We start from the raw sequence: 115,343 nt of genomic DNA, 5'->3' as shown, positions 1-115,343 counted from the left end.
TGGTGCCGCAGGCCGCGTGGATCACCGCCGCGCTCGCCGGGAGCGCGCTGGCCAGCCTCGCCCTGGTGCTCGTCATCTCACTGAAGCAGATCACCAGCCCTCCGGTCATCGTCGGGTACGCCGTTCTGCAAGGGCTACTGCTCGGGGTGGCCAGCCGCGCCTTCGAGCTGGTCTATCCGGGCATCGTGGCGCAGGCGGTGGTCGGCACGTTCGGCGTCTTCCTCGGCATGGCGGTGCTCTACCGGGCCCGGCTGATCCGCGCCACCCCGCGCCTGGCCCGGCTGGTCATCGGCACGCTCGTCGGGATCGTGGCGATCGGCCTGGTCAACCTGGTCGCATACCTGTTCACCGGGCGGCAGGGGGCGGTCGTGTACAGCCTCAGCGACCGGGTGGGCTGGTTGCCGTACCTGTTCTCGGTGGTGGCGATCATCGCGGGCGCGCTCAGCTTCATCCTCGACTTCGACCTGGTCGAGCGGTCCGCCGCGAACCGGTTGCCCCGCCGCTACGCCTGGTACTGCGCCTTCGGGCTGCTGGTCGGGCTGATCTTCCTGTACTGGCAGATCCTCCGCCTGCTCAGCTACGTACGCCGCTGACCGTAGACTCGGCGGCGATGAGCGCAGCGGAACTGGACCGGGCGGTGGCCCTGCTGGTCCGACAGGTCGGGCACTGGCAGCAACCGCGCTGGTCGGCCAAGGCCGAAGGCGGCAACGTGTCCCGGGCCGACCTGGTGCACAAGCTGGTCCAGGAGATCGCCGACCTGGCCGCCGACGCGGCCGGTGAGCCGCGCCGCGACGTGCCCCGCCTCCCCGCCGATCTGGCGCTGCCCGACCAGCTCCGAGTGGTCACCGCCGACCTCACGCGCGCCGCGCCCCCGGAGCCCGTCCTGGTCACCGCCACCGACGCGGTGACCCGAACCCGCACCGCCCTCTAGCCCCGCTTCAGCCAGCGGCGTACCTTGCGGTGCCGGGCCCGATCGCGTGCCCGCAGGACCGCGGGGCGGTCGTGGCCGGCGGCCTCGGCCTGCCGCGCGTGCAGCAGGCCGTAGGTGAACGTGTTCTCGCCGTCGGCGTACGCCTGGAGCGCCTGCCGCCGGAGCGCCTCGCGGGTCACCACCGAATCCTGGTGGGTGCCGAGCAGATTCTGGAGCGCCTTGAACCGCTTCACCAGACGGGCGGCAGGCTTGCCGGCGGCCGGCTCGCGCACCTCCACCGCGTACCGGGCGGCCTTGATCTTCTTGCGTGCCTCGTGCAACGCGGCGTCACCGGCCGGCCCGGTGGTGGCGAGCGCCCGGTCCAGCCGCCGGTCGGCGCGGCGTACCGCGCGGCGGACCCTGCGCTCCACCCAGCGCCGGCCCACGTCGGCGGGCGGCCCGTCGGCCAGCCGGTCCAGACGGGTCAGCAGGGCGGGGTAGCTGTCGGCGTCCAGCGCCGACCGCAGCGCCGCGGTCGCCTCGGCCAGGTCGGCGGCGAACCGCTCGCGGATCCGCGCGGCCACCGGGCCGAGCACCAGCTCGTCCGGCAACTCGTGCACCGCGTCGGTGAGCCGGACGGCCATCACCTGGGTGTCACGGACCCGGCCCAGCTCGCCGCCGAGCCCGCGCAGTTCGGCCCGGAGCGTCTCGCTCTCCCGGCGGTCCCACAGGCCCCGGAAGGTACGCAGCGTCGCCCGCAACCGGCGGGTCGCGACGCGCATGTCGTGGACCGCGTCCTCGTCCCCCTGGTACGCGGCCGCGTGGTTGCCGACGATCGCGTCCCGCTGCGCCCGGACGTACGCGAGGACCTGCCCTGCCGGACCGTCCGGCTCCTGGTCGTCGAAGCGCTCGATCCGGGCGGCGACGGCCCGGTGCGACTTGCTGACCGCCACGTCCCGGGCGCCGGCCGCGTGCAGCCGCTCGCCGACGACGTCGAGCAGACCCTCGTCGCCCTCGACCAGCTCGATCTCGATCTCGTGCCAGGCCCGCTCGGTGCCGTCCACGAGGTCTTCGGACCGGACGTCGTCCTCGGCCACCTCGGCCAGCACCCGGCCGTCCGCGTCCAGCAGCCCGCGTTCCCGGCGGCGGTTGACGACCCGGGCCGCCGGGGCCACCGGGCGACCGCGCGACGCGGCCCGGATCAGCGCGACCAGCTCGGGCGGCGGGCCGTCGTCGGACGCCCCGGCGGGGAACCGGTGCTCGACCCGGGCACCGCCGACCGCGCCCACCTTGAGATGCCAGCCCGCGTCGTGCCCGCCGGTACGCCGGCGCAGCGCGTGCCCGCTGCGCAGCAGGAGCAGATCGTCGGTGTCCCAGTAGACGGCGTCCAGATCCGAGACGGTGGCGTCGGACATGGTCACGACGCCACCGCACCCGGTCAGGTCGGGCAGCCGGAAACCCTCGTCGCCGGAGTACTTGCGCTCACGTTCCACGACGGTCGCCATGCGGCCTCCCGTACCCGGCCCGTGCCCCGGCGAACCGGTCTCAGTTCAGTCGTTCGAGCACCATCGCCATGCCCTGGCCGCCGCCGACGCACATGGTCTCCAGACCGATGGTCTTGTCGTGCCACTCCAGCGCGTTGAGCAGCGTGCCGGTGATTCGCGCGCCGGTCATGCCGAACGGGTGGCCGACGGCGATCGCGCCACCGGCGACGTTCAGCTTCTCCTCCGGGATGCCGAGCTGCCGGTACGAGGGGATCACCTGGGCGGCGAACGCCTCGTTGATCTCGACCAGGTCGACGTCGTCGATGGTCATGCCGGCCCGCTTGAGGGCCTGCTTCGACGCCTCGACCGGGCCCAGACCCATGATCTCGGGGGAGAGCCCCGTGACACCGGTGGAGACGATCCGGGCCAGCGGGGTGAGCCCCAGCTCGGACGCGCGCTGCGCGCTCATGATCACCACGGCGGCGGCGCCGTCGTTGAGCGGGCAGCAGTTGCCGGCGGTGATCCGGCCGTCCGGGCGGAACACCGGCTTCAGGCCGGCCACCGCCTCCAGTGTCACCCCGGCACGCGGACCGTCGTCGGTGCTGACCACAGTGCCGTCCGGCGTGGTGACCGGGGTGATCTCGCGGGCCCAGAAGCCGTCCGCGATCGCCTTCTCGGCGAGGTTCTGGCTGCGGACGCCGAACGCGTCCATGTCCTCGCGGGTCACGTCGTAGACCTGGGCCAGGTTCTCGGCGGTCTGACCCATGGCGAGGTAGATGTCGGGGAGCTGACCGGCCTCGCGCGGATCGGTCCACACCTCGGCTCCGCCCTTCGCGCGGGCCGCGGAACGCTCCCGCGCCTCGGCGAAGCGGGGGTTCTCCCAGCCGCCCCCGACCAGCGCCTGCGCCTCCGGCGGGAGCGTGTCCGAGTTGCCCCGGGCGTACCGGGAGACCATCTCCACACCGGCGGAGACGAACACGTCGCCCTCACCGGCCCGGATCGCGTGCATCGCCATCCGGGTCGTCTGGAGCGAGGACGCGCAGTAGCGGGTCAGCGTGGCGCCGGGCAGGCCGTCCAGCCCCATCAGGGTGGCGACCACCCGGGCCATGTTGAAGCCCTGCTCGCCACCGGGCAGACCGCACCCGAGGTAGAGGTCGTCGATGGTGGTGGGATCGAGGGCCGGGACCTTGTCGAGGGCGGCCTGGACGATCGTGGCGGCGAGGTCGTCCGGGCGGACCTCGCGGAGGGAACCCTTGAACGCGCGGCCGATGGGGGACCGGGCGGTGGCGACGATGACGGCGTCGCGGGGCGACTCAATCGGCATGAGCCAACGTTAACGCGCTAGTAACATGCGCGGGAAGCCGCGAGGCGGGCGGGAAATGTCACCCCGTGGGCGGTCGCCTGTGGTGCCGGAACGCGACAGCGGTGGCGGCCTCGACGGCCGGCAGCAGGGCGTGCGCCCAGACCCGGTAGCCGTCGGCGGACGGGTGGAAGCCGTCGTGGCACAGCGTGCCCGCGTCCGCGCGGAACACCGGACCGGTCTCGGTGCCCAGGTCGACGACGGTGCCGCCGGCGTCCAGCACGGCCGCCGTCTGGGCCCGCGCCATCCGCCGTCCCGACCAGCCGAGCACCTGGCGCAGCGGGGCGGCGACCGCGCGGACCGCGCCGAGATCCGGGCACGTGCCCACGACCACCTCGACGTGGGCCTCCCGCAGCCGGCGTACCGCCGAGCCGAGATAGGCCGCCGCGTCACCGGGCCGGGCCATGGCGGTCGCGTCGTTCGCCCCGATCAGCACCACCGCCACGTCGGGCCGCTCGCCGAGCAGTGCCCGCGCCACCTGGGTGGCCAGGTCGGTCGCGCGCGAGCCGGAGACACCGACGCTCGACAACTGCACCCGCCGGCCGGCCGGCCCCTCCGCGAGCAGGTTGGCGAGCTGGCCGCCGATGGTGTCCTCGAACCGGTCGACGCCCACGCCGAGCGCCGACGAGTCGCCCAGCAGCACCAGCCGCAGCGGCGGGGCGTCGGCGCGTCCGACCGTCGCGCGCAGCATCAGGCCCAGCTCGGGCTGGGCGTACTCCCGGCTGCGGGCGGCGATGGCCTGGCCGGCGAGGACCGCCGCGCCGCCCACCGTGCCGGCCAGCAGCGACAGGGCCGCCGCCCGGCCCCACCGGGCCACCTCACCGCGCTGGCTCATGCCGTCACTCCGCTTCGCTCCGTGCCGCCATGAGGCACCTTCGCGCTGAGCCGGCCGATTCGCTCGCTGCGCTCGCTCATGCCGTCACTCCGCTTCGCTCCGTGCCGCCATGAGGCATTTTCGCGCTGAGCCGGCCGATTCGCTCGCTCATGCCGTTCCCTCCAGCGTTGCCGAGTCGGCGGCGCTGCCGGTCGGTGGCACCGCGCCGACGCCGAAGAAGGCCCGCCGGCGAAGCTGCGCCCACCGCCCGCCCGGCCCGCGGTCGCGACCCCGCAGCTGGGTGCCGCTGACCTCCGTGCCGGCGTGCCGGGCCGCCTGGTGAGCGGCCTCCGGGAGCGACCGTACGCCTTCCACGCCGGGCAGGACAGGTCTGCGTTCCGGGACCGCGCCCAGCGCGGACAGCACGGTGGGCAGCAACGCCGCCGCGGCTATCGCATACCCCTCGGCGGAGGGGTGGAATCGGTCCCAGGCGAACATCCGCCCGGGGTCGGCGGCGAACCGCGGCCCGAGCATGTCACCGAGCGAGACGGCACGGCCGCCGGCCTCGACCACACCCACCGTCTGCGCGGCGGCGAGCTGGCGGCTCCAGCGCCGGGCCAGCCAGCGCAGCGGCGGCTGGATCGGCCGGATGGTGCCCAGGTCGGGACAGGTGCCGACGACCACCTCGCAGCCGGCTGCCCGCAGCGTGCGGACCGCGTCGACCAGGTAGCGCACGGCCACCGGGAACGGTGTGCGGTTGGTGACGTCGTTGCCGCCGACCAGGATCACCGCCACGTCCGGCTCGACCTCCAGGGCGGACTCGACCTGCGGCTTCAGACCGGACGACAGCGCGCCGACCACGGCGAACCGGTGCAGCCGGACCGGCCGGTGCAGCCGGCGGGACAGCCCGGTGGCGAGCAGCGAACCCGGCGTCTCCCGGCGCCTGTGCACGCCGTAGCCGGCCGCGGAGGAGTCGCCCAGGACGACCATGGTGATCGGCGGGCCGGGCAGCCTCGCCCCGTAGACGCCGTCGCAGCGAGGCGGCGGGGCCTGGGCCATCGGGATGGTGCGGCGGGCCTGCCGGGCCTGGCCGAGCAGCACCCCGCCGGTGGCGAGCGTGGCCGCGACCGTGGCGCCCGTGCCGACCGCCGCGAGGCGGACGATCTGCCGGGCGCGCTGCCGGCGGACCGGCGCGACGGAACCAGCGTCCCCCATGAGCCGACAGTATCGCGCCGGTACGACCACTGCTGTCCGTGATCGGATGGCTGGGCGACGCCCGGAATGGGTACCGGTGGGGTAGCGGGCGCGGACTTGCCACCGGGCCGCACCATGGTCGAGCGGAGAGGGGCGACATCATGGGGAAGACGTTGAAGCGCAGCGCCGCGTTCGCCGCGCTGGCCCGGGCGCTGGCGGCGGGCACGCGGGGCGGGCCGTCGCTCGGGGCCCGGCTGGCGGCGCTGCCGCGGATGATCCGCGCGACCACCCGGGGCGAGTACGACGGTGGCCTGCGCCTGGCGCTGATGGCCGGGGCGACGGCGTACATCGTCTCGCCGATCGATCTGCTGCCGGAGATCCCACTGGCCATCTTCGGGCTGGCCGACGACGCGGTCATGGTCACCTGGCTGGCCGGCAGCGTGCTCGCCGAGACCGAGCGGTTCCTGGAGTGGGAGACGCGTCGCAGCTCCGTCATCCCGGGGCATGTGGTGCCCTGAGGGCACGTACGCTGGTCGGCGAACTGACGGCTGACCGACCGCCCCACGACGGCGGCGCGACGAAGGGCACAACGAGGTGCAGTACTACGACAACGTCGTCGAGCTGATCGGCAACACCCCGCTGGTCCGCCTGCGCAACGTCACCGAGGGCATCCAGGCCACCGTGCTGGCGAAGGTGGAGTACGTCAACCCGGGCGGCTCGGTCAAGGACCGGATCGCCCTGCGCATGGTGGAGGACGCCGAGAAGGCGGGCATCCTCGGGCCGGGCGGCACGATCGTGGAGCCGACCAGCGGCAACACGGGTGTCGGGCTGGCCCTGGTGGCCCAGCTGCGGGGCTACCGCTGCGTCTTCGTCTGCCCCGACAAGGTCAGCCAGGACAAGCAGGACGTGCTGCGCGCGTACGGCGCCGAGGTGGTGGTCTGCCCGACCGCCGTGGCGCCGGAGGACCCGCGCTCCTACTACAACGTCTCCGACCGGCTGGCCCGGGAGATCCCCGGCGCGTGGAAGCCCAACCAGTACAGCAACCCGGCCAACCCGCGTTCGCACTACGAGACCACCGGCCCGGAGCTGTGGCGGCAGACCGAGGGGAAGATCACCCACTTCGTCGCGGGCGTCGGCACCGGCGGCACCATCTCCGGCATCGGCCGCTACCTCAAGGAGGCGTCCGAGGGCCGGGTCAGGGTGATCGGCGCGGACCCGGAGGGCTCGGTCTACTCGGGTGGCACCGGCCGTCCGTACCTGGTCGAGGGCGTCGGCGAGGACTTCTGGCCGGAGACGTACGACCGGCAGATCGCCGACGAGATCGTCGAGGTGTCGGACAAGGAGTCCTTCGAGATGACCCGCCGGCTGGCCCGCGAGGAGGGCCTGTTGGTGGGCGGCTCCTGCGGCATGGCGGTGGTGGGTGCGCTGGAGGTGGCCCGCAAGGCCGGCCCGGACGACGTGATCGTGGTGCTGCTGCCGGACGGCGGCCGTGGCTACCTGTCGAAGATCTTCAACGACAAGTGGATGGCCCGGTACGGCTTCCTCGACGAATCGGGCACCGAGCCGACCGTCGCCGACGCGCTCGCCGACAAGCCCGGTGGCCTGCCCGAGCTGGTGCACGTGCACCCGACCGAGACGGTCCGCGACGCGATCGACTACATGCGCGAGTACGGCGTCTCCCAGCTGCCGGTGCTGAAGGCCGAGCCGCCGGTGGTGACCGGTGAGGTGGCCGGCTCGATCGCCGAGAAGGACCTGCTCGACGCCCTGTTCACCGGCCAGGCGCACCTGCACGACACGATCGAGCGGCACATGGGCGAGCCGCTGCCGATGATCGGCGGCGGCCAGCCGGTGAGCGAGGCGGTCGGGCTGCTGGAGAAGGCGGACGCGGCGCTGGTGCTTGTCGACGGCAAGCCCAAGGGCGTGCTGACCCGCCAGGACCTGCTGGCCCACCTGGGCGCCCGCTGACCCTCCGCGTTGTAAGGAAGGGCCCCCTATTAACACCCGGTGTTAACAAGGGGCCCTTCCTCTACCGGAGGCGTTAATAGGGGGCCCTTCCTTACACCAGGCGGGCGTAGCGGAGCTGGGGGACGAGCGCCGCGCCGATGTGCTCGTCCCGCTGCTCACCGGTGGCGGCCCAGCCGCCACGCTCGTAGAAGCGGCGCGCGGCGGCGTTGTCCCGCAGCACCCACAGCGCCGCCCGGGTCCACCCCCGTGCCCGCATCGCGTCGAGCGCGTCCACCATCAGCGCCCGGCCGGTGCCCCGGCCCCGCTCGGACGGCTCCAGGTGGATCGCGTTGAGCAGCCCGGTCGCCGGATCGCCCTCGTCGTCCGGCCCGAGGTAGCTGAACCCCACCAGCCGCCCGTCCCGCTCGGCCACCGTCATCCGGTGGTCAGCGCCTTCCCAGGTCAGCCGCTCCACCCAGTAGCGGCCCATCGCCGCGGGCGTCGGGTCGGTCAGCGCCTCGGGCGGCAGGAACGACGAGTACGCCGCCACCCGGGAGCGCTGGTGCAGGGCGCCGACCGCCATCAGGTCGGCCTCGGTCGCGGAACGTAGGGAGATCGTCACCGGGGCGACGGTACCCGCCGGGGCGGCACCTGCACCGTCTGGAGATCCTCGGCGATCACCAGCTCGCCGGCGAAGTGCTCCCGGGCCTCGTCGTGGAAGCGGCGCGGGTCGGCGTACCGCTGGGAGAAGTGGGTCAGCACGAGCGTGCGTACCCCCGACTCGGTCGCCACCCGCGCGGCCTGGCCGGCGGTGAGGTGCCCGACCTCGGCGGCGAGCGCCGCCTCCGATTCCAGGAACGTCGACTCGATCACCAGCAGGTCGGCGTGCTCGGCCAGCGCGTACACGCCGTCGCAGAGCCCGGTGTCCATCACGAAGGCGAACCGCTGCCCCGGCCGGGTCACGCTCACCTCGTCCCGGCTGACGCGACGCCCGTCGAGGTCCAGGTGGCCGTCGCGCAGCAGCCGCCCCACATCCGGACCGGCGATGCCGTACGCGGCCAGCTTCTCCGGCAGCATCCGGCAGCCGTCCGGCTCGACCAGGCGGTACCCGTACGTCTCGATCGGGTGCCGCAGCCGGCGGGCCTCCAGCGTGCCGACGCCGAGGGCGAACCGCTGCCCGTCGGTGTCGACCGGCTCGACCGCGAGATCGGCGGTCTCGTAAAAACTCGAGGCGTGCCGCAGCCGGGTGAAGTACTCGGCGCCCCCGGCCGGGAAGTGCACAGCCACCGGGCGGGGTACGCGGTCCAGCGAGAGCCGCTGGATCATGCCGGGCAGCCCGAGGCAGTGGTCGCCGTGGAAGTGGGTGACGCAGATCCGGGTCAGGTCGGTGGCGGTGATCCCGGTGTGCAGCATCTGCCGCTGGCTGCCCTCGCCCGGGTCGAAGAGGATCACCTCGTCGTCCCAGCGCAGCAGGTAGCCGTTGTGGTTGCGCTGCCGGGTCGGGGCCTGGCTGGCCGTACCGAGCACCACCAGCTCACGCATGGACACGGCATCCTCCGGAAGGCAAAAAGCGACCCCCGGGGCTTCCGCGCTCGCGCGCGGGCCGGCTGGACTGGGCCGGCACCCCGGGGGTCGGGTGGCTGTCGTGGTTTCGCCGCACCGCTGCCACACGGTCTCGACGATCCTGCGGGTGCCCGCCTCGCGGCGGGCGAGTTTTCACTGTCGAGGACAGCGGCTAGCGGACAGCCACCTCACGAGTCCGATTGCTATACAAGTCTGGACCACCTCCTTTCCCGTGTACCGCCACGCTATCCACTTCCCGGCGGCCGCGGCAACGGATTTCGATCACAGGCCCGGTCAGTCCAGGCCGATCGGGCCCTCGCGGGGGCCCTCCTCGTTCGCCGGCTGCACCGCCAGCGACGGGAAGTCGGCCAGGTCGCCCTCGGGCTCGGCGTCCCACTCCGGGAAGACCAGCGGGCTCTGGAGATAGAGGCAGAGCAGCTGGGTGAGCTGGTGCAGCCCGTCGAGGTGGGTGCGCTCGTGGCCGTGGGTGGCGTCCACGCCGAAGCCGAGCAGCGCCACCCGGGCGTGCGCCCCGGCCTCGACCGCCGCCGCCACGTCCGAGCGGTAGTAGTCGAAGACGTCCCGCACCAGGTCGACGCCGTGCTCCTTGGCGATCGAGGCGAGGTTGCGGGTCAGGTGGTAGTCGAACGGGCCGACGCCGTCGCCCATCGCCAGCGTGGCAGCGGTCTCCCGGGACTGCTGGCCCGGCGCGACCACCGCCGCGTCCACCGAGACGATCTCCGCGACGTCCGGGTCCAGTCCGTGGCTCGCGCCGTGGCCGATCTCCTCGGTGACGGTGACCAGCAGGTGCGCGGTGACCGCCGGGGTGACCCCGGCGTCGACCATCGCCTTGAACGCGGTCAGCACCGCCGCCACGCCCGCCTTGTCGTCCAGGTGCCGGGACTTGACGTACCCGTTCGGGGTGATGGTCGGGTTGGGCAGGAACGCCACGAAGTCCCCGGCGTCGATGCCGAGCGCCCGCAGCCCGGCCTCGTCGTGCACCGGCTCGTCCACCCGCACCTCGACCAGCTCCCAGCCGACACCCTGGAGGTCGACCGCCTCGTTGTAGCGGTGGCCGCTCGCCTTCAGCGGCAGCACCTGGCCGGTGATCACCCGCTCCAGGTCGTCGGTGAAGATCCGCACGTGGGCGCCCTCGGCGAAGCGGGCGCTGTGCGTACCGATCGGGTTGACCTCCAGCCGGCCGTTCTCCTTGAGCCGCTTCACCATGCCGCCGATGGTGTCGGTGTGCACCACCACGGCCCGGTCGGCGCCCGTCGACCGGGGGCCGGGCAGGCAGGCGCTCAGCGCTCCGCGCCGGGTCAGCGTGGAGCTGATCCCGATCGCGGAGAGCCGCTCGCCCACGTACTGCTGGATGTGGTCGGTGCGTCCCGACGGGCTGGGGATCTCCAGCAGCTCCACCAGCACCTGGCGGAGGTAGTCGAGGTCGAGCTTGAGCGGTTGTGGTTTGCGTGCGGTCATGCCCCAGAGCCTGCCGCACCGGCCGGCGACCAGAGTCGCTGCGGTGCCCGGGTACCCGGGAAGAGCAGGTCGACGAAGCGCTCGGCGGTGGGCTGCGGCTCGTGGTTGGCCAGTCCGGGGCGCTCGTTCGCCTCGATGAACACGTGTTCCGGCTGGTCCGGGGCGGGAACCAGCAGGTCCAGCCCGGTGACCGGGATGTCCAGCGCCCGGCTCGCGGTGACGCACGCCTCGGCGATGGCCGGGTGCAGCTCGGCGGTCACGTCGTGGATCGTGCCACCGGTGTGCAGGTTGGCCGTCCGACGGACCGCCAGCACCTCGCCCTCCGGGAGCACGTCGTGCATCCGGTACCCGGCCTCCGCCACCACCTCGCGGGTCATGTCGTCGACCGGGATGCGGGACTCGCCGCCGGTGGCGGCCGACCGGCGGCGGCTCTGCCGCTCGATCAGCTCGGTGATGTCGTGCACCCCGTCGCCGGTGATCTGCGCCGGCCGGCGCACCGCCGCGGCGACCACCTCGTGGTCGATCACCACGACCCGCAGGTCCTCGCCCTCGCGCAGCTCCTCGATGAGCACGTCCGGGCAGAACCGGCGGGCCAGCTCGACGGCGGCGGTCAGCGCCTCCGGCGTACGCACGCCGACGGTGATGCCGTTGCCCTGCTCGCCCCGCGCCGGCTTGACCACCACCGGGCCCACGTCGTTGAGGAACGCGACGTCGTCGGGCTCGCCGGTGGCGGTGCGTCCGCGCGGCACCGACAGCCCCGCCTCGGTGAGGATGCGCCGGGTCACCCGCTTGTCGTCGCAGCGGCTCATCGCCACCGCCGAGGTCAGCTCCGACAGCGACTCGCGGGTGTGGATGGTCCGGCCGCCGCTGGTCAGCTTCAGCTCACCCCAGTGCGGGTCGGTCACCTCCACCCGGATGCCGCGCCGCATCGCCTCGTCCGCGACGATCTTCGCGTACGGGTTCAGCTCGTCGTACCCCTCGGGCATGGCGGGCAGGAACAGGCGCTCGTTGATCGGGTTCTTCCGCTTGACGCAGAGCGTGCCGGTGCGGTGGAAGCCGAGGCGTTCGTACAGCCGGATCGCGCCCGAGTTCTCGGCCAGCACGGACAGGTCCACGAACGCCCGGCCGCGCTCGTCGAGCCGGTCGGCGAGCGCGGTGAGCAGCGCCTGGCCGGTGCCGGGCGGGGCGGTGTTGAAGTCGACGGTCAGGCACCACAGGCTGGCGCCTTTCTCCGGGTCCCCGAAGACCGCGACGTGGTCCACGCCGGTGATGGTGCCGACCACCTCGCCCGTGGCGTCCTCGGCGACGAGGTGCAGGAACCGGTCCGTGCCCGCGTTGTCCACGAGCACCTCGACCGGGGCGGTGACCATGCCGTTGCGGGCGTAGATCCGGTTCACCGCCTCCGCGTCGGCGGCGTCGCGCAACCGCCGGACGGTCAGCCCGGGCACCTCGCCGCCCTCGGTGGCGGCGGGCCGCTTCTCGCCCAGCGGCAGCCGGTACGTCAGCGACGGGTCGATGAACAGCTCGTCCGGCAGCCGGGACACCAGCACGTGCGGATCGCGCAGGTAGATGCAGATGTCCCGGGCGCCGACCGCCTCGGACCGCAGCACGTCGGCCACGTGCACCTGGTCGTCGAACGTCTGCCCGAACACCAGCCGGCCCCAGCCGCAGTCCAGCACGACGCCCGAGGCGTCGGTGTCAGCGGTCTGCGGCTGCCGTGGCTCCGGCGTACCCGGTGCGATCGGGTCGCCGCCGGGGCCGGTGCGTTCCCGGCGTCGCCCGAGCACCCGTTCCCGGTCGGTACGCGCCGTTCCGGTGGCGAGGGTGTCGGTCACTGTCAGTCGATTCCGTGGCTCTGGAGCCACATTTCCAGGAGTCCCAGTTGCCACAGCTTGTTTCCGTTCAACGGGGTCAGTTCGGCATTCGGGTCGGCGAGCAGCGCGTTGACGTAGTCGGCGCGGAACAGGTCACGACGGCGCGCCTCCGGTGCGGTGAGGGCGTCGCGTACCCGGTCGAGGAGCTTGCCCTCCAGGTGGGTGAGGCCGGGCACCGGGAAGTAGCCCTTGGGCCGGTCGATGACCTCGTGTGGCAGGACCCGCCGGCCGATCTCCTTGAGCACGCCCTTGCCGCCCTGGGCCAGCTTCAGCTCCGGCGGGCAGCTCGCGGCGAGCTCGACGAACTCGTGGTCGAGGAACGGCACGCGGGCCTCCAGCCCGTGTGCCATGGTCATGTTGTCGACCCGCTTCACCGGGTCGTCGGTCAGCATGACCTGGGTGTCGATCCGCAGGCCGGCGTCCACGGCGGTCTGCGCGCCCGGGCGGCCCAGGTGCGCGGCCACGAACTCCCGCGCCGGGTCGCCGTCGGCCAGCCACGCCGGGTTGAGCACCCGGGCCAGTCCGGCCGCGTCGCGGTCGAAGAACGCCTTCGCGTACGTCTCGAGCGCCTGCTCCCGGTCCACCCCCGCCAGCGGCGGGTACCAGTGGTAGCCGCCAAGGATCTCGTCCGCGCCCTGGCCCGACTGCACCACCTTGACGTGCCGCGCGACCTCCTGGCTGAGCAGCCAGAACGCGACGCAGTCGTGGCTGACCATGGGCTCGCTCATGGCCGAGACGGCGGCCTCCAGCGGCGGCAGCAGGTCGCCGGTGGGCACCCGGATCTGGTGGTGGTCGGTGCCGAACGTCTTCGCCACCAGGTCGGAGTAGACGAACTCGTCGCCCTCCCGGCCGCCGACGGCGTCGAAGCCGATGGAGAACGTGGCCAGGCCGGAGCGGGCCTGCCCCTCGCCGGCGAGCAGCGCGACGACCAGGCTGGAGTCGAGGCCGCCGGAGAGCAGCACGCCCACCGGCACGTCGGCCACCATGCGGCGGCGTACGGCGGTGGTCAGCGAGTCGAGCAGCGCGTCCTGCCAGTCCCGCTCGGACCAGCCGGCCCGCTCGGCGGCACGGCCGAACGTCGGGTCCCAGTAGACCCGCTCGTGGGTGGAGCCGTCCGCCTCGTACACCCGGACCGTGGCCGGCGGCAGCTTGGTGACGCCGGCCAGGATGGTGCGCGGCGGCGGCACGATGCTGTGGAAGCTCAGGTAGTGGGCGAGCGCCACCCGGTCGATGGTGGTGTCGATGCCGCCACCGGCGAGCAGCGCCGGCAGGGTCGAGGCGAACCGGACCACGCCGGGGCTCTCGGCCAGGTAGAGCGGCTTGATGCCGAGGCGGTCCCGGGCCAGCACCAGGCGGCCGGTGTCGCGTTCGCTGATCGCCACCGCGAACATGCCGATCAAATGGTCGACGAAGTCGAGCCCCCACTCGGCGTACGCCTTGATCACGACCTCGCTGTCACCGGACGAGAAGAACCGGTGGCCCTTGGCCTGAAGCTCGGCACGCAGCTCCCGGTAGTTGTAGATGCAGCCGTTGAAGACACCGGTGAGTCCGGCGGCGGCGTCAACGATGGGTTGGCCGCTCGCCGCGGACAGGTCGATGATCTTCAGGCGCCGGTGTCCCAGCGCGGTCGGGCCCTGCGACCAGACGCCGCTGTCGTCGGGCCCTCGGTCACTCATCGTGGCCGCCATCCGCTCCACGGCCGAGACGTCGGCGCGTGAACCGTCACGACGGAACTCTCCCGCAAGTCCGCACATACGAGCCAATGCTGCCAGAGCTTGTTGCGGTTCGCCTGTTGAGACGATGACGAACGTGTGACAGCTTGCTACCATGCGCCCCCACGAAGGGGGGTCGCCTCCTGTGGTGTTCTTCCGTGCCTGTCGGCGGCTGATGTCCGACCTCGTCCCACCGGGAGACGTGAGGTAAATCCCAACCGCTCATCGAAGCGACCCCGCATCCGGCCCGGCTGTGCCGGGTCGTACCTGCTGTTGCACGACCACTTCAGGTGCTGCGGCAGGTCCACGGCCCCTCGGTGGGCGCGCGAAGAATCTCCGGGCGATCGGGGCACGATGACCGGCTTGGCATACCCGGTCGGGCATGCGCCGTCCATCGTGCCCTCCTCGTCGTCGGATCCAGACTGACGACCCAGGCCTAGCCCGCGGTACGGGCCACGCCGACCGGGCAGGACATCCCGTTCGGCCCGTGGTTGCAGTAGCCGTTCGGGTTCTTCGTCGGCGCCAGGTATTGCTGGTGGTAGTCCTCGGCGAAGTAGTAGTCGCCGAGCGGGGCGATCTCGGTGGTGATCTCACCCTTGCCGGCCCGGGCCACGATCGGCGCGAACGCGTCCCGCGACGCCTTGGCGGCGGCCAGCTGCTCGTCGGTGGTGGTGTAGATCGCCGAGCGGTACTGGGTGCCCACGTCGTTGCCCTGGCGCATGCCCTGGGTCGGGTCGTGGTTCTCCCAGAAGACCTTCAGCAGGTCCTCGTAGGCGATCTTCGACGGGTCGTAGACCACCTGGACCACCTCGGCGTGCCCGGTCATGCCCGAGCAGACCTCCTCGTACGTCGGGTTGGTGGTGTACCCGCCCGCGTAGCCGGCGGACGTGGTGACCACGCCGGGGAGGGTCCAGAACAGCCGCTCGGCGCCCCAGAAGCAGCCCATGCCGAAGACGGCGACCTGCGCGCCCTCGGGGAACGGGCCCTTGAGCGAGGCGGGCAGCACCTCGTGCCGGTCGGCGATCGGCATCGCGATCGGGCGGCCCGGCAGGGCCTGGTCAGGAGAGATCATCTCGGCCTTCATGCGGCGGAGGAACACGGTGGGACTCCTCTCTTGGCTTTCCCAGCGTGTGCAACAGCGCCGGCCCCCGGTTCCTTACCCGCCCACGCCGCCGTCAGGCCAGCGCCGCCGAGATCCGGCCGGCGAAGGCCGCCGCCTCGGCGTCGTCGGCGTACCGGGTACGCGGCCAGAAGAACCCGCGCAGACCGTCGCCCCTGGTCCGGGGCACCACATGGGTGTGCAGGTGCGGTACGGACTGCGACACCCGGTTGTTCATCGCCACGAACGTCCCACCGGCGCCCAGACCGGCCTCCACCGCCACGACGATCCGCCGCACCAGCCGGAAGTAGCCGGGCAGTGCGTCGCCCGGCAGGTCGGGCAGGGCGACCAGGTGGGGCCGGGGCACCACGAGCACGTGGCCCTTGAACACCGGCCGGGTGTCGAGGAACGCGACCCCGTCCGGCTCGTCGGTCACCCGGAAGGCCGGCACCTCGCCCGCCACGATCCCGCAGAACACGCACCCGCTCATCCGGGCAGGGTATGCCGTCCGGGCCCCGCGCGCGCCGTCCGCGGCCCTGCCGCGCTGACGGGTCGCCCCCACGGCGGCGAGCGATTGTGGTAACTATTCATGAGTCTGGATCAGCACGTTCGGGGGCGATGGTGCTGACGCGCGACGGGACCGGTCCGGTCCCCGTCCGGGTGTGCTCGCCGACCGCCTCCGAGGACGGTCCGGCAGCCATCCGGCCGTGGCCACCGCCGCGGCCGACCTCGTGAAGGGAACACCCTTGCGCCTCGACAGACGCCTCGCGCCGGCCCTGGCCGCGCTCACCGGCATGCTGCTCGCCGCCGTACCCGGCGTGTCCGCCTCCGCCGCGGCCGCGCCCCGGGCCGTACCCCTGCCGATCGCCGACGCCGCAGACGTGGTCGCGGCCGGCGACCGGATCTTCGTCAGCGGCGGCCGGAACTCCACCGACGTGGTGGTGACCGCCGCGAACGGCGACCTGGTCAGCACCCTGTCCGGCCTGCCCGGCCCGACCGACCTCCAGCTCAGCGCGGACCGGCAGACGCTCTACGTGGCGTTGCCGTCGGCGAACGCGATCGCGGCGGTGAACACCGGCACCCTCACCGAGTTCGCCCGGTTCGACACCGGCGCGGCCGCCTGTCCCTCCTCGCTCGCGCTGACCGGCCGCTTCCTGTGGTTCGGTTACGGCTGCGGCGGGTGGGACGGCAACATCGGGCGGCTCGACCTGGGCCGCCAGCCGGCCGTCCTGACGACCGGGCTGGCCCGGGAGACCTACTACGGCGCGCCGCTGATGACCGCCCCCCAGCAGAACCGCACCGTGCTGCTTGTCGGCCAGCCGGGGGTCAGCCCGGCGTCGGTAGACGCCTACGCCATCGGCACCGGCGGCGCGCTCAGCTTCCTGCGGACGAACGACTTCATGGCAGTCGGCAGCAACCTGCGGGACATCGCCCTGAACCCGGCCGGCGACACGATCTACACCGCCTCCGGCGCCCCGTACGAGGTGCAGGCGTTCCCGCTCGCCGCCATCACCACCCCGACGGCGACGTTCCGGACCGGCGCCTACCCCAACGCGGTCGAGCTGACCCGGGACGGCACCCGGGTGGCCGGCGGCGCCGACGCCTCCTACGACCCGGACGTGTTCGTGTTCGGGCTGGACGGCACCGAGCAGGCCCGGTTCGAGCTGGGCGCGGACCTCGTACCCGGAGGGCTGGCCTGGTCTCCCAACGGCGCCCGGCTCTACGCGATCACCTCGGACTGGACCGGCGCCCGGCCGGCCACCCTGCACGTGCTGCCGGTACCTGCGGCCTGATCGTCCCGCGCCGCTCCCGCCACCGGGTGGGAGCGGCGCGGCACCCGCGACGGGGACATCGCGTACCGGGGGCGGACGCAGGGACTAGCCTTCCGGGCATGAGCCACGGCTTCGAGACACTCGCCATCCACGCCGGTCAGGACCCGGAGGCCCGCACCGGCGCGGTGATCCCGCCGATCTACCAGACCAGCACGTACGCCCAGGACGCCGTCGGCGCGCCCCGCGAGGGCTACGAATACAGCCGCTCCGGCAACCCCACCCGGGACGCGCTCCAGGAGTGCCTGGCCGCGCTGGAGGGTGGCCCGGTGGCGCTCGCCTTCGCCAGCGGCCTCGCCGCCGAGGACACGCTGCTGCGGACCGTGTGCAAGCCGGGCGACCACGTGGTGATCCCGGACGACGCGTACGGCGGCACCTACCGGCTGTTCGCCAAGGTGGCCGAGCGCTGGGGCCTGGCGTACACCCCGGCGAAGGTCTCCGACCCGGACGCCGTGCGGGCCGCGATCCGCCCGGGCGCCACCCGGATCGTGTGGGTGGAGACGCCGACGAACCCGCTGCTCGGCATCGCCGACATCGCCGCGCTCGCCGCGGTGGCGCACGACGCGGGCGCGCTGCTGGTGGTCGACAACACGTTCGCCTCGCCGTACCTGCAGCAGCCGATCGCGTTCGGCGCGGACGTGGTGGTGCACTCCACCACCAAATACGTCGGCGGGCACTCCGACGTGGTCGGCGGCGCGCTCGTCGCGGCGGACCGCGCGCTCGGCGAGGAGCTGCGCTACCACCAGAACGCGATGGGCGCGGTGAACGGCCCGTTCGACGCCTGGCTCACGCTGCGCGGCATCAAGACCCTCGGGGTACGGATGGACCGGCACTGCGACAACGCCGAGCGGATCGCGGCCTACCTGGACGGGCACGCCAAGGTCGCCCAGGTCATCTACCCGGGCCTGCCGTCGCACCCGGGCCACGAGGTGGCCGCCAAGCAGATGCGCCGCTTCGGCGGCATGATCTCGTTCCGCGCGGCGGGCGGCGAGGAGCACGCCGTCGAGATCTGCAACCGGGCCCGGCTGTTCGTGCTCGCCGAGTCGCTCGGCGGCGTCGAGTCCCTGATCGAGCACCCGGGCCGGATGACACACGCGAGCGCTGCGGGCTCGCCGCTTGAAGTTCCCGGCGATCTCGTGCGACTGTCTGTCGGCATCGAGACGGTCGACGACCTGCTCACCGATCTGGAGCAGGCCCTGGGCTGACCGCTGGCTGGGGAGGGTGGCAGTGCCGGAGATCTTGCCGACGACCTGGGTCGGGACGACCGCGAAACAGATCGCCCGGGCGGTCCGCCGTGGCGACGTCTCCGCCACCCAGGTCGTCGCCGACCACCTGGACCACGTCGACCGCGTCGACGGTGAGCTGGGCGCGTTCCGCACGGTACGCGGCGGCGAGGCGATCACCGAGGCGGAGAAGGTCGACGAGCAGGAGGAACTGGCGAACCTGCCGCTTGCCGGGGTGCCGGTGGCGGTCAAGGAGAACACGCCGGTGGCCGGCCTGCCCACCTGGAACGGGTCGGCCGCGATGCGTACCGAGGTGGCGGAGGCCGACCACGAGGTGGTCCGGCGGCTGCGCGGCGCGGGCGCGGTGATCCTCGGCGTGACCCGGATGCCGGAGCTGGGCCTGTGGGCTCTCACCGACGACGACACCGGAGTGACCCGCAACCCGTGGGACAAGGCGCGCACCCCCGGCGGCTCGTCCGGTGGCGCGGCAGCCGCGGTGGCCGCCGGGCTGGTGCCGATGGCCCACGGCAACGACGGCCTCGGTTCGATCCGCATCCCGGCGGCCTGCTGCGGCCTGGTCGGGCTCAAGCCCGGCCGGGGCGTGGTGCCCTGCCAGCTCGGCGCGGACGACTGGTTCGGCCTGACCGAGCACGGCATGCTCACCAGCACGGTCGCCGACGCGGTGGTCGGCTTCTCGGTGCTGGCCGGGCGCCGGCCCGACAAGCTGGTCCCGCCGGCCCGGCTGCGGGTGGGCGTCTCGCTGCGCTCCCCGGTACGCGGCGTCTCGCCGGACGCGCCGAACCGGGACGCGGTCGCCGCCGCCGGCCGGCTGCTGGCCGCCGCCGGTCACGACACGGTGCCCACCGACCCGGTCTACCCGACCCGGCTCGGTCTCCAGGGCATCGCCACCTGGTTCGCGGCCGCCGCCGCCGACGTGCGCGCCGCCGGGGTGGCGCCGCGCCAGCTCCAGCGGCGCAGCCGCCGGCACGTCACGCTCGGGGAGTGGGCGCAACGCCGGGGGTACGTGCGGGAGGCCGACCGGGCCGCCTGGCGCGAACGGTCGGTGAACTTCTTCGCGGACAACTCGATCGACCTGCTGCTCACCCCGGCGCTGGCCGGGCCGCCGCCGGAGGCCGCCGGGTGGTCCGGCCGCTCCTGGCTGGCGAACATGTCGACGAACATCAGGTACGCCCCGTACGCGGCGCCGTGGAACATCGCCGGGCTGCCCGCGATCGTGGTGCCGGTCGGCCGCCGCCCGGACGGCCTGCCGGTGGGCGTGCAGTTCGTCGGCCCGCCCGGCTCCGAACTGCTGCTGCTCGGCGTGGCCGGTCAGTTCGAGATGCAGGCGCCATGGGCCCGGCACGCGCCCGGCTATCCCCGCGCCGGAACGGGGTCGCCGGCCACCGCGTGATCGTCTAACGTGTGCGCACCTCTGTCGCACACCCACCTCGGACGGTCCCCGATGCACTGCCAGACCTGCGGGGACGCCACGTCCCCGGCCTATGAGGAGTGCCGGCGCTGCGGCACCCGCGTCGGTCAGCCCGCCGTCACCCCCGGCACGCCCACGTACGGCGTACGCGGTCTGGCCGTGGCCAGCGCGTTCGCGGTCGGCGCGGCCGCCCTGTTCTACCTGCTGGCGGCCCTGTCCCCGCTGGTGGGTGTGCGGATGGCCCGTTCGGCCGCCGAGCAGCTCGACCGGGACATGCTGCTCGGCGCGGTGCTGGCCGACGTGCTGTTCACCCTGCCCTACCTGCTCGCACTCCTGACCGCCGGCACGCTCGTGGTGATCTGGACCTGGCGGGCGCGCAAGAACCTGGACGCCTTCCCGGGCACCGCGCCGAATCTCAGCCCGGCGTGGGCGATCGCCGGCTGGCTGGTCCCGTTGGCAAACCTCGTCGTGCCGGCCCGGGTGCTCGCCGACCTGCTCCGCAACAGCGTCTGGCGGGGCCGCCAGTCGTGGCTGGTCGGGGTGTGGTGGGCGAGCTGGCTGGTGTTCCTGATCGGTGACCGGTTCGTCGCCCGGGCCCAGCAGCGGCGCTACGACCGGCTGACCGAGCTGCCCCGCAACGACGCGGAGTTCGGCATGTACGTGCGCTTCTACGAGGAGGCGCTCGTGCCCCGGCTGGTGCCGGCGGCGGCGTGCCTGGTCGCCGGCATCGCGTTCGTCGTGCTGATCCGCCGGATCTCGTCCGCCCAGCAGGACCGCCTCGCCCGGGCCGTGCCCGCGTGGCCGGGTCAGCAGGCATGGCCCGGTCAGCAGGCATGGCCCGGTCAGCCGGCGTGGCCGGGTCAGCCGGGCGGGCCGGGGCACCCCGCGCCGTCGGCCACGTCGGCGCAAATCCCACCGGGGCCGGGTGGCACGATCGGGGCATGACGGAACTGGTCGGCCTCGCCGACGTGCAGGCCGCGCGGGAACTGCTCGCCGGTGTCACCCGTACCACCCCGCTGGAGCCGTCCCGGCCGCTCAGCGCCGCGCTCGGCGGGCCGGTCTGGCTCAAGTGCGAAAACCTCCAGCGCGCCGGGTCGTACAAGGTGCGCGGCGCGTACGTGCGGATCTCCCGGCTCTCCGACCGGGAGCGGGCCCGCGGCGTGGTCGCGGCGAGCGCCGGCAACCACGCCCAGGGGGTGGCGCTCGCCGCCGGGCTGGTCGGCGCGCACGCCACCGTCTTCATGCCGGTCAACGCGCCGCTGCCGAAGGTGGCCGCCACGAAGGGGTACGGCGCGCAGGTCGAGCTGGTCGGCAACACGGTGGACGAGTCGCTGGTGGCGGCGCAGACGTTCGCCGAGCGGACCGGCGCGGTGTTCATCCACCCGTTCGACCACGCCGACGTGATCGCCGGGCAGGGCACCGTCGCGCTGGAGATCCTCGAACAGTGCCCGGACGTACGCACCATCGTGACCGGGGTGGGCGGCGGCGGGCTGGTCTCGGGCATGGCGGTGGCGGCGAAGGCGCTGCGTCCCGACGTACGCGTGATCGGGGTCCAGGCGGCGAGTGCCGCCGCCTTCCCGCCCTCGCTGCGGGCCGGTGAGCCGCTGCGGCTGCCCTCGTTCGCGACGATCGCCGACGGCATCGCCGTCGGCCGGCCGGGCGAGCTGACCTTCACCCACGTCCGCAAGCTCGTCGACGACGTGGTGACGGTCTCCGAGGAGGACATCTCCCGGGCGCTGCTGATGCTGCTGGAACGCGGCAAGCAGGTGGTGGAGCCGGCCGGCGCGGTGGGCGTGGCGGCGCTGCTGGCGGGCGCGGTGGAGGTGAGCGCCCCGGTCGTCGCTGTGCTCTCCGGCGGCAACATCGACCCGTTGCTCATGCTCCGGGTGATCGAGCACGGCCTGGCGGCGGCCGGCCGGTTCCTGCGGATCACCGTGCGTTGCACGGACCGGCCCGGCCAGCTCGCCTCCCTGCTCGGCGAGATCGCCGAGCACCGGGCCAACGTGGTGGACGTGGTGCACCAGCGCGCCAACCCGCACCTGCGCCTCGGTGAGGTGGAGGTGGCCCTGTCCGTGGAGACCCGCGGGGTGGAGCACTCGGACACGCTGATCAGCGCGCTGCGGGCCAGCGGCTACCAGGTGGTCTTCACCGGCGAGGGCTGAGCCACTCGGCGGAACGCGAACGCCCCGGCCGGATGATCCGGTCGGGGCGTTCGGGTGTGCGGCTCGGGTCCGAGGAGGGCCTGTCAGCCTCGGTCGGGTTCGGGACCCGAGCCATCCGGCGCGGGTCCGGAAGGGTCAGCCGCTGTACGGCTCGAAGGAGACGATGGTCACCTTGATATCGGCGCCGCTGGGCGCGGTGTAGGTGCAGGTCTGCCCCGCCTTGCCGCCGAGGATGGCCTTGCCGAGCGCGGACTCGGGGCTGTAGACCGTGAGGTCGGTGGTGGAGGCGATCTCCCTGGAGCCGAGCAGGAAGGTCTCGCTGTCGTCGGCGTCGTCGTCGAAGTAGATCTTCACGACCATGCCCGGGGACACCGCGTCGGTGTCCGGAGCCTCACCGACCTTTGCGGTGCGCAGCAGCTCCTTGAGGTAGAGGATGCGGCCCTCGGCCTTGCCCTGCTCCTCGCGGGCGGCGTGGTAGCCACCGTTCTCCCGCAGGTCGCCCTCCTCGCGCCGGGCGTTGATCTCGGCGGCGATGACCGGCCGGTTGGCGATCAGCTCGTCGAGCTCGGCCTGCAGACGGTCGTAGGCGTCCTGGGACAGCCAGGTGGCGGGCGCCTTGTTTCCATTTGTGGACACAGGCGATCTCCTCGATTGGTGCGGACTGGCTGACAGGTGAACTTGCAAGGCTACCAGTGCGGTACGCGTCGAGGTGTGATCAATCACCCCGGGTGGCGGTGACGGGCCGGGGTGTGGCTGCCGGCGACTCGCCGGCGGTCCGGGTCAGCCGGCCGGCCGGCAGCGCAGGACCTCGCCGATGAACGGCCGGGCGCTCGTGGGCACCTCCTGCCGGGTCCGGATGTGGCGCTGGCCGGGGTCGGCGGTCACGGTGACCTCCGCGCTGCCCACCTGGGCCCCGTCGTGGGAGCGGGCCCGCAGCAGGCAGGTGGCCGAACCGCCCGGCGGTACGGTGACCCGGAAGTCGACAGCCACCCGGGAGTCGGTGATGTCGGAGTAGCTGATCATCTCGCCCTGGTACTCCGGGTCGCCGTACTGGTAGTAGAGCTTCGCCGCGCCCAGCCCGAGGACTGCCAGCAGGACCGTGACGGTCAGGGCGAGCAGGAGCGGACGGCGGCGTCCCGGCTCCCGGCGGCGGCCGTAGCGGCCCGGCGGGAAGGCCGGGGCCTCCGCGGCGACTGTGGCGTGCGTCTCGCTCACCGGCGGCTGTCTCCTGGCGTTGTTGTCGGCGGCATCGGCAAGAATGGCTAGGTCCATCTTCCCAGCCCGGCGCTGAGTCAAGGATGGCAGGTCGGCCTGGACCGGCGGGCGTGGCCCTGGCCACTCCGGTGGCGGCCCCCGACCGGCCGTCACGGGGGCTTTCGCGGGCGCGGGGGGAGATTCCGGCAGGTCAGCCGCCCGGCCCCGGGTCGGTCGGCGGGCACAGACGAGGAGCGCCGAAGGTGGCAGAGAAGCTGCGTCTCATGGCGGTGCACGCCCATCCCGACGACGAGTCGAGCAAGGGCGCGGCCACCATGGCGAAATACGTCGCCGAGGGGGTGGACGTCCTGGTCGTCACCGCCACCGGTGGCGAGCGGGGCAGTGTGCTCAACCCCAAGATGGACCGCCCCGACGTGTGGGCGAACATCGGCGACATCCGGCGGGCCGAGATGGACGCGGCGCGGGCCATCCTCGGCGTCGAGCAGGCGTGGCTCGGCTTCGTCGACTCCGGGCTGCCCGAGGGCGACCCGCTGCCGCCGCTGCCGGAGGGCTGCTTCGCGCTCCAGGACGTGGACGTCGCCGCCGCGCCGCTGGTGCGACTGATGCGGCAGTTCCGCCCGCACGTCGTCACCACGTACGACGAGGAGGGCGGTTACCCCCATCCGGACCACATCATGACCCACAAGGTCACCGTGGCGGCGTTCGACGCGGCCGGTGACCCGGACCGCCACCCCGAGCTGGGCGAGCCGTGGCAGCCGCTGAAGCTCTACTACGACGTGGGCTTCTCCCGCGCCAAGATCATGAGCCTGCACGAGGCGGTGCTCGCCGCCGGCCTCGAATCGCCGTACGGCGACTGGATGAAGCGCTGGGACGAGCGCCCCGACAAGGGCGCCCGGATCACCACCCGGGTCGAGTGCGCCGACTACTTCCCGGTCCGGGACGACGCGCTGCGCGCGCACGCCACCCAGATCGACCCGGACGGCTTCTGGTTCCAGGTGCCGATGGAGCTGCAGAAGCGCGCCTGGCCGACGGAGGACTTCCAACTCGCCAGGTCACTGGTCGACAGCCCGCTGCCCGAGTCCGACCTGTTCGCGGGCGTACGGGAGGCGTGCCGTGCCCACTGACCTGGCCGGGGTCTACCCTGGTGCTCAGCCGCACATCGGAGGAACACCATGCTGACCACCGTCGAGGTGCTCGCGCAGAACAACTTCGGTGACACCCGCACGGGTGGTCTGGCCGGTCCGATGGGCCTCTTCCTCATCGTCGCGCTGGCCACCGTCACCGTCCTGCTGATCCGCAACATGAACGCCCGGCTGCGCCGGCTGCCCGACCGCTTCCCGCAGCAGGGCGGCCCGGGCCGGGCCGATTCCGCAGTCGCCGATCCGACAGACGGGCTCGTCGAGCAGGATTCACCGACGAACGCGTCAAACGGCTCTCAGCAGCGCCGCAACAGCTGAACACCGCATGAATCACGTCGAAGCCGGTCGTCGCCCCCTGTTGCGACCACCGGCTTTGGCTTAGCCTTCCGCCGGGGGGACCGTCAGGCCACCGGACCCTGCGCGGAAGGGGCACGCCGATGTCGATGGCAACACCGGCCCCCGGCCATGCCCCGGCCCGACCTGTCGACGGGGCGGCCCCGTGACCACCGAGCCGGCCGACCGTTCCCCCGACCGGATCGGCCTGCGCGGGACACCGACGGGCGTGGTCCTGCTCACCGTCGCGGTCGCGCTGACCGGTCTGCTCGCCGCAGTGCTCGGCCTCACCGTCCCGGCGCACCTGCCGGCCGGCCACCCACTGCCGGGTCCGGCGCGGTTCGGCATCGCCGTCGCCGCGTTCGCGGTGGCCCAGCTCGCCCGGCTGCGCTTCCGTACCGCTTCGGGCATGGTGAGCATCACCTGGGGTGAGGCCGCACTGGTGGTCTGCCTCTGGCTGGTGCCGGCCGGCTGGCTCCCGGCCGCGGCCCTGCTCGGCGTGGGTGCCGCCTGGACCGTGATGTCGGTGCTCTCCGACCGCCGTTCCGCCCTGGAACTGGTGGGGATCGCCGGTTCGCTGACCGCCGCCACCGCGCTCGCCGCGGCGGTGGCCACCGCGCTCGGGGCGCCGCTGCTCGCCGCGCCCACCCCGGAGCTGGCGCTCACGCTCAGCGCCGCCGCGGTGACCTACCTGCTGACCACCGCCTTCCTGGGCGCCGTCGCGCTCGCCCTGCGGCACGGCATCGCGATCGGCCCGCCGCTGCTCGCCGCGCTGCGCGGCAAGCTGCTCATGTTCGTCGGCAACGTGGCGGTCGGCCTGGTGGTCGTCGCGCTGCTCGAACTCGACGCGCGCTGGCTGCTGCTCCTGCCGCCACCGCTCTGGCTGCTCCAGCAGACCTACCGCCACCGGCTCCGGGCCGACCAGGAGCGGCGGACCTGGCGGGCGTTCGCCGAGGCCACCGCCGCACTCAACCAGCTCGACGAGCGTGGCGTGGCGACCGCCGCGGTGACCGGCGCGCTCACCCTGTTCGGCGCGGAACTGGTCGAGGTGGACGTGGCCCGGGGCGAGGGACGCTGGCGCCGCTACCGGGCCGACCGCGGCGGCCAGGTACGCGACCGGGAGGTGGAACCGTCGGCCGGCCTCGGCGTGGGGGAGCACGAACTGGTGCGGCGCCTCGCGGTGGGTTCGGCCGAGGTCGGCCGCCTGCGGGTGCGGTTCGCCCGGTCCGCCCCGCCGAGTGCCCGGGAACGCGACGGCGTGGCGGCCTTCGGGGACGCCCTGGCCGCCGCGCTGCACGACGCCGCCACGCACCGCGAGCTGCGGCTGGTCACCGCCCGCTCGTCGTACGACGCGGTGCACGACCAGCTCACCGGCCTGCTCAACCGGTCGGCGTTGCTCGCGAAGGGCGACCAGGCGCTGCGGCAGCGCGCACACGACCACCCGGTGGCCCTGCTGCTGCTCGACGTGAACCAGTTCAAGGAGGTCAACGACACGCTGGGGCACTCGGCGGGCGACCAGCTGCTGCGGCTGACCTCCAACCGGCTCGCCGCGCTGACCCGGCCGGGTGATCTGCTCGGCCGCCTCGGCGGCGACGAGTTCGCCCTGCTGCTGACCTCGGTTCCGCTGGTCGAGGACCGGACGGCCCCGCTGGCGTACGCGCTGCGTCAGGCCCGGGAGGTCGCCGAGCGCCTCGCCGCACCGACCGAGGTGGCCGGGGTGCGGATGTCCGTCGAGGTGGCGGTGGGTGTGGTGGTGGCCGACGCGGGCACCGCCGACCTGACCGAGCTGTTGCGGCGTGCCGACATCGCCATGTACCAGGCGAAGGAGGGCGGCGGCAGCGTCGCCGCGTACGACAGCTCGCGCGACGCGGCGAGCACCGACCACCTGGCCTTGCTCGCGGAGATGCGGGAGGCGCTGGCCGCCGACGACCAGCTGGTGCTGGCGTTGCAGCCGGCGGTGGACCTGGCGACCGGCGCGCCGACCGGGGTGGAGGCGCTGATCCGGTGGCGGCATCCGCGCCGGGGCTGGCTCGGCCCGGCCGACTTCATCCGGCCGGTGGAGAACAGCGAGCAGCTCGGCAGCTTCACCCGGTACGTGCTGGACAAGGCGCTGGCGGTCGCCTCCGGGTGGGCGCGGGACGGGCTGGACGTGCCGATCTCGGTGAACCTGTCCGCGCGCAGCCTGCTCGACCCGCGGCTGCCCGTCGAGATCGAGGAGGCGCTGCTCCGCCACCAGGTGCCGCCGCACCGGCTGGTCCTGGAGATCACCGAGACGGTGGTGATGAGCGAGCTGGAGGTCATCGACGAGGTGCTGGCGACGCTGCGCGCCATGGGCGTGCAGCTCGCCGTGGACGACTTCGGCACCGGCTTCTCCTCGCTGACGTTCCTCACCCGGATCGCCGTGGACGAGTTGAAGGTGGACCGCTCGTTCGTGCTCCGGATGGCCGACTCACCGGAGGCGGCGGCGATCGTCCGGACCACCGTGGGCCTGGCCCACGAGCTGGGGCTGCGGGTGGTGGCCGAGGGCGTGGAGACCGCCGAGCAGCGCACCGCGCTGGCCGAGCTGGGCTGCACCGCCGCCCAGGGCTACCACTTCTTCAAGCCGATGCCGGCCGACAAGATCGGCGCGGTGCTCGGGTCGCTGCGGGACTCCGCCCGGGGCAACGTCTTCCCGCTGCGCGCCGACGGCGCCTCCTGACCCTGAGAGGGGTTAACAGCATGCGTACGCGAATACGCTTGCTGAATCGGACTTGGAGGCGGTAAGTTCTTACCTGTCCGGGGGCCGGTCGCTGGCAGCTTCCCCAGAAAGAGCCGTGCCCCGGGCGGCATGCAGAGCAGAGGCGGACCCGGGGCTTACCGGCCCAAGGTATCACACCGCCCTGCCCACACACCTCTCGGATGGAGCCGCAGTGATGCCTGCCGACCTGCCGGACTGGATCAGGCGCTCGTTCTCGGTAGCTCGGATGCGGCCGTATGTGGAGGCCGTGGCGGGAGACCACGATCAGGCAGTGGCTCTCTACTGGTGGAACATCGAGATTTCGGCGGCCTTCTACGGCCCCTTGCATTGCCTCGAGATCGCGCTGCGCAACGCGCTGCACCGACGCCTCGCCAGTCACTACGACAGGCCGGACTGGTGGGCCGTTGCGCCGCTGACCGAACACGGGTCGCGTCTTGTGCGTGAAGCGGCGGACAAGTGCCGGCGCCGATTCGGCCGTCGCGGCGTGCTGGCGCCGGGGGCAGACGACGTGGTCGCGGAGTTGAGCTTCGGATTCTGGGTGTCGCTACTCAGTAATCGGCCGGGGTCCCGGTACGACCGATTGCTCTGGGTGCCTGCCCTGAACCAAGCATTTCCCGGCTATTCCGGTTCCCGTGGACGCCTCCACGAATCTTTCGAGACCATGCGCCTACTGCGGAACCGCATAATGCACCACGAGCCGATCCACCATCGGGATCTCGCAGCTGACCATCGAAGGCTGTACCAGTTGTTGGCGGCAGTCGATGGATCCGTCGTCGAAGTGGTGCGGGCCATGGACCGGGTCCCGTCAGTCCTGTTGAGGCGCGATGACGTCCGGTCGTGCCGGACGCAGCCACGGTTCTGAGGACGCGCATGGGTCCGGCGCAGGCGCACTTGGTATCGCGATCCGAGATCGCGCGGCTCGCCGGTGTGGAGCGGCCTGCCGTGACGAACTGGCAGCGACGTCACCAGGACTTCCCGAAACCTCTCACCACCGCGGACGGGGAGATGTTCCGCAGGGACGAGGTGGTCGCCTGGCTAGCGTCAAGGCAGATTCCTACCAAGGGACTTCGAGCGGGCGAAACACCCGGAACGACATACGGTGACCGGTTGGTGGCGACGGCGGCGGGAAACGATTCCCGGCGAGCCTCGCCTGCTGCCGTCGGGTCAGACGGCCGGCGAGCGCTGAACGACGTCGTCTGGCGGCTCCACGACTTGTCCAGAACGACGGCTAGGGACGGCGACTATTGGCAGGTTCTGTTGGCGCTGATGTTCGTCCAGCGTTTTCGACCGGATGTTTGGCAGGTGTTCGCGGCTGAGTCCGATGTCGCGGACACGCCGGCGCGTCTCTCGTCGTCCTTCGAGATGTCCGGGCTGCCCGATGCCGCCCGAGCGGTGCGACACCTCACCACCGTGACGCCGACGGCCCAGCAGACCCTGGCAGGAGTGATTGGCATCCTCACAGAGTTCGCCGGTTCAGCGGCGCCCTCCCGGGCCCTGCAGGACGACCATGTCGCGACGCTTTTCGACTACGCCTTCGACCGGTTGGCGGAGGAGGTCCGCTATGCCTTCGTCACGCCCAGGTCACTTGCTCGTCTGATCGGTGACCTAGTTGGTCCGGTCGCGGGCGGAGAACGATGCGTCGATCCGTTTTGTCGCGGCGGGGAGCTCTTGGTGGAACTGGCCCGGTCGGCGGGGAAGCCGCCTGTGGCACCGATCCAGATCGCCGGTACGCATCCCGATCCGCGGATGGTGGAACTCGCGCGGATGAACGTCGCCATGCACGGATTCGACGGGTCACCTTTGGAGCTGATCGAGCAGGGAGAGCCACGCGTGCGCGGCAGTGCCGACGTGGTGGTGACAAACCCTCCCTTCGGGGCTCTACCCAACGAAGCCGCCGCCAACGGCCCTTTCGGCTCGGCCCGGCGGAAGGAGACGGCCCTGCTCCAATCGGCCATCTCGTCGCTCACCGAGGACGGCCGAGGAGCCGTCGTCATGCCTCAACTGGCCGCCTTCGGCAAGGGCACAGCCGATCGAGAGATGCGACGGGCCTTGGTGGAAGCGGGGGCGGTGGCCGCAGTGGTGGCGCTACCGGCCGGCCTGTTCGCCGAGACCACCATCGGAGTGACGCTCTGGCTCATCCGGAGGCCGAGGGGAAGCGCCACCGATGTGCTGTTCATAGATGCTCGTACGGCCGGTGAGGCGGCATCCCGCGGCCGCAGGACACTTCGGCCCGAAGACATCAAGTCGATTGTCGATGAGTACCGGCGCTGGCGGTCTACCTCCCCGACGGGTGTTCCGTTCGAGCCTTCAGCCGGTATGAGCGCCGTGGTTTCCCCGGCATTGATCTCCACCCGGGACTACTCGCTACTGCCGTCGACCTACGTCGCGGCCGAGTCCTCTCAGACAGTCGGAGTCTCGTGGCACGACCTGACTGTCGTACGCGCGGAGTTGGCCCAGCTGGTCGATCGGGCGAAAGCCGTGGACTCCGAGGCGCACGAGATGCTGGAGGGGCTCGGTGGCGGATGAGTGAACACAGAGCCGTGCCGACGGGATGGCCTGAGGTGCGATTGGGTGACGTGGTCGATATCCGATCCGGGCCGTCGGGTGCGACGGTGGGGTCGGGAGACCGTCAAACCGAGGGGCACCCGATGATCATGCCCAAGGACCTCGTCGACGGCCGCGTACGCTCGGAAGGCTTAGCTCGCGTTCGGCACGACGTGGCGGCTCGCCTAACTCGTTACAGCGTTTTGCGCGGCGATGTCCTGGTCACGCGCACCGGTACCGTAGGTCGGATCGCCTGGGTGCCTGAGGAGTCCGAGGGCTGGTTATTCTCGACGGGGCTCCTCCGGCTACGCCCACACCGGATCAACTCCCGATACCTCGTCTACTACCTGACTCTGCCCGAGATTCAGGACTGGTTCGAGCACAACCGCGCGGGTACCGCAATTCCTGCCCTCAATGCGTCCACCCTGGGCAGCATGCCCGTTCTCGTGCCGTCCACGGAACGTCAGGAGACGATCGTGCGCCACCTCGATCTGCTGAACGAGCAGGCGGAGGTGCACGCCCGAATCAGCCGAACCGCCGAGCGGGCGCGCGACGTCCTCGCGCAGCTTTTGATTCGGGGAGTCGAACCTCCTCCTGAGTAGGCGTGCGCGGTGGTGGCTGGCACATTGCCGGGGTGGCGTCGCACCGACGGTGGACTCGCTTGACGGTTAGGGTCGGGTGGTGAACCGACTCGCCCAGGCCACCTCGCCCTATCTGCTCCAGCACGCCGACAACCCGGTCGACTGGTGGCCGTGGTGCGACGAGGCGTTCGCCGAGGCGAAGCGGCGCGACGTGCCGGTGCTCATCTCGGTCGGCTACGCGGCCTGCCACTGGTGTCACGTCATGGCTCACGAGTCGTTCGAGAACGAGGCAGTGGCCCGGCTGATGAACGAGGACTTCGTCTGCGTCAAGGTCGACCGCGAGGAGCGTCCCGACGTCGACGCGGTCTACATGACCGCCACGCAGGCGATGACCGGGCAGGGCGGCTGGCCGATGACGGTCTTCGCCACGCCGGACGGCACGCCGTTCTTCTGCGGCACGTACTTCCCCCGGGCCAACTTCATCCGCCTGCTCGGCTCGGTCGCCACCGCCTGGCGCGACCAGCGGGAGGCGGTGCTGCGGCAGGGCGCCGCCGTGGTCGAGGCGATCGGCGGCGCGCAGGCCGTCGGCGGCGTGACCGCCCCGCTCACCGCCGACCTGCTCGACGCCGCCGCGAGCCAGCTCGCCCGGGAGTACGACGAGACGAACGGCGGTTTCGGCGGCGCGCCGAAGTTCCCGCCGCACATGAACCTGCTCTTCCTGCTCCGGCACTACCAGCGCACCGGCTCGGCGCGCAGCCTGGAGATCGTCCGGCACACCTGTGAGGCGATGGCTCGCGGCGGCCTCAACGACCAGCTCGCCGGCGGCTTCGCCCGCTACTCGGTGGACGGCCACTGGACGGTGCCGCACTTCGAGAAGATGCTCTACGACAACGCGCTGCTGCTGCGGGTCTACACCCAGCTCTGGCGGCTCACCGGCGACCGGCTGGCCCGCCGGGTGGCCCGCGACACCGCCCGGTTTCTCGCCGACGAGCTGCATCGCGCGGGTGAGGGCTTCGCCTCCGCGCTGGACGCGGACACCGAGGGCGTCGAGGGGCTCACCTACGTCTGGACGCCCGACCAGCTCGCCGAGGTGCTGGGGGAGGCGGACGGCCGGTTCGCCGCCGACCTGTTCGAGGTCACCGCCGACGGCACGTTCGAGCACGGCACCAGCGTGCTGCGGCTGGCCCGGGACGTCGACGACGCCGATCCGGCGGTGCGGGCCCGCTGGCAGGACGTGGTGGGCCGGCTGCTGGCCGCCCGCGACACCCGCCCCCAGCCGGCCCGCGACGACAAGGTGGTGGCCGCCTGGAACGGGCTCGCGATCACCGCGATCGCGGAGTTCCAGCAGGTCGCCGCGCTTCTCGTGTCGCCCGACGACGAGGACGCGAACCTGATGGACGGCGTGCTGATCGTCTCCGACGGCGCGATGCGGGACGCCGCCGAGCACCTGGCCGCCGCGCACCTGGTGGACGGCCGGCTGCGCCGGGTCTCCCGGGACAAGGCCGTGGGTCAGCCCGCCGGGGTGCTGGAGGACTACGGCTGCGTCGCCGAGGCGTTCTGCGCGATGCACCAGCTGACCGGCGAGGGGCGGTGGCTGACGCTGGCCGGTGAGCTGCTCGACGTGGCGCTGGCCCGGTTCGCCGGCCCGGACGGCGCCTTCTACGACACCGCAGACGACGCCGAGCGCCTGGTCACCCGGCCCGCCGACCCGACCGACAACGCGACCCCGTCGGGCCGCTCGGCGATCGTCGCGGCGCTTGTGGCGTACGCGGCGCTGACCGGGGAGCCCCGCTACCGGGAGGCGGCCGAGAAGACGCTGACGACTGTCGCGCCGATCGTCGACCGGCACGCCCGGTTCACCGGGTACGCGGCCACCGTCGGCGAGGCGCTGCTGTCCGGGCCGTACGAGATCGCGGTGGCGACCGCCGACCCGGAGGGCGACCCGCTGGTGGCCGCCGCCCGGCGCCACGCCCCGCCCGGCGCGGTGGTGGTGGCCGGTGCCCCGGACCAGCCCGGCGTGCCGCTGCTGGCCGGGCGGCCGTTCGTCGGCGGGCAGCCCGCCGCGTACGTCTGCCGGGGTTTCGTCTGCCAGCGTCCGGTGACCAGCGTCGACGAGCTGATCGCGCAGCTCGGCTGAGCCGAGTGGGCCGGGCCGCCCTCGCGGTCCGGCCGGGCACCGGCCCTTATAGGCTGGCGGCGCTATGGACTCCCGTACCGGTCTCCCCGTCGTGGGCATGGTGGGTGGCGGCCAGCTCGCCCGGATGACCCACCAGGCCGCCATCGCTCTCGGCCAGTCGCTTCGCGTGCTGGCGCTCGCCCCGGATGACGGCGCCGCGCTGGTCGCCGCCGACGTCCAGTACGGCGACCACACCGACCTGGCCGCGCTGCGTACCTTCGCCAAGGGCTGTGACGTGGTCACCTTCGACCACGAGCACGTCCCCAACGAGCACATCCGCGCGCTGACCGACGAGGGTGTGAAGCTGTTCCCGCCGGCCGAGGCGCTGGTGCACGCGCAGGACAAGCGGGTGATGCGGGAGCGGCTCGGCGAGCTGGGCGCGCCGAACCCGGCCTGGCGCCCGGTGGAGTCCCCGGCCGACCTGGTCGCCTTCGGCGAGGAGACCGGCTGGCCGGTGGTGCTCAAGGCCGCCCGGGGCGGCTACGACGGCCGCGGCGTCTGGATGGTCGACGACGCCGGCCAGGCCGGCGAGCTGGCCGCCACGCTGCTCGCCGGAGGCACGCCGCTGCTGGTGGAGGAGCGGGTGGCGCTGCGCCGGGAGCTGGCCGTTCAGGTCGCGCGGTCGCCGTTCGGGCAGGTCGCCGCGTACCCGGTGGTGGAGACGGTGCAGCGTGACGGCATCTGCGTCGAGGTGCTGGCGCCCGCGCCCGACCTGCCGGAGGAGCAGGCCGTCGCCGCGCAGCAGCTCGCCATCGACCTCGCGACCGCGCTCGGCGTGGTCGGCCTGCTCGCGGTGGAGCTGTTCGACACGCCGTCCGGGCTTGTCGTCAACGAACTGGCGATGCGGCCGCACAACTCCGGGCACTGGACCATCGAGGGGGCCCGCACCTCGCAGTTCGAGCAGCACCTGCGGGCGGTGCTCGACTACCCGATGGGGGACACCTCGCTGACCGCGCCGGTCGTGGTGATGGCGAACGTGCTCGGCGGCGAGCCGGGCGGCATCTCCATCGACGAGCGGCTGCACCACCTGTTCGCCGCCGAGCCCGGGGCCAAGGTCCACCTCTACGGCAAGCAGGTCCGCCCGGGCCGCAAGATCGGGCACGTCACTGTGCTCGGCAACGACCTGGTCGAGGTACGGGCCCGGGCCGCGCGTGCCGCCCGCTGGCTCCAGGAGGGGCACTGATGAGCACCGTCGGGCTGATCATGGGCAGCGACTCGGACTGGCCGGTCATGAGGGCCGCCGCCGAGGCGCTGGACGAGTTCGGCGTGCCGTACGAGGTGGGTGTGGTCTCGGCGCACCGCACGCCGGTCAAGATGATCGAGTACGGCCGGTCCGCGGCCGATCGTGGGGTCCAGGTGATCATCGCGGGCGCGGGCGGAGCGGCCCACCTGCCCGGCATGGTCGCCTCGGTCACCCCGTTGCCGGTGATCGGCGTCCCGGTGCCGCTGAAGTACCTGGACGGCATGGACTCGCTGCTGTCCATCGTGCAGATGCCGGCCGGCGTGCCGGTCGCCACCGTGTCGATCGGCAACGCCCGCAACGCCGGCCTGCTCGCGGTACGCATCCTGGGTGCCTCCGATCCGGTGCTGCGCGAGAAGATGGCCGCCTACCAGGCGGGCCTGGAGGACCTGGTCGCCGAGAAGGAAGCCGCGCTGCGCGCCTCCCTGGCCTGACCGCTCGTCACTCAGCGTGCTCAATCCGGATGGTCGCTCAGCGTGACCGGCCCGGCGGGCGGGAGTGGATGCCCTCCGCCTACTTTGCTCTGCAGCCATCGGCGCAGCATGGCTCTGAACTGCGGCGCGGTTTTCGCCGCAAATCGCTCGGCGGCCGCTCATGTCACTGCGAGTGGCCGCTGCTTCCGTGGGTGCAGAGCAAAGTCGGCGCAGGGTGCCATGCCGGCCGCAGCTAGCCGACACGGACTGTGATGGGCAGGCGCGTGGGTCGGGCGTGCTGCCGCGTGCCTGAGGGCCCGGCCGTCACGGCTGGGCTCAGCCGGTCATGGCTAGCCCGCGACCGGCTGAGTCCGGCCGGCTCACCGCATGCCGCGTAGTGCGGTCTGGAGACGCTCCTGAGCGCGGCGTCGGCGCTCGTTGCTCGCGCCGAGCACCAGCAGCACGATGCCGACCGGGATCAGCACCAGCCACGGGCCGAGGCTGAACAGCGCGTGCACGGCCGCGATCGCGGTCACCGTCGCGCCCACGATCACCGGGGCCTGCTGCCGGCTGGTCGAGCCGAAGATCAGCACTGCGACGGCACCGAGCAGCAGCAGCACCTGACGCAGCATGCCGGAGTCGCTGGCGATCACGATCGCCAGCGTGGGCAGGAACGCGGTGACCAGCGCCGGGCCGTACGCCACCCAGCTCGACAGGTCGGGCCGGTGCCGCAGTTGCAGCACGCCGACCAGGAGGGCGAGCGCGGCGAACGGCAGCGTGTAGGCCTCCGGCAGCGCCACGTCGGCCACCCGCATCAGAATCCACCAGGCGCTGATCTCACAGGCCACGACCGCCCAGAACAGCAGGTTGCGTTCCATCGGCCGCCGCCCCGGACGGCTGGCCGCCACCCCGAGGACCGCGCCCCAGGCGGCCAGCAGTGCGGCGATGTGCCGGGGCGAGTCGTACGCCAGCGCCAGCGCGATGAGCGCCGCCCCGTAGCCGCTCCACTCGACTGTGGCCGCCTCCCGGTACGCCTCGGGACGGCGCAGCCGTGGCAGCGTGGCGGCGAACACCTGCAACGCCGCGCCGACCGCGAGCACCCCGAACGCGGACCAGACCGCCGCCAGCCCGGACTTCAGGCCGACCGTGAGCACGAACAGCTGCGCCATCACCGAGCCGAACAGCCAGCCCAGGATGCGGGCCCGCTGGGTGGTGCCGAACAGCGCGGCGACAGTGCCCACACCGACCGCCCCGCCCAGCGTGAACACCGTCAGGTCGCTCGTGGCCAGGCTGCCCGCGAGCCCGGCGCCACCGGCGGCGAGGCCGAGCGCGAAGACCAGCACCCGGGCCACCCGGATCGACCGGCCCGGCTCGGCCAGCGCCGGCGGCGGGGTCAGCGCCAGCCCGAGCATCGAGATGGTGAACACCGCCAGCGCGGCCAGCGCGGTCACCGGCCAGCCACGGCCGAGCGCCACCGGCGTGATCAGCAGCGTGATCGCCGCCCCGGGCAGGATCACCGGCACCGCCCGGGACCGCCGGCCGCCACTGAACCCGGTGGCGGCGAGCGCCGCGGTCACGGTCAACAGCAGCGCGGTGAGCACGTGCGTGGGGTTCACCGCGTTCGGCGGCGGCGTCAGCAACTCCGGCGGCGGCCCCTGCCACACCCGCTTCAGCACCGCGAACGGCGAGAACAACGCCACCACGAGCGACGGGGCCAGGGTGGCCAGCGCCAGGGCGACGGGTAGCGCCGCGGCGGCCAGCGCTCCGGCGGCCGGGCTGACCCGCCAGCGCAGCTCCGGATCGTCCGGGGCACGCCGTAGCGCCCCGTTGAGCAGCACGGTCCAGCGGCGTACCGGCCGGCCCGAACCGGCGGGCGGGACGGTGGCGGCCCGTACCAGTTCGGCGAGCACACCGAGCAGCGCGGCGGCGGCGGCGAACACGCCGGCCGGCAGCCCGACCGCGAGCGCGGCGGCGGCGGTGACGGTCGCCGCGCCGACCACCGCGACACTGGCGTACGGAAGGTATTGCGGCACCTGCCGGCGTACCGCCGCGATCGCGGCCAGACCGATGCTGGCGGCGGCGAGCGCGGCGGTGAGCACCACCTGGGGTGGGCGGCCGTACTCGACTGCCAGCGCGGCCACCGCGCCGGGCGCCGCGAGCAGCGCGGCTCCGGCACCCGCGCCGCCGACCTGCACCAGGTGTGGCGGCATGCCCTCGGTGCGTACGTCGTCGACGAGCGACGGCGCGAGCGTCCGCGCCACGGCGGCCACCGTCGCGCCGATCAGGGCGATGCTGCCCAGCGCCAGCGCGGTGGTCCACGGGCGCACCAGCCCGGCCCCGGCGGCGTGCAGCGCCACCACCCCGGCCACTGTCGCCCGGGACAGCGCGGCCCGGGGGTCGACAGAGGCCGCGGCCGCCATGCCGTAGACGGTGGCCACCATGCAGCCGACCAGCACCGGGGACCACCAGGGCAGGTCGAACGCGGCCGGGGCGCCCACAGCGGCGAGCACGGCGGCCAGGCCGGAGACGTCGTACTTCCAGGGTGGCGGCAGCAGGATGGCCGCGGTGACCGCCAGCAGCGCCAGCGCGACCGGGGCCTGCCAGGTCGAACCGCCGGTCGGCGCGGCCGGCCAGCCGGTCAGGTCACCGGCCCAGATCGGGCCGGGGGTGGCGAGCACGCCGAGCCCGCCGCGCAGGGCGCTCCAGGCGGCGATCAGGCCGATCAGGGTGCCACCGGCGGCGATGCCGAGGATCGGTCCGCGCCGCCACTCCTCGGGCAGCGCACGCGCGGCCACCGCCACCAGCAGCACCAGCGCGGAGGCCACCACGAGCTGACCACCGGGGGCGAGCACCGCGGCGATCCGGGCCAGTGTGGCGACCAGCGCCACAGTGGTGGCGGCAAGGGCCAGGTCGGACCCGTCGAGGGACATGTCGGCGCGACGCCCGGCGTCGATGCGCGGGGAGAGCGCCAGCAACGCGGCGGCGACCAGGAGCAGCCCGCCCACCCAGGCGTCGGCCGAGGTCGTGCCCGGCGCGCCGAACGCGGCGGCGGCGACTGCCACCGTGCCCAGCACCGTGCCGAGCGCGTGCGGCATGCTCAGGTGCCGCTGCGCCACCTGCACCAGGGCGGCGTAGCCGAGCGTGACGCAGACGGCGAGGAAGCTCGCCGCGAGGATCGGCACGGTGATCTCGCGCAGGTTCGCCGGTGTGGCGACCGGCGGCGTCGGCACCGTGGCGGCGACGAACGCGGCGACGGCGCCGGGCAGGGCGAACGCCGCGCCGCCCGCCGCCCAGGCGCAGACGGTCTCGGTCGCGGCGGCGGCGAGCCGGACCCGGGGGGCGAGGGACACCAGCGCCCCGGCCAGGAACAGCACCGTCAGCGCGGCGGCGGTGAGGGCCGGGCGGCCGAGCGCCGCACCCGCGCCGACCAGGCCGAGCCCGGCCGCTGTCACCGCGTGCGCCACAGCGGCCCGTTCCGTGCGGGCGGTCAGCCCGAGCACGCCGATCGCGACCGCGGTCAGCAGCATCGGCCAGCAGGCCGCCGCCCAGCCCAGACCGAGCGAGGCGGGTACGGCGAGCGCGGTGAGCGCCGCCCCGACCACAGCGAACTCGCGCCGGATCTCGGCCGGCAGGGCGATCACGGCGGCGACGGTGAGCAGCAACGCGCTGGCCGCCAGCTGCCAGCCGGTCGGCCCGACCGCCCGGGCCAGCTCGGCGTGCCATCCGCTCAGGTCCGCCGACCAGGCGGGCAACGCGGCCCGGGCCGGGGCCAGCCCGGCGCGCAGCGCGCCACCGGCGACCACCAGGCCGCTGACCGTGAGCGCCACCGCCGACGCGATCTGCGGACCACGCCGGGCCGACTCCGGTACGGCCCGGACGGCGAGCCCGGTCAACGCGATGACGGCGGAGATGAGCAGCAGGGACCGGCCGGGCAGGGCCACCGAGGCGACCCGCCCGAGCGCGCCGATGACCGCCAGTGTGAGGACGGCGGCGCCGACATCCGGCAGCGGCGGCCGGCGCAGCACGAGCGTCCCGGCCAGCGCGACCAGGGCGGCGAGGAGCAGCACCGTGCCCGCTGCGGCGGCCGGCGGCACCGTGGTGGCGCGCAGCAGGCCGGTGACCGCGTACGCCAGCGCGACCGCGACCGCCACGCCGTGCAGCAGCCAGGTCAGCTCGGGCAGCCAGGGCACCGGCCGGGCGGTGGCGGCCGGACCCGGCGGCGTCTCACCGCCCAGCACCTCGGCGGACTCCTCCGGGGCCGACTCGGGCCGGTCGTCGTCGGCGCGCTGCCGGGGCGGGCCGGGCGGTACCGGCCCGGTGGCGGGCAGGTCACGCCGGACGGGCCGTTCACGTACCACCGCCGAGCGCGCCAGCGCCAGGTCGAGCACCGCCACCACGGTCAGCACCAGCGCCCAGCCGACCGGCCCGGTGATCCGCTCGTACGCCAGCAGGGGCAGCACCGGCTGGGCGGCCAGCACCGTGGCGAAGCGTGGTGCGCGCAGACCGGTGCCGTACGCGTATCCGAGTGCGACGAGCGTGGTGACCAGGAAGATCGTGCCGGCGAAGGCGGCGCCCGTCCCGTCGCCGCCGATCCGGTCGACGGCCCAGAGCGCGTACCCGGCCAGCGGCACCAGCAGCAACCCGACCGCGGCGATGGTCTCGGCGGTGGAGGTCAGCCCGCGCCGGGCCAGCACCGGCGGGGCGAGCAGCATCAGTGCCGTCGCCACCAGCAGCACGCCGAGCCGGGCCAGCGCGTCCATCGAGCTGGTGGCGACCGCGGCGAAGACCACCGCGGCGACGCCGAGCAGGAGCGCGCCCAGCCCGAGCGGGATGTTCTGCACCTCCCGCGAGGACGCCTCGGGCGGGTGCTCCGGATCGTCCGCGTCGAGCCAGCGCGGGCGACCGCGCGGCGGCGACGGGGGCAGGTCCTCCGGGCCGGGCGGCGGGGTGCCCTGGCGGGGCACCCGGGGCGGCGCGCCGGTGGCGGCGGTGGGCGGGCGGCGGCCGGCCCGCCGGCGCAGCACCCGGCGCGGCCGGGTGGCCTGCCGGATCCGTTCCTCACCGGCGTGCGCGAGGATGTCCCGCTGGAAGAGGGCAGCCTGCATCTTGGCGGCGATCTGCCGCTGTTCCCGGGCGATCTCGGCGTCGCGGGCCTTCATCTCGGCGATCGAGCGCTCGATGTCGGCCAGGTGCTCGGACCACTGCGGCTGGGGCGCGCCGCAGTGCGGGCAGACGACGGCGGGCTTGATGTCCTGCCCGCACGAAGCGCACCTGAAGCTCTCCACGACAGTCTCCCGTCCGCCCGTGCCTCCGCACTGTGGACCTCCCAGAGGCAGCATGCCTTGAGTGGGCCGGGATTTCGACAGTTGCCGCCGCGTTCCGGACAACAAAAAGGACCGGCCCGGTCGGGGAGGTGTCCCCGGCGGGCCGGTCCAGCTGGTCAGCGGGTCAGGGGCGGCCCATGCCGCGGTACTCCCAGCCGGCCTGTGTCCACAGTGTGGAGTCGAGGCAGTTGCGCCCGTCGACCACCTTGCGGCCGTTCGCCAGCTCGCCCAGGGCCACCGGGTCGGCGTTGCGGAACTCGGCCCACTCGGTGAGCACGCAGACCAGGTCGGCGCCACGGACCGCGTCGTTCATGCTCTCCTCGTACGCCAGCTCGGGCACCGCCCGGCGCGCGTTCTCGATCCCCTGCGGGTCGAACACGTGCACGTCGGCCCCGGCCTTGCCGAGCAGCGAGGCGACCGCGAGCGCCGGCGCGTCGCGTACGTCATCGGTGTTGGGTTTGAACGTGGCGCCGAGCACCGCGACCCGGGTGCCGGACAGGTCCGGGCCGGCCGGGCCGGAACGGCGGCCGAGCAGTTCGGCGGCGAGCTGCACCACGCGGCTGCGGCGGCGCTGGTTGATCAGGTCGACCTCGTGCAGGAAGCGCAACGCCTCACCGGCGCCCAGTTCCTGGGCGCGGGCCTGGAAGGCGCGGATGTCCTTGGGCAGGCAGGCGCCGCCGAAGCCGAGCCCGGCCTGGAGGAAGCGGTTGCCGATGCGCGGGTCGTAGCCGATCGAGCGGGCGAGCTGGGTCACGTCGCCGCCGGCCGCCTCGCAGACCTCGGCCATCGCGTTGATGAAGGAGATCTTGGTGGCGAGGAACGCGTTCGCGGCGACCTTTACCAACTCGGCGGTGGCGAAGTCGGTGACCACCAGCGGCACCTCGCGGTCCTCGGTGGCGGCGAGGTCGAAGACGCCCTTGTGGGCGGCGAAGAGCATGCCGTTTGCCCACTCGCTCTTGACGCCGACCACGATCCGGTTCGGACGCAGCACGTCGTCGACGGCGAAGCCCTCCTGGAGGAACTCGGGGCTCCACGCCACCTCGACGCCGAGGTCGGCCGGGGTGTGCTTGCCGACGAGCTGCTCCACCCACTCGGCGGTGCCCACCGGCACGGTGGACTTGCCGACGATCAGCGCCTTACGGGTCAGGTGCTGGGCGAGGCTCGTCACGGACGCCTCGACGTACGACAGGTCGGCGCCCATGCCGTCGGCCCGCTGCGGGGTGCCGACGCAGATGAAGTGGACGTCGCCGAAGTCGGCGGTCTCCTGGATGTCGGTGCTGAACCGCAGCCGGCCGGCGGCCAGGTTGCGGCGCAGCAGCTCGTCGAGGCCCGGCTCGTGGATCGGCACCTCGCCCGCGTTCAGCTTGGCGATCTTGTCCGCGTCGACGTCGAAGCCGAGCACCTCGTAGCCCAGTTCCGCGTAGCAGATGGCGTAGGTCGCACCGAGGTAGCCGGTGCCGAGGAAGGTCACCCGCGGGCGGGCGGCGCCGGACGGCGGGGTCACCGCGGCGATGGCGGGCATCGGCTGGGTGTTCGGGTACGGAATCGTCACGCCTGTCTTCTCCGCTCGCACTGGCGGCGCTTCCACGCGTCGCATTCTGCTGGGGCGCCGAGGCCGGGCACCGAGGGAACTGGATGTCTGCTGTGAGGGTAATCGGGTCGGGCGGGCGAGGCTCGGGCGCGAGCCTACCCGCCGGTAAGGTCCGGCCGGGACCGGTGGCTATCCTTCAGTTTGCGGCAGTCGTCGGCCCTCGGGCGGCACAGACTGCGCATGATAGCGGTGGAAGGGGAGGGCCGACATGGCCGCAGAGCAGTCGTTCGACGTCTATCGGTTGCCGGAGGAGCACGAGGCGATCCGGGAGGCGGTCCGTGAGGTCTGTGCGGCCAAGGTGGCTCCGCGCGCCGCCGAGGCGGACGAGACAGGTGAGTTCCCGAAGGCCTCGTACGAGGCCCTGCGCGCGGCCGACTTCCACGCCCCGCACATCCCTGTCGAGTACGGCGGCGCCGGCGCGGATGCGCTGGCCACGGCCATCGTGATCGAGGAGGTGGCGCGGGCCTGCGCGTCGTCCTCGCTGATCCCGGCGGTGAACAAGCTGGGCACCATGCCACTGCTGCTGGCCGGCTCCGAGGAGCTGAAGCGCAAGTACCTCACCCCGGTCGCGGCCGGGGACGGCATGTTCTCCTACTGCCTCTCCGAGCCGGAGGCGGGCAGCGACGCCGCCTCGATGACGACCAAGGCGGTACGTGACGGAGACCACTGGGTGCTCAACGGCGTGAAGCGGTGGATCACCAACGCGGGCGTGTCCGAGTACTACACGGTGTTCGCCGTGACCGATCCCACAGCCCGGTCGAGGGGCATCTCCGCGTTCGTGGTGGAGAAGTCCGACCCGGGCGTCAGCTTCGGCGCCCCGGAGAAGAAGCTCGGCATCAAGGGCTCGCCCACCCGGGAGGTCTACTTCGACAACGTGCGTATCCCGGCCGACCGCATGATCGGCGCCGAGGGCACCGGCTTCGCCACCGCCATGAAGACGCTGGATCACACCCGGGTCACCATCGCCGCCCAGGCGGTCGGCATCGCGCAGGGCGCGTTGGACTACGCCAAGGGCTACGTCCAGGAGCGCAAGCAGTTCGGCAAGCCGGTCGCCGAGTTCCAGGGCATCCAGTTCATGCTCGCCGACATGGGCATGAAGCTGGAGGCGGCGCGGCAGCTCACGTACACCGCCGCCGGCAAGTCCGAGCGCGGCGACGCGGACCTGACCTACTTCGGCGCGGCCGCCAAGTGCTTCGCCTCGGACGCCGCCATGGAGATCACCACGGACGCGGTCCAGTTGCTCGGCGGCTACGGCTACACCCGTGACTACCCGGTCGAGCGGATGATGCGCGACGCAAAGATCACCCAGATCTACGAGGGCACGAACCAGGTCCAGCGGATCGTGATGGCCCGTCAGCTGCTGAAGGGCTGACCACCGGCGTTCGGGCGGGCGGGCCGGCGTACCGGCCCGCCCGCGCTCGTCAACGGGTCTCGGTGCCCTCCGGCCGCCCGGCGCCGCGCGGGGGCGCGGACCAGGGCGACTCGCCGCCGGTACGGCGGGGCAGGGGTTCGGTGGGGGTCTCGGGATAGGCCAGCGTGAGCGGCGCGGTGTCCGGGTCCTTCGGCGCGTCGGCCGGGGGCCAGTCGGTGAGCGTCGGCTTGTGCTCCACCGGCGCGACGGCCGGGGTCAGCTCCGCCCCGGCCGCCGGGGGTGTGGCGGGACGCCGCCACCGGCTCGTGCTGAACACGGCCATCAGCAGCAGCACGCCGATGAGGAACAGGGTGCCGTTGTCCAGCGGCTCGCGCAGCGGCAGCGGGTCACCGAGCAGCTTCAGGTCGTCCGGCACCCGGTCCCGCACGCTGAACGGCGCGACGAACAGCCCGACGTACGGGGCGGCGAGCAGCAGGCCGGCCACCAGCGGGCCGAACGGCGAGAAACGCAACGTGCCGAGCAGACCGAGCAGGATGCCGGCGACGCCCAGATAGACGGCCGGCTCGATCAGGTTCGGTGTGCTGTACGTCCCGATCTCCACCCAGCGGTCGACGGTCCGCTCAGATCCGTCCTGACCGAGCGTGACGAGCACCCAGGTGACAGGCGCCACCGCCAACCCGGCGAGGAAGCTCCAGAGATGTCGCATCCGCGCACCGTACCGTTTTCGGCATGACAGATCATCCCGCGGTCCCGCCGGGTAAGCCCACGTCGTACTCCCGCGTCACGCTCAGTCGCATCATGACCGCGGTCGATGTCAATCTGTACGGGACCGTGCACGGTGGGGTACTGATGAAATTCGTGGACGACGTTGCCGGCGCGGCGGCGGCGCGGCACAGCGGCGGCACCGCGGTGACCGCGTCCATCGACGAGATCGTCTTCTCCGAGCCGGTCCGGGTGGGCGATCTCGTGCACGCCCACGCACAGGTCAACTGGACCGGCCAGACCTCGATGGAGGTCGGGGTGAGGGTGGTCGGCGAGCGCTGGGACTCGGCCGAGGAGGAGCCGGTGCGGGTCGCCACCGCGTACCTGGTCTTCGTGGGCGTCGACGTGGGCGGTGCGCCACGGCCGGTCCGCCCGGTGCTGCCCGAGACGCCGGAGGACGAACGCCGCTTCCGGGAGGCCGAGATCCGGCGCGCGCACCGGCTCGCCCGGCGCCGCGCGATCCAGGCCCACCGCGCCGGCTGAGGTGTAAGGAAGGGCCCCCTCTTAACGCCTGCGGTAGAGGAAGGGCCCCCTATTAACACCCGGGCACGCACGCTGCCCCCGCCGTCCGGCGGCGGACCCCCGCGGGAGTGAGGTGTTAACAGGGGGCCCTTCCTCTGCACGAGGCGTTAAGAGGGGGCCCTTCCTTCCATGTGGGCCACATGGGGTGGGGGTACGGGGTGTGGGCGGGGCACGCCCCGTACGGCGCACCCGGCGCGGACAATGGCGGCACGAGGTAGGGCAAGATGGCGCCACGGCTCCGGCACACCGTCGTGGCGGGCCCAGGGGAGGGTGGAACAGTGGCTGACGTGCTGTGGACGCCGCCGGCGGACGTGCGGGAGCGGTCCCGGATCGGTGACTACCTGCGCTGGCTGGCCGAGCACCGCGGGCTGGAGTTCGCCGACTACGACGCGCTGTGGCAGTGGTCGGTGACCGACCTGGACGCGTTCTGGCGCTCGATCTGGGACTACTTCGACGTGGTCGCGCACACCCCGCCGACCGCCACGCTCACCGACCGGGCCATGCCGGGCACCCGCTGGTTCCCCGGCGCGACGCTGAACTACGCCGAGAACGTGCTGCGCATGCCGGGGCTGGACGACGACGACCCGGCGGTGATCGCGCACGGGCAGACCCGCGCGCCGGAGACGCTCACCGCGGCCGAGCTGCGCGAGCGGGTCCGCCGGGTGGCCGCCGGGCTGCGCCGCCTCGGCGTGGGACCGGGCGACCGGGTGGCCGCGTACGCGCCGAACATCCCGGAGACGTACGTCCTGCTGCTCGCCACCGCCAGCCTGGGCGCGATCTTCTCCTCCTGCGCGCCCGAGTTCGGCACCCGCAGCGTCACCGACCGCTGGCAGCAGATCGAGCCGACGGTGCTGGTCGCCGTCGACGGCTACCGGTACGGCGACAAGCCGGTCGACAGGCGCGCCGAGGTGGCCGCGATCCGGGCCGCGCTGCCGTCGCTGCGGCACACCGTCGCCGTCGCGTACCTCGATCCGGACGGCCCGGCCCCCGACGGCGCGCTGCCGTGGGCGGAGCTTGCGGCGCCCACCGACGAGCCGCTGACGTTCACCCCGGTCGCCTTCGACCACCCGCTCTACGTGCTCTACTCCTCCGGCACCACCGGCCTGCCCAAGCCGATCGTGCACGGCCACGGCGGCATCCTGCTGGAACACCTCAAGATGCTGGCGCTGCACCACGACCTGGGTCCGGCCGACCGGTTCCTCTGGTTCACCACCACCGGCTGGATGATGTGGAACTTCCTGGTCTCCGGCCCGGCGGTGGGCGCGGCGATCGTGCTGTTCGACGGCAACCCGGGCCACCCCGACCTGGGCGCGCTGTGGCGGCTGGCCGCCGACACCGGCACCACGTACTTCGGCACGTCCGCGCCGTTCCTGCTGGCCTGCCGCAAGGCCGGCCTGGTGCCGCGCGAGGTCGCCGACCTGTCCGCGGTGCGCGGCCTCGGCTCGACCGGCGCGCCGCTGCCGGCCGAGGGCTTCACCTGGGTGTACGAGAACGTGAGCGACCGCCTCCAGCTCCAGTCGCTGTCCGGCGGCACGGACGTGTGCACCGGCTTCGTCGGCGGCGTGCCGCTGCTGCCGGTGTACGCGGGGGAGATCGCCTGCCGGGCGCTCGGCGCGAAGGTGGAGGCCCGTTCCGCCGACGGCAGCGCGGTGATCGGGCAGCTCGGCGAGCTGGTGATCACCGAGCCGATGCCGAGCATGCCGGTCGGGTTCTGGAACGACCCGGACGGCGCCCGCTACCGGGAGGCGTACTTCGAGGTCTATCCCGGCGTGTGGCGGCACGGCGACTGGATCACGGTGAACGAGCGCGGCGGATGCGTGATCACCGGGCGGTCCGACGCCACGCTCAACCGGGGTGGGGTACGGCTGGGCACCGCGGAGTTCTACTCGGTGGTCGAAGGGCTGGACGAGGTGGTCGACTCGGTGGTCGTGCACCTGGAGGACGACGAGGGCGGCGCGGGTGAGCTGCTGCTGTTCGTGGTGCTCGCCGAGGGCCTGGAACTCGACGACGACATGCGGAAGAAGATCTGCCGGGAGCTGCGTACCGCGCTGTCGCCCCGGCACGTGCCGGACGAGATCCACCAGGTCCGGGCCGTGCCCCGCACGCTGAGCGCGAAGAAGCTGGAGGTGCCGGTGAAGAAGATCCTGACGGGCACCCCCGTCGACCGCGCGGCGGCCAAGGGCGCCCTGGCCAACCCCGAGTCCCTGACGGCGTTCGCCGCCCTCGCCCAGCGCCGTTCCACCACCGACAGCCCCGTCGCCCCTGGCTGATCAGCCCTGTCGCCCTCGCTGATCTTGCACTTTCCGCCCCGGCGAAAGGGGTGAATCCCCCGTACCGAGGGCCGAAGGTGCAAGATCAACAGGGAGAGGGGCGGGGCGGGCTCAGGCCAGGGTGTGCGTGGTCTTCTCGGTTGTGGAGCGCGCCTCAAGGCGAGCCGGGTCGGGGTGGGCGCACGCGACCACGCTGGCTCCCGCCGTGAGCGGGGTGAGCAGCCAGTCGACCGGGTCGGGGTGAGTGGTCACGTCGACCAGGAGGCGGTCGCCCGGAGTCAGGCCCAGCTCGGTGGCGCGGACCGCCGCCCGGGCCAGCAGCGCCGCGTCCGCTTCCCCGCCGGACGGGTCCGGCGTGAAGTGGTCGCCGTGTCCGCGTACCGCGGTGACGAAGTCCGCGCAGCCCGCCGGCACCTGCCGCATCGGCAGTGCGAACGGGTCGAGCGCCAGCGCGTACCGCTCGCCGGCCGGCCAACCGGCTGCCTCGTCCGCCCGGTCGACGGCCACGAACAGCGCCTCCACCGGCCCCGGCGTGCCGACCACGGTCAGCTTCGCCGACCAGCAGCCGAGCAGCACGGCGGCGGTCTGCCAGTGCGGCGGCAGCAGCACCCCGGCCGCGTCGCCGGGCGCGGCGCCCACCTCGTCGGTGAGCAGGTTGGCGGTCTTCGCCACCCAGTTCGCGAGTGTCGCCCCGGAGAGTTCGGTGCGTTCGCCGGTGGCGTCGTCGTACCAGGTCAGCAGCGGTCGGGTGGGGTCGGGCGCGATCGCGTCGGCGAACACCCGGGCAATGTTGTCGGCCATCGGCGCGAACGATACGCGCCCCGCGTGCGTACTCGATGACAGCGACAAGTCGGCGTACCGTCGGGTCGCGGTCAGCGCCTGGCGCCCGGCCCGGCGTAGGCTTGCCGAAAGTGTTCTTTCCCACAACCGCGCCATCTGAGGAGTCGCCCCGTGACCGCCGGTCGCCCGCCCCGCGTTCTCATCGACGCCACGAGTGTCCCCGCCGACCGTGGCGGCGTCGGTAGATACGTCGACGGACTGCTCGGCGCGCTGGGCCGGGTCTGCGGCACCAGCATCGACCTGGCCGTGGTCAGCCTCCGCACCGACCTGGAGCGCTACTCCCGGATGCTGCCCGGCGCGGAGGTGATCCCCGCCCCGGCGGCGGTGGCGCACCGGCCGGCGCGGCTGGCCTGGGAGCAGACCGGCCTGCCGCTGCTGGCCCAGCAGGTCGGCGCCGAGGTGCTGCACTCGCCGTTCTACACCTGCCCGCTGCGGGCCGGCTGCCCGGTGACTGTCACCGTGCACGACGCGACGTTCTTCACCGAGCCGGAGCACTACGACAAGTCGCGCCGGACGTTCTTCCGCAGCGCGATCAAGACCTCGCTGCGCCGCGCCGGCCGGGTGATCGTGCCGAGCAAGGCCACCCGCGACGAGCTGATCCGCCTGCTGGACGCCGACCCGACCCGGATCGACGTCGCCTACCACGGCGTCGACCAGGACGCGTTCCACGCGCCGGGCGACGAGGAGAAGGCACGCGTCCGGGCCCGCCTGGGGCTGGGCGACAGCAGCTACATCGCGTTCCTCGGGGCCAAGGAGCCGCGCAAGAACGTACCCAACCTGATCCGCGGCTGGGCCCGGGCGGTGGCCGACCGGCCGAACCCGCCCGCGCTGGTGGTGGCCGGCGGTCAGGGCCACGACGACGACATCGACCGCGCGGTGGCCGAGGTGCCGTCGCACCTGCGGCTGCTGCGTCCCGGTTACCTGCGCTACGCCGACCTGCCCGGCTTCCTCGGCGGCGCGCTCGTGGCGGCCTACCCCTCGTACGGCGAGGGCTTCGGCCTGCCGATCCTGGAGGCGATGGCGTGCGCCGCCCCGGTGCTCACCACGCCGCGCCTGTCCCTGCCCGAGGTGGGCGGCGACGCGGTCGCCTACACCAGCGAGGACCCGGACCAGATCGCCACCGACCTGGCCGCCCTGCTGGACGACGAGCAGCGGCGGCTGTCCCTGGCCAAGGCCGGCTTCGACAGGGCCAAGGAGTTCACCTGGGAGTCCAGCGCCGAGGTGCACATCGCGGCCTGGCGACGGGCCCGCTCCTGAGTCCCGGGCGACCGACCGTGACGGCTCGCCCGCTTCGGGCATGATGTGCTGATGTTCTACGCCGTCATCCCGGCGGGCGGCAGCGGCACAAGGTTGTGGCCGTTGTCCCGTGCCGGCCACCCCAAATTCCTCCACCCGCTGACCGGCACCCCCGCCTCGCTGTTGCAGGCCACTGTCGACCGGTTGTCGCCGTTGACCACTCCGGAGCGCACGCTCGTGGTCACCGGGGCCGCGCACGCCGCGGCGGTGGCTCGGCAACTGGCCGGCCTGCCGGAGGAGAACATCCTGGTCGAGCCCTCTCCGCGCGACTCCTGCGCGGCGATCGCGCTGGCCGCCGCGGTGATCGCCACCCGGACGCCGGACGCGGTGATGGGCTCGTTCGCCGCCGACCACCTGATCGGCGACCCGGCCCGGCTGGCCGAGGTGGTACGCCAGGCCATCCGGGGCGCGGAGCAGGGGCTGCTGATGACAGTGGGCATCACCCCGACGCGCCCGGAGACCGGCTACGGCTACCTGGAGACCGGCGACCCGGTCGGGGACGGCCCGCTGCGCCCGGTACACGAGTTCAAGGAGAAGCCGGCCGCCGAGGTGGCGGAAGTCTACGTCCGCTCCGGCCGGCACCTCTGGAACGCCAGCATGTTCGTCTGGCGGGTGGACGTCTTCCTGGCCGAGCTGGCCCGCCAGCAGCCGGAGCTGCACGCCGGGATCACCGCCATCGCGGCGGCCTGGGGCACGCCGGAGCAGGACGACGTGCTCGGCCGGATCTGGCCGACGCTGCCCCGGATCTCGGTCGACTACGCGGTGATGGAGGGCGCGGCGACGGCCGGCCGGGTCGGCACCGTGCCCGGCGACTTCGGCTGGAACGACGTCGGCGACTTCCACACGCTCGGCGAGGTGCTGCCCGCCGACGGCGCCGGCAACGTGGTGCTGGGCGGGGACGCGAAACCGGGCGTGCTGCTGCACGACACCACAGGCACCGTCGTGGTGCCGCACTCCGGCCGGCTGGTGGCCACCGTCGGGGTGCACGACCTGATCGTCGTGGACACCCCGGACGCGCTGCTGGTCTGCCCGCGCGACCGCGCGCAGGACGTGAAGAAGATCGTGGACGAGCTGAAGGAACGCGGCGAGGAGGGCCTGGTCTGATCCGCCGCGCGACGCGCCGCCGGAGTGGAACGCGCCCGGCGGCGCGTCGGGGCGCCGCCGCTCAGCGGCCGGCGTGGCGGGCCAGCACCGCGAGGGCCGGCCGCACGAGCTGCGCGGTGGCGTGGGCGAGCGGCTCGGGCAGCCGGTCCGGCGGGAACCAGCCGAGCGCCTCGGACTCCGCGCTGACCCGCTCGACCGCTCCCGCCGGGGCCAGCGCGGCGTACCGGACGTCGTAGTGGAACGACCCGCCCTGACAGGCGACCTGATGGATGTCCACGTCGATCGGCTCCGGCTCGACGGTCAGGCCGCTGATGCCGGACTCCTCGGTGGCCTCGCGCAGCGCGGCGCCCACAAGCGTCCGGTCGCCGGGCTCGCAGTGCCCGCCGAGCTGCATCCACCTGCGGATCTTGCCGTGCAGGCAGAGCAGCACCCGGCCGTCCGGGTCGAGCACCAGCGCGCTCGCGGTGACGTGCCCGGCCCGGTGCGCGCGGCTCATCGCCACCGGCCCGTCGGCCAGCAGCGCCAGGGTCCGGGTCCGGGCCGCGTCGGCGGCGGGGCTGGTCGCCGTCCAGCGGCTCAGCGTCGCGACGGCGTCGGCGTGCAGCTCGGTGTACGAGATGAGATCAGGCACCCGGACACTCTACGAGCGCCGGCTTCGTACCCTGACGCGGTGACCCTGCGACTCGTCGAGTTCCTGGTGGCCGGCAACGAGGCGAGCGACCTCCTGCCGGTGCGGTCGGCCGCGCTGCTGCGGGCGCACGGCGCGCGCCGCGGCTTCTGGACCGTGCTGGACGAGGGGCCGGTCGAACAGTGCCTGGCGCTGCTGCTGGAACTCGACGACGGCCACTGGGAGGCGCACCACGTGGCCGCCGACGCCGGCCGGGAGAACGGCCGCACCGAGGACGGCGAGGCACTGGCCCACCACGACGGCTGGGTGTACGTCTTCGGCTCGCACTTCGGCTCCAAGGGCGGCCCGCTGCGGCCCCGGCGCGCGTTCGTGGCCCGGTTCCGGGAGGACGACGCCGTGGCCGGGCCGCTGCCGGTGCACGTGGTGCGCAACCGTTTCCGGCTGCACCGGGCGGTCAACGACGCGCTCGCCGCCGCCCCGCTGACGCTGCTGCCACCGGGCGACCGGGTCCGGCAGCGGTTCATCGTGGAGACACTGGCCCGGGGCACCGCCCGCGCCAAGAGCTGGGTGACCCGGCTCGCCGCCGACGACCTGCCGATCAACGTCGAGGCGGCGGCGTTCACCCCGGCCGGTACGGCGCTGCTCGGCCTGCGTTTCCCGGTGACCGCCGAGGGTGAGCCGGTCTACGTCGAGCTGGCCGGCGTACCGGAGATGTTCGACGACCCGGAGCACTCGGGTGACCCGCGGGCGCTCGGGGCGTACGCGCTGACCGGTGTGACGCCGCCCGGTGCGCTCGCCGGCTTCCGCGCGATCACGCCGACCGGCGACGGCGGCTACGCGGCGGTGACCGGGTCGATCGACGCGCTGGGCAAGGGTTCGGTGCTGCTGGACGACCACCCGCACGGCGGCGAGGTGACCTCCCGGCACGTGCGGTTCCGGCACGACGCGGGCGGGGACGCGCTGGTGGCGGGGGAGGTGGTCGCGGAGCTGGCGCCGTTCCATCACGTGGAGGGGCTGGCCGAGCTGGCCGGGCGCTGCTATTACGTCACCGACGAGGACCATCGGGTGGCGCTCTGGATCGGATGAGCGAGGGCCGGGCGGCACCCCTGCGACTGATGCCGCAGACCCTCGTGGTGCCGCCCGGCCACGCCCGTCAGCCGGCGACCGGATCGATGTCGCTCCCCGGCGTCGGCAGGCAACAGAGAGTTTGCCGAACCGGCCCGCCCAGCGTCGAGGTTTTTCATCTCACGCTTAAAGATGGAGATTAGTACCGGCGGGTACAGTCGGAGTGTGGCTGGCACCCCCGCCGTCCGCACGGGAGCAATCCATGTTGAAGATCATTTTCTCCGGCGAGGACGTCCTGCGGACCCGGGTCGCCCCGGCCGCGGACCCCCTGTGGGAGTTGGTCCTCAGCCTGCACCTGCTCCAGGGGCGCGGTCGTGACCCGATGATGACCACCTGGCGGCGCACAGTGGCGCACGGACTGCGCACCGACACCGACGCCGAGCAGTACCGCCTTCTGCTGGCGCTCAATCCGCCACGCGGCTACTTCCCCGACTTCCTCACCCCGTTCGCCAGCCGGGACGGCTTCCAGGCCGGCCTGGAAGCGATCCGGGGCACCCCCGTCGACATGCTGCGCCGCGACCTGACGCTGCTGGCCGGGGAGAACGCCCTGCCGTCCTCGGCCACCGCGCTCGCCCGTGGCGAGCCGGAGACGCTGCACCACCTGACCGGCGCGATGGCGCGGTACCAGTCGCTGGCCGTCACGCCGTACTGGTCCCGGGTGCAGGCGGCGGTCGAGGCGGACCGGGCCCGGCGTGCCCGCGCCATGCTCGACGGCGGCGCCGAAGGGCTGCTGGCCAGCCTGCGGCCGAACATGCGCTGGGATTCGGGCGTGCTGGAGGTGCTCGACTACCCGGACACCCGGGAACTGCACCTGGACGGCCGGGGGCTGCTGCTCGTGCCGTCGTTCTTCTGCTCGCGTACCCCGGTGGCGCTCGTCGACCCGACCCTGCCCCCGGTGCTGGTCTATCCGGTCGACCGGCTCGCGGGCCTGACGTCCGGCTCGGTCGCCGGGGAACCACAGCAGGGCGAGGCGCTCGCCGCCCTGCTCGGCCGCACCCGCTCCCGGGTGCTCCAGGCCGCCGACGGCGGCTGCACCACTGGCGAGATGGCACGCAAGCTGCGCATCTCGGCCGCCGCGGCCAGCCAGCACACCACGGTGCTGCGCAACGCGGGGCTGCTGGTCAGCCGACGCGACCGCAACACCGTCCTGCACACGCTGACCCCGCTGGGCCGAGCAGTCCTGGACGCCTGAGCGCGCCCGCCGGAGTCAGAGCGCCAGCGTGGCGCTCGCGGTGCTGCCGGACGGGGGCGGAAGCAACGTCGAGTCGATCCCCTCGGCGGCCAGCGCGGCGCGCAGGCGTTGCAGGTCCGCGCCGAACCGGACCAGGTCCGCCCGGCCGACAGGGGTGGGCGCCGCGCCGAGCAGCAGGCCGGTGGCCGAGGCGGGCCAGCCGGGCACCGTGGCGGCGAGCCCGTCGCGTACCTCGTCGTCGGTGACGTGGGTGAACACAGTGCCCGGCGCGACCACGTCGGCCACCGCGTCGATCGCCCGCCGCACCGCGTCCGCGCCCGCGGGTTCGGCACCGACCCGGTCGGCGAGTGTCGCCGCCGCCCGCAGACCGGCGGCGCGCGCCTCGGCGGTGCCGAGCGAGAACAGGTCCATCGAGGCGTCGCGGACGAGCGTGCGTGCGCCCTCGTCGTCGTCCCGCGTCGCGGTGAGGTAGCCCCGCACCACAGCGACCGGGACCTGGTCGCACTTGCCCTTGATCAGCTCGCCGGCGCCGGCCAGTTCGTCGACCACGGCCATCTGGGTGACGAACAGCTCGTTGCCGTACGGGTCGACCTCGCCCCGGTGGTCGCGGATCGCCGGCATGCCGGCCACGCCGAGCGCCACGTCGGTGAGCCCGTTGCGCCACGGCCGGCCCATGGTGTCGCTGACGATCACCGCCACGTCGAGGCCGTGCCTGTCCCGCAGCGCGTCGCGCAGCGCCCGGGCGGACGCGTCCGGGTCGACAGGCAGCAGCACCAGCCGGGTCTTGTCCACGTTCGAGGCGTCGATGCCGGCCGAGGCCATCACGAAGCCGTGGTGGGTCTGCACGATCCGGGTCGCGCCCCGGGTCGCCACCACCCGGGCGGTCTCGGCGGCCAGGATGCGGTCCCGCTCGGCGAGCCGTTCCGGGCCGTCGGCCGGCACGTCGACCAGCCGGCCCTCCGCCTTCGACACGATCTTGCTGGTGACCACCAGCACGTCGTGGTCGCGCAGCCAGGGCGCCGCGCCGGTGATCAGCGCCGCCAGGTCGTCGCCCTCGGTCACGTCGCCGATGCCCGGCACCGGCAGGATCTCCAGCCTCACATCAGCTCCAGCGCGGCGCGCACCATCGCGGCGGTCGCCGCCTCGTCGGTCATCCACAGCGGCGCCGCGCGGACCGTCACGCCCGGCACCACGGTGCCCTCGTCCTCCGGGGCGACCAGCCAGCCGTCGAGCAGCCCGCCCGCCGACCGGGCGCCGTAGAGGCCGCCCACGCCGGCCGCGCCGCACTCCACGCCGAGCACGGCGAGGCAGCGGTCGGCCATGCCGCGTACCGGCGCGCCGCCGATGATCGGCGACACCCCGATCACCGGGGCCGGGCCGCCGGCCACCGCGTCGCGCAGGCCGGGCACCGCCAGCACCGGGGCGATGCTCACCACCGGGTTGCTGGGCGCGATCAGCACCACGTCCGCGGCGGCGACCGCCTCGACCACGCCGGGCGCGGGCTTCGCCGCGTCGGCGCCGACGAAGACGAACCGGTCGGTGGGTACGTCGGCCCGGTACCGCACCCACCACTCCTGGAAGTGGATCGCCCGCCGGCCCTGCTCGTCGGAGACGACGGCGTGGGTCTCCAGGCGGTCGTCGGTGGCCGGCAGCAGCCGTACGCCCGGTTGCCAGCGGGCCGCCAGCGCCTCGGTCACCTGGGACAGCGGGTAGCCGGCGTTGAGCATCGTGGTGCGCACGAGGTGGGTGGCGATGTCCTTGTCGCCGAGACCGAACCAGCTCGGCTCCGCGCCGTACGCGGCCAGCTCGTTCTTCACCGTCCAGGTCTCGCCCGCCCGGCCCCAGCCCCGCTCCGGGTCGGCGCCGCCGCCGAGCGTGTAGAGCACGCTGTCCAGGTCGGGGCAGACCTTCAGCCCGTGCAGCAGCAGATCGTCGCCGACGTTCACCACGGCGGTCACCTCGGCGCCCACCTCGCGGGCGTACGCCCGAACGCCGAGCAGGAAACGGGCGCCCCCGATGCCGCCGGTCAGTACCACGATGCGCATGGCGTCCATCCTTCCGCACGCGCCGCCGTCGATCGTCCGGTGGCCGGAGAGACTACGCTCACTTCGGCAACTGTCCGCTTTCGTCCCCTGGGGGAGTCCGTGACCAGCCCCGCCGAGCCCGCGTCCGGCGACGCCGCGCAGGCCAGCCAGTTGATCAAACCGTTGCGCGAACTGGCCGCGCTCGTCCTTCTCGGCGCCAACGCCGTGCTTCTCTTCGTCGGCCTGCTGCGCCTGCTCGTGCCGGTCGACGACTACAGCACGTTCAGCGGCCGGGCCGGGAGCACGTACTTCACCTTCATCGGCCTGGAGTCGACGGTCCTGCCGGTGCTCGCCGTCCTGATCTCCACAGTCGTCCTCCCGGTCGTGCCGAAGGCCAGGATGATCACGCAGGTGGCGCTGGTCGAGTACGCCGTGTCCGCCGTGTTCGGCGCGCTGACGTTCCTGATCTGGCTGGTCGGCCGGCTCGCCGACGGTGAGGTGCTCGACGCGTTCCTCGGCCTGCTGACCCGCGCGGCCTGGCTGGCGATCTTCGCGGTCGCCGCGTTCGTGGTGTTCAAGATCTGGCGCGCGCTCTACTACGTGCCGAAGCCGAAGGCGCAGCCCGGCGTGTACGGCCAGGCCCAGCCCGGCTGGCCGCAGCAGCCGGGTCAGCCCGGTGGCTACCCCGGCCCGGGCGGCTACCCGCAGCAGCCCGGCCCGGGCTACCCGCAGGCCGGCTCGCCCCAGCCCGGCTGGCCGCAGCAGCCCGGCCCGTACGGCCAGCCGCAGACGGCGCCGCCGTTCAACACCGCGCCGCCGCACGCGCCGCAGTCCGGTCCGCCGGCCGCCGACCCGCAGTCAGGTGTCCCGTACGCCGGTCCGCAGTACGGCTCGCCGCAGTCCGCGCCGCCGTTCGGGCAGCCGCCGTCGGCCGACCCGACGCAGGCGATCCCGCGCCAGTCCGCCGAGCCGGGCGCGCCGTCGCCGGGCGCCGACGACGAGCGCACCCAGCGGTTCGACCGCGAGGACCCGAACCAGCACCGCTGAACCCCGTCGCGGCGGGCGACGGACGACCGTCGCCCGCCGCCGGCGGTTCCGCCGCGCGGCCGCCCCGGTCGTACGCGTCCGGGCCGTCGCCGTGCGGCGGGTCACCGCCGGCGTCCCGCTGCCCGGACCGGAACCGGGCGCGGGCGGCGAGGCGTCCGGCAGCGCATAGGCTGGGCGGATGGTTGATCGCAGCGACCCCGAACCGACCGAGGCGAGCATCCGGCGGGCGCTGGGGCGGGCCGCCACCGGCCGGGCGCTCGACGCCGCCGAGGCGGGCGCGCTGCTGGCCGCGCGCGGGCCGATGCTCGACGAGCTGCTCCGGATCGCCTCCGACATCCGGGACGCCGGGCTGCGCGAGGCCGGGCGGCCGGGCGTGGTCACGTACTCGAAGAAGGTCTTCATCCCGCTGACCCGGCTCTGCCGGGACCGCTGCCACTACTGCACGTTCGCCACCGTGCCGCACCGGCTGCCCGCCGCCTACCTGGAACGCGACGAGGTGCTGGCGATCGCCCGCGAGGGCGCCGCGCAGGGCTGCAAGGAGGCGCTCTTCACGCTCGGTGACCGGCCGGAGGAGCGGTGGCCGGCGGCCCGCCGGTGGCTGGACGAGCGGGGGTACGACTCGACGCTGGACTACCTGCGCGCCTGCGCGGTGGCGGTGCTGGAGGAGACCGGCCTGCTGCCGCACCTGAACCCGGGCGTGCTCACCTGGTCGGAGTTGCAGCGGCTCAAGCCGGTCGCGCCGAGCATGGGCATGATGCTGGAGACCACGGCCACCCGGCTCTGGTCGGAACCGGGCGGCCCGCACTACGGCTCGCCGGACAAGGAGCCCGCGGTACGCCTGCGGGCGCTCGACGACGCCGGCCGGGTCGGGGTGCCGTTCACCACCGGAATCCTGATCGGCATCGGCGAGGACCGGGCGGAGCGGGTCGACGCGATCTTCGCGATCCGCCGGGCGATGCGGGAGTACGGCCACCTCCAGGAGGTGATCGTGCAGAACTTCCGCGCCAAGCCGGACACCGCGATGCGCGGCATGCCCGACGCGGAGCTGCACGACCTGGCCGCCACAGTGGCGGTGGCCCGGGTGCTGCTCGGCCCGAAGGCCCGCATCCAGGCCCCGCCGAACCTCATCGCGGGCGAGTACGACCTGCTGCTGAGCGCCGGCATCGACGACTGGGGCGGCGTCTCCCCGGTCACGCCCGACCACGTCAACCCGGAGCGGCCCTGGCCGCACCTGGAGGAGCTGGCCGCGCGTACCGCGATTGCCGGGTTCACGCTGCGCGAGCGGCTGACCGTCTACCCGGAGTACGTCCGCGCGGGCGAGCCGTGGCTCGATCCGCGTCTGCTGCCGCACGTCACAGCGCTCGCCGACCCGGCCACCGGGCTCGCGGTCGAGACGGCCCGCCCGGTGGGCCGGCCGTGGCAGGAGCCGGAGGAGGTCTACGGCGGCCGGACGGACCTGCACGCCACCATCGACGTCACCGGCCGCACCGGGGACCGGCGGGGCGACTTCGACAGCGTCTACGGCGACTGGGCCGAGGTGGCCGGCAAGGTGGCGCCGGAGGCGCGCGCGAGCGTACCCCCGGGTGGTGGCGCGGACGCCGACCTGCGCGCGGGCCTGCGGCTGGCCGCCGACGACCCGGCCGCGCTGCTCACGCCGGCGCACGAGGCCAAGGCGCTGGCGCTGTTCGGCGCGGACGGCCCGGCGCTGGACGAGCTGTGCCGGCTCGCCGACGACGCGCGCCGGGACGCGGTCGGCGACGACGTCACCTACGTGGTCAACCGCAACATCAACTTCACGAACGTCTGCTACGTGGGCTGCCGTTTCTGCGCGTTCGCCCAGCGGGAGAGCGACGCCGACGCGTTCCGGCTCTCCCTGGAGCAGGTCGCCGACCGCGCCGAGGAGGCCTGGGTGGCGGGCGCGACCGAGGTCTGCCTCCAGGGCGGCATCGACCCGAAGATGCCGGTGACCGGTTACGCCGACATCGTCCGCGCGATCAAGGCGCGGGTGCCGGGCATGCACGTGCACGCGTTCTCCCCGATGGAGATCGTCACCGCCGCCGCGAAGGCCGGCGTGCCGGTGCGGGAGTGGCTGCTGCGGCTCCGCGAGGCCGGGCTGGACACCATCCCGGGCACCGCCGCCGAGATCCTCGACGACGACGTGCGCTGGGTGCTCACCAAGGGCAAGCTCCCGGCCGCCGCCTGGGTCGAGGTGGTGAGCACGGCGCACGAGCTGGGCATCCGGTCCAGCTCCACGATGATGTACGGCCATGTGGACCACCCGGGGCAGTGGCTGGCCCACTTCCGGGTGCTGGCCGGCGTGCAGGACCGCACCGGCGGGTTCACCGAGTTCGTGGCGCTGCCGTTCGTGCACACGAACGCGCCGATCTACCTGGCCGGCATCGCCCGCCCGGGCCCGACCTGGCGGGAGAACCGGGTGGTGCACGCGATGGCACGGCTGCTGCTGCACGGCCGGATCGACAACATCCAGTGCTCCTGGGTGAAGCTCGGCGACGAGGGCACCGTGGCGATGCTGCGCGGCGGCTGCAACGACCTGGGCGGCACGCTGATGGAGGAGACCATCTCCCGGATGGCCGGCTCGGGCAACGGGTCGGCCCGTACCGAGGAGCAGTTGCGCGCGATCGCCACCGCTGCGGGGCGGCCGTTCCGCAAGCGGACGACCGCGTACGGTCACGCCCGCGCCTGAGGTCGAACCTTTCCCCGCCGCGCGCCGTACCTGTGGATGCCGGCGGCGGTTTCGGCGAGGACCGCCGCCGGTGACCCCGAACCGGGGCCCGGCGGCGTCCGGGTGCCCGGCCCGCTGCGGCGCTGCGGCGCCGGTCCGGAAAGGTTGCCGATGAGCACTGACGAGACCACCGACGCGCCGAAACGGCGGACCTGGCCGCGGTTGACCCGCAGGCAGACGCTCACCGCCGCGGCGAGCGCGACACTTGGCGCCGCCGCCCTCACCGTGCCGGGCCTGTCCGCCGCCCAGAACGCCCCCACGGCTAGCCGGCGCGACGAGCCGATCGTGGTCCACCTGCGCGACGCCGCCGCCGGCGTCATGGACGTCTTCGTCGGTACCAACCGGGTCGAGGTGCGCGACCGCGGCCTGGCCGACCGCCTGGTGCGCGCCGCCGGCCGGCGCTGATCCACGCTCCGCCGGCGCGGTTTCCCGGCGCCGGTTCCGCTTTCCGTTCCCCCGACGAAGGTGCGTCCGCCATGTCCTCTCACCGCGAGGCCCCGGAGATCGCCAAGGATCCGGTCGCCGACAGTTCCGACCTGTACGCGTTCGTCACGCCGAGCCAGCCGGACACCGTCACGTTGATCGCCAACTACGTGCCGGTGCAGCTCCCCTCCGGCGGCCCGAACTTCTTCGAGTTCGGAGACGACGTCCGGTACGAGATTCACATCGACAACGACGGAGACGGTTATCCGGACGTCACCTATCGTTTCGAATTCACTACCGAGATCACGAACCAGAACAGTTTTCTCTACAACACCGGGCCGATCGAGTCGCTGGAGAGCAAGAACTGGAACCGGCGGCAGTTCTACCGGCTGACCCGGATCGCCGACGGCCGTGCCCGGGTGCTGGCGCACAAGCTGCCCTGTCCGCCGTGCAACGTCGGCCCGCTCTCCACGCCGAACTACCAGAACCTGGTCCGGCAGGCGACGTTCAAGCTGTCCACCGGCGAGAAGGTCTTCGCCGGCCAGCGTGCCGACGGTTTCTTCGTCGACCTGGGCGCGGTGTTCGACCTGGGTACGCTGCGGCCGTTCCAGCAGTTGCACGTCGCCGGCAAGAAGCTGTTCCGGAACGAGGGGGAGCCGGTCAACGCGCTGGACCGGCTCAACGTGCACTCCCTCGCCGTGCAGGTGCCGCTGAACCAGGTACGCCGCAAGGCCGCCCGCTACGGCTACGCCGACCGTGCCTCGACGATCGGGGTCTGGACCAGCGCGTCCCGCCAGCAGGTGCGGGTGCTCGGTGACCGGGTGTCCGCCGACACCGCAGCCGGGCCCTTCACCCAGGTGTCGCGGCTCGGTAACCCGTTGTTCAACGAGGTCGTCGTGCCGATGTCCAGGAAGGACCTGTGGAACACGCTGCCGCCGTCGGAGGACAAGCGGTTCGCCGGGTTCGTCGAGCGGCCCGAGCTGGCCGCGCTGCTGCCGGCGCTCTACCCGGGCGTGTTCGGAAACCTGGACGCGCTGAACAAGTCCAAGAAGCCGCGCGCCGACCTGGTGGCGATCCTGCTCACCGGCATCCCGGCCGGACTGATCGACGGCTTCGCCAACACCACCGGCGACACGCAGGCGGACATGCTGCGGTTGAACACGGCGATCCGGCCCACCGGCAAGCCGGACCGGTTCGGCGTGCTCGGCGGCGATCTGGCCGGGTTCCCCAACGGCCGCCGGGTCGCCGACGACGTGGTGACGATCGCGCTGCGTGCCATCGCCGGGCTGACCGTGCCGCTCGTCGACAAGACGTTCCGGCCGGACGCCGCGGCGGCGGCCGTGACACCGGGCCTGAGCGCGGCCGACGTCACCGCGCCGTTCCTGGCCGACTTCCCGTTCCTCGGTACGCCGTACGACGGGTTCGGCAACCCGCAGGCGAAGAAGTCCTGACGGGAGCCGGCGAATGTCACACCGTCACGATCTCGGCCCGTCTGAGGTCGGCAGCGTCGTGCTCGACCTCGGCGGCGACCGGGGCGCACTGATCATCCACACCGGCCGGGACCTGCACGGCCGGGAGATCGAGATCAGCCGCGTGGACCTCGGCGGTCCGCGGACGCACTCCGCCGTACGCGAGCGGCACGTCCGGGACGGGGTTTTCCACAGTGCCGTCTACCCGGATCTGGAGGCGGGTGTTTATACCGTCTGGTGGGACGAGAAGACGTCGGCCGGCGCGATCTCGGTCACCGGCGGGTCGATCGCCGAATTCGTCTGGCCCACCAGCTCACCAGCCCGCTTGGACTGATCCGTCAGTCACGCCGGAACCCGCGCCCCGTCCACATGGTGGACGGGGCGCGGTCGGCGTCGGCCGGCTCGACGGGCGGTACCGCGGGAGGCGCGTTACCCTTTGCCCCACCATTCTGATCTTGGTACGAGCGGCCGGCGGGGGCGTCCGGCCGGCCTGTCGGCGATACGCCACGGCAGAAAACTTCCGGCAACTCGCCGGGGAGGGCGTTACTCGTCCGGGGTCTGAATCGATAGGGCAGGTTGCGAGGCTACGGGCGACCGCGGCGGTCGTCCCGGACGTGTCGGGAGGGCGACTCCATTATCAAGTTTGGCTTGACGGCGCACGCATTACACGCGTGTAATTTGAATGGGGTTGTTCGCACGGAACGCAACAAATGGTGACCGTACGGACAGGCACGCCTTTCGCGTGGGGGGTTGCAGCGGCGAATGACGCCGGTGCGCGACAAGGAGGCAATCGATGGACGGCCAGCTCGAGGTGGCCGACCTGCTCGGGAACGCGCCGGAGTGGCAGGAGCGAGCGCTCTGCTCGCAGACCGACCCGGAGGCGTTCTTTCCCGAGAAGGGCGGCTCGACCCGCGAGGCGAAGCGCATCTGCTCGCGGTGCGAAGTGAAGACGGAATGCCTGGAGTACGCGCTCGGCCACGACGAGCGGTTCGGAATCTGGGGTGGCCTCTCCGAGCGGGAGCGGCGCAAGCTCAAGCGGCGGGTCGCCGCCTGATCCGCGTACGGGTCCGTGGGCGGTGGGGGCCGCCCGGACCCGGGTCGCCGTCCGGCCGGCGCGTCCGGCCGGGTGGCGGCGCCCAGCCGGGCCGGCCGAGGTCAGGCCAGTTCGTCGGGGTCGACCCCGAGCAGGTTCGCCACCTGCTCGATGATCACGTCGTGCACCAGGTCGGCGAGGTCCTCGCGGTCCATCGCGCGGAACTCCAGCGGCCGCCGGTAGAGCACGATCCGCGGCGGCACCTCCTGGCGGCCGGGACGCCCGGGCAGCAGCCGGGCGAGCGGCACCTCGCCGTCCTCCAGCACGTCCGAGTCGTAGACGTTCAGATCCGGCGGTACGTCCTCGACTGCGAACTCCACCCCGGCCAGCTCCTTGGCGAACCGGCGTTCGAGCGACTCCACCGTGTCGAGCACCAGATCGTCGAAGACCTCGGCCTTCGTCCGGGCCAGCGGCACGGTGGCCGGCACCAGCCGCCCGCGCAGCCCGCGACCGTGCCGGTCACGATGGGTGCGCCGGCCGGAGCCGGGACGGCGGTTCTGGGGGCTCGTCATGTCGGACAGGGTAGCCCGGGCCGGCGGTCCACCCGCCGTCGCGCGGCCGTCCGGCGTGCCGGTGCGTCGATCGGTGGAATTGTGATCACCAAGACGGGCGTGTCGTAACGCGAAGCGGTGCGCCGGACCCGGTAATGGGGATACCCTGCCGCGGTGAGGTCACCACGGCGCTGCTCCCGTAACGGCTGCCCCCGGCAAGCGGTCGCCACGCTGACCTATGTCTACAACGAGTCGACAGCTGTGGTGGGCCCGCTCGCCGCGTTCGCCGAGCCGCACACGTACGACCTGTGCGAGCCGCACGCCCGCAACCTGACCGCCCCGCGCGGCTGGGACGTGGTGCGGCACGAGGGCGAGTTCGAGCCGCCGCCGCCCACCACCGACGACCTGGTGGCGCTGGCCGAGGCGGTACGCGAGGCCGCCCGCCCCGCCCCACCGCGCCCTCCCGAGGACGAGCCCACCACGAAGCCCCAGACCCCCCAGCAGGGCCGCCGGGGCCACCTCCGGGTAATCCCACCCCACCACTGACCCCCACCCCGGTCCTCCGCGCGTTGATCAAGGAGTTTGTGTCACGGAACCCGTGTCCGGAAGACACAAACTCCTTGATCAACGGCGTGGGAGCCGGGGTGAGAGCCGGGTGGGAGCCGGGTGGGTCAGTGGCCTAGGAAGCGGGTGAAGGTCTGGGCCCGGCGGGACGGGCGCTGGGTGCGGTGCTCGGTGTGGTCGGCTGAGGACATGACCCTCAGGCCGGCGTTCACCGCCAGCCAGCGCAGCGGTTCCGGCTCCCAGCGCGGGGAGCGGTGGCCCACCCAGGGCAGCGCGGTCAGGTCGCTGTCCACGCCCCGGATCAGGTCGGCGAGCGTACGCCCGGCGAGGTTGCTGGTGCCGACGCCGTCACCGACGTAGCCCCCGGCCCAGGCCAGCCCGGTGCGGCGGTCCAGCCCCACCGACGCGGCCCAGTCCCGGGCCACGCCGAGCGGCCCGCCCCAGGCGTGCGTCACCGGCGCGTCCGGCCCGAGCACCGGGAACAGCTCCCCGAGCGCCCGGCGCAGCGCCGCGAACACCCGGGGCTCCCGGTCGAATCCCTGCCGCACCCGGGAGGCGTAGTGGTAGGGCGCGCCCCGCCCGCCGAACGCGAGCCGGCCGTCGGCGGTGCGCTGGCCGTACACGATGACGTGCCGGTAGTCGGAGAACGTCTCCCGCTCCGCCAGCCCGATCCGCGCCCAGGTCTCCTCGGGCAGCGGCGGGGTGGCCACCATCAGCGAGTAGACAGGGGCCACCGTCCGCCGCTGGCCGGGTAGCCCCGGCGTGTAGCCCTCGGTCGCGCGGACCACCACCGGTGCCCGGACCACGCCCGCCGGGGTCACCGCCGCGCCCGGCCGCAACGCGGTCACCGGGGTGCGCTCGTGGATGCGTACGCCCCGGCGTTCCACCGCCCGGGCCAGGCCCCGGACCAGCTTCGCCGGGTGCACGGCGGCGCAGTGCGGCGTGTACGTGCCGCCGCGTACCCCGTCGGCTGCGCAGCGCGCGGCGGCCTCGCCGGCGTCGAGCAGCGTCAGGTCGTCGTCGGTCAGCCCGTGCGCGTGGGCCTGGGCGACCTCGGCCCGGGCCCGCTGGAGCTGCGCCTCGTTGCGGGCCAGTGTCACCGTGCCGCCGGCCCGCCAGTCGCAGTCGATGCCCTCGGCGGCGGCGACCCGCCCCACCTCGGCGACCGTGTCGTGCATGGCCCGCTGCATGGCCAGTGCCCGGTCCCGGCCGTGCCGCCGGGCCAGCGCCGGCAGCGAGGTGGGGAACAGCGCCGAGCACCAGCCGCCGTTGCGCCCTGACGCGCCGTACCCGGCGATCTCCCGCTCCAGCACGACGACGCGCAACGTGGGGTCGGCCTCGGCCAGGTAGTAGGCCGTCCACAACCCGGTGTACCCGGCGCCCACGATCGCCACGTCGGCGTCCGTGTCGCCGGGCAACCCGGGTCGCGGTGTCAGCGGTTCTTCCAGGCCGGACAGCCAGTACGACAGGTGCCGGTAGTCGGTCATCGGGGTCAGAGCCGCGACCACGCCTCGGTCAGCACCGCGCGCAGGATCTGCTCGATCTCGTCGAAGTGCTGCTGGTCGGCGATCAGCGGCGGGGCGAGCTGCACGACCGGGTCACCCCGGTCGTCGGCCCGGCAGTAGAGCCCGGCGTCGAACAGCGCGGTGGACAGGAAGCCGCGCAGCAGCCGCTCGGACTCGGCCTCGTCGAACGTCTCCCGGGTCGTCTTGTCCTTTACGAGCTCGATGCCGTAGAAGTAGCCGTCGCCCCGGACGTCGCCGACGATCGGCAGGTCGTACAGCTTCTCCAGGGTGGACCGGAACGCGCCCTCGTTGGCGCGGACGTGCCCGATCAGGTCCTCGCGGGCGAACACCTCCAGGTTGGCCAGCGCCACGGCGCAGGAGACCGGGTGCCCGCCGAACGTCACGCCGTGCGCGAACATGCCGGTCTCGGTGAGGAACGGCTCCATCAGCCGCTCGCTGGCGATCATCGCGCCGAGCGGGGCGTAGCCGGAGGTGATGCCCTTGGCGGTGGTGATGATGTCCGGCTGGTAGCCGTAGCGGACGGCGCCGAAGTACTCGCCGAGCCGGCCCCAGGAGCAGATCACCTCGTCGCTGACCAGCAGCACGTCGTAGGCGTCGCAGATCTCGCGGACCCGCTCGAAGTAGCCGGGCGGCGGCGGGAAGCAGCCGCCGGAGTTCTGCACCGGCTCCAGGAAGACGGCGGCGACCGTCTCCGGGCCCTCCCGCTCGATCGCCCGGCCGATCTCCTCGGCGGCCCAGCGGCCGAACGCCTCGGGGTCGTCGCCGTGCTCGGGGGCCCGGTAGAAGTTGGTGTTCGGCACCTTGATGCCGCCCGGGACCAGCGGCTCGAAGTCGGTCTTGATGCCGGGCAGCCCGGTGATCGACAGCGCGCCCATCGACGTGCCGTGATAGGCGATGTAGCGGCTGACCACCTTGTGCTTGGTGGGCTTGCCGGTGCGCTTGAAGTAGGCCCGGGCCAGCTTCCACGCCGCCTCGACGGCCTCCGAGCCGCCGGTGGTGAAGAAGACCCGGTTCAGGTCGCCGGGCGTGAGCGTGGCGATCTTCTCGGCCAGCTCGACGGCCTTCGGGTGGGCGTACGACCAGAGCGGGAAGTAGGCGAGCTCGCCGGCCTGCTTCGCGGCGGCCTCGGCCAGTTCGGCGCGGCCGTGGCCGGCGTTGACGACGAACAGCCCGGCCAGCCCGTCCAGGTAGCGGCGGCCCTGCGCGTCCCAGACGTACGCGCCCTCGCCCCGGACGATTGTCGGAACCTCGCCGGCGGGGTAGCTCGCCATGCGGGTGAAGTGCATCCACAGGTGGTCGGTGGCGTTGGCCATGTCAGCCCCATCGGGTCTCGGGCCGGTCAGGGGTGACACCGGCCGCTCTGCCCACGGTTATCCCACAGGCGGTGCCGATAAGGCAAGTGAACAAGCCTCAGGGCGACGAATTCAGCGTCGCCTGAGCGTCACGCCAACGGAATCCGCATCAGGCGGTGCCCCAGCTGTAGGTCTGCTTGCGCAGCTTCAGGTAGACGAACGCCTCGGTGGAGAGCACGCCGGGAACCCCGCGCAGCCTCTGCAGGATCTCCAGCAGGTGCGCGTCGTTGCGGCAGACCACCTCGGCCAGCAGGTCGAACGAGCCGGCGGTGATCACCACGTAGTCGATCTCCTCGAACTCGGCCAGCCGGTCGGCGACCGACTCCAGGTCGCCGTCGGTGCGCAGCCCGATCATGGCCTGGCGGGGAAAGCCGAGCTGGAGCGGATCGGTGACCGCGACGATCTGCATGACGCCCGCGTCGAGCAGCCGCTGCACCCGCTGGCGTACGGCCGCCTCGGAGAGTCCGACCGCCTTGCCGATGCTCGCGTACGGGCGGCGCCCGTCCTCCTGGAGCTGCTCGATGATCTGCTTGGCCACGTCATCGAGCAGAGCGTGATTGGCACCATCACGCACAGTGACGCGACGGCCGCCGTTTCCGTTCTCCTGATGCCGGTTGACCATCGAGCGCTCCTTGTGTCCGATTCTCGGTGTCGAGCGTAATGCCCCGACGCAGTCTGGCGTAATTCGTGGTGACTAGCTATTCCGGCAACGGAATCCCTTGTGAGTGATGGTTTCTCATGTCAGGATCAGTCGTCCATCGCCACTGACCCTCCCGCCGGCGCGCCCCTCCGTCCCGCCGCCGACGATGCCCCCCAAGGAGTCGTCACATGCGTCGTCCCCTCCGGCCCCTCACCCGGCGTGGTCTGCTCACCGGGACCGTCGGCTCGGCCGCACTGCTCGCCACCGCGGGCACCCTGGCCGGCTGCGGGACCAAGGGCGCCCAGCAGACCGAAGCCGGATGCAAGAGCGAGGACCTGTCCGCCACCGAGAAGAAGGTCGCCTTCTCGAACTGGCCGCAGTACATGGACACCGACGAGAAGGACGAGTCGAAGCGCCCGACGCTCGACGCCTTCGTCGCCGCCTCCGGCATCCAGGTGACGTACACCGAGGACGTCAACGACAACAACGAGTTCTTCGGCAAGGTACGCAACCAGCTCGCCGGATGTCAGAGCACCGGCCGGGACATCATGGTGCTCACCGACTGGATGGCCGCCCGGGTGATCCGCCTCGGCTGGGTGCAGAAGCTTGACAAGTCGAAGATGCCGAACGTCGAGGCGAACCTGCTGCAGTCGCTGCGCGGTCGCTCCTTCGACGCCGAGACCCAGCTCGCCGTCCCGTGGCAGTCCGGCCTGGCCGGGCTCGCGTACAACGCCAACGTCACAAAGGAGATCCGCACTGTCGACGAGCTGCTCACCCGCCCCGATCTCAAGGGCAAGGTGACTGTGCTGTCGGAGATGCGCGACACCATCGGCCTGTTGCTCCAGTCGCTCGGCCACGACCCGGCCAAGTTCACGTCGGCCCAGTTCGACGACGCGCTGAACAAGCTCAAGAAGGCCGTGGACAGCAAGCAGATCCGGCGCTTCACCGGCAACGACTACGCGCCCGACCTGGCCAAGGGTGACATCGCCGCGTGCATCGGCTGGTCCGGCGACGTGGTGCAGCTCGGCTTCGACGACGAGAAGATCAAGTTCGTGGTGCCCGAGTCCGGCGTGATGCTCTGGTCGGACAACATGCTGGTGCCGAACAAGGCCACCCACAAGGCCAACGCCGAGGCGTTGATGAACCACTACTACGACCCGGCGGTGGCGGCGAAGCTGGCCGCGTACGTCAACTACATCTGCCCCGTGCAGGGCGCGCAGGCCGAGATGGAGAAGATCGACCCGGATCTGGCGAAGAACCCGCTGATCTTCCCGGACGACGCGATGCTGTCCAAGGCCAAGGTCTTCATGGCGCTCGACGAGGCGCAGGAGAAGGAGTACGAGACCAAGTTCCAGCAGGTGATCGGCGCGTGAAGGGGCAGCAGACCCCGGCCGGTGACCTGCGACTGGTCGACCTGACCAAGCGCTTCGGCGTCTTCACCGCCGTCGACGACCTCACCCTCACCATCCCGCAGGGCTCGTTCTTCGCCCTGCTCGGCGCGTCCGGCTGCGGCAAGACCACCACGCTGCGGATGATCGCCGGGCTGGAGCAGCCCACCAGCGGAAAGGTGCTGCTCGGCGAGCAGGACATCGCCGGGCTGCGGCCGTACAAGCGGCCGGTGAACACCGTGTTCCAGAGCTACGCCCTCTTCCCGCACCTGGACATCCACGAGAACGTGGCGTTCGGGCTGCGCCGCCGCGGCATCCGCAAGGTCGGTGACCAGGTCGAGCGGATGCTCGCGCTGGTCCAGCTCGAAGGCTACGGCCGCCGCCGTCCGGCCCAGCTCTCCGGCGGCCAGCAGCAGCGCGTCGCGTTGGCCCGGGCGCTCATCAACCACCCGCAGGTGCTGCTGCTCGACGAGCCGCTCGGCGCGCTCGACCTCAAGCTGCGCCGGCAGATGCAGATCGAGCTGAAGCGGATCCAGACCGAGGTCGGCATCACGTTCGTGCACGTCACCCACGACCAGGAGGAGGCCATGACGATGGCCGACACGGTCGCGGTGATGAACGCCGGTCGGATCGAGCAACTCGGTGCGCCCGCCGACATCTACGAGTACCCGGCCACCGCGTTCGTGGCGAACTTCCTCGGCCAGTCCAACCTGCTCGCCGCCGAAGCCGGCGGTCGCGCCGCAGACGACGTGCTGGTCACGGCGCACGGCGCGCGCTTCTCGGTGCCCGCCGGCCGGGCCCGGCTCACCGACGGTCCGGCCTTCCTCGGCGTACGTCCGGAGAAGCTGCACCTGGCCGACGGCCCGGACCGGGTGCCGGCCGGGCACCAGCACGTCGGCGGCGTCGTCACCGATGCCTCCTACGTCGGGGTGAGCACCCAGTACCTGGTGCGCACCGCGTGGGGGAGCGAGCTGACCGCGTTCGCCGCTAACAGCGGGCTGGGCGGTCAGTTGGCGGTCGGCACGGCGGTGACCGCGCACTGGGATCCGCGGCACGCGTTCCTGCTGCCCCGGGCCGCCGGTGAGGACGACCAGACCGCGCCGCTGCTCGACGAGCCGCCGGTGGGTGCGCTGCCATGAGCGAGCGCAGCGAGCGAATCGGCGGGCTCGGCGCGGAGGTGCCTCATGGCGGCACGGAGCGAAGCGGAGTGGCGGCATGAGCGCGCTGGCTCACGTACCGGCCTCCGCCGGGAAACCGGCGCCACCGCCGGTGCGGCGCGGGCGCAGCCGCCTCCTGCCGTACCTGTTGCTGCTGCCCGGCGCGGTCTGGCTGCTCGTGTTCTTCGCGCTCCCGCTGGTGCAGCTCGCCTCGGCCAGCCTCTACGACCCGGCCGGGTCGCTCTCCACCGGGTACGCCATGACCTGGGCGTTCAGCAACTACCCGGAGGCGTTGCAGGCGTACTGGCCGCAGTTCTCCCGGTCCTTCCTCTACTCGGCCATCGCGCTGGTGCTCGCGCTGCTGATGGGCTACCCACTGGCGTACGCGATCGCGCAGAAGGCCGGCCGGTGGAAGAACCTGCTGCTGGTGGCGGTGGTCGCGCCGATGTTCACCAGCTTCCTGGTGCGCACGCTGGCCTGGAAGACCATCCTGTCGGACAACGGCGCGCTGGTCGGGCTGCTGCGCGACGTGCACCTGCTCGGCCCGGACGGCCGGCTGCTGGCCACGCCGATCGCCGTGGTGCTCGGCCTGACGTACAACTTCCTGCCGTTCCTGGTGCTGCCGCTGTACGCGAGCCTGGAGCGGCTCGATCCCCGGCTGCTGGAGGCGGCGAGCGACCTGTACGCGAGCCCGGCGCGCGCGTTCGCCAGGGTGACGCTGCCGCTGTCGATGCCCGGCCTGATCGCCGGCACGCTGCTGTTCTTCATCCCGGCCACCGGTGACTACATCAACGCCGAACTGCTCGGTACCCCGAACGAGTACATGATCGGCAACGTCATCGACTCGGCGTTCCTGGTCCGGCTGGACTATCCGCAGGGCGCGGCGCTGTCGTTCCTGCTGATGGCCGCGATCCTGGCGATCGTCTTCGTCTACCTGCGGAAGGCCGGCACGGAGGAGGTGCTCTGATGAGACTCAGGCGCTGGCTAGCCGACCGGTGGGTGATGGGCGTGGCACTGCTCGTCCTCGGCTACCTGACGCTGCCGATCATGGTGGTCGCCGGGCTCTCCTTCAACCGGCCCTCCAGCCGGCTCTCCTACGACTTCAACGAGTTCACGCTCGACAACTGGAAGCAGCCCTGCGCCACCTCGGACATGTGCGATGCCGTGGTGCGCAGCATGCAGATCGGCCTGATCGCCACGGTCGTCTCCACACTCCTCGGCACGCTGATGGCGTTCGCGCTGGTCCGGCACACCTTCCGGGGCCGGTCAGGGCTCAACGGGCTGATCTTCCTGCCGATGGCCACCCCGGAACTGGTGATGGGCACCTCGCTGCTCGCCCTGTTCGTGGCCGCCGGGGTGCCGCAGGGCTTCTGGACCATCGTCATCGCGCACGTCATGTTCTGCCTGTCGTTCGTGGTGGTCACCGTGAAGGCCCGGCTCGCCGGCATGGACCGGCGGCTGGAGGAAGCAGCCATGGACCTGTACGCCAGCGAGTGGCAGACGTTCCGCCGGATCACGCTGCCGCTCGTGCTGCCCGGCATCATGGCCGCGTCGCTGCTGGCGTTCTCGCTCAGCTTCGACGACTTCATCATCACGAACTTCAACGCCGGCACCACAGTCACGTTCCCCATGTACGTCTGGGGCGCCTCCCAGCGGGGCATCCCGCCGCAGGTGAACGTGATCGGCACGGCCATGTTCGTGATCGCGTTGCTGCTGGTCGGGGTCACCTCGCTGCGCGGGCGGCGGGCCCGACGCGCCGCCCTCGCGGTGGTCGCCACACCGGCGGGGAAGCCATGACACTGCCGCATACCGGCCGGGCGCTGGCCGACGCCGCGCCCGTGCCGTACTGGCTGGACCGCCCGGTTCGGCCCGACCCGCTGCCGCCGCTGTCCGGGTCGCACGCCGCCGACCTGCTCGTGGTCGGCGGCGGGTACGCCGGACTGTGGACCGCGCTGCTGGCGAAGGAGGCCGACCCGGACCGCGACGTGCTGCTCGTCGACGCGGGCACGTGCGGCTGGGCGGCGTCCGGGCGCAACGGCGGGTTCTGCGCCGCGTCGCTGACCCACGGGCTCGCCAACGGCGTCGAACGGTTCCCCGGCGAGATCGCCGAGCTGGAGCGGCTGGGCCGGGAGAACCTGGACGCCATCGCCGCCACCGTGGCGAAGTACGACATCGACTGCGACCTCGAACGCACCGGTGAGCTGGCGGTGGCGGTCGAGCCGTACCAGCTGGACGGGCTCGCCGCCGACGCCGAGCTGGCCCGCCGGTACGGCCACGACGTGCGGCTGCTCGACCGCGACGAGGTACGCGCCGAGGTGGCGTCGCCGACGTACCTGGGCGGGATGTGGGACGCCGACCGGGTGGCCCTGCTCGACCCCGCGAAGCTCGCCTGGGGACTGCGCCGGGCCGCGCTCGACCTGGGCGTACGCGTGCACGAGCACACCCGTGTCACCGGCCTGGCCGACGACGGCGCCGGGCTGCGCGCCACCACGGCGGGCGGCGCTGACGCGGTGCCCGGCGCGGTACGGGCGCGGCAGGTCGTGCTCGCCACGAACGCGTTCCCGCCGCTGCTGCGCCGGCTGCGTTCCTGGGTCGTGCCGGTCTACGACTACGCGCTGATGACCGAGCCGCTGACCGGGGCGCAGCGCGACGCGATCGGCTGGCGGCACCGGCAGGGGCTCGCCGACACCGGCAACCAGTTCCACTACTACCGGCTCACCGCCGACAACCGCATCCTGTTCGGCGGCTACGACGCGATCTACCACTACGGCAACCGGGTGGCGCCCGCGCTGGAGCAGCGTGAGGCCACCTTCGACACGCTGGCGGCGCACTTCTTCACCACGTTCCCGCAACTGGACGGGCTGCGGTTCAGTCACCGCTGGGGCGGCGTCATCGACACCTGCACCCGGTTCTGCGCGTTCTTCGGCACCGCCTACTCCGGGCGCCTGGCGTATGCGGCCGGGTTCACCGGGCTCGGCGTCGGCGCGACCCGGTTCGGCGCCCGCGTGACGCTCGACCTGCTCTCCGGCACCGACACCCCGCTGACCCGGCTCGACCTGGTGCGCCGCAAGCCGCTGCCGTTCCCGCCGGAACCGGTCCGGTCCGTCGGCATCAACCTCACCCGCTGGTCGCTCGCCCGCGCCGACGCGCACGACGGCCGGCGCAACCTCTGGCTCCGTACTCTCGACCGTCTTGGACTGGGGTTCGACTCCTGATGCGTATCCTCCTCGTCGGCGCCGGTGGCGTCGGCTCCGCCGCCGTATCCATCGCCGCCCGCCGTTCCTTCTTCGAGACCATGGTGGTCGCCGACCACGACCCGGCGCGCGCCGAGCGGGCCGTCGCCGGGCACGGCGACCGGTTCGTCGCCGCCACGGTCGACGCCTCCTGCGCCGACGCGGTGGCCGCGCTGTGCCGGGAACACCGGATCACCCACGTCCTCAACGCGGTCGACCCCCGCTTCGTCATGCCGATCTTCGACGGCGCGTTCGCCGCCGGGGCCGACTACCTCGACATGGCGATGTCGCTGTCCCGGCCGCACCCCGAGCGTCCCTACGCCGAGACCGGGGTCAAGCTCGGCGACGAGCAGTTCGCCGTCGCACAGCGGTGGGCCGACGCCGGCCGGCTGGCGCTGTGCGGCATCGGCGTCGAACCGGGCCTGTCCGACGTCTTCGCCCGCTACGCCGCCGACGAACTCTTCGCCGAGATCGACGAGATCGGGGTACGCGACGGCGCGAACCTGACGGTCGCCGGCTACGAGTTCGCGCCCTCGTTCTCCATCTGGACCACCATCGAGGAGTGCCTCAACCCGCCGGTGATCTGGGAGGCCGGGCGTGGCTGGTTCACCACCGAACCGTTCAGCGAGCCGGAGGTGTTCGACTTCCCGGCCGGGATCGGCCCGGTCGAGTGTGTCAACGTCGAGCACGAGGAGGTGCTGCTCATCCCGCGCTGGGTCGAGGCGAAGCGGGTCACCTTCAAGTACGGCCTGGGCGCCGAGTTCATCGAGGTGCTGCGCACGCTGCACAAGCTCGGGCTGGACTCGACCGAACCGGTGCGGGTACGCGGCGTCGAGGTGTCCCCGCGTGACCTGGTGGCCGCCGCGCTGCCCGACCCGGCCACGCTCGGCGACCGGATGAGCGGCAAGACCTGCGCCGGCACGTACGTCACCGGCACCGGCCCGGACGGGCGGCCACGTCGCGTCTACCTGTACCACGTGGTCGACAACGAGTGGTCGATGGCCGAGTACGGCCACCAGGCGGTGGTCTGGCAGACCGCCGTGAACCCGGTCGTCGCGCTGGAACTGCTCGCCACCGGTGCGTGGACGGGCACGGGCGTGCTCGGGCCGGAGGCGTTCCCGCCGGTCCCCTTCCTGGACCTGCTCACCGGCTACGGTTCGCCGTGGGGGATGGAGGAACGATGACCCGGTACGGCCCGATGTTCGGCCCCGACATCACGTTCCTCGGCGTGCCGCCGTGCACAGTCGAGGAGCCGGTCACGTACGCCGACGCGGACGTCGTGATCATCGGCGCGCCGTTCGACGGCGGCACCTCGCACCGGCCGGGTACCCGGTTCGGGCCGTCAGCCATCCGGCAGGCCTGCTACCTGCCGCACGACGGCTCCCGCCCGTCGCTGGCGCTGCGCGTGGACGGGCTGAAGGACCTGTGCGTCTACGACGCCGGCGACGTGGAGATGTTCAGCGGCGACATCGAACGTTCGCTCGCCGCACTGGAGACCGCCGTGCACGCGGTCGCCGCCGCCGGGGCGATCCCGGTGGTCCTCGGCGGCGACCACTCCATCGCGCTGCCGGACGCGACGGGCGTGGCCCGGCACCACGGGCTCGGCCGGGTGTCACTCGTGCACTTCGACGCGCACGCCGACACCGGCGACGTCGAGTTCGGCTCACTGCACGGGCACGGCCAGCCGATGCGCCGGCTGATCGAGTCCGGCGCGGTACGCGGCGACCGCTTCCTCCAGATCGGGCTGCGCGGCTACTGGCCCGGCCCGGACACGCTGGCGTGGATGGCCGAGCAGCGGATGCGCTCGTACGAGATGACCGAGATCGTGGCGCGCGGGCTGGACACCTGCCTGACCGAGGCGTTCGGCATCGCGACCGACGAGTGCGAGGGCGTCTTCCTCTCCGTCGACGTGGACGTGGTCGACCCCGGCATGGCACCCGGCACCGGCACGCCCGAACCGGGCGGGTTCACCTCCCGGCAACTGCTCGACGCGGTCCGCCGGGTCTGTTACGAGCTGCCTGTGGTCGGGCTGGACGTGGTCGAGGTCGCCCCGCCGTACGACCACGCCGACATCACCGCGTACCTGGGTAACCGGGTGGTGCTGGAGGCCCTGTCCGCGATAGCCCGCCGCCGCCGCGACGCCGCCGGCGGAACCCAGTGGAACCCCACCCAGCCCTTGTTGGACGGCCGCTGACCGCTACCCCGGCATGTTTAGCTCAAGCTATAGTCGGACCATGGGTGCGGACGGGAAGCGCTAGTCGGTCCGGGTGACCGGAGAGGTCCGGCACTGGCTGCGCGACCTGCGGGACCACGACCCGGCGTCGTACGAGAGCGTCCGGGTGGCGGTGGACAAGCTGGCCGAGGTCGGACCGGGGCTGGGCCGCCCACTCGTGGACACGCTGCGCGGAAGCAGTCTCCGTAATCTGAAGGAACTGCGGCCTCGCTCCGGTCGGGAGGTGGCGATCCGGGTGCTGTTCATCTTCGATCCCTGGTCGCAGGCGGTCCTCCTGGTCGCCGGCAACAAGGCGGGCAACTGGACCCGCTGGTACCGGCAGCACATCCCGGCAGCGGAGGTTGCCTACAAGGCTTGGCTCGACAGCGAGCGCGAGCGAAGGGGGGAGTCGTGACCGACTTCTATCACTGGGACGAGGTCCGCGCCGAACTCGGCGGCGACGACGAGGCGTACGAGGCGGAGCGCGCCCGGACCGACGCGTGGGTGAGCGCGTTCCACCTGGCCGAGGAGCGCAAGCGGCTGGGGCTCACCCAGCGGCAGGTCGCCGAGATCATGGGGGTCACGCCCGGCCGGGTGAGCCAGATCGAGAACGGCGACCTCGACGTCAACGAGGTGGCCACGCTGAGCCGGTACGCCAACGCCCTCGGCGCCCGGCTACGGATCATCTTCGACTACGGCGACGACCTCCGGCAGATCGCCTGACCGGAGGCCGTCGACCGGTCAGGGGCGGGCGCAGCGGGGGCGCAGGCGCACGGGTTCGGTGGTTTCGGTGAGGGAGTTGGGCTCCACCACCAGGCGGGCTGTCGTGGTGGCCGGGCCGGGGCGGAACCTGCCCTGGTCGGCGGGGATGGTCGCGGTCCAGGTGCCGGCGGTGCGGTCGTCGGTGCAGGCTCCGATCACGCCGAATCCGAAGCCGGTGACCGACCCGCGCCGTACCCGCTGGTCGAGGTGCACCTCGATGTACGCGAGGCCGCGTTCGGCCCCGCAGCCGAACCGGCCGCCCACGGTGGCGGTGTGCGCCCGCGCGTCGGCCGAGCCGAACCAGTTGACGGAGATGGTGGGGGAGGCCGCCGGGGCGGCCACGGCGGCGCCGGGCGCGAGCCCGAGCGTGGCGGCGGTGGCCAGGGCGGTGAGGCCGGAGGCGAGCAACGACTGTCGGACCGGGTTCATGCGCGGTCTCCTGTCGGGCGGTGGTGGGACGCGGATTCCGAAGTGGACGGCGTCAGCATCCCACCGCCGCGATGCCCGCGAGCTGCAAGATCTCGGACAGATCAGCGGTTCAGGTGGGAGCGGATGAGGAAGCGGACGCCCTCCGGGGCCTCCAGGGAGAAGCCGCTGCCCCGTCCGGGCACCACGTCGACGGTGAGCCGGGTGTGCCGCCACAGCTCCCACTGGGCCTTGGACATCCAGAACTCCACCGGCTCGGGCACCCCGTCGACAGCCAGCGAGGCGAGCAGCACATCCGAGCCGCCGGTACGGAACTCACCGGCCGGATAGCACATCGGGGCGCTGCCGTCGCAGCAGCCGCCGGACTGGTGGAACATCAGCGGGCCGTGCTGCCCCCGCAGCGACCGGATCAGGTCGGCCGCCGCGGGGGTCACTGTCACCGGGTCACCCATCAGAAGAAGCCCAGCTTCTTCGGCGAGTAGCTGACCAGCAGGTTCTTGGTCTGCTGGTAGTGCTCCAGCATCATCTTGTGGTTCTCCCGGCCGATGCCGGACTGCTTGTAGCCGCCGAACGCCGCGTGCGCCGGGTAGGCGTGGTAGCAGTTCGTCCACACCCGCCCGGCCTGGATGGCCCGCCCGGCCCGGTACGCCGTGTTCAGGTCCCGGGTCCACACGCCGGCGCCGAGCCCGTACAGCGTGTCGTTGGCGATCTTCACGGCGTCGTCCAGGTCGGCGAAGGAGGTCACCGACACCACCGGGCCGAAGATCTCCTCCTGGAAGATCCGCATCGAGTTGTCGCCCTCGAAGATGGTCGGCTGGACGTAGTAGCCGCCGGACAGCTCGCCGCCCAGGTCCGCCCGCTCGCCGCCGGCGAGGACGCGGGCGCCCTCCTGCCGCCCGATGTCCAGGTAGGACAGGATCTTCTCCAGCTGGTCGTTCGACGCCTGCGCGCCGACCATCGTGTCGGTGTCCAGCGGGTGCCCCTGCTTGATCTGACCGGTCCGGTCCACGGCGGCGGCCAGGAAGTCGGAGTAGTGGCCCTGCTGGATGAGCGCCCGGGACGGGCAGGTGCACACCTCGCCCTGGTTGAGCGCGAACATGGTGAAGCCTTCGAGCGCCTTGTCCCGGAAGTCGTCGGACGCGGCGCTGACGTCGTCGAAGAAGATGTTCGGGCTCTTGCCGCCCAGTTCGAGGGTGACCGGCTTGATGTTCTCGCTGGCGTACTGCATGATCAGCCGCCCGGTGGTGGTCTCGCCGGTAAACGCCACCTTCGCCACCCGCGGTGAGGAGGCCAGCGGCTTTCCCGCCTCGACGCCGAACCCGTTCACCACGTTCAGCACGCCCGGCGGCAGCAGGTCGCCGATCAGCGAGAGCAGGTAGTGGATCGACGCGGGCGTCTGCTCGGCCGGCTTGAGCACCACAGCGTTGCCGGCGGCGAGCGCCGGGGCGAGCTTCCACACCGCCATGAGGATCGGGAAGTTCCACGGAATGATCTGCCCGACAACGCCCAGCGGCTCGTGGAAGTGGTACGCCACCGTGTCGTCGTCGATCTCGCCGAGCGAGCCCTCCTGCGCCCGGATCGCCCCGGCGAAGTAGCGGAAGTGGTCGATCGCGAGCGGGATGTCGGCGGCGAGCGTCTCGCGTACCGGCTTGCCGTTCTCCCACGTCTCGGCGATCGCCAGGGACTCCAGGTTGTCCTGCATGCGGTCGGCGATCCGGTTGAGGATCAGCGAGCGCTCGGCGACCGACGTGCGGCCCCACGCGTCGGCAGCGCCGTGCGCCGCGTCCAGCGCCTTCTCCACGTCCTCGGCGGTGCCCCGGGCCACCTCGCAGAAGGTCTGCCCGGTCACCGGGGTCGGGTTCTCGAAGTACTTGCCACCGTGCGGCTTCACGTACTCGCCGCCGATGTAGTGGTCGTAGCGGGACTGCCAGTGGGTCGGGGCGTCGTAGCGCGTCATGGGTACCTCCGCCGTCCGTCTGGGGTGGATGGCGGGCAGGCTAGTTTCCGGGACGTTGCAGGAACGTTGCGCGCGGCAGCGCGTACTCCTCGGCGAGCTGGCGGGCCCGCGCGAGCGCGAGCGGCCGGCGTGGCGCGCCCGGCGGCAGCGCCCGCGCCAGGGCCTGCCAGACGGCCAGGTCGTCGGACCCGGCCGCCGTCGCGGTCCAGGCCGCGAGCAGCCCCGGGTCGCCGCCGGCCAGCACGGCGGCGCGCAACTGGCCGTCGACAAGGCGGCGCAGTCGCGCGACTCCCGGCGCGTCCGACAGGGGCAGCAGGGGCCCGGGGTACGCGCGCAGCGCCGCCGCCGGGTCGCCACGTTCCAGCAGTTCGGTGACGGTACGGAAGTCGGCGCGCACGGCCGGGCGCAGCCGGTACGGGCGGGAGTCGAGCAGCTCCTCGCCGAGCACGCGGCGCAGGCGGGACAGCTCGGCGCGCAGCGTGACCGGGTGCCGCCGGTCGTCGCCGTAGAGGTCGAGGCCGAGTTGTTCCCCGGTGCGCCCCTCCGGATGGTCGACGAGCAGCACCAGCAGTTCGCTGTGCCGGCGGCCGAGCCGGATGCGCCGGCCGCCGACGCGCAGCTCCGCCACGTCGCGGCCGAGCGCCGACACGTACGCCACGTCCGGCGCGGCGGGCGCGGCGCCGGCCAGGAACGCCTCGGCGGCCCGGGCGGTGGCCCGGACCAGCGCCAGGCTCTGCGGGGCGGCCAGGTGGTCCCCGCCGGTGATGTCGACGGCGCCGAGCAGCGCTCCGCTGACCGGGTCGTGGATCGGCGCGGCGGCGCAGGTCCAGCGCTGCACCGGCCGGACGAAGTGCTCGGTGGCGAAGATCTGCACGCCGTGGTCGACGGCGAGGGCGGTGCCGGGCGCGTTGGTGCCGGCGTGCGCCTCGTCCCAGCGCGCGCCCGGTACGAAGTTCATCCGCTCGGCGTGCCGCAGCACCCCGGGGTGGCCCTCCACCCAGAGCAGCCGGCCGGCGGCGTCGCAGACCGCCATCAGGTGCGCGCCGTCCTGCGCGATGCCGCCGAGCAGGTCACGGAACAGCGGCATCACCCGGGCCAGCGGGTGCGCGGCCCGGTACGTCTCCAGCGCGTCGTCGACGAGGTCGACAGGCGGCGTGGCTTCCGGGTCCAGCAGCGCGGACCGCCTCCAGGAGCGGGCGACCACCTCCCGGACCCCGCCGGTGGTGGTGCCGGCGGCGAGGAACGCCTCGTGGGCGGCACCGACCTGCGCGATCCGTTCCGCCGGATCCGCGCCGAACTCCAGGGCGAGCCACGGGTCAGCCACCAGCGCCTCCTTCCACCCATCGTGACCCACCTCACCCCCGAGCGCCAAGGCGTGGCGGCAGGTACCGGCACGGACGGCCGGAGCGTCACCGGGCCCTCACCTTCCGTTGTGGACCGCCGGCCGGATCGAACGGTCCGGCCCTCCCGTCCGTACCACGCGTCGAACAGCAGCGACGACGGGAGAGAACGTGAGGGTGCAGCGCAAGCACGTGCTGGCGGCGACGGTGGCGGTGACCGCCACGGTGGCGGTCTCGGTGGGCACCGGACTCGGTTTCGCGGACACCGCGCCGGCCGCGCGATCGGTCTGCGCCGGGTCGGTGACCTTCTCGGCCGAGGGCGGACCGCCGGCCGCGACGAGCGACCGGTTCCCGGTCGGCACCCGGCTACGGGTGACGAACCTGGACAACCGCAAGGTGACCACGGTGACGGTGACCGGGCCGTCCGGGAGCTGCGTGCTGCTTAACGCCGCCGCCATGGACCTGGTACGCGAGCCGGGCAAGAACGTCATCCGCCGCAACGTGGTGGAACGCCTCGACGGCGCCGCCGCCCCGGCCCCGGGCGCGTAACTGGGTGAGACCCGCCCGGGCGCGGCGCAGCCGATCGGCGGCAGCGTCTGCTCCGGCGCGATCACGTTCTTCGCCGAGGGCGGGGCACCCGCTGCCACCAGCGGTCAGTTCCCGCTCGGCACCCGGCTGCGGGTGACGAACCTGGACAACAACAAGGTGGTGACGGTGACGGTGACCGGGCCGTCGGGCAGTTGCGTGCTGCTCAACACCGCAGCCATGGACGCGATCCGGGAACCCGGCAAGAACCTGGTCCGGCGCAACACTGTGGAACTGCTCCGCTGATCGTCCGCGCGGAACACCATGGGCCGGTCCTGGGAGATCGGGCCATGGTGTTCCCGTGCGGGATCAGGTGTTCCCCGTGCGGGTCAGCCGAATGCGGCCGCCAGGATGTCCAGGCCCCGGCCCAGCTCGTCGTCGGAGATCACCAGCGGAGGCAGGAACCGCAGCACGTTGCCGTAGGTGCCGCAGGTCAGCGTGAGCAGCCCGGCCGCGTGGCAGGCCGCCGAGATCGACGCCGTGGCGGCCGGGTCCGGGGTCAGCGTGCCCGGTACGACGATCTCCACGGCGAGCATCGCGCCCCGGCCGCGTACCTCGGCCACGCGCGGGTCACCGGCGGCGATGGCGCGCAGCCGCTCGCCCATCACCGCGCCGATCCGGCGGGCGGCGGCGGCCAGGTCCAGCTCCCGCATCGTCTCGATCGACGCGAGCGCGGCGGCGCAGGCGATCGGGTTGCCGCCGTACGTGCCGCCGAGGCCGCCGACGTGCACCGCGTCCATCAGCTCCGCCCGGCCCGTGACGGCCGCCAGCGGCAGCCCGCCCGCGATGCCCTTGGCCAGCGTGATCAGGTCCGGCTCGACGCCCTCGTGCTTGCAGGCGAACCAGTCGCCGGTGCGGCAGAAACCGGTCTGGATCTCGTCGGCGACGAACACCACCCCGGCCGCCGTCGCCCACTCGCGCAACGCCGGCAGGAACCCCTCCGCGGGTACGACAAAGCCGCCCTCGCCCTGGATCGGCTCGATCAGCAGCGCCGCCACGTTCTCCGCGCCCACCTGCTTCTCGATCATCTCGATCGAGCGGGCCGCCGCTGTGGCGCCGTCCAGCCCGCCGTCGCGCAGCGGGTACGACATCGGCACCCGGTAGACCTCACCGGCGAACGGCCCGAACCGGTGCTTGTACGGCATGTTCTTCGCGGTCAGCGCCATGGTCAGGTTGGTCCGGCCGTGGTACGCGTGGTCGAACACCACCACCGCGGGCCGCCCGGTCGCGTGCCGGGCGATCTTCACCGCGTTCTCCACCGCCTCGGCGCCGGAGTTGAACAACGCCGAGCGCTTCTCGAAGCCACCCGGGGTCAGCGCGTTGAGCTGCTCGCAGACCGCCACATACGACTCGTACGGCGCGACCATGAAGCAGGTGTGGGTGAACCGTTCGACCTGCGCGCGTACCGCCTCGACCACGCGCGGCGCGGAGTTGCCCACGTTGGTGACCGCGATGCCGGCGGCGAAGTCGATCCACTCCCGCCCGTCCACGTCGGTGATCGTGCCGCCGCCCGCCCGGTCCACGTACGCGGGAATCGTGCTGCCCACGCCCCGCGCCACCGCCTCGACGCGGCGCTTGTGCAACTCCTCGCTGCTGGCCATCGCCGATCAGCCCTCGATGTTGTGCATGACGTGCTTGATCCGGGTGTAGTCCTCCAGGCTGTAGACCGACAGGTCCTTGCCGTGGCCGGAGTGCTTGAAGCCGCCGTGCGGCATCTCCGAGACGAACGGGATGTGCGTGTTCACCCAGACGCAGCCGAAATCCAGCCGGCGGGTCATCCGCATGGCCCGGCCGTGGTCGCGCGTCCACACCGAGGCGGACAGGCCGTAGTCCACGCCGTTGGCCCAGCGCACCGCCTCGTCCTCGTCGGAGAAGCGCTGCACGGTGATGACCGGCCCGAACACCTCGTCCTGGATGATCTCGTCGGTCTGGCGTACGCCGGAGACCACGGTCGGGGCGTAGAAGAAGCCGCGCTCGCCGACCCGCCCACCACCGGTGGTGACGTTCGCGTGGTCCGGCAGACGGTCCACGAAGCCGCTCACCCGGGCGAGCTGGTTGGCGTTGTTCAGCGGGCCGTAGAGCACGTCGGCGTCGTCCGGCGCGCCGGTGCGGGTGTTGCGGGCCTGCTCGGTGAGCGCGGCCACGAAGTCCTCGTGGATGCCCGGCCCGGTGAGCACGCGGGTCGCCGCCGTGCAGTCCTGACCGGCGTTGAAGTAGCCGCCCATCGCGATCGCCTCGGCCGCCGCCGCCACGTCCGCGTCGTCGAAGATCACCACCGGGGCCTTGCCGCCCAGCTCCAGGTGCGTCCGCTTCAGGTCCGGCGCCGCCGCGGCGGCGACCTCCATGCCCGCGCGGGTCGAGCCGGTGATCGACACGAGCTGCGGCGTCGGGTGGGAGACCAGCGCACGGCCGGTGTCCCGGTCGCCGCAGACCACGTTGAAGACGCCCGGCGGCAGGTGCTCGGCGGCGATCTCGGCCAGCAGCAGCGTCGACACCGGCGTGGTGTCGGACGGCTTCAGCACCACCGCGTTGCCCGCCGCCAGCGCCGGGGCGATCTTCCAGACCGCCATCATCAGCGGGTAGTTCCAGGGGGTCACCTGGGCGCAGACGCCGATCGGCTCGCGCCGCACGTACGAGGTGTGCCCGGCCAGGTACTCACCGGCCGAACGCCCCTCCAGCAGGCGGGCCGCACCGGCGAAGAAGCGCAGCTCGTCCACTGCCGGCGGCAGCTCCTCCTCGGTGGTGAGCTGCCGGGGCTTGCCCGTGTTGCGGACCTCCGCGTCCACCAGCTCGGCGGCCCGCGCCTCCACCGCGTCGGCGAACTTCAGCAACGCCCGCTGCCGCTCGCCCGGCGTGGCGTCCCGCCAGGTCTCGAACGCGGCGGAGGCGGCCTTCATCGCCGCGTCCACGTCCGCCGCGCCGGAGACCGGGGCCTGGGCGAAGACCTCGCCGGTGCACGGGTCGATCAGGTCGGCGTAGCCGCCGTCCACCGGTTCGACGTACTCGCCGTTGACGAAGTTGCGCAGCTGCTGCTGGTCGCTCATCAGAAGTCTCCGAGAAGGTGGCCGGGGAGAGGGTCAGCGGAGGTTATCGCAATCTGACTGCCATCTTGGCTACTAAATCCGAGGCAGACAAGGGTTTGGGCAACTGTTTCCGCGTGGGCGCTTCTGGTCTAGGCTGCCGGGCGTGGAGCCGAGAGCCTTCTACGTCGCCGGTCGCCCCGCCCACGGCGAGAGCGAACTGACAGTCACCCACCCGTACGACGGGCAGCCGGTGGGGCGTACCACACTCGCCACGGCCGACCAGGTCGAAGCCGCCGTCGCGGGCGCCGCCGGGGTGGCCGCGGAGGCCGCGGCCCTGCCCGCGCACGCCCGCGCGGCGGCCCTGGACCACGTCTCCCGCCGGCTCGCCGAGCGGGCCGACGAGGTCGCCGCGCTGATCACCGCCGAGAACGGCAAGCCGGTCAAGTGGGCCAGGGCGGAGGTGGGACGCGCGATCTCCACGTTCCGCTGGGCCGCCGAGGAGGCCCGCCGCTTCTCCGGCGACCTGCAGCGGCTCGACACCGACCCCGCCGCCACCGGGCGGATCGCCCTGGTCCGGCGCGTGCCGCGCGGCCCGGTGCTCGGCATCACCCCGTTCAACTTCCCGCTCAACCTGGTCGCCCACAAGGTCGCCCCGGCGCTCGCCGTGGGCGCCCCGATCGTGGTCAAGCCGGCCCCGGCCACCCCGCTCACCGCGCTGCTGCTCGGCGAGATCCTGGCCGAGACCGACCTGCCCGAGGGCATGTTCTCGGTGCTGCCGCTGCCGAACGAGCGCGCCGCCGAACTGGTCACCGACCCCCGGCTGCCGGTGGTGTCGTTCACCGGCTCCGGACCGGTCGGCGCGGCCATCCGCCGGGCCGCGCCGGACAAGCACGTCACGCTGGAACTCGGCGGAAACGCCGCGGCGGTGATCTGCGCGGACTGGTCGGCCGACGAGGACCTGACCTTCGCCGCGCAGCGCATCGCCACGTTCTCCAACTATCAGGCCGGGCAGTCGTGCATCGCGGTGCAGCGGGTCTACGTGCACGAACGGCTCTACGACGGTTTCCTGCCCCGGCTCGTCGCGGCGGTGCGGGCGCTACGCACCGGTGACCCGCGCTCCGAGCAGACCGACGTCGGCCCGCTGGTGTCGGTCGAGGCGGCGCAGCGCGTCGAGGACTGGGTGGACGAGGCGGTCGCCGCCGGCGCGGTGGTCGAGGCCGGCGGGCGGCGCGACGGCGCCACCTACCCGCCCACAGTGCTCAGCGGCGTGCCCGCCGACGCCAAGGTGTGCGCCGAGGAGGTGTTCGGGCCGGTGCTCGTGGTCGCCCCGGTCGCCGACGACCGGGCCGCGTTCGCCGCCGTCAACGACTCCGCGTACGGCCTCCAGGCCGGCGTGTTCACCCACCGGCTCGACGTGGCGTTCGACGCCGCCCGCACGCTGGAGGTCGGCGGCGTGATCGTCGGAGACGTGCCGTCGTACCGGGCCGACCAGATGCCGTACGGCGGGACGAAGGGCTCCGGGGTCGGGCGGGAAGGGCTGCGCAGCGCCATGGACGACTACACCGAACCCCGGGTCACGGTGCTGACCGGCGTGGCCCTCTGATCGTCACCAGGTGCCGTCGTCGCGGACCCGGGCGGGGGCGCGGCCGAGGAGCAGGGTGGTGAGGGCGGCGTCGATGTCGGCCCCGAGGAACCACTCGCCGGCCTGGTCGAGGGCGAAGATCCGGCCGTGCTCGTCGACCGCGAGGATGCTCTCCTGGCGTTCGCTGCCGAGCGGGAAGAGGCGGGCGCCCAGGACGGCGGCGAAGTCGGCGAGGGAGTCGGCGGTGTGCGCCACCTTCCGCGGTCGCACCTCGAAACGGGAGATCCATACCGCCTCACCCGGGCCCTGGCGTGCGGTCACCAGCCCGGGAAAGGTGGTGAGCGTCGCCAGCGCGGCCGGGAAGCTGGCGTGGGTGTGCTGAGCGCCCCGGACCTCGCTGACCTTGCGTACCGAGGCGGTGGCGGACACCTCGTCGCCGAAGTGGGGCCGCCAGCCGGCGGTCACGAGCGCGTTCGCCACTTCTGCGGGGAATCGGCCGGGCTCGGGGGCCGTCTGGGGTTCGGACTGCCATTCCTCGGCGTAGGCCAGTTCCGGCCAGGGCAGCACGTTGACGTGCACCAGGAACCTGATGCACGACTCGCAGCGCAGCTCGGCCGGGCCGGCGGCGGGGTCACCGGCCTCGCGGATGCGGAAGCTCTCGATCCGGCTGGAGCCCAGCAGGTCACGGGCCTCCTCGATGGACAGTGGCGGCAGACCATCGGCGGCCCGGCGGTGGTCGTGCTCGTACAGCGCGTCGGAGACGACGATCATCTCGGCGTGCCGCTCGCCGCCGCGTACCAGGTGGCCGGCGGGTAGTTCCTCCAGATAGGACCGCACGAGCGGGTGGTGCCGCACCTCGATGTCGCCCTTCGCGCCCTGCGCGACGTGCTGCCGGCCGTCGAGCGTGAGGTGCGCTGCCGCGCCGGGCGTGGGCAGCCGGGTCAGCTCGCGGAGCAGTTGGGCGGCCGGATCGACGGTACGCGGAGCGCGTGGCTCGGCCGGGCGTCGCTGGCGGTACATCTCCTCGACCGCCGGAGCCGGGATCCGCGGCCAGGTCGACACCTCGCCGGTCTCCTTGTCGATCACAGTGGTCGGCAGGTCGCCGGGCAGCGCCCGGGCGTCGGTCGACACCGTGGAGCTGACCAGGTAGCCCAGGTCGAACTCCTCGACCACAGGAGTGCAGGGAAAACCGAGACGTTCGGAGTCCCGCCGGGCCCACACGGAGGCGATCTGCTCGGCCTGCTGTCGCTCGATCACCACCTGAAATTACCGGACCCCACGGGTTTCGTGGCACCCGGTATGGTCGGCCCTACCCACGGTGACGAAAGGGGAGCGACGGTGGCCGAGAGTGCGGACCGGGATGCGAACCGTGCACTGCGCGCGCGATTCGACGAGGTGTACGGCCAATACCAGCGCCTGCGGTCCGGTCTGGACGAACTCCAGATCAAACTGGCCGAGCTGCGGGTGACCGAACGCTCCGACGACGGTCAGGTGACCGCGGTGGTGGGCGCGCGAGGCGAGCTCATCAGCGTCGAGGTGAGCCCGGCGGTGTTCCGCGACCGGGACGCCCGGGCGTTGAGCCGGAAGATCACCGAGACCGTGCTGCGCGCCTCCACCGCCGCGACCACCGCGACCCGGGAGCTGGTCTCCGGCTACCTGCCGCCGGGTTCCCCGTCGGTCGAGTTCCTGCGTACCAACGACTTCGGCGCGCTGCTCGGCCGGGCCGACTCCGTGCTGGCCCGCGGCGAGTGACAGGTGGCCGGGGGAGAGATCTGGCTGGACCCCGACCGGGCCCGCCGCGGCGGTGCTGACCTGGCGTTGTCGGGGCGGGCGGTGAGCGCGGCCCGGCGGGAGACGGGCGATCCGATCGCCGTCGCGAGCGCCCAGCGGCCCTGGGGCCGCGACGACATCGGCGCCGCCTTCGACAAGCACTACCAGGGTTACGCCGAGACGCTGCTGCGCGCGTGGGAGCTTCTCGGCCGGTCGCTCGACGTGCTCGGGTCGGACGTCGTCCGTTCGGTCGCGGCCACCGTCGAGACGGACCTGAGCAACGCCCGCGACCTCGGGAAGATCCCGCAGCAAGGGCACCACCCCCATCGGCCCCGGCGCTGACCACCGGAGGACCCGCGCGTGAGCATGCTGCCCAGCCCGATCCCGCACCCGCTCGACTTCTGCCCTTGGGACGTGCCCGGCTGGATCTATGAGGCGCTCGACTGGGTGGTCGGCGTCGAGTGGCCGGAGGGCAACGAGCGGTCCGTCTGGGACCTGGCCGACCAGTGGTACGGCGTGGCCGGCGTCCTGACCCGTCCGCGCGACGACGCGATGACCGCAGCCGGTGAGGTGAGGAGCGGCTACGGGGGAGTCGGCCTGGTCGCCGGCGCGTTCGACAAGGCCTGGCACAAGCTCGCCGAGGGCGACGACGCGCCGCTGCACGTCCTGATCTCGGCCACCGACGAGTTGGCGCGGCTGGTCGACTCCTGCGGCTGTGACATCGAGGGCGCGAAGCTGGAAGCCTGGATCGAGCTGGGCATCCTGGTCATCGAGTTGCTGTCGCTGGCGGTGGCGGCAGTGCTCACCCTGGGCGCCGCCTCCCCGGCGGCCGCCGCAGCGGTCACCGCCACGCGGGTCGTGGTGCAGCAGATCTTCAAGCGGCTGGTGGCCCAGCTCGCACGGAAGGCGGTCAAGCAGGGCCTCAAGGAGGCGGGTGAACGGGCCGCGAAGGAGGTGGCCAAGTCCGGTGCTCGCAAGCTGGCCCGGCAGGCCGTGGTCGGTGGGCTGCTGGAGGCCGGTCAGGAGGCGGCCACCAGCCTCGGCACCCAGGCGTATCAGAACTCCACCGGCCGGCGGAGCGGCCTCGACCTGACCGACGTGAGCACGTCGGCCCTCGGCGGATTCGCCGGCGGTGCCGTCGCCCCGCTTGCCGGTCTGGGCCGGCACGCCAACGGGCGCTTCGCCGAGATCGGCGAGCGTTTCGGGCGGGAGATGGCCGGCGAGACGCTCGCCGAGACCGCCGCTGGTCTGGCCACCGGCAACGGACCGTCGCTGGAGGATCTGGCGCGTGCGGCGGCCTCCGGTGTGACCGGGTCCGCCACCGGCCAGGCGGACTCGGCACTGCACCACCGCCTCGACGGGAAGTTGAGCGGCCTGCCGGTCTCGCCGGTCGGCCTGGACGTGCCGCCCGTCACCGATCCGGTCGGGCTGATCCCGGCCCAGCGGGTCGCCGAGCCGGTCGTCCAGACCGGCGATGCGACGGCGGGGGCGGTCCCCGTGACCCCCACGCACGTCTCGCCCGAAGTCGCCGGGGCACACCCGCTCGCCGTGGACCTGCCCCGCCCGGGCCCGGAGCCGACGGCCACGGCGCCGCACGCCGATACCGTGCCGCACGACGCGGCACGTCAGACGGCCTTCAGTCCCACGTTGTCCTCGGTGGTCACCGACGCGCCAGTCGCCAGCCCGTCTCTGCCCGCGACCGGAGCCCACGGCGGCGCTGGTCCGATCGGGGCGTCGATCGACAACGCCCCGCCGCCGTCGACCCCGGTACAGGCGGGAGCGGTGCCGGCCGCGTTGTCGCCGCCCACTGCGAATCATCCGCCGCTGGCGCCGCCGTTGTCGGACCGGACCGGCCCGGGCGTCGGCCACCCGGCGCCGCCCGCGCCGTCGCCGCAACCGCAGGCGGCGCCGTACCCGGGACTGCCCGGCCCTGATCCATGCCCGACCCCGATCCCCCGCTTCCCCCTGCTGGAGTCCTTGGCACCGCCCCGGCCGTCCGCTGATTCCCCGGGCCCCGACCTCGGCAGACTCGACCCACCGCCTCCCGACCTGCGAACCATCCGAGAGCGCGCCGCACGGCTGGTGGCCGACCGGGAATCATTCGACCGGCGTCGTTATCACGGTCATCTGCAGTCCCAGCGGACGTGGTTCGAGGACCGCCGGCGTGACACCAGAGCCGACTGGCTGCATGAGCGGGCGACGTATCACGAGGAGCGGGCGAGTGACTGGGCCGCTCAGGCAATGGAGTTGCGTTGCGCCGGTCGGACGTTGGCTGCCGAACGATGGCATCGGGAGTCGCATGAGGCCGCCCTGGAAGCGGCCGATCTGCGCGAGGAGGCGCGGCACGTCCTCTCCGGGAGGCTCGTTCCGGCGGAGGTAATGGTCGAGGACGACCTCGACTTCTACCGGATCAACGACGACGTGGCGGACCTGGCCGTCGGTGCGGTGGAGACCACCGACCGCTCCGCGCTCACCGGTAACGGTCACCCCGAGCCGGTCGACAGATCCCGGCCCTACGGCCGCCGGGGAGGACTCCGGCCTCCGCTCGCGTTGCACCAGACCGACCTCGAACGGCAGATGCCCCGCAACCCGGACGGCAGCGTCGCGCGTACCGCCGATCCCCGGCGCGGCGGCTGGTTCCGCCTCGCCAACGACGGCGGACCGGCGGCCGACGCCACCCGGGGGATCAACTGCCTCGACTGCACGTTGTCGCTGTTCGAGACCTGGGTCCACGGGCGGCCGCGCGTCGCCGCGCCGCGTACGTTCGACGGCTATCTGAACGGCGACGTGAACCGGCCGGTGGGCGGCGAGGCGGACGGACCGCTGCGGGTCGAGCAGACGACCGGCGGCCGGTTCCAGAACCTCTGCCCGCCGGATCGGCCCGGGATCACCGGCCGGGACCGGCAGCGGCTGGTGGACGGCGGCTACCGGGACCTGTATGCGCAACTCGCGTCGGGCGGCCACGGCAGCTACGCGTTCCTCATCACCAGCTTCGAGGGCGGCGGGTCGCACGCGTGGGTGGCGTTGAACCAGAACGGCACTGTCCTCTTCCTCGATCCGCAGTCGGGCGCGGTGGCGGACCGGCCGATCTACCACCACAGCGGCCGTCCGGACCGCAGCAACGTGGTGGGTGTCGACGCTCTGGTGCTCGGCCCCGACGGCCGCCCGATGCCGCTCACCGGCCGCCCACCCGGCACCTACAACGTCCTGCCCGAGCCGCTGCCCCGCCCGGTGCCGCCACGGCCGCCGGCGCCGCCGCCGGTCGTCGACGGCCACGTTCCGGACTTCAACCACGTTCACCTGCTCGGCGAGTCCACCACCTTCCACCGCGGGACTGACGGACCGCTGCCGGGCAACGCGCCGCCGGTCGAGCCGGAACCGAACCGGGTACGCCAGGACCACCGGCGGGCGCACGCCGACCGGATCGCGGCCGGGCTCTACGTGCGTGACGTGCTCGCGGCGAGCGGGAACCTGGATGCCGCCTTCGCCGCCGGGGTGACGCCAGTCGAACTGGCGCAGCACGCCGACGTGCCGGCGCTGCGGCGGCTCGTACCCGGCCTGGACGAGGGCGCCGCGACCGATCTCACCCGGTTGTTCGCCGACCCGCGCCTACAGCGGATGCTCGACCAGAGCTGGGAGGCGCCGCCGCGACGGGAGGAGTTGCTGGCCGAGACGCTGGTGCGGCAGCTCGCGGAGCGGCCCGACCTGGTCCGGATGATCCTTGCCACACCCGAACTCGCCAACTCGCTGACCGCCCGCCCGCTGACCCTGCACCACCTGGCCAGCCACCAGCAGGCCATAGACGTGTTGCAAGGCGTGGTAGGCGAGATCCGGGAACGTGGGGCTGACGTAGTTGCAACGACGAAACAGCCGGCCCCGATGCCGACTCCATTGACAGTCGCCCACTTGGCGGTGAGTGGATCTTTTACGACTGATGGCGCAGAGGCGGTACAGCCGGGTTTCGATCTGGCACGACTCGGCGACGCCGTCTATGGAAAGCAGTATCTGGACCAGTTGTATGAGGAAGCTGCCGTCGCGCAGTCGGAGCTCAACTCCCTGGGACGAGATTTGGCAGAGTCATGCGGTGGTGGTGCCGAATATCACCCGCGTCGCGAGCCCAAGGACCGCGCACGGGCCGAGGACAAGATCAAGGGCTACGGCGGCGATGCGTCACAGCTGAAGGATCTCGCGGGCGGCTACGTCTCGTTCGACAACCTGGACGAACTCTACGGCGGGCTCGCGCGTCTGAGGAACGACTGGCGATTGCATCTGGTGAAGTTCGAAGACCGCTTCCAGAGCCCCCAGAACAGTGGATACCGAGACGTGCAGATGTTCCTTCGTGCCTCCAACGGGCACATCGCAGAGTTCCGGCTGCAACTGGCGCCACTCGACAAAGTGGCGACCTGGGAACACTCGCTCTTCGAAGTGCGCCGTGACCTCGAAGCGGTTGCTCGCGAGGAGGGACGTAGCGTGACGGTGACGGAGTCCGCCATTCGTCGGGGGGTGCTTCGGCGCCAGCGTGAGCTGTTCTGGGCGGCTCTGCAGACGGCGCTGCACCAGGAGAGTGAGTGATGGCCACAGCCGACGGCATCGAACTTCCCGCCTATTTCGAGCACTACGACACGCCTGTGAAGCTGGTCGCCACGCCGGACGGCGGCCATGCCGCCTGGAAGCTGGATCGCTCGACGGGGGGTTGGCGGCCGGCAGACGATCTCGTCGACGACGTGATCGGTGGCGTGGGCGGCGAGATCTATGTGCGCTCCGCTGATGCCTTCGTGCAGCACGTCGAGCAGCTGCGCGGACGCTACCTGAAGGGCGAGGGGCCGATCTTCGCGCTCTACGAAACGGTCCGAGCGCTCGAGGCGCCCGCCATCGCGGAGAGGCGACCGTTCACCACGGAGGAGGCGGCGCTGATCAAGGGGATCCGGCGGCGGACCTTCGTGATGTTCGAGGAACAGCTCCAACAGGCCGGTGACCCCGCCGCCGACCCCACCATCGCCTCCTGAGACAGCCGCGAACGACATGCCCTCCACCGACGGCCCACCCGTGCCCTATGTGCCGCCCGCCGACGCGGCGGAGGCGAGACGCGTACAGGAGGAGTTGCGGTCCCGGGTGGACCTGACCGGGCCCGGTCCTGCCGCGCCCGCGACGGTGGCCGGGCTGGACGTGGCGTACGCGCAGGACGCTGACCTGCTCGCGGCGGCCGTCACGGTCCTCGACGCGGCGACCCTCGAGGTGGTGGACGAGGCGGTGTGCGTGGGGCGACCCGCCTTTCCGTACGTGCCGGGGCTGTTCGCGTTCCGCGAGATGCCAGCGTTGCTCGCCGCGCTGGACCGGCTCACCACCCGTCCCGAGCTGCTGGTCTGTGACGGGCACGGGCTTGCGCACCCGCGCCGGTTCGGGCTGGCTTGTCACCTTGGCCTGGTGACCGGGCTGCCCGCGATCGGGGTGGGCAAGACGCCGCTCGTCGGCACGTGGACCGGGCCGCCCCCTCGGCGTGGTGACAGCGCCGACCTGTGCGACGGCGGCGAGGTGGTCGGGCGGGTGCTGCGGACCCAGGACGGTGTCCGGCCGGTCTTCGTCAGCGTCGGCCACCGGATGGGGTTGGACGACGCGGTGGATCGGGTACTGGCACTGACGCCCCGGTACCGGCTGCCGGAGACGACCCGTACGGCCGACCGGCTCTGCCGGCAGGCCCTCGCCGGGGCGGACGCGTCGGGCGGTGACCTGGGCGGGCGGTGATCGCGTGGCGCGGCGCACATGTGGGCCGCTCGATGCTCCGGGGCCTGACCGGGCCGGTAGTAACCTGGCCGGCGGATCCGGTCCGGACGCAACGGTGAGGTGGAGATGTCGGCAGGGCGGCAAGCGGCGCGATGGGCCATCGTCGGCGCGCTGCTGGGTGGCCTGATCGCCGTCCCGGCGTCACCGGCGTCGGCCCGGGACGACCGGGTGGGACTGCGCTCGGCGAAGAGCTTCACCGCCGGTGGCGCGCCGGGCACCGTGGCGATCGAGGTGCGCAAGCGGACGGACGGCTGCGTGCGGTTGCGTACCGTGGTCGGGCTCCGCCTGGACGGCCTGCGGGCCGATCAGGTCCGGGTAGAGATGGCGTCCGGGCGGCGATGGGTGCCGGTGCGGGTCTCCGGGGACGGCGGCACCGTCGCCACGGCCGCCGTCGCGCCGGTCGACCGGCCGCTCTGCAAGGGCAAGGCCGTCACCGTGCGCTACCGGGTGTCCTTCCTGGCCGGGGCCGCCGATGGTCGGCTGGAGCTGGCCGGCGAGGCGAGTGCCGCGGACGGCGAGGTGCTCGGCCGGGCCGGTGGGTCGGCCCGGCTGGTCGGCGACCCGCGCACACCCAGCCCCAGTCCGTCCCGCAAGCCCTCGCCCACGCCCAGCGCGAGCGAGACCACGGCGGCCGAGGCGGCCGACACGTCGCCGGTGGCCGCCGCCGTGCCCCCGGCCACCGCCGCGGCCGACGACTCGTCGTTCGGAGGATCCATGATCATGTGGTTCGGTATCGGGCTGGTGCTCGCCGGCGCCGCCCTCATCGTCCTGCTGCTGCGCCGCAACCGCGCCGACCGCGCCGGTGGCGGCGCGGACGCCGGCCTTCCGCCGGTGCCGCTGCCGCGCAGCACCACCACCTACCGTTCCGGCACACCCGGACCGGCCCCCACGGTGTACGGGGGCACGCCGCCGCCCCGCGCGGCCGGCAACGTGTACGGCGCGCCCGCGCCCGCCCCGGCGCCACCGGCACCGGCGGGCGGGGACGCGACAATCGTTGTGCCGCCGCCCTCGCCCCCGGCGGGCGGCGACGCGACGACCGTTCTGCCCCGCTTGCCGGACTGAGCCGGAACCCGACCCGCTCCCGGGGTTACCGTGACCGTGAGTGGTCATGCCGTTACCCGGAGGGCGCCACCTGTCCGGCTGGAGGACGGAACACCGGGGCCGAACGGGGCCCGGTGCCGTGGCCGCTCGGCCGATAAGATCGCGTGCGCCGCTCGGCACCGCCGACCGGTGAGACCGCATACGTGGAAGGAGCCGCGCCGTGGCCCTGGACCCGCAGTTGCTCGACATCCTCGCCTGCCCGGACACGCACCACGCCCCGCTGGACTACGACGCGGGGGCGCAGACGCTGACCTGCACCGAGTGCGGTCGCATCTTCGAGGTCCGGGACGACGTCCCGGTGCTCCTGCTGGACGAGGCGCGCGGTGGCCCCGCCGCCGACGAGGCGCGGGGCGGGTCGTCGCGGTGATGGAGGGTACGGCCGGGGTCAGCGGGCACCGGCACGCCGACGAGGCCCTGCTGGACGACGCGGCGCAGCTCTCCGAGCGGGATCCGGGCGGCATGCTCCGGCACACCGCGTCCGCAGGTGCCCAGGTACGTGAGTCGGCGGCGCTTGCCGCCGAGGCCAATCTGTCAGTGCTTGCCGACGACGGCCGGCCCCGCGCGGTGGTCATCGCCGGCATCGGCACCGCCGGGCGTACCGGTGACGTGCTGGCCACGGTCGCCGGGCCGCGCTGTCCGGTGCCGGTCATCCCGCACCGCAGCGCCGGCGTGCCGGGCTGGGTGGGCGCGGCGGACGTGGTCATCGCGGTGAGCGCGTCCGGTCGCAGCCCGGAGGCGCTCGGCGCGGCCGAGGCGGCGCACCGGCGCGGCGCCCGGCTGGTGGCTGTCGGCGCGCCCGACTCGCAGCTCCAGTCGGTGGCCGAGCGGGCCCGCGCGCCGTTCATCCCGGTGCCCCGGCGCGCGCCGGCCCGGGCCAGCCTCTGGGCGCTCACCGTGCCGGTTCTGCTCGCCGCCCGTACCCTCGGGCTCGTGAAGGTCAACGAGGCCGATCTGGCCGAGACGGCGGCCCGGCTGGACGCCGACGCCGATCGATGCCGGCCGACCGCGGAGTCCTTCGTCAACCCGGCGAAGTCGCTGGCTCTGGGCCTGTCCGGTTCGATCCCGATCGTGTGGGGTTCGTCCCCGCTGGCCACCGTGGCCGCCCGGCGGTTCGGTGACACGCTGTCCGCGAACGCCCGCTACCCGGTGGTCGCCGGTGCGCTGGGTGAGGCGGGCCGGGGCCGCGTCGGCCTGCTCGACGGGGTGTTCGGCGGCCTGGCGGAGGGCGAGCGGGACATCTTCGCCGACCCGGGCGACGACGAGTCCGACGGCACCCGGCTGCGGCTGGTGCTGCTGCGCGACGGCGGCCTCAACGCCGACGACGACACCGACGAGCCGCTGGCGGTGGAGGAGCGCCGCGCGGACGCGGTGCAGACGCTCGCCGAGCGCCGCGGCGTGCGCTGTGACGTGGTGACCGCCGAGGGCGGTTCCGCGCTGGAACGGCTCGCGTCGCTGGTGGCGGTCCCCGACTTCGCCTCGATCTACCTCGCCCTGGCACACGGGCTGGACCCGATGGCGGTACCGGCCATCACGGAGATGAAGGAGCTGGCAAACCAGTGAACATACGGGGCATCGAGCGAGGCGGGGAATGAGCGCGAACGGGGGCACCAAGGCGATCGTCGCCGCCCTGGCGGCGAACCTCGGCATCGCCGTCACCAAGTTCATCGCGTTCGCCCTCACCGGCTCGTCGTCGATGCTGGCCGAGTCGATCCACTCGGTGGCCGACTCGGGCAACCAGGGCCTGCTGCTGCTCGGCGGCCGGCGGGCCAAGCGGCAGGCCACGCCACAGCACCCGTTCGGGTACGGCCGGGAGCGCTACATCTACGCGTTCATCGTGGCGATCGTGCTGTTCAGTCTCGGTGGCCTGTTCGCGCTCTACGAGGCCTACCACAAGGCGTCCGACCCGCACCCGATCGAGAACTGGCAGTGGGTGCCGGTGGCGGTGCTGGTGGCCGCGATCGTGATGGAGGGTTTCTCCTTCCGTACCGCGATCAAGGAGTCCAACCTGATCCGGGGCAACCAGTCCTGGGTCCGGTTCATCCGCCGGGCCAAGGCCCCGGAGCTGCCTGTGGTTCTGCTGGAGGACTTCGGCGCCCTGGTCGGCCTGGTGTTCGCGCTGTTCGGCGTCGGCATGACGCTGATCACCGGCAACGGCATGTGGGACGCGGCGGGCACCGCGATGATCGGCGTCCTGCTCGTGGTCATCGCGGTCACGCTGGCGGTCGAGACCAAGAGCCTGCTGCTCGGCGAGGGCGCCGAGCAGGGCGAGCTGACAAAGATCGAGCAGGCCGTCACGAGCGGTCCCGAGGTGGAGCGGATCATCCACATGAAGACGCTCTACCTGGGCCCGGAGGAGCTGATGGTGGCCGCGAAGATCGCGGTGCCGGCCTGGGAGACCGCCCACGACCTGGCCCGTGACATCAACGCCGTCGAGGCGCGGATCCGGCGCGAGGTGCCGACCGCCCGGGTGATCTACCTGGAGCCGGACATCTACTCGCCGGCCGCCGAGCGCGCGGGCACCGGTCAGGCGGCGGACACCGCCGTCCCGGAGGCGGCGACCACCGACGAGGCGCACAGGGCCGGTGACACGCACACGGCGGGTGAGGCGCACGCGACCGGCGAGGTGGCCGGGCGGCCCGGGAGCTGACCGATGGAGTTGTTGCAGGGCCGGATCCGTGACTACGCCTGGGGCTCGCGCACCGCTATCGCCGAGTTGCAGGGGCGGCCGGTGCCGAGCAACGGGCCGGAGGCGGAGCTGTGGCTGGGTGCCCACCCGGGCGCCCCGGCCACCGTGCAGCGTGACGGCCGGCCGGTCAGCCTCACCGAACTGCTGGTGGCCGAGCCGGATCACTGGCTGGGTGAGCGGCTGGTCGGCCGGTTCGGCACCCGGCTGCCGTTCCTGCTGAAGGTGCTGGCGGCCGAGTCGCCACTGAGCCTCCAGGCCCATCCGGACGCCGAGCAGGCCCGCGCCGGGCACGCCGCCGACGTGGGGCGGGTCAACTACGTGGACCCGTACCACAAGCCGGAGTTGCTGGTGGCGCTGTCGGAGTTCGACGCGCTGTGCGGCTTCCGCGACCCGGGGGAGTCGGCGGCGGCCATCGCCGCGTTCGGGGTACCCGTGCTGGAGCCCGTGGTGGCGGCGTTGCGCGACGGGCCGGCGGGGTTGCGGGAGGCGGTACGCCTGTTGTTGAGCTGGCCGGTGGCGGAGCGCGCCGGGCTGGTGGCGGCCGTGCTGGCGGCGGCGGAGGCCGCGCCGGGCTCGGCGGACGCCGAGCTGGTCCGCATGCTGGCGTCCGGCTATCCGGCCGACCCGGGCGTGGTGGTGGCGCTGCTGCTGCACCACGTCCGGCTGGCGCCCGGCGAGGGCATCTGGATGCCGGCCGGGAATCTGCACGCCTACCTGCGCGGCACCGGCGTGGAGATCATGGCGGCCAGTGACAACGTGCTGCGCGGCGGGTTCACCGCGAAGCGGGTCGACGTGGACGAGCTGCTGCGGGTGCTCCGGTTCGAGGTGCTGACCCGGCCGGTGCTGCGGCCGGAGCAGGTGGAGCCGGGGGTGCTGACCTGGCCGGTGCCGGTGGAGGACTTCGCGCTGCACCGGGTCGAGGTGACCGCCGGGTCGCCGGGGGTGCGGCTGACACTGCCCGGGCCACGTCTGGTGCTGTGCCGGGCCGGGAAGCTGACAGTGGACGACGGCGTGGGCGTGGTGACGCTGGACGCGGGTCAGGCAGCCGTGGGTACGGCGGCCGGGGGGCCGCTGGCGGTGAGCGGGGCGGGTGAGGCATTCGTCGCCACCTGCGGGATGCCCTGATCCGGGCAAGTCCGACTTTCCCGAAACGGCTTGACGGTCCTCCAATGCGGTGTGACCCTATGGGTACGCAGCGTTGTCGCGCCGAAAGGTCCGGTGACGTGCGGGGGAACCAAACCGGGGGGATGCGCGGGGCGGCCGGGCCGTGAGTGGAGAGTTCGCTCACCACCGACCGCCCCGTGCGCTGTCCGCCGACCGGCCGATTGCGCGGTCGGCAAACCGGGCACGGAGGGAGTGGTCCGCGAGCGTAAGGTGGAAAGCTGCGCACCACCATCGTTCGACAGGAGCTTCCATGACCAGCACCCTCCCGGCGGCCTCCAGCGGCGCGTCGTCGCAGGCCCGGCCGAGCACCCTCGCCGAGGGCGACTACAAGGTGGCGGATCTGTCGCTCGCCGAGTTCGGGCGCAAGGAGATCCGGCTCGCCGAGCACGAGATGCCGGGCCTGATGGCCATCCGGCGCGAGTTCGCCGAGGCCCAGCCGCTGGCCGGCGCCCGGATCACCGGCTCGCTGCACATGACCGTCCAGACCGCCGTCCTGATCGAGACCCTTGTCGCGCTCGGCGCGCAGGTCCGCTGGGCGTCCTGCAACATCTTCTCCACCCAGGACCACGCCGCCGCGGCGATGGTGGTCGGCCCCGAGGGCACCCCGGAGGCCCCGGCCGGCGTGCCGGTCTACGCCTGGAAGGGCGAGACGCTGCCGGAGTACTGGTGGTGCACCGAGCAGGTGCTCAACTGGCCGGACGGCCAGGGTCCGAACATGATCCTGGACGACGGCGGCGACGCCACCCTGCTCGTCCACAAGGGCGCCGAGTTCGAGAAGGCCGGTGTCGTGCCGCCGGTCGAGTCCGCCGACTCCGAGGAGTACGCGGTCATCCTCGAACTCCTGCACCGCTCGCTGGCCGAGGACGGCCAGCGGTGGACCCGGATCGCCGCCGCCATCAAGGGCGTCACCGAGGAGACCACCACCGGTGTGCACCGGCTCTACGAGATGCACCGCGCCGGCACGCTGCTCTTCCCGGCCATCAACGTCAACGACTCGGTGACCAAGAGCAAGTTCGACAACAAGTACGGCTGCCGTCACTCGCTCATCGACGGCATCAACCGCGCCACCGACGTGCTGATCGGCGGCAAGATGGCAGTGGTCATGGGCTACGGCGACGTGGGCAAGGGCTGCGCCGAGTCGCTGCGCGGCCAGGGCGCCCGGGTCGTGGTGACCGAGGTCGACCCGATCTGCGCCCTCCAGGCGGCGATGGACGGCTACCAGGTCGCCACGCTCGACGACGTGGTGGAGCAGGCCGACATCTTCATCACCGCGACCGGCTGCTTCGACGTCATCACCAACGAGCACATGGCCCGGATGAAGCACCAGGCCATCGTCGGCAACATCGGCCACTTCGACAACGAGATCGACATGGCCGGCCTGGCCAAGCGCAGCGACGTGACCCGCGAGAACATCAAGCCGCAGGTCGACGTGTGGCGCTTCGACGACGGCCACGCCATCATCGTGCTCTCCGAGGGCCGCCTGCTGAACCTGGGCAACGCCACCGGCCACCCGAGCTTCGTGATGTCGAACTCGTTCGCCAACCAGACGATCGCCCAGATCGAGCTGTTCACCAAGACCGACGAATACCCGATCGGCGTCTACGTGCTGCCCAAGCACCTGGACGAGAAGGTAGCCCGGCTGCACCTGGACGCGCTCGGCGCGAAGCTGACCACGCTCACCAAGGAGCAGGCCTCCTACCTGGGCGTCTCCCAGGAGGGCCCGTTCAAGCCGGACCACTACCGCTACTGAGTCTCCACGCTCCCGGAGGGACCGGGGTCGGCCGCCGCGCGGCCGTCCCGGTCCCTTTTCGCGTACGGGGAAGGCTTGCGGATGTCGAACCGGGTGACGTTACGCGGATCAGCTTGACGTTTGCTGGGAAGAGGAGCAAGGTATGGCTGCCCTAAGTTAACTGAGGCAAGCCTGACTACGGAGTTCCCATGTTCGCCACGTACCTGATCGGCCTGCGTGAGGGCCTGGAAGCGACACTCGTGGTCAGCATCCTCGTCGCCTTCCTGGTCAAGTCGCAGCGCCGGGACCGGCTGCCGCAGGTGTGGGCCGGCGTCGGCCTGGCCGTGGCGCTCTCCGTCGTCTTCGGCTCCCTGATCCAGTACACCTCCACCTCGCTGCTGCGCACCTCCGAGTCGCGCGAGCTGTTCGAGGCGGTCACCTCGGTCGCCGCCGTGGTCTTCGTGACCTGGATGATCTTCTGGATGCGCCGGGCCGCCCGCACCATCGCCGGTGAGCTGCGCGGCAAGCTCACCGACGCGCTCGCGGTCGGCTCCCTGGCCGTCGCCGGCATGGCGTTCCTCGCCGTGATCCGCGAGGGCCTGGAGACCGCGCTGATCTTCTACGCGGCCGCCGAGAGTGCGGCCGGCGGCACCGGGCCCGGCGCGCTGCTCGCCCTGGCCGGCGGCATCGCCACCGCCGTCGTGATCGGATTCCTGCTCTACCGCAGCGCGGTACGGATCAACCTGAGCCGGTTCTTCACCTGGACCGGCGCGCTGCTCATCCTGGTCGCCGCCGGCATCCTCAAGTACGGCGTGCACGACTTCCAGGAGGCGGGCGTGCTGCCCGGCCTGAACGACCTGGCGTTCGACATTTCGGGCACGCTCGACCCGAGTTCCTGGTACGGCGCGCTGCTCGCCGGCATGTTCAACGTCACGGCCGCGCCGACGGTGCTGGAGCTGATCGCCTGGGTCGCGTACGCGGTGCCGGTGCTCGCGCTGTTCCTGCGCAAGCCGGGCCGGCCGGTCAAGCCCGCTCAGCCCGTCGAGCCCGCTCAGCCCGTCGAGCCGGTTGCGGCCGACGTGGCCGCCGTCCCGTCATCCCGCGCCTGACCCGCCCCTTCCGAGGAGACCCCGCGCCATGCGTACCACTCGACTCGTCGCGCCCGCCGCCGCCGGGCTGCTCGCCGTCGCCGGCCTGGCCGGGTGCGGCGGTGACGACGCCGACGCCACGAACGGCGGGCCGATCGCCGTCAAGGCCACCGACACCGCCTGCGAGGTCGGCGACACCGAGATCGACGCCGGTCAGGTCACCTTCAAGGTGACGAACAGCGGTTCCAAGGTCAACGAGTTCTACGTCTACGCCGCCGGTGACCGGGTGATGGGCGAGGTGGAGAACATCGCCCCCGGGCTCAGCCGTGAGCTGCGGGTCGAGCTGGCCGCCGGCACGTACGAGACGGCCTGCAAGCCGGGCATGAGCGGCCGGGGCATCCGGGGCGCGCTGAAGGTCTCCGGCACCGCCGCGACCGTCGCACCCGACGCCGCGCTCACCCAGGCCACCGAGAGCTACCAGCGGTACGTGCGCAGCCAGACCGCCGCGCTGCTGACGAAGACCGAGGAGTTCGTGGCGGCGGTCAAGGCGAACGACGTGGCGAAGGCCAAGGCGCTGTACCCGGTGGCCCGCACCTACTGGGAGCGGATCGAGCCGGTCGCGGAGAGCTTCGGCGACCTCGACCCGAAGATCGACGGCCGCGAGGAGGTGGTCGAGGAGGGCATGGAGTTCACCGGCTTCCACCGGATCGAGAAGGACCTCTGGACCACCGGCGACGTCAGCAAGGACGGGCCGATCGCCGACCGGCTCCTGGCCGACGTCAAGGCGATCGTCGCCAAGGCCGACGCCGAGAAGCTCACCCCGCTCCAGCTCGCCAACGGTGCCAAGGCGCTGCTCGACGAGGTCGCCAGCGGCAAGATCACCGGCGAGGAGGAGCGCTACTCGCACACCGACCTGTGGGACTTCAACGCCAACCTGGAGGGCTCGAAGGCGGCCATCGCCGCACTGCGCCCGGCGCTGGAGCAGCGCGCGCCCGACCTGGTCAAGCAGCTCGACGGCGAGTTCGCGAACGTGGAGGCGACGCTCGGCAGGCACCGGGCCGGCGACGGCTGGAAGCTGCACACGCAGCTCGGCAAGGCTGAGCTGAAGGAGCTGTCGGACGCGGTGAACGCGCTGGCCGAGCCGGTCAGCAAGGTCGCGGCGGCAGTCGCGCGATGACCGGTCCGGCCGGCGGCGACGCGTCGAGCGAGCCGAACAGCGAGCGGAGCGGCCGTGGCCTGTCCCGGCGCCGGGCGATGACACTGGCCGGCGTCGGTGTGGCCGGGGTCGCCGGGGTGGCGGGCGGCGTGGGCGCTCTGCTCGCCGGCGGGAACGAGGCGTCCGCCACCGGATCGGCCGCCGGTTCCGTGCCGTTCCTCGGCGAGCACCAGGCCGGCATCACCACCCCGGCACAGGACCGGCTGCACTTCGTCGCGTTCGACGTGGTCACGAAGGACCGGGACCGGCTCGTCGCGATGCTCCAGGAGTGGACCGCCGCCGGGGCCCGGATGACCGCCGGCAAGGACGCCGGGGTGATCGGCGCGGTCGGCGGCATGCCCGAGGCCCCGCCGGACGACACCGGTGAGGCGCTCGGACTGCCCCCGTCGCAGCTCACCCTCACCGTGGGCTTCGGGGCGACGCTGTTCCGCGACGCGCAGGGCCGGGACCGCTTCGGCATCGCCGCCCGCCGTCCGGCCGCGCTGGCCGACCTGCCGCACTTCGCCGGGGACGCGCTGCGGCCGGAGCTGTCCGGCGGTGACCTCTGCGTGCAGGCCTGCGCCAACGACCCGCAGGTGGCGGTGCACGCCATCCGCAACCTGGCCCGCATCGGCATGGGCGTGGTGAGCGTGCGCTGGTCGCAGCTCGGCTTCGGGCGTACCTCGTCGACGTCGCGGGACCAGGCCACGCCGCGCAACCTGTTCGGCTTCAAGGACGGCACCGCCAATCTCAAGGCCGAGGACGCCGGCCTGCTGCGCGACCAGCTCTGGGTGCAGCCCGGCGACGGCCCGGACTGGATGACCGGCGGCTCCTACCTGGTCACCCGGAAGATCCGGATGCTCATCGAGACATGGGACCGCAGCCCGCTGGCCGAGCAGGAGATGATCGTCGGCCGGACCAAGGGCAGCGGCGCGCCACTGGGCCGGCGCGACGAGTTCGACGAGCCGGACTTCGCCGCGAAGGGCGACGACGGCGAGCCGCTCATCGCGGCCACCGCGCACGTACGGCTTGCTCACCCGGATGCGAACAACGGCGCCCGCCTGCTGCGCCGCGGCTACAACTTCGTGGACGGCTCGGACGGGCTGGGCCGGCTCGACGCCGGTCTGTTCTTCATCGCCTACCAGCGGGACCCGCGCCGGCAGTTCGTGCCCGTCCAGACCCGGCTGGCCCGCAACGACGCGATGAACGAGTACCTGCGGCACGTCTCCAGTGGCCTGTTCGCCTGCCCGCCGGGCGTCCGCGACGCGGCCGACTGGTGGGGGCGGGAGCTGTTCGCCTGAGCGCGGCTCAGCGGCGTACCGGACCGGGTGCGGCCTCCGGCGCGGCGGGCCGTAACCCGGCGGCCGGCGCGGCCGGGTGCGGTACGCCCGCCTGCGCCGGGACCAGCTCCGGCCAGAGCGTGGCGGTGACCGTCCGGGCGCGGCCCAACCGCAGCGCGGCCCGGCGCCCCCGCTCGGCCAGCACGGCGGACAGGTAGACCCAGTCCTGCGCCGCCCAGGGCGGAGGCGGTGAGGTGACCGTCGCGACCTCGGCCCACAGCGCCCGGCCCAGCCGGGACCGGTCCGGCTCGGCGAGCTGGGGCAACCGGTCCAGGTACTGCCGGACGGCAAGCGCCAGCCCGTCGTCGAACCGGGTCAGGTCGAGCGTGGCCGCCCAGGCCAGCAGCGGCGGGGGTGCCGGCGGCAGCGGCCGCCACATTCCGGCGCCACGGGTGTGCACCACGAGCGTGCCGGCGACCAGGTCGCCCAGCCGGCGACCACGCGGGTCGGTGAGCATCACCGTGACGCCGGCGACCCAGCTCAACAGCGGCAGCACCAGGCCGGGCCACTCCACCGCGACACCGACGAGCGCCCGGGTCAGCGACTGGCCCACACCGACCGGGCCGCCGTCGGCCCGTACCACCCGCAGCCCCACGGCCAGTTTGCCCACCGTCCGGCCACCGGCGAAGCGCTCCATCACCACCGGATAGCCGAGCAGGACCAGCACCAGCAGCACGGTCTGGAGCGCGCCGGCCAGCGCGGCGTCGAGGACGTCACCGAGCAGGGCGAGCGCCACCACCGTCAGCACCGTCCCGAGCAGCAGTGCCAGCACGAGCTGGATCACCGCGTCGATCAGCAGGGCGAGCACCCGGGAGCCCAGCCGGGCCGCCCGGATGTCCAGCTCCACCGCCTCGCCGCTGACCAGACCGGCGTCGGCCCACCGGGGCGGTGGGGGAGGTTGCGCGCGCACCCCGACAGTGAACACCATGGACGCCGGACGGGGGAGGGTGAGTGGATCTCGACGCGTACGTGGCCGAGCACAACGCCGAATGGCGGCGGCTGGAACACCTGACCGGGCGGCGTCGCCTCGACGCGGCCGAGGTCGACGAGCTGGTCGCGCTCTACCAGCGCAGCGCCACGCACCTGTCCGCGCTGCGCGCCCGGGCCCCCGAGCCCGCGCTGGTGAACCGCCTGTCCCACCTCGTCCTCGCGGCCCGGGCGCGGGTCACCGGCCGCCCCCGGCTGTCCTGGACGGCAGTGGGCCGGTTCCTGGCCGCCGACCTGCCCGCCGCGCTCTACCGGGCCTGGCCCTGGTGGTGCGGCGTGGCCACCGCGTTCAGCGCCCTGACCGCCTTCCTCATCTGGTTCGTCGCCGCCAACCCGGACACCGCCGCCGCGTTCATCGGCGAGCAGGCCGCCCGGGAACTCGTCGACTCCGGCTTCGCCGGCTACTACAGCGAGTACGCCGCGCCTACCTTCGCGTTCCACCTGTGGACGCACAACGCGTGGCTGGCGGCCCAGTGCCTGGCCGCCGGTGTGCTCGTGGTGCCGGTGTTCTGGCTGCTGTGGCAGAACGCGCTGAACATCGGCGTGGTCGGCGGCGTGATGGTCTCCTACGGCCGGGCGGACGTCTTCTTCGGCATGATCACCCCGCACGGGCTGCTGGAGCTGACCGGCATCTTCGTCGCCGCCGGGGTCGGACTGCGTACCGCCTGGGCCTGGATCGCCCCGCCCGCGCACCTCGGCCGCGGCCCGGCGGTCGCCGAGGCGGGAAAGCTCGCCGTCGTGGTCGCGGCCGGTCTGGTCGGCATGTTCGCGGTCTCCGCGCTGATCGAGGCGTTCGTCACCCCGGCGCCGGTGCCGGTCGTGCTGCGGGTGGCGGCCGGTGCCGCGGTGTGGCTGGCCTTCCTGGCGTACGCGCTGGTGCTCGGCCGGCGTGCGGTCAGAGCTGGCCGAGGGACTTGAGCCGCAGATAGGTGTCGGCGACGGCCGGGGCCAGCCGGTGTGCGGGCACGTCCACCACCGTCACGCCGTAGCGCGACAGGGCGGCGCGTACCCGGTCCCGCTCGGCCAGCGCCCGCCACGCCGACGCGGCCGCGTACGGGTCGTCCGGGCCGGCCGGGGTGGCGGTGGCGAGCCCGGTCAGCACCGGGTCGCTGGCGGCGGCCAGCACCACCCGGTGCCGGGTGGCCAGCCGGGGCAGCACCGGCAACAGCCCGTCACCGATCGCGCCCGCCTCCAGCGCGGTGAACAGCACCACCAGGCTGCGCTGCCGTTCCCGGCGCAGCACCTCGGCGGCGATCAGCTCGAAGTCGGTCTCGGCCAGCGCGGGCTGCAACGGTGCCACCGCGTCGACCAGCCGGGCGAGCAGCGCCGGGCGGCCGCTGCCGGTGACCCGGGCCCGGATCTCGGTGTCCGCCGCCAGCAGGTCCACCCGGTCACCCGCGCGGGCGGCGAGCGCGGTGAGCAGCAGCGCCGCGTCGATGGCGGTGTCCAGCCGGGGCTCGTCGCCGAGGCGTACCGCCGACGTGCGGCCGGTGTCCAGCACGCAGACCAGGCGCCGGTCCCGCTCCGGGCGCCAGGTGCGCACCAGCACGTCGGCGCGGCGGGCGCTGCCCCGCCAGTCGATCGAGCGGACGTCGTCGCCCACCGCGTACTCGCGCAACGTGTCGAACTCGGTGCCGTGACCGCGCCCCCGGGTCACCTGCACCCCGTCGATGACCCGCAGCCGGGCCAGCTTCTCCGGCAGGTGCCGGCGGGAGTCGAAGCGGGGCAGCACCCGCAGCGTCCACTGTGGGGTGGCCGGGCGCCCGGCGCGCTGCCGGGCACCCAGGCGCATCGGCCCGAGCGAGCGTACGGTCAGCGCCACCGCCCGCCGGTCGCCGCGCCGGGTCGGGGTGAGCCGGACCGGCAGCGTGGCGGCGTCACCGGGCGGCACGGTGAGCAGGCGGTCCGGCGGCACGTCCGGGCGAGCCCCGGCCGACGGCACCCAGGCGTCGCGCACCTGGGCGTGCAGCGTGCGGTCGGTCGGGTTGGCCAGGTGCAGCGAGACGGTGGCGGTGCCGCCGAGGCGGACCGTCCGCTCCCCGGAACGGGTCACGACCAGCGCGTCCGGCGGGACCGCCAACGCCCGGTCGAGCAGCACCAGCAGCAGCACCACGGCGGTCAGCACGGCGACGCCGAGGAACGGCGCCGGCCAGAACGGCAGCGTCAGCGCGCCCGCGCCGAGCAGCAGACCCGCCCGCCAGGTCATCGCGGCGTCGGCACGGTGGCCAGCACCGACTCCAGCACCGCGTCCACGGTCACGCCCTCCAGCTCGGCCTCCGGGCGAGGACGCAGCCGGTGCCGCAGCGTGGGCCGGGCGACCGCCTTGACGTCGTCCGGCGTGACGTGGTCGCGGCCGGCCAGCCAGGACCACGCCTTGGCCGTGTTCAGCAGCGCGGTCGCGCCTCGCGGGGACGCGCCCAGCTCCAGCGCGGGCGCGGAGCGGGTGCCCCGGCACAGGTCCACGATGTAGCCGAGCACCGGTTCGGCCACGTGCACGTTCCGCACCTCGGCCCGGGCGGCGGCCAGGTCCGCCACGCCGGCCACCGGGCGTACGCCCGCCGCGCCCAGGTCGCGCGGGTCGAACCCGGCGTGGTGCGCGCGCAGCACGCCCAGCTCCTCCTCCCGCTCCGGCAGTGGCACTGTCAGCTTCAGCAGGAAGCGGTCCAGCTGCGCCTCGGGGAGCGGGTAGGTGCCCTCGTACTCGACGGGGTTCTGGGTGGCCGCGACGATGAACGGGTCCGGCAGCGGACGGCGCTCGCCCTCGACGGAGACCTGCCGTTCCTCCATCACCTCCAGCAGCGCCGACTGCGTCTTGGGCGGGGTGCGGTTGATCTCGTCGGCGAGCAGCAGGTTGGTGAAGACCGGCCCCTCCCGGAACGTGAAGGCGGCGGTGCGCTGGTCGAAGATCAGCGAGCCGGTGACGTCGCCGGGCATCAGGTCGGGGGTGAACTGCACCCGCTTGGCGTCCAGGTCGAGCGCGGCGGCCAGGGTCCGCACCAGCAGCGTCTTGGCCACCCCCGGTACGCCCTCCAGCAGCACGTGCCCCCGGCAGAGCAACGCGATCACCAGGCCGGTGACCACGGCGTCCTGCCCGACGACGGCCTTCGCCACCTCGGCCCGCAGGCGGTGCAGGGCGGCGCGGGCGCCGGACGGGGCGGTGGTCGTGACGGGTCCGGTCACCGGGGGTCTCCTTCGCTCGGATGCGGGGCCAGGGTACGGGTCAGGGCGTCCAGTTCGCGGGCCAGCTCCAGCAGCTCGCGGTCGTTGGCCGGGGCCGGGCCGTGGAGCAGGTCGGCCACCCGTTCCGGGTCGGCGCCGGCGCGCTCGGCGACCCGGGCGGCCACCTCGTCGTCGGGTGTCCCAGGGGGCAGGTTGAGCCGGGTCGTCAGCCGGTCCAGCGCGGCGGCGCGCAACGTCCCGGCGACGGTGTCCCGGGCGCCCGCCCGGCGGTAGAGCCGAGCCCGGCCGCGCACCGTCTCGGCGGAGCGGACGGTCACCGGCAGCGGCTCCGACACCGGCGGCCCGTGCCGGCGGGCCCGCCACAGCACCACGAGCAGCCCGGCCAGGGCGAGCTGCACCAGGACGGCCCAGAACCACTGCGGGAAGGCGCCCCAGAGCGGGTTCTCCCACGACCGGTCGGCTCGGTCGGGCGGATCGGGTCGTTCCGACCGGCCGCTGCCGGCCGGCGCGGGCTGCTCGGTGAACGGTGCCGGGGACCAGCTCGGGCGGGTCGGCGCCGGTACCGGCTCGGGCAGGTCGAGCCAGACCAGCGGGCGGTCGCCGCCGAGCAGGCCGGTGGCGAGCGCCTCGTTGCTCCACTCGCCGATCCGCTCGTTGCGGAACGGGTCACTGGCGCCGGCCAGCACCACCTCGACCCGCCCGGGGACGCGCAGCAGCGCGCCGCCGTAGCAGTGGTCGACCTCGGCCGGTCCGGCGTAACGCTGGAGGTCGATCGCGGCGACACCGGCCCGGACCGCCTCGGGCAGCCGGCACGGCGTGCCGTCCGCGTCCGGCGGCACCGCCCGCGCGGCCCAGCGAACGCCGGCCGGCTCGACCGGGACGTCCAGTTCGGCGAGCACCCGCCGGGACGGCTCGACCAGCACCAGCCGGCTGCCCGGCGGGAGGGTGGTCAGGCCGTCGAGCAGGTCCGGGTGCACGAGCCCGGGCGCGGGCACGAACAGCGTGCTCGGCTCGGCGCGGGCGGTACGCAGCGCCGCTGTCAGATCCGTCTCCCGGCGTACCGGCACGCCCTGCGTCCGCAGTGCTTCCGCGAGCCGGCTGGCGCCGTCGCCGTCGGTGGCGACCGGGGACAGGAAACCGGGCTCGTCCGCGTCGGGCCGGTCGACCGCGCGCAGCACGAGCGTGGTCACGATCAGCAGCACCGCCAGCCCGAGCGGGACGAGCAACCGGTACGGCCGCCGGCGCGGCACAGTCGTGGCCGCAGTCGTGGTCTCCGGTTCGACGGTGGCGGTCACCGCGGCTCCTCCCCGGTCAGCTCGCGACTCAGGTCGGCGGCGAGATCACGCATCCGCCGGTCGTGCGCGGCGGTGGCGGGGCGCTGGGCGTACCAGAGGTCGGAGAAGATCGCCCCGGCCTCGTGCAGCGTGGGCCGGACCCTCGGCCGGGCACGGGCCGCCGCCTCGGTCAGCTCGACGACTGTGAGCCCGGGGCGGGGCTCCACCACCTGCCGCACGACCAGGAGCCGGACCATCTCGCGCAGCCGCTCCCGGACCGCCTCCGCGTACCGGCCCTCGGCCGCCAGCCGGTCGGCCAGCCCGGGCCCGGCCGGTTCCGGCAGCCGGGGCGCGGGCAGGCGCACGGGCGGCGGGTCGTCGTCACGGGACCGGCGAGGACGCCGGAACCGGGGCCACCTCAGCCGGGGCAGGCGTGGCCACCGCAGCCGGGGGAACCGGAACCGGGGCAGCCGGCGGGGCACCCACGCGGGGAAGAAGTACCATGCCAGCGCCACCAGCAGCGCGACGCCCAGCAGGATCAGCGCGGCCAGCGGCAGCGGCACCACGTCACCGAGGGCCGCCACCGTCTCGGTCCACCACCGGCTCACCGGTACGCCGCCAGCAGGGCGGGCTCGGGCACGCCGGCGGGCGCGCGGGAGAGCCGGATGTCCAGCCCTTCGGTGCGGATCCGGGTCTCCAGGTGGAGCACCGCGTCCAGGCAGGCGAGCGCCGAGTACGCCAGCGCGTTCACGGCGGTGAAGGCGGCGATCGTCACCGGCAGCGCCCAGGCCGAGACGTCGAACAGACCCAGCATGCCCAGCCCGTAGTAGACGCCCAGCCCGATGCCGAGCCGGATCAGCCACCAGCCCAGGTAGCCCAGCAGCCGGATCGCGGCGGCCCGCGCGCCGACCCGGCCGGCGAGGCGTACCGCCCGCCACGGCGCCCGGTGCGCCGGCACCCCGTCCAGCACCAGCACCGGCACCACCAGGCCGAGCAGCGCGTACGCCAGGAACCAGCCCGGCCCGGTCAGCGCGGCGGCGGTGACGGTCAGCCCGACCAGGACGGCGGCCGGCAGCGTCGCGCCCGGCCGGGCGCCGCGCAGCAGCTCCGACGGCGCGGAACGGCGGCCCAGCAGCGCCGCGCCGGCACCGCGTGCGGCCGGGGCGCCGAGCAGCGCGATGATCGCGGCTTCGGTGCCGGCGCCGGCCGCCAGCAGCAGCCAGTACCCGGGAAGGGTGTCGCCGATCTCCGCCGGCCACCAGGCCGGCGGTTCGGCCGCGACCAGCATCCGCAGCGGGTGGAGCACCGCCTGTTCGGCGAGGGCCAGCAGGAGGGCGAGGGGGACGAGCACCCGCGCCTGGTCGCGCAGCAGCAGCACCGCCGCGTCGAGCAGCTCGCCGACGGTCAGCGGACGGCGCGGCAGCACCGCGGTCGGGCCGGCGTCGGGCACGCGTACTCCTGGGCGGGGGAGCGGAGGTGGCGGGCGGGGCGACGCCCGGGGGATCATGGTTGCACGGCGGGTCCGCATCCGGTGGACCCGACCACCCCGGCACGCCACGCTGGGCGGCCACGCCGACTGCTGTGGTGCGTGGGGCCGCTCGGCGCTACGGTTCCGTGGAGACGCCGAACACTCCAGACGAACGGGGATGGAACGATAAACCCCATGAGAGCCCGGGTACTCGTGGTCGACGACGACCCCGCCCTCGCCGAGATGCTCGGCATCGTGCTGCGCAGCGAGGGCTTTGTGCCGTCCTTCGTCGCGGACGGCGAACGGGCGCTGGCCGCCTTCCGCGACAACCGACCGGACATCGTCCTGCTCGACCTGATGCTGCCGGGCATGAGCGGCATCGACGTGGCCCGCGCCATCCGGGGCGAGTCCGGCGTGCCGATCGTGATGCTGACCGCCAAGAGCGACACCGTCGACGTCGTGCTCGGGCTCGAGTCCGGCGCCGACGACTACGTGGTCAAGCCGTTCAAGCCCAAGGAGCTGGTGGCCCGGATGCGGGCCCGGCTCCGCCGGGGCGAGGACGTGGCGCCGGAGATGCTGACCATCGGCCCGCCCGGCAACCAGATCACCATCGACGTGCCGGCCCACACGGTCAGCCGCGACGGCGAGGAGGTGAAGCTGACGCCGCTGGAGTTCGACCTGCTTGTCGCGCTCGCCCGCAAACCGCGCCAGGTCTTCACCCGTGAGGTGCTGCTGGAGCAGGTCTGGGGCTACCGCCACGCGGCGGACACCCGCCTGGTCAACGTGCACGTGCAGCGGCTGCGCGCCAAGATCGAGCCGGATCCGGAGCGACCCGAAATCATCCTCACCGTGCGAGGCGTGGGCTACAAGGCGGGCACCGGATAGCCTGGTCAGCACTGTGTTGACCCCGCTACCCTCCGCGCCCCGCCGGCTACCCGCCGTGCGGGCGCTCTGGCTCGCCCTGACCGGCCGGGCCGCCCGGCTCGCGGCCGCGGTGCACCAGGCGTGGCGGCGGTCGCTCCAGGTCCGTGTCGTCACCATCACGCTCGTGGCGTCGAGCCTGCTGGTGGGCGGTTTCGCCTACCTGATCGCCGACAAGATCACCAGCATCCTGCTGGAGAACGCCGAGACCGACGTGCGACTGCGGCTGAGCAACGGCAGGGAGTACGCGGCCAAGCAGTTCAACCTCTACAGCCAGCCGCAGGAGGCGCAGCTCCAGAACACCATCGACGGCACGGTCAACTACCTGGCCGGCGGAGACCCGACCCAGACCAGCGGCGTGGTGGTGGCGATCACCGCCGACAACTTCGCCGAGTTCATCGAACCGCGAACCACGCCCGAGGTGCCCGTGGACGCGGTGATCGGTGACGAGCTGCGGGCCGCCGTCGCCTCCGGCAAGGTCGCCCACCAGATCCGTACCGGCTCGCTCGGCGGCGAGCGCACGAAATACCTCGTCTACGGTTCCCCGGTGCCGACCAAGTTCGGGCAGGTCGAGCTCTACTACCTCGTACCGCTGGCGCGGCAGGACGCGACGGCGGCCGACGCCCGGGCCACCGTGGTCGCCACCGGCGTCGCGCTGGTGCTCCTGCTCGGCCTGCTGGCCGCCCTGGTCACCCGCCTGGTGGTGACGCCGGTACGGGTGGCCGCGCGCACCGCGCAACGGCTCTCCGCCGGGCTGCTCGACCAGCGCATGGTGGTCTCCGGCGAGGACGACCTCGCCCTGCTGGCCGCCTCGTTCAACCAGATGGCGACGAACCTGCAACGGCAGATCCTCCGGCTGGAGGAGATGTCCCGCCTGCAACGCCGGTTCACCTCCGACGTCTCGCACGAGCTGCGGACGCCGCTGACCACGGTCCGGATGGCCGCCGACCTGATCTTCGCCGAGCGCGACGAGTTCGACCCGGCGGTGGCCCGCAGCGCCGAGCTGCTCCAGGCCGAGCTGGACCGGTTCGAGGAACTGCTCACCGACCTGCTGGAGATCAGCCGGTTCGACGCCGGTTTCGCGGTGCTGGACAGCGAGCCCACCGACCTGGTGCCGGTGGTGCACCGGGTGACCGAGCGGCTGGCCGGGCTGGCCGAGCGGGTCGGCGTGACCATCGAGCTGGACCTGCCGGACACTCCGGTGATCGCCGAGGTCGACCCGCGCCGCGTCGAGCGGGTGCTGCGCAACCTGGTCGGCAACGCGGTCGAGCACGGCGAGGCCAAGCCGGTACGGATCACCCTGGGCCAGGACCAGAGCGCGGTGGCGATCACCGTGCGGGACCACGGCGTCGGCCTCAAGCCGGGGGAGGAGAAGCTGGTGTTCAACCGCTTCTGGCGGGCCGACCCGTCGCGGGCCCGGCAGACCGGCGGCACCGGGCTGGGCCTGTCGATCAGCCTGGAGGACGCCCGCCTGCACGGCGGATGGCTGGAGGCGTGGGGAGCGCCGGGGCAGGGCGCGCAGTTCCGGCTCACCCTGCCGGCCCGCGCCGGGGACCGGCTCACCACCTCCCCGCTGCGGCTGGTGCCGGCCGACGCCACGGTGCCGTTCGGTGGCCCCCGTGACGGCGGCCTGCCCGCTGTCGGGCCCGGTGGCGTACCGGCACTGACCGCCGGACCGGCCGGCGGCGACCACGCGGAGGCGCGGCCGTGAACCGCCGCGTCCTGGCCCTGTTGCTGACCGGCGCGCTGCTGCCGGTCACGCTCGCCGGATGCGGCATCCCGGACGAGACCGACGTGCAGGTGAACGGTTCGGTGCCGGCCGCCGAGTCCGGGGTGTTCAACGGCAGCCCGGCCCGGCCGCCCGAACCGGCCGACAGCAACGAGCCGGTGCCGTTCATCGAGAACTACCTGCGGGCCGCCGCGGCCGGGGAACGCGACCAGGCGTACGCCCGGGCCCGGAAGTTCCTCGCCGAGGAGGCCCGCGACCTGCTTCCGGGCAAGCCGCAGACCAGCGAGATCGAGTTGACGGTGGTGCGGCTGCGGGAGAAGCCGGAGAGCACGCCGCCGAACAACCAGGGCACCAGCACCGTGACGCTCAAGGTGCAGCAGGTGGGCGTGCTGCGCGCCGACGGCACGCTCGGCCCGCCGGTGGCGAGCGAGACGCAGTACGTCTTCGAGCTGCGCCGCGCCGACCCCGGCACCGGCCTGCTGATCACCGACCTGCCGAACATCCTGCTGGCCAGCGACTCGGCGGTGCGCGAGTACTACCGCGCCCGCACCGTCTACTTCTGGAACACCGACCTGACCCGGCTGGTGCCGGACCAGCGCTACCTGCTCTCGACGGCGCCGACCGAGCGGCGCATCACCGAGGTGATGAAGTGGCTGGCCGACCGTCCGTCGGACTGGCTGGCCCCCGCCGTGACCGGGCTGCCGGACGGCACCCAGCTGATCAACAACGCGACCGGCGCGGACGGTCACTGGGAGATCAACCTCAACATGCCGGGCGCCAACGAACAGCGGCTGACCCGGCTCGGCACGCAGTTGGCGTGGTCGCTGTCGGACCTGGACGGCCAGGTCGACCTGAAGATCCAGAACCAGAAGCGGCTCACCGTCGACCTGCGGCGGGAACGCGTCTCGGTCACCGCCTATCCCCGCGGCGCGGATCCGATGCGGTACGCCGTCTACGACGGCGCCGTCCGTCCCCTCGGGTTCGGCAACGAGTCCCGGGCCGCCGCGCCGCTGCCGCCCGCGGAGAACCGCAACGTCGTCTCCGCGTCGCTCGCCCGCGCCGAGGACCAGGTGCTCGCCGCGCTCGTGGTGACCGGGCCGGACAACCGCAGGCGGCTCAAGGTGGGCACCGGCCCGGAACCGGTCGCGGTGTTCAGCCCCGGCGACCGGACGTTCCGGGCCATGAGCCGTCCCACCTGGCTGCGGTCGCTGAGCAAGACCCGCCCGGGCGGTCTGGTGGCGGCCGACGGCCGGCTCTACCGGTTCGACGGCGTGGGCCGGATGAGTGAGATCCCGCTGTCGGTACCCGGGCCGGTGACGGCTGTCGCCGGCTCACTCGACGGGCACCGGATCGTGCTGGCCTCCGGCGGCGCGGTCTTCGTCGCCGCGGTGAGCGTCGACGGTGGCGTGGTCAGCCTCGGACAGCCCCGCCGGGTCACCACGCTGCTCACCGGCGTGACGGTGGTGGACTGGGTGGCGGAGAACGAGCTGGCGCTGGCCGGCAACGAGGCGGACCGGCGCTCGGCGATCCATCAGCTCAGTGTCGACGGCGCCTGGGAGACCCCGCTGACGGTGGAGATCGGCGCACCGGTGACCCAGCTCGCCGGGTATCCGGGCGGCGGTGACCGTGGCCTGGCCGCGTTCTCGTTCATGTTCGAGACGGACGGCGCGGCCTGGCGGAACAACCCGTTCGACTACGTGAAGCGGGAGCAGGTGCTCGACGTTCCGGCGGGAAGCCGGGCGACAAACCCGACCGCGCCGTTCTTCCTCTACTGACCGCCCGTGCGTGACCTGGGCGGGCTCTGGTCGGACCTGACCGACCTCGTGCTGCCCGCCGGGTGCGCCGGTTGTGGCGCGACGTCGGTGCGGCTGCGGCACGGCTTCTGCTCCGGCTGCGTGCGCGAGCTGGAGTCGTTGCGTCCGGCACCGGCCCGGCCCGATCCGGCCCCGCCCGGCCTTCCGCCCTGCGTGGCGCTCGGCCCGTACGGCGGCGCGCTGCGCGAGGGGCTGCTGGCGTACAAGGAGAGGGGTCGGCACGGGCTGGCCCGGCCGCTGGGGGCGCTGCTGGCCGAGGTGGTCGCGGCGGCGGTGGGGCCGCCCGGCCCGGTGACGCTGGTGGCGGTCCCGGACACCGCCCGCGCGGCCCGGGCCCGCTACGGCGACCACCTCGACCGGTTGGTCCGGCCGGTGGCGGACCGGCTGCGCGCGGCCGGGTGGCCGGTACGGGTGCTGCGCCCGCTGCGCGCGCTGCCCCGGACCGACTCGGTGGAGCTGGACAGCGCCGGGCGGGCCGCCGCGGCCGAGGCCGCGTTCCGGCTGCGCCGTCCGCCGGGCGGACACCGGCCGGCCGGCACTGTCGTGCTGCTCGACGACATCGTCACCACCGGCGCCACGCTGGCGGTGGTGAGCCGGATGTTGCACCGCGCGGGAATGACGCCAAAGGCCGCGGCGGTGCTCGCCGCAACGCAAAAGCGGCACCATCGGTGACGCTTCGTGCATCCGTTTCACCCCTTGGTGTATGAGGTGTTAAATTCCGCGACCGCCTTCGGCAACCAGGGGTGACGGGTGGCCGAACAGGAGTTAGCGTTTCGGTGTCGGGGGTAGTGAGGATGCCAACCTTCCCCCGGCACTGGAAGGAGGCGTAGCCGAACAACACCGGTCGACGCCGAGCGGGGCCCTCCCGGGTGCGTCGACCGGATGATCCGGACCGAACGACCGTCCGAACAAGGGAGGTCACGTGGACATCGTGGTCAAGGGCCGTAACGTCGAAGTGCCGGACCATTACCGGGTACACGTAGCCGAGAAGCTCGCGAAGATCGAACGCTACGACCAGAAGCTCATTCGCGTGGACGTCGAGTTGTTCCACGAGCGCAATCCACGCCAGGCGGACACCTGCCAGCGGGTGGAGATCACGTGCGTGACGCGCGGCCCGGTGATCCGGGCCGAGGCCTGCACGAACGACTTCTACAGCGCGCTCGACGCCGCCATCGCCAAGCTGGACACGCGCTTCCGCCGCGCGGCGGACCGCCGCCGGGTGCACCGGGGACGGCCGCCGATCTCAGTGGCCGCCGCGACCGCCGGGCTGCCGGTGGCCGACCTCGACGGGCCCGGTCTGGCGGCGCGCGACGGCCACGGCGCCGCCACCGCCGTCGCCGAGCGTCCCGACGAGGACCGTTACGCCGAATACGACGACCAGCCGTGGCACATCGCCCGGGCGAAGGTCCACCCCGCCGACCCGATGACCGTCGATGACGCGTTGTTCCAGATGGAACTGGTCGGCCACGACTTCTACCTGTTCCAGGACAAGGAGTCCGGCCGCCCGAGCGTGGTCTACCGGCGGCACGCGTACGACTACGGGATCATCCAGCTCGACACGTGACCCCTCGACCGGGCAGGACGGGCTCCGCACGGGGCCCGTCCTCAGCTCCCGTCGGTGGCCAACCGGCCGTAGACCACCGAGTCGACGCGGATGCCCTCCGGGCCGGGAAGCCGGCCGCGCAGCAGCCCCTCCCGCCGGAAGCCGGCCCGTTCCAGGACCCGCTGCGAGGCGACGTTGTCCGGCCGGGTACCGGCCCAGAGCCGGGCCACCCCGATGCCGAACGCCCATTCGGCGACAAGCCGGACGGTGCGGGCCGCCAGCCCGCGCCCGCGCGCCTCGGGCAGCAGGCTGTAGCCGAGCATGGCCTGCCCGGTGGCCGGCTCGTCGTAGAACAGCGCGCAGCCGCCGACGACAGTGCCGGTGGCCGCGTCGAGGATCGCCAGGTCGGCGGCCTCGCCCGCCAGCCAGCGGCTCGCCGCCAGCCGGCAGCGCCGCGCGAGCGCCGCGCGCTCCGGTGCCACCGGCGGCACCCGGTTGGCCACCACCTCCGGCAGCGTGTGCAGCCGGTACAGCGTGTCGGTGTCCGCCGGCTCCACCGGGCGCAGTGTCACGACGCCGTCGGTGAGCCGGCCGTCCGGCAGGTCCGGCAGCAGCCGGGCGACCGGCCCGGGCGGGTCGTCGGCCAGCCGCACCCAGGCGATCAGATCCTGGCGTACGCCGTCGCCGTCCGCCCCCGCCGCCCGGCGTACGCCCTCGTGCCGGTAACCGCAGGCGAGCGCGATGCGCTGGCTCGCCACGTTCTCCGTCCGGGTGAGCAGTTCCAGCCGGGCCGCCCCGGCGGTGAACGCCCGCTCGGTCAGCAGCCGGGTGGCGGCGGTGGCCACGCCCCGGCCGCGCGCCGCCGGTCCCACCCAGTAGCCGATCTCGTACGTGGCCCGCTCCGCGCTGAGCCGGGTCAGCCCGATGCTGCCGAGCAGCCGGTCGGTCGCCGGGTCGGCGATCGTGTACGCGGCGCCGCCCGCCGCCCACGCCGCCGGTGCCCCCTCGGTGATCCACCACCGGGCGGCGTCGGCGTCGTACGGGTCGGGCAGCAGG

At 73.1% G+C, this 115,343-nt stretch carries 102 protein-coding genes (2 of these 102 running past the window's edge); 64 read left to right on the top strand and 38 right to left on the bottom strand.

What is annotated here, in order from left to right:
* Together ACGFIA_RS04235 and ACGFIA_RS04230 are read left to right on the top strand one after the other, a co-directional pair.
* On the top strand, positions 1-593 hold the 3' portion of the coding sequence (locus ACGFIA_RS04235; RefSeq protein WP_357381697.1) for a Bax inhibitor-1/YccA family protein. It extends 166 nt beyond the left edge of the window; the window shows 593 of its 759 coding nt (coding positions 167-759); its start codon lies off the left edge, out of view; it ends in the stop codon at positions 591-593.
* A 17-nt stretch (positions 594-610) separates the two neighbouring features.
* Entirely contained in the window at positions 611-931 is a 321-nt protein-coding gene (locus ACGFIA_RS04230) for a hypothetical protein (protein ID WP_357381699.1), read from the top strand.
* Here the strand turns inward: ACGFIA_RS04230 and ACGFIA_RS04225 are convergent.
* The 4 genes from ACGFIA_RS04225 to ACGFIA_RS04210 all read right to left on the bottom strand — a co-directional run bounded on the left by ACGFIA_RS04225 (position 928) and on the right by ACGFIA_RS04210 (position 5,783).
* On the bottom strand, positions 928-2,415 hold the full coding sequence (locus ACGFIA_RS04225) for a CHAD domain-containing protein (RefSeq protein ID WP_393258474.1): 1,488 nt from the start codon (positions 2,413-2,415) through the stop codon (positions 928-930). The two genes, ACGFIA_RS04230 and ACGFIA_RS04225, sit on opposite strands and share 4 nt — an antisense overlap.
* Before the next feature lie 40 nt (positions 2,416-2,455).
* Entirely contained in the window at positions 2,456-3,718 is a 1,263-nt protein-coding gene (locus ACGFIA_RS04220; protein ID WP_357381703.1) for an acetyl-CoA C-acetyltransferase, read from the bottom strand.
* 58 nt (positions 3,719-3,776) lie between these two features.
* Complete coding sequence (locus tag ACGFIA_RS04215) at positions 3,777-4,589, bottom strand: SGNH/GDSL hydrolase family protein (protein WP_357470184.1); 813 nt, start codon at positions 4,587-4,589, stop codon at positions 3,777-3,779.
* A 147-nt stretch (positions 4,590-4,736) separates the two neighbouring features.
* On the bottom strand, positions 4,737-5,783 hold the full coding sequence (locus tag ACGFIA_RS04210) for an SGNH/GDSL hydrolase family protein (RefSeq protein WP_357381707.1): 1,047 nt from the start codon (positions 5,781-5,783) through the stop codon (positions 4,737-4,739).
* A gap of 140 nt (positions 5,784-5,923) precedes the next feature.
* Between ACGFIA_RS04210 and ACGFIA_RS04205 the strand changes: the two genes are divergently transcribed.
* Both ACGFIA_RS04205 and ACGFIA_RS04200 read left to right on the top strand, forming a co-directional pair.
* Entirely contained in the window at positions 5,924-6,280 is a 357-nt protein-coding gene (locus ACGFIA_RS04205) for a YkvA family protein (protein ID WP_357381709.1), read from the top strand.
* Between the two features lie 76 nt (positions 6,281-6,356).
* Positions 6,357-7,727 (top strand): cystathionine beta-synthase, encoded by a 1,371-nt coding sequence (locus ACGFIA_RS04200; protein ID WP_357381711.1) that lies wholly within the window; start codon positions 6,357-6,359, stop codon positions 7,725-7,727.
* 91 nt (positions 7,728-7,818) lie between these two features.
* Here the strand turns inward: ACGFIA_RS04200 and ACGFIA_RS04195 are convergent, their stop codons facing one another.
* From ACGFIA_RS04195 to ACGFIA_RS04165, 7 genes are all read right to left on the bottom strand, one after another.
* The gene (locus ACGFIA_RS04195; RefSeq protein ID WP_357381713.1) at positions 7,819-8,328 is read right to left on the bottom strand and encodes a GNAT family N-acetyltransferase; all 510 of its coding nucleotides are present in this window, start codon (positions 8,326-8,328) and stop codon (positions 7,819-7,821) included.
* On the bottom strand, positions 8,325-9,254 hold the full coding sequence (locus ACGFIA_RS04190; RefSeq protein WP_357381715.1) for a ribonuclease Z: 930 nt from the start codon (positions 9,252-9,254) through the stop codon (positions 8,325-8,327). The genes ACGFIA_RS04195 and ACGFIA_RS04190 overlap by 4 nt, the downstream gene beginning before the upstream one ends.
* Before the next feature lie 309 nt (positions 9,255-9,563).
* Positions 9,564-10,748, bottom strand: coding sequence for an osmoprotectant NAGGN system M42 family peptidase (locus tag ACGFIA_RS04185; protein WP_357381717.1), 1,185 nt, complete (start codon positions 10,746-10,748; stop codon positions 9,564-9,566).
* On the bottom strand, positions 10,745-12,583 hold the full coding sequence (ngg, locus tag ACGFIA_RS04180) for an N-acetylglutaminylglutamine synthetase (protein WP_357381719.1): 1,839 nt from the start codon (positions 12,581-12,583) through the stop codon (positions 10,745-10,747). Before ngg ends, ACGFIA_RS04185 begins: the two co-directional genes overlap by 4 nt.
* A gap of 2 nt (positions 12,584-12,585) precedes the next feature.
* Complete coding sequence (locus ACGFIA_RS04175) at positions 12,586-14,376, bottom strand: N-acetylglutaminylglutamine amidotransferase (RefSeq protein ID WP_357381721.1); 1,791 nt, start codon at positions 14,374-14,376, stop codon at positions 12,586-12,588.
* Positions 14,377-14,770: 394 nt separating this feature from the next.
* On the bottom strand, positions 14,771-15,433 hold the full coding sequence (gene msrA / locus ACGFIA_RS04170; protein ID WP_357381723.1) for a peptide-methionine (S)-S-oxide reductase MsrA: 663 nt from the start codon (positions 15,431-15,433) through the stop codon (positions 14,771-14,773).
* A 76-nt stretch (positions 15,434-15,509) separates the two neighbouring features.
* Complete coding sequence (locus ACGFIA_RS04165) at positions 15,510-15,923, bottom strand: HIT family protein (RefSeq protein ID WP_393258464.1); 414 nt, start codon at positions 15,921-15,923, stop codon at positions 15,510-15,512.
* A 256-nt stretch (positions 15,924-16,179) separates the two neighbouring features.
* On the opposite strand from ACGFIA_RS04165, the gene ACGFIA_RS04160 reads away from it, so the two are divergent.
* The 5 genes from ACGFIA_RS04160 to ilvA all read left to right on the top strand — a co-directional run bounded on the left by ACGFIA_RS04160 (position 16,180) and on the right by ilvA (position 22,076).
* Positions 16,180-17,226 carry a hypothetical protein gene (locus tag ACGFIA_RS04160; RefSeq protein WP_357381728.1) on the top strand — a complete coding sequence of 349 codons (1,047 nt, stop codon included), beginning with the start codon at positions 16,180-16,182 and terminating at the stop codon, positions 17,224-17,226.
* 98 nt (positions 17,227-17,324) lie between these two features.
* A complete protein-coding gene (locus ACGFIA_RS04155) occupies positions 17,325-18,467 on the top strand; it encodes a cystathionine gamma-synthase (RefSeq protein ID WP_357470190.1) in 1,143 nt (380 codons plus the stop codon).
* Between the two features lie 16 nt (positions 18,468-18,483).
* A complete protein-coding gene (locus ACGFIA_RS04150; protein WP_393258459.1) occupies positions 18,484-19,896 on the top strand; it encodes an amidase in 1,413 nt (470 codons plus the stop codon).
* A 51-nt stretch (positions 19,897-19,947) separates the two neighbouring features.
* On the top strand, positions 19,948-20,859 hold the full coding sequence (locus ACGFIA_RS04145; RefSeq protein WP_393258456.1) for a DUF4328 domain-containing protein: 912 nt from the start codon (positions 19,948-19,950) through the stop codon (positions 20,857-20,859).
* Entirely contained in the window at positions 20,856-22,076 is a 1,221-nt protein-coding gene (ilvA, locus tag ACGFIA_RS04140; protein WP_357381737.1) for a threonine ammonia-lyase, read from the top strand. Before ACGFIA_RS04145 ends, ilvA begins: the two co-directional genes overlap by 4 nt.
* A 135-nt stretch (positions 22,077-22,211) precedes the next feature.
* On the opposite strand, the gene greA is transcribed toward ilvA, so the two are convergent.
* Complete coding sequence (gene greA / locus ACGFIA_RS04135; RefSeq protein ID WP_357381739.1) at positions 22,212-22,712, bottom strand: transcription elongation factor GreA; 501 nt, start codon at positions 22,710-22,712, stop codon at positions 22,212-22,214.
* Between the two features lie 144 nt (positions 22,713-22,856).
* Positions 22,857-23,291 (bottom strand): DUF4307 domain-containing protein, encoded by a 435-nt coding sequence (locus ACGFIA_RS04130; RefSeq protein ID WP_357381741.1) that lies wholly within the window; start codon positions 23,289-23,291, stop codon positions 22,857-22,859.
* 242 nt (positions 23,292-23,533) lie between these two features.
* On the opposite strand from ACGFIA_RS04130, the gene mca reads away from it, so the two are divergent.
* From mca to purE, 9 genes are all read left to right on the top strand, one after another.
* Positions 23,534-24,415 carry a mycothiol conjugate amidase Mca gene (gene mca, locus ACGFIA_RS04125; RefSeq protein ID WP_357381743.1) on the top strand — a complete coding sequence of 294 codons (882 nt, stop codon included), beginning with the start codon at positions 23,534-23,536 and terminating at the stop codon, positions 24,413-24,415.
* Between the two features lie 48 nt (positions 24,416-24,463).
* Positions 24,464-24,748 (top strand): hypothetical protein, encoded by a 285-nt coding sequence (locus ACGFIA_RS04120; protein WP_357381745.1) that lies wholly within the window; start codon positions 24,464-24,466, stop codon positions 24,746-24,748.
* Positions 24,749-24,965: 217 nt separating this feature from the next.
* Positions 24,966-27,461 (top strand): putative bifunctional diguanylate cyclase/phosphodiesterase, encoded by a 2,496-nt coding sequence (locus tag ACGFIA_RS04115; protein WP_393258613.1) that lies wholly within the window; start codon positions 24,966-24,968, stop codon positions 27,459-27,461.
* A gap of 214 nt (positions 27,462-27,675) precedes the next feature.
* Positions 27,676-28,362 carry a hypothetical protein gene (locus tag ACGFIA_RS04110; RefSeq protein ID WP_357381747.1) on the top strand — a complete coding sequence of 229 codons (687 nt, stop codon included), beginning with the start codon at positions 27,676-27,678 and terminating at the stop codon, positions 28,360-28,362.
* 8 nt (positions 28,363-28,370) lie between these two features.
* Entirely contained in the window at positions 28,371-30,026 is a 1,656-nt protein-coding gene (locus ACGFIA_RS04105) for an N-6 DNA methylase (RefSeq protein WP_357500057.1), read from the top strand.
* The gene (locus tag ACGFIA_RS04100) at positions 30,023-30,646 is read left to right on the top strand and encodes a restriction endonuclease subunit S (RefSeq protein ID WP_357381752.1); all 624 of its coding nucleotides are present in this window, start codon (positions 30,023-30,025) and stop codon (positions 30,644-30,646) included. Before ACGFIA_RS04105 ends, ACGFIA_RS04100 begins: the two co-directional genes overlap by 4 nt.
* 79 nt (positions 30,647-30,725) lie before the next feature.
* Positions 30,726-32,762, top strand: coding sequence for a thioredoxin domain-containing protein (locus ACGFIA_RS04095; protein WP_393258446.1), 2,037 nt, complete (start codon positions 30,726-30,728; stop codon positions 32,760-32,762).
* A 64-nt stretch (positions 32,763-32,826) separates the two neighbouring features.
* A complete protein-coding gene (locus tag ACGFIA_RS04090) occupies positions 32,827-33,984 on the top strand; it encodes a 5-(carboxyamino)imidazole ribonucleotide synthase (protein ID WP_393258443.1) in 1,158 nt (385 codons plus the stop codon).
* On the top strand, positions 33,984-34,475 hold the full coding sequence (purE, locus tag ACGFIA_RS04085) for a 5-(carboxyamino)imidazole ribonucleotide mutase (protein WP_357381758.1): 492 nt from the start codon (positions 33,984-33,986) through the stop codon (positions 34,473-34,475). The genes ACGFIA_RS04090 and purE overlap by 1 nt, the downstream gene beginning before the upstream one ends.
* 359 nt (positions 34,476-34,834) lie before the next feature.
* Here purE and ACGFIA_RS04080 read toward each other — a convergent pair whose 3' ends face one another.
* Positions 34,835-39,739, bottom strand: coding sequence for an SCO7613 C-terminal domain-containing membrane protein (locus ACGFIA_RS04080; protein WP_357470193.1), 4,905 nt, complete (start codon positions 39,737-39,739; stop codon positions 34,835-34,837).
* Between the two features lie 163 nt (positions 39,740-39,902).
* Positions 39,903-41,330, bottom strand: a complete 1,428-nt coding sequence (locus ACGFIA_RS04075; RefSeq protein ID WP_354865003.1) for a UDP-glucose/GDP-mannose dehydrogenase family protein — start codon at positions 41,328-41,330, stop codon at positions 39,903-39,905.
* A 247-nt stretch (positions 41,331-41,577) separates the two neighbouring features.
* Here ACGFIA_RS04075 and ACGFIA_RS04070 point away from each other — a divergent pair, with 247 nt between their 5' ends.
* The gene (locus ACGFIA_RS04070; protein ID WP_357381763.1) at positions 41,578-42,741 is read left to right on the top strand and encodes an acyl-CoA dehydrogenase family protein; all 1,164 of its coding nucleotides are present in this window, start codon (positions 41,578-41,580) and stop codon (positions 42,739-42,741) included.
* Positions 42,742-42,790: 49 nt separating this feature from the next.
* Here the strand turns inward: ACGFIA_RS04070 and ACGFIA_RS04065 are convergent, their stop codons facing one another.
* Positions 42,791-43,447 carry a hypothetical protein gene (locus ACGFIA_RS04065; RefSeq protein ID WP_357381765.1) on the bottom strand — a complete coding sequence of 219 codons (657 nt, stop codon included), beginning with the start codon at positions 43,445-43,447 and terminating at the stop codon, positions 42,791-42,793.
* A 23-nt stretch (positions 43,448-43,470) separates the two neighbouring features.
* Between ACGFIA_RS04065 and ACGFIA_RS04060 the strand changes: the two genes are divergently transcribed.
* Both ACGFIA_RS04060 and ACGFIA_RS04055 read left to right on the top strand, forming a co-directional pair.
* On the top strand, positions 43,471-43,986 hold the full coding sequence (locus tag ACGFIA_RS04060; protein ID WP_357381767.1) for a hotdog domain-containing protein: 516 nt from the start codon (positions 43,471-43,473) through the stop codon (positions 43,984-43,986).
* 317 nt (positions 43,987-44,303) lie between these two features.
* Positions 44,304-46,295 (top strand): acetoacetate--CoA ligase, encoded by a 1,992-nt coding sequence (locus ACGFIA_RS04055; RefSeq protein WP_357381769.1) that lies wholly within the window; start codon positions 44,304-44,306, stop codon positions 46,293-46,295.
* 111 nt (positions 46,296-46,406) lie between these two features.
* Here the strand turns inward: ACGFIA_RS04055 and ACGFIA_RS04050 are convergent, their stop codons facing one another.
* A complete protein-coding gene (locus ACGFIA_RS04050; protein ID WP_357381771.1) occupies positions 46,407-47,096 on the bottom strand; it encodes a TIGR03089 family protein in 690 nt (229 codons plus the stop codon).
* 150 nt (positions 47,097-47,246) lie between these two features.
* Between ACGFIA_RS04050 and ACGFIA_RS04045 the strand changes: the two genes are divergently transcribed.
* Positions 47,247-48,392 (top strand): glycosyltransferase family 1 protein, encoded by a 1,146-nt coding sequence (locus ACGFIA_RS04045; protein ID WP_357381773.1) that lies wholly within the window; start codon positions 47,247-47,249, stop codon positions 48,390-48,392.
* Positions 48,393-48,443: 51 nt separating this feature from the next.
* Positions 48,444-49,535: a sugar phosphate nucleotidyltransferase gene (locus tag ACGFIA_RS04040; RefSeq protein ID WP_357381775.1), complete on the top strand. Its 1,092-nt coding sequence runs from the start codon at positions 48,444-48,446 to the stop codon at positions 49,533-49,535.
* 61 nt (positions 49,536-49,596) lie between these two features.
* On the opposite strand, the gene ACGFIA_RS04035 is transcribed toward ACGFIA_RS04040, so the two are convergent.
* On the bottom strand, positions 49,597-50,166 hold the full coding sequence (locus tag ACGFIA_RS04035) for an NUDIX hydrolase (protein WP_357381778.1): 570 nt from the start codon (positions 50,164-50,166) through the stop codon (positions 49,597-49,599).
* Between the two features lie 39 nt (positions 50,167-50,205).
* Here ACGFIA_RS04035 and ACGFIA_RS04030 point away from each other — a divergent pair, with 39 nt between their 5' ends.
* Positions 50,206-51,249 (top strand): hypothetical protein, encoded by a 1,044-nt coding sequence (locus ACGFIA_RS04030; protein WP_357381780.1) that lies wholly within the window; start codon positions 50,206-50,208, stop codon positions 51,247-51,249.
* 241 nt (positions 51,250-51,490) lie between these two features.
* Positions 51,491-52,480 carry a winged helix-turn-helix domain-containing protein gene (locus tag ACGFIA_RS04025; RefSeq protein WP_357381782.1) on the top strand — a complete coding sequence of 330 codons (990 nt, stop codon included), beginning with the start codon at positions 51,491-51,493 and terminating at the stop codon, positions 52,478-52,480.
* A 15-nt stretch (positions 52,481-52,495) separates the two neighbouring features.
* On the opposite strand, the gene ACGFIA_RS04020 is transcribed toward ACGFIA_RS04025, so the two are convergent.
* Together ACGFIA_RS04020 and cofD are read right to left on the bottom strand one after the other, a co-directional pair.
* Positions 52,496-53,581, bottom strand: a complete 1,086-nt coding sequence (locus tag ACGFIA_RS04020) for a coenzyme F420-0:L-glutamate ligase (protein WP_357381784.1) — start codon at positions 53,579-53,581, stop codon at positions 52,496-52,498.
* Positions 53,578-54,525: a 2-phospho-L-lactate transferase gene (cofD, locus tag ACGFIA_RS04015; protein WP_357381786.1), complete on the bottom strand. Its 948-nt coding sequence runs from the start codon at positions 54,523-54,525 to the stop codon at positions 53,578-53,580. The genes ACGFIA_RS04020 and cofD overlap by 4 nt, the downstream gene beginning before the upstream one ends.
* A gap of 99 nt (positions 54,526-54,624) precedes the next feature.
* Between cofD and ACGFIA_RS04010 the strand changes: the two genes are divergently transcribed.
* The 6 genes from ACGFIA_RS04010 (at position 54,625) to ACGFIA_RS03985 (ending at position 61,240) form a co-directional block, all read left to right on the top strand.
* Positions 54,625-55,551 (top strand): hypothetical protein, encoded by a 927-nt coding sequence (locus tag ACGFIA_RS04010; protein WP_357381788.1) that lies wholly within the window; start codon positions 54,625-54,627, stop codon positions 55,549-55,551.
* Between the two features lie 178 nt (positions 55,552-55,729).
* Positions 55,730-58,255 carry a bifunctional FO biosynthesis protein CofGH gene (locus ACGFIA_RS04005; protein WP_357387982.1) on the top strand — a complete coding sequence of 842 codons (2,526 nt, stop codon included), beginning with the start codon at positions 55,730-55,732 and terminating at the stop codon, positions 58,253-58,255.
* Between the two features lie 150 nt (positions 58,256-58,405).
* The gene (locus ACGFIA_RS04000) at positions 58,406-58,699 is read left to right on the top strand and encodes a hypothetical protein (protein ID WP_357387980.1); all 294 of its coding nucleotides are present in this window, start codon (positions 58,406-58,408) and stop codon (positions 58,697-58,699) included.
* A 71-nt stretch (positions 58,700-58,770) separates the two neighbouring features.
* The gene (locus ACGFIA_RS03995) at positions 58,771-60,168 is read left to right on the top strand and encodes a DUF4331 domain-containing protein (protein ID WP_357387978.1); all 1,398 of its coding nucleotides are present in this window, start codon (positions 58,771-58,773) and stop codon (positions 60,166-60,168) included.
* 13 nt (positions 60,169-60,181) lie between these two features.
* The gene (locus ACGFIA_RS03990; RefSeq protein ID WP_357387976.1) at positions 60,182-60,520 is read left to right on the top strand and encodes a phospholipase; all 339 of its coding nucleotides are present in this window, start codon (positions 60,182-60,184) and stop codon (positions 60,518-60,520) included.
* 459 nt (positions 60,521-60,979) lie between these two features.
* A complete protein-coding gene (locus ACGFIA_RS03985; RefSeq protein WP_013284161.1) occupies positions 60,980-61,240 on the top strand; it encodes a WhiB family transcriptional regulator in 261 nt (86 codons plus the stop codon).
* A 101-nt stretch (positions 61,241-61,341) separates the two neighbouring features.
* On the opposite strand, the gene ACGFIA_RS03980 is transcribed toward ACGFIA_RS03985, so the two are convergent.
* On the bottom strand, positions 61,342-61,791 hold the full coding sequence (locus ACGFIA_RS03980) for a metallopeptidase family protein (protein ID WP_357387974.1): 450 nt from the start codon (positions 61,789-61,791) through the stop codon (positions 61,342-61,344).
* A 153-nt stretch (positions 61,792-61,944) separates the two neighbouring features.
* Here ACGFIA_RS03980 and ACGFIA_RS03975 point away from each other — a divergent pair, with 153 nt between their 5' ends.
* Entirely contained in the window at positions 61,945-62,316 is a 372-nt protein-coding gene (locus ACGFIA_RS03975) for a DUF3499 domain-containing protein (protein WP_357387972.1), read from the top strand.
* A gap of 125 nt (positions 62,317-62,441) precedes the next feature.
* On the opposite strand, the gene ACGFIA_RS03970 is transcribed toward ACGFIA_RS03975, so the two are convergent.
* From ACGFIA_RS03970 to ACGFIA_RS03960, 3 genes are all read right to left on the bottom strand, one after another.
* The gene (locus ACGFIA_RS03970; protein ID WP_357387988.1) at positions 62,442-63,821 is read right to left on the bottom strand and encodes an FAD-dependent oxidoreductase; all 1,380 of its coding nucleotides are present in this window, start codon (positions 63,819-63,821) and stop codon (positions 62,442-62,444) included.
* 5 nt (positions 63,822-63,826) lie between these two features.
* A complete protein-coding gene (locus tag ACGFIA_RS03965; protein ID WP_116504134.1) occupies positions 63,827-65,173 on the bottom strand; it encodes an aspartate aminotransferase family protein in 1,347 nt (448 codons plus the stop codon).
* A gap of 148 nt (positions 65,174-65,321) precedes the next feature.
* Positions 65,322-65,834, bottom strand: a complete 513-nt coding sequence (locus tag ACGFIA_RS03960; protein WP_357387970.1) for an Lrp/AsnC family transcriptional regulator — start codon at positions 65,832-65,834, stop codon at positions 65,322-65,324.
* 206 nt (positions 65,835-66,040) lie between these two features.
* On the opposite strand from ACGFIA_RS03960, the gene ACGFIA_RS03955 reads away from it, so the two are divergent.
* The 9 genes from ACGFIA_RS03955 to ACGFIA_RS03915 all read left to right on the top strand — a co-directional run bounded on the left by ACGFIA_RS03955 (position 66,041) and on the right by ACGFIA_RS03915 (position 74,565).
* Positions 66,041-67,225 (top strand): spermidine/putrescine ABC transporter substrate-binding protein, encoded by a 1,185-nt coding sequence (locus ACGFIA_RS03955; RefSeq protein ID WP_357387969.1) that lies wholly within the window; start codon positions 66,041-66,043, stop codon positions 67,223-67,225.
* On the top strand, positions 67,222-68,379 hold the full coding sequence (locus ACGFIA_RS03950; RefSeq protein ID WP_357470237.1) for an ABC transporter ATP-binding protein: 1,158 nt from the start codon (positions 67,222-67,224) through the stop codon (positions 68,377-68,379). Before ACGFIA_RS03955 ends, ACGFIA_RS03950 begins: the two co-directional genes overlap by 4 nt.
* A 76-nt stretch (positions 68,380-68,455) precedes the next feature.
* On the top strand, positions 68,456-69,364 hold the full coding sequence (locus ACGFIA_RS03945; RefSeq protein WP_393258425.1) for an ABC transporter permease: 909 nt from the start codon (positions 68,456-68,458) through the stop codon (positions 69,362-69,364).
* On the top strand, positions 69,364-70,194 hold the full coding sequence (locus ACGFIA_RS03940; RefSeq protein WP_357387964.1) for an ABC transporter permease: 831 nt from the start codon (positions 69,364-69,366) through the stop codon (positions 70,192-70,194). Before ACGFIA_RS03945 ends, ACGFIA_RS03940 begins: the two co-directional genes overlap by 1 nt.
* Positions 70,191-71,612, top strand: coding sequence for an NAD(P)/FAD-dependent oxidoreductase (locus tag ACGFIA_RS03935; RefSeq protein WP_393258421.1), 1,422 nt, complete (start codon positions 70,191-70,193; stop codon positions 71,610-71,612). The genes ACGFIA_RS03940 and ACGFIA_RS03935 overlap by 4 nt, the downstream gene beginning before the upstream one ends.
* Positions 71,612-72,814 (top strand): saccharopine dehydrogenase C-terminal domain-containing protein, encoded by a 1,203-nt coding sequence (locus ACGFIA_RS03930; protein ID WP_357387960.1) that lies wholly within the window; start codon positions 71,612-71,614, stop codon positions 72,812-72,814. The genes ACGFIA_RS03935 and ACGFIA_RS03930 overlap by 1 nt, the downstream gene beginning before the upstream one ends.
* Positions 72,811-73,824 (top strand): agmatinase, encoded by a 1,014-nt coding sequence (gene speB, locus ACGFIA_RS03925; protein ID WP_357387958.1) that lies wholly within the window; start codon positions 72,811-72,813, stop codon positions 73,822-73,824. The genes ACGFIA_RS03930 and speB overlap by 4 nt, the downstream gene beginning before the upstream one ends.
* 73 nt (positions 73,825-73,897) lie before the next feature.
* On the top strand, positions 73,898-74,257 hold the full coding sequence (locus tag ACGFIA_RS03920; RefSeq protein ID WP_393258417.1) for a type II toxin-antitoxin system RelE/ParE family toxin: 360 nt from the start codon (positions 73,898-73,900) through the stop codon (positions 74,255-74,257).
* Positions 74,254-74,565 carry a helix-turn-helix domain-containing protein gene (locus tag ACGFIA_RS03915; protein WP_216932161.1) on the top strand — a complete coding sequence of 104 codons (312 nt, stop codon included), beginning with the start codon at positions 74,254-74,256 and terminating at the stop codon, positions 74,563-74,565. The genes ACGFIA_RS03920 and ACGFIA_RS03915 overlap by 4 nt, the downstream gene beginning before the upstream one ends.
* A gap of 18 nt (positions 74,566-74,583) precedes the next feature.
* On the opposite strand, the gene ACGFIA_RS03910 is transcribed toward ACGFIA_RS03915, so the two are convergent.
* The 4 genes from ACGFIA_RS03910 to ACGFIA_RS03895 all read right to left on the bottom strand — a co-directional run bounded on the left by ACGFIA_RS03910 (position 74,584) and on the right by ACGFIA_RS03895 (position 78,311).
* Positions 74,584-75,033, bottom strand: a complete 450-nt coding sequence (locus tag ACGFIA_RS03910; RefSeq protein ID WP_393258414.1) for a hypothetical protein — start codon at positions 75,031-75,033, stop codon at positions 74,584-74,586.
* Positions 75,034-75,134: 101 nt separating this feature from the next.
* The gene (locus ACGFIA_RS03905; protein ID WP_357470245.1) at positions 75,135-75,482 is read right to left on the bottom strand and encodes a DUF779 domain-containing protein; all 348 of its coding nucleotides are present in this window, start codon (positions 75,480-75,482) and stop codon (positions 75,135-75,137) included.
* Complete coding sequence (gene adh / locus ACGFIA_RS03900) at positions 75,482-76,987, bottom strand: aldehyde dehydrogenase (protein WP_357387952.1); 1,506 nt, start codon at positions 76,985-76,987, stop codon at positions 75,482-75,484. The genes ACGFIA_RS03905 and adh overlap by 1 nt, the downstream gene beginning before the upstream one ends.
* Before the next feature lie 40 nt (positions 76,988-77,027).
* Entirely contained in the window at positions 77,028-78,311 is a 1,284-nt protein-coding gene (locus tag ACGFIA_RS03895) for a transcriptional regulator (RefSeq protein WP_357387950.1), read from the bottom strand.
* A gap of 187 nt (positions 78,312-78,498) precedes the next feature.
* Here ACGFIA_RS03895 and ACGFIA_RS03890 point away from each other — a divergent pair, with 187 nt between their 5' ends.
* On the top strand, positions 78,499-78,876 hold the full coding sequence (locus ACGFIA_RS03890; protein WP_393258409.1) for a hypothetical protein: 378 nt from the start codon (positions 78,499-78,501) through the stop codon (positions 78,874-78,876).
* A gap of 132 nt (positions 78,877-79,008) precedes the next feature.
* Positions 79,009-79,158 (top strand): hypothetical protein, encoded by a 150-nt coding sequence (locus tag ACGFIA_RS03885; protein ID WP_393258406.1) that lies wholly within the window; start codon positions 79,009-79,011, stop codon positions 79,156-79,158.
* An 83-nt stretch (positions 79,159-79,241) separates the two neighbouring features.
* On the opposite strand, the gene gabT is transcribed toward ACGFIA_RS03885, so the two are convergent.
* The gene (gabT, locus tag ACGFIA_RS03880) at positions 79,242-80,513 is read right to left on the bottom strand and encodes a 4-aminobutyrate--2-oxoglutarate transaminase (protein ID WP_357480925.1); all 1,272 of its coding nucleotides are present in this window, start codon (positions 80,511-80,513) and stop codon (positions 79,242-79,244) included.
* A 6-nt stretch (positions 80,514-80,519) separates the two neighbouring features.
* The gene (locus ACGFIA_RS03875) at positions 80,520-81,956 is read right to left on the bottom strand and encodes a gamma-aminobutyraldehyde dehydrogenase (RefSeq protein ID WP_354865071.1); all 1,437 of its coding nucleotides are present in this window, start codon (positions 81,954-81,956) and stop codon (positions 80,520-80,522) included.
* 142 nt (positions 81,957-82,098) lie between these two features.
* Here ACGFIA_RS03875 and ACGFIA_RS03870 point away from each other — a divergent pair, with 142 nt between their 5' ends.
* On the top strand, positions 82,099-83,538 hold the full coding sequence (locus ACGFIA_RS03870; RefSeq protein WP_357387944.1) for an aldehyde dehydrogenase family protein: 1,440 nt from the start codon (positions 82,099-82,101) through the stop codon (positions 83,536-83,538).
* 3 nt (positions 83,539-83,541) lie between these two features.
* Here ACGFIA_RS03870 and ACGFIA_RS03865 read toward each other — a convergent pair whose 3' ends face one another.
* On the bottom strand, positions 83,542-84,777 hold the full coding sequence (locus ACGFIA_RS03865; RefSeq protein ID WP_393258401.1) for an SUKH-3 domain-containing protein: 1,236 nt from the start codon (positions 84,775-84,777) through the stop codon (positions 83,542-83,544).
* Positions 84,778-84,855: 78 nt separating this feature from the next.
* On the opposite strand from ACGFIA_RS03865, the gene ACGFIA_RS03860 reads away from it, so the two are divergent.
* The 14 genes from ACGFIA_RS03860 (at position 84,856) to efeB (ending at position 101,332) form a co-directional block, all read left to right on the top strand.
* Complete coding sequence (locus ACGFIA_RS03860; RefSeq protein WP_357387940.1) at positions 84,856-85,269, top strand: YbaB/EbfC family nucleoid-associated protein; 414 nt, start codon at positions 84,856-84,858, stop codon at positions 85,267-85,269.
* 3 nt (positions 85,270-85,272) lie between these two features.
* Positions 85,273-85,629 (top strand): hypothetical protein, encoded by a 357-nt coding sequence (locus ACGFIA_RS03855; RefSeq protein WP_357387938.1) that lies wholly within the window; start codon positions 85,273-85,275, stop codon positions 85,627-85,629.
* Between the two features lie 24 nt (positions 85,630-85,653).
* Positions 85,654-89,859, top strand: a complete 4,206-nt coding sequence (locus ACGFIA_RS03850) for a toxin glutamine deamidase domain-containing protein (protein WP_357387986.1) — start codon at positions 85,654-85,656, stop codon at positions 89,857-89,859.
* Complete coding sequence (locus ACGFIA_RS03845) at positions 89,859-90,293, top strand: hypothetical protein (RefSeq protein WP_357387936.1); 435 nt, start codon at positions 89,859-89,861, stop codon at positions 90,291-90,293. Before ACGFIA_RS03850 ends, ACGFIA_RS03845 begins: the two co-directional genes overlap by 1 nt.
* Positions 90,294-90,309: 16 nt before the next feature.
* Positions 90,310-91,029, top strand: a complete 720-nt coding sequence (gene nfi, locus ACGFIA_RS03840; RefSeq protein ID WP_357387934.1) for a deoxyribonuclease V — start codon at positions 90,310-90,312, stop codon at positions 91,027-91,029.
* A 105-nt stretch (positions 91,030-91,134) separates the two neighbouring features.
* Complete coding sequence (locus tag ACGFIA_RS03835; protein ID WP_357387932.1) at positions 91,135-92,130, top strand: hypothetical protein; 996 nt, start codon at positions 91,135-91,137, stop codon at positions 92,128-92,130.
* A 199-nt stretch (positions 92,131-92,329) separates the two neighbouring features.
* The gene (locus ACGFIA_RS03830) at positions 92,330-92,536 is read left to right on the top strand and encodes a Trm112 family protein (RefSeq protein ID WP_357387930.1); all 207 of its coding nucleotides are present in this window, start codon (positions 92,330-92,332) and stop codon (positions 92,534-92,536) included.
* The gene (locus ACGFIA_RS03825) at positions 92,533-93,729 is read left to right on the top strand and encodes an SIS domain-containing protein (RefSeq protein ID WP_302904039.1); all 1,197 of its coding nucleotides are present in this window, start codon (positions 92,533-92,535) and stop codon (positions 93,727-93,729) included. Before ACGFIA_RS03830 ends, ACGFIA_RS03825 begins: the two co-directional genes overlap by 4 nt.
* Positions 93,730-93,757: 28 nt before the next feature.
* Positions 93,758-94,816 (top strand): cation diffusion facilitator family transporter, encoded by a 1,059-nt coding sequence (locus ACGFIA_RS03820; RefSeq protein WP_357387928.1) that lies wholly within the window; start codon positions 93,758-93,760, stop codon positions 94,814-94,816.
* A gap of 3 nt (positions 94,817-94,819) precedes the next feature.
* A complete protein-coding gene (gene manA, locus ACGFIA_RS03815) occupies positions 94,820-95,980 on the top strand; it encodes a mannose-6-phosphate isomerase, class I (protein ID WP_357387926.1) in 1,161 nt (386 codons plus the stop codon).
* 289 nt (positions 95,981-96,269) lie between these two features.
* Positions 96,270-97,769, top strand: a complete 1,500-nt coding sequence (ahcY, locus tag ACGFIA_RS03810) for an adenosylhomocysteinase (RefSeq protein WP_357470279.1) — start codon at positions 96,270-96,272, stop codon at positions 97,767-97,769.
* A gap of 188 nt (positions 97,770-97,957) precedes the next feature.
* Entirely contained in the window at positions 97,958-98,857 is a 900-nt protein-coding gene (gene efeU / locus ACGFIA_RS03805) for an iron uptake transporter permease EfeU (protein WP_357387922.1), read from the top strand.
* A 28-nt stretch (positions 98,858-98,885) separates the two neighbouring features.
* Positions 98,886-100,013 (top strand): iron uptake system protein EfeO, encoded by a 1,128-nt coding sequence (gene efeO / locus ACGFIA_RS03800; protein ID WP_357387920.1) that lies wholly within the window; start codon positions 98,886-98,888, stop codon positions 100,011-100,013.
* A complete protein-coding gene (gene efeB / locus ACGFIA_RS03795; RefSeq protein ID WP_393258390.1) occupies positions 100,010-101,332 on the top strand; it encodes an iron uptake transporter deferrochelatase/peroxidase subunit in 1,323 nt (440 codons plus the stop codon). The genes efeO and efeB overlap by 4 nt, the downstream gene beginning before the upstream one ends.
* A gap of 7 nt (positions 101,333-101,339) precedes the next feature.
* On the opposite strand, the gene ACGFIA_RS03790 is transcribed toward efeB, so the two are convergent.
* Positions 101,340-102,281, bottom strand: a complete 942-nt coding sequence (locus tag ACGFIA_RS03790; RefSeq protein WP_357387916.1) for an RDD family protein — start codon at positions 102,279-102,281, stop codon at positions 101,340-101,342.
* Between the two features lie 41 nt (positions 102,282-102,322).
* On the opposite strand from ACGFIA_RS03790, the gene ACGFIA_RS03785 reads away from it, so the two are divergent.
* Complete coding sequence (locus tag ACGFIA_RS03785) at positions 102,323-103,276, top strand: stage II sporulation protein M (protein ID WP_357387914.1); 954 nt, start codon at positions 102,323-102,325, stop codon at positions 103,274-103,276.
* Here ACGFIA_RS03785 and ACGFIA_RS03780 read toward each other — a convergent pair.
* From ACGFIA_RS03780 to ACGFIA_RS03760, 5 genes are read right to left on the bottom strand one after another with little or no spacing between them, the layout of a single operon-like run.
* Complete coding sequence (locus ACGFIA_RS03780; protein ID WP_357470282.1) at positions 103,254-104,564, bottom strand: DUF58 domain-containing protein; 1,311 nt, start codon at positions 104,562-104,564, stop codon at positions 103,254-103,256. The two genes, ACGFIA_RS03785 and ACGFIA_RS03780, sit on opposite strands and share 23 nt — an antisense overlap.
* Positions 104,561-105,538 carry a MoxR family ATPase gene (locus tag ACGFIA_RS03775; protein WP_357387910.1) on the bottom strand — a complete coding sequence of 326 codons (978 nt, stop codon included), beginning with the start codon at positions 105,536-105,538 and terminating at the stop codon, positions 104,561-104,563. The genes ACGFIA_RS03780 and ACGFIA_RS03775 overlap by 4 nt, the downstream gene beginning before the upstream one ends.
* Positions 105,535-106,833, bottom strand: coding sequence for a DUF4350 domain-containing protein (locus ACGFIA_RS03770; RefSeq protein WP_357480934.1), 1,299 nt, complete (start codon positions 106,831-106,833; stop codon positions 105,535-105,537). The genes ACGFIA_RS03775 and ACGFIA_RS03770 overlap by 4 nt, the downstream gene beginning before the upstream one ends.
* Entirely contained in the window at positions 106,830-107,420 is a 591-nt protein-coding gene (locus ACGFIA_RS03765; protein WP_357387906.1) for a DUF4129 domain-containing protein, read from the bottom strand. Before ACGFIA_RS03765 ends, ACGFIA_RS03770 begins: the two co-directional genes overlap by 4 nt.
* Positions 107,417-108,262, bottom strand: coding sequence for a hypothetical protein (locus ACGFIA_RS03760; RefSeq protein ID WP_357387904.1), 846 nt, complete (start codon positions 108,260-108,262; stop codon positions 107,417-107,419). The genes ACGFIA_RS03765 and ACGFIA_RS03760 overlap by 4 nt, the downstream gene beginning before the upstream one ends.
* A 213-nt stretch (positions 108,263-108,475) precedes the next feature.
* On the opposite strand from ACGFIA_RS03760, the gene mtrA reads away from it, so the two are divergent.
* The 5 genes from mtrA (at position 108,476) to hpf (ending at position 114,308) form a co-directional block, all read left to right on the top strand.
* Positions 108,476-109,165: an MtrAB system response regulator MtrA gene (mtrA, locus tag ACGFIA_RS03755; protein ID WP_013284210.1), complete on the top strand. Its 690-nt coding sequence runs from the start codon at positions 108,476-108,478 to the stop codon at positions 109,163-109,165.
* A 13-nt stretch (positions 109,166-109,178) separates the two neighbouring features.
* Positions 109,179-110,912, top strand: coding sequence for an MtrAB system histidine kinase MtrB (gene mtrB, locus ACGFIA_RS03750; RefSeq protein WP_357387902.1), 1,734 nt, complete (start codon positions 109,179-109,181; stop codon positions 110,910-110,912).
* Positions 110,909-112,705, top strand: coding sequence for an LpqB family beta-propeller domain-containing protein (locus ACGFIA_RS03745; RefSeq protein ID WP_357387900.1), 1,797 nt, complete (start codon positions 110,909-110,911; stop codon positions 112,703-112,705). The genes mtrB and ACGFIA_RS03745 overlap by 4 nt, the downstream gene beginning before the upstream one ends.
* A 6-nt stretch (positions 112,706-112,711) precedes the next feature.
* On the top strand, positions 112,712-113,416 hold the full coding sequence (locus tag ACGFIA_RS03740) for a ComF family protein (protein WP_393258381.1): 705 nt from the start codon (positions 112,712-112,714) through the stop codon (positions 113,414-113,416).
* Between the two features lie 250 nt (positions 113,417-113,666).
* Positions 113,667-114,308 carry a ribosome hibernation-promoting factor, HPF/YfiA family gene (gene hpf / locus ACGFIA_RS03735; protein WP_357387897.1) on the top strand — a complete coding sequence of 214 codons (642 nt, stop codon included), beginning with the start codon at positions 113,667-113,669 and terminating at the stop codon, positions 114,306-114,308.
* Positions 114,309-114,349: 41 nt separating this feature from the next.
* On the opposite strand, the gene ACGFIA_RS03730 is transcribed toward hpf, so the two are convergent.
* Positions 114,350-115,343 carry the 3' portion of a GNAT family N-acetyltransferase gene (locus tag ACGFIA_RS03730; protein WP_357470293.1) on the bottom strand. Its footprint extends 113 nt past the window's final position, so 994 of the gene's 1,107 nt are visible here — the last part of the coding sequence; its start codon lies off the right edge, out of view; it ends in the stop codon at positions 114,350-114,352.

Origin of the sequence: Micromonospora sp. NPDC049203 (assembly GCF_043197215.1) — a bacterium.
Lineage (GTDB): Bacteria > Actinomycetota > Actinomycetes > Mycobacteriales > Micromonosporaceae > Micromonospora.
The sequence above is the reverse complement of the archived record's forward strand: the minus strand, read 5'-3'. Positions and strand labels throughout refer to the sequence as shown.

Bases quoted from the DNA above. Each gene is read 5' to 3' on its own strand.
- ACGFIA_RS04230 (WP_357381699.1), top strand. From the start codon at position 611: ATGAGCGCAGCGGAACTGGACCGGGCGGTGGCCCTGCTGGTCCGACAG.
- ACGFIA_RS04225 (WP_393258474.1), bottom strand. From the start codon at position 2,415: ATGGCGACCGTCGTGGAACGTGAGCGCAAGTACTCCGGCGACGAGGGT.
- ACGFIA_RS04220 (WP_357381703.1), bottom strand. From the start codon at position 3,718: ATGCCGATTGAGTCGCCCCGCGACGCCGTCATCGTCGCCACCGCCCGG.
- ACGFIA_RS04215 (WP_357470184.1), bottom strand. From the start codon at position 4,589: ATGAGCCAGCGCGGTGAGGTGGCCCGGTGGGGCCGGGCGGCGGCCCTG.
- ACGFIA_RS04210 (WP_357381707.1), bottom strand. From the start codon at position 5,783: ATGGGGGACGCTGGTTCCGTCGCGCCGGTCCGCCGGCAGCGCGCCCGG.
- ACGFIA_RS04205 (WP_357381709.1), top strand. From the start codon at position 5,924: ATGGGGAAGACGTTGAAGCGCAGCGCCGCGTTCGCCGCGCTGGCCCGG.
- ACGFIA_RS04185 (WP_357381717.1), bottom strand. From the start codon at position 10,748: ATGACCGCACGCAAACCACAACCGCTCAAGCTCGACCTCGACTACCTC.
- ACGFIA_RS04175 (WP_357381721.1), bottom strand. From the start codon at position 14,376: ATGTGCGGACTTGCGGGAGAGTTCCGTCGTGACGGTTCACGCGCCGAC.
- ACGFIA_RS04165 (WP_393258464.1), bottom strand. From the start codon at position 15,923: ATGAGCGGGTGCGTGTTCTGCGGGATCGTGGCGGGCGAGGTGCCGGCC.
- ACGFIA_RS04155 (WP_357470190.1), top strand. From the start codon at position 17,325: ATGAGCCACGGCTTCGAGACACTCGCCATCCACGCCGGTCAGGACCCG.
- ACGFIA_RS04145 (WP_393258456.1), top strand. From the start codon at position 19,948: ATGCACTGCCAGACCTGCGGGGACGCCACGTCCCCGGCCTATGAGGAG.
- ilvA (WP_357381737.1), top strand. From the start codon at position 20,856: ATGACGGAACTGGTCGGCCTCGCCGACGTGCAGGCCGCGCGGGAACTG.
- ACGFIA_RS04120 (WP_357381745.1), top strand. From the start codon at position 24,464: ATGCTGACCACCGTCGAGGTGCTCGCGCAGAACAACTTCGGTGACACC.
- ACGFIA_RS04110 (WP_357381747.1), top strand. From the start codon at position 27,676: ATGCCTGCCGACCTGCCGGACTGGATCAGGCGCTCGTTCTCGGTAGCT.
- ACGFIA_RS04105 (WP_357500057.1), top strand. From the start codon at position 28,371: ATGGGTCCGGCGCAGGCGCACTTGGTATCGCGATCCGAGATCGCGCGG.
- ACGFIA_RS04100 (WP_357381752.1), top strand. From the start codon at position 30,023: ATGAGTGAACACAGAGCCGTGCCGACGGGATGGCCTGAGGTGCGATTG.
- ACGFIA_RS04090 (WP_393258443.1), top strand. From the start codon at position 32,827: ATGGACTCCCGTACCGGTCTCCCCGTCGTGGGCATGGTGGGTGGCGGC.
- purE (WP_357381758.1), top strand. From the start codon at position 33,984: ATGAGCACCGTCGGGCTGATCATGGGCAGCGACTCGGACTGGCCGGTC.
- ACGFIA_RS04070 (WP_357381763.1), top strand. From the start codon at position 41,578: ATGGCCGCAGAGCAGTCGTTCGACGTCTATCGGTTGCCGGAGGAGCAC.
- ACGFIA_RS04065 (WP_357381765.1), bottom strand. From the start codon at position 43,447: ATGCGACATCTCTGGAGCTTCCTCGCCGGGTTGGCGGTGGCGCCTGTC.
- ACGFIA_RS04060 (WP_357381767.1), top strand. From the start codon at position 43,471: ATGACAGATCATCCCGCGGTCCCGCCGGGTAAGCCCACGTCGTACTCC.
- ACGFIA_RS04050 (WP_357381771.1), bottom strand. From the start codon at position 47,096: ATGGCCGACAACATTGCCCGGGTGTTCGCCGACGCGATCGCGCCCGAC.
- ACGFIA_RS04040 (WP_357381775.1), top strand. From the start codon at position 48,444: ATGTTCTACGCCGTCATCCCGGCGGGCGGCAGCGGCACAAGGTTGTGG.
- ACGFIA_RS04025 (WP_357381782.1), top strand. From the start codon at position 51,491: ATGTTGAAGATCATTTTCTCCGGCGAGGACGTCCTGCGGACCCGGGTC.
- cofD (WP_357381786.1), bottom strand. From the start codon at position 54,525: ATGCGCATCGTGGTACTGACCGGCGGCATCGGGGGCGCCCGTTTCCTG.
- ACGFIA_RS04005 (WP_357387982.1), top strand. From the start codon at position 55,730: ATGGTTGATCGCAGCGACCCCGAACCGACCGAGGCGAGCATCCGGCGG.
- ACGFIA_RS04000 (WP_357387980.1), top strand. From the start codon at position 58,406: ATGAGCACTGACGAGACCACCGACGCGCCGAAACGGCGGACCTGGCCG.
- ACGFIA_RS03995 (WP_357387978.1), top strand. From the start codon at position 58,771: ATGTCCTCTCACCGCGAGGCCCCGGAGATCGCCAAGGATCCGGTCGCC.
- ACGFIA_RS03990 (WP_357387976.1), top strand. From the start codon at position 60,182: ATGTCACACCGTCACGATCTCGGCCCGTCTGAGGTCGGCAGCGTCGTG.
- ACGFIA_RS03985 (WP_013284161.1), top strand. From the start codon at position 60,980: ATGGACGGCCAGCTCGAGGTGGCCGACCTGCTCGGGAACGCGCCGGAG.
- ACGFIA_RS03980 (WP_357387974.1), bottom strand. From the start codon at position 61,791: ATGACGAGCCCCCAGAACCGCCGTCCCGGCTCCGGCCGGCGCACCCAT.
- ACGFIA_RS03970 (WP_357387988.1), bottom strand. From the start codon at position 63,821: ATGACCGACTACCGGCACCTGTCGTACTGGCTGTCCGGCCTGGAAGAA.
- ACGFIA_RS03965 (WP_116504134.1), bottom strand. From the start codon at position 65,173: ATGGCCAACGCCACCGACCACCTGTGGATGCACTTCACCCGCATGGCG.
- ACGFIA_RS03960 (WP_357387970.1), bottom strand. From the start codon at position 65,834: ATGGTCAACCGGCATCAGGAGAACGGAAACGGCGGCCGTCGCGTCACT.
- ACGFIA_RS03955 (WP_357387969.1), top strand. From the start codon at position 66,041: ATGCGTCGTCCCCTCCGGCCCCTCACCCGGCGTGGTCTGCTCACCGGG.
- ACGFIA_RS03945 (WP_393258425.1), top strand. From the start codon at position 68,456: ATGAGCGCGCTGGCTCACGTACCGGCCTCCGCCGGGAAACCGGCGCCA.
- ACGFIA_RS03940 (WP_357387964.1), top strand. From the start codon at position 69,364: ATGAGACTCAGGCGCTGGCTAGCCGACCGGTGGGTGATGGGCGTGGCA.
- ACGFIA_RS03935 (WP_393258421.1), top strand. From the start codon at position 70,191: ATGACACTGCCGCATACCGGCCGGGCGCTGGCCGACGCCGCGCCCGTG.
- ACGFIA_RS03930 (WP_357387960.1), top strand. From the start codon at position 71,612: ATGCGTATCCTCCTCGTCGGCGCCGGTGGCGTCGGCTCCGCCGCCGTA.
- speB (WP_357387958.1), top strand. From the start codon at position 72,811: ATGACCCGGTACGGCCCGATGTTCGGCCCCGACATCACGTTCCTCGGC.
- ACGFIA_RS03910 (WP_393258414.1), bottom strand. From the start codon at position 75,033: ATGAACCCGGTCCGACAGTCGTTGCTCGCCTCCGGCCTCACCGCCCTG.
- ACGFIA_RS03905 (WP_357470245.1), bottom strand. From the start codon at position 75,482: ATGGGTGACCCGGTGACAGTGACCCCCGCGGCGGCCGACCTGATCCGG.
- adh (WP_357387952.1), bottom strand. From the start codon at position 76,987: ATGACGCGCTACGACGCCCCGACCCACTGGCAGTCCCGCTACGACCAC.
- gabT (WP_357480925.1), bottom strand. From the start codon at position 80,513: ATGGCCAGCAGCGAGGAGTTGCACAAGCGCCGCGTCGAGGCGGTGGCG.
- ACGFIA_RS03875 (WP_354865071.1), bottom strand. From the start codon at position 81,956: ATGAGCGACCAGCAGCAGCTGCGCAACTTCGTCAACGGCGAGTACGTC.
- ACGFIA_RS03850 (WP_357387986.1), top strand. From the start codon at position 85,654: ATGCTGCCCAGCCCGATCCCGCACCCGCTCGACTTCTGCCCTTGGGAC.
- ACGFIA_RS03845 (WP_357387936.1), top strand. From the start codon at position 89,859: ATGGCCACAGCCGACGGCATCGAACTTCCCGCCTATTTCGAGCACTAC.
- nfi (WP_357387934.1), top strand. From the start codon at position 90,310: ATGCCCTCCACCGACGGCCCACCCGTGCCCTATGTGCCGCCCGCCGAC.
- ACGFIA_RS03835 (WP_357387932.1), top strand. From the start codon at position 91,135: ATGTCGGCAGGGCGGCAAGCGGCGCGATGGGCCATCGTCGGCGCGCTG.
- ACGFIA_RS03820 (WP_357387928.1), top strand. From the start codon at position 93,758: ATGAGCGCGAACGGGGGCACCAAGGCGATCGTCGCCGCCCTGGCGGCG.
- manA (WP_357387926.1), top strand. From the start codon at position 94,820: ATGGAGTTGTTGCAGGGCCGGATCCGTGACTACGCCTGGGGCTCGCGC.
- ahcY (WP_357470279.1), top strand. From the start codon at position 96,270: ATGACCAGCACCCTCCCGGCGGCCTCCAGCGGCGCGTCGTCGCAGGCC.
- efeU (WP_357387922.1), top strand. From the start codon at position 97,958: ATGTTCGCCACGTACCTGATCGGCCTGCGTGAGGGCCTGGAAGCGACA.
- efeO (WP_357387920.1), top strand. From the start codon at position 98,886: ATGCGTACCACTCGACTCGTCGCGCCCGCCGCCGCCGGGCTGCTCGCC.
- efeB (WP_393258390.1), top strand. From the start codon at position 100,010: ATGACCGGTCCGGCCGGCGGCGACGCGTCGAGCGAGCCGAACAGCGAG.
- ACGFIA_RS03780 (WP_357470282.1), bottom strand. From the start codon at position 104,564: ATGACCTGGCGGGCGGGTCTGCTGCTCGGCGCGGGCGCGCTGACGCTG.
- mtrA (WP_013284210.1), top strand. From the start codon at position 108,476: ATGAGAGCCCGGGTACTCGTGGTCGACGACGACCCCGCCCTCGCCGAG.